Here is a 112,180-nt window from a genome sequence, read left to right as displayed (position 1 = left end):
TCGCGCAGCGCCTCGTGCACCGCGCGCAGCAAGTGTGTCTTGCCGCTGCCGGCCGCGCCCCACAGATAGGTGGGCACCGGCGGATAGGCACTGCCACCTGCGCCCAGCGCCAGGCGCAGGTGCTGCAGCGCCTGGGCATTGGGGCCGGGGTGAAAGTTGTCCAGCGTCGGGCCTGGCGTCAGCCCGATGTCCAGGGCCAGCTGCCTCATCGCAGCGCAGGCCTGCCGCGGCAGGGGTGGAAAAACAACATGGAAGGCATGAAATACAGGCAGCGGCGCGGTGGTGCGCCAGGGTGCGCGGCATGCGCCAGGGCCGCCCGGTGTGCGTTTGCCCCCTGGCGGGGCGGGTCACTTGGACACTCCGGGACAGTCCGCGATTCTACGGCGGCTTAAAATTCGCCGTTTGCTGTCCACCCCAAGCGCTTGCATCTTCCATGAGCACCACACCCTCCCCCATTTCCTACAAAGACGCCGGCGTCGACATCGACGCGGGCGACGCGCTGGTCGAGCGCATCAAGCCTCTGGCCAAGAAAACCATGCGCGAGGGCGTGATGGCCGGCATCGGCGGCTTTGGCGCGCTGTTCGAGGTGCCCAAGAAGTACAAGGAGCCGGTGCTGGTCAGCGGCACCGATGGCGTGGGCACCAAGCTCAAGCTGGCCTTCGAGTGGAACATGCACGACACAGTGGGCATCGACCTGGTGGCGATGAGCGTCAACGACGTGCTGGTGCAGGGCGCCGAGCCGCTGTTCTTCCTGGACTACTTCGCCTGCGGCAAGCTGGACGTGGACACGGCGGCGGCCGTGGTCGGCGGCATTGCCCGCGGCTGCGAGCTGTCGGGCTGCGCGCTGATCGGCGGCGAGACCGCCGAGATGCCCGGCATGTATCCCGCCGGTGAGTACGACCTGGCCGGCTTTGCGGTCGGCGCCGTCGAAAAATCAAAAATCCTGAACGGCCAGAACGTGCAGGCGGGCGACGTGGTGCTGGGCCTGGCGTCGAGCGGCGTGCACTCCAACGGCTTTTCGCTGGTGCGCAAGTGCATCGAGCGCGCCGGCAGCGGCGCGCCGGCCACGCTGGACGGCAAGCCCTTCAAGCAGGCGGTGATGGAGCCCACCCGCCTGTACGTCAAGAGCGTGCTGGCCGCACTGGCCGCGCACCCGCATTCGGCCGCGCAAGGCGGCATCAAGGCGCTGGCGCACATCACCGGCGGCGGGCTGCTGGAGAACATTCCGCGCGTGCTGCCCGACGGCCTGGCCGCGCAGCTGGGCCGCGGCAGCTGGCCGCAAACCGAGCTGTTCGCCTGGCTGCAGGCCACCGCCGGCATCGACGAGGTCGAGATGAACCGCACCTTCAACAACGGCATCGGCATGGTGGTCGTCGCCGCGGCCGATGCCGCCGACGCCGTGGCCGCCACGCTGCGCGCCCACAGCGAGACGGTGCACGCCATCGGCACCATCGCGCCGCGCGGCCAGGGCAACGCCGTACAGCTGGTCTGACGCAGGCGCGGCCCCTGCCCCAGCATCTCCACCGCGCACCAGCGACCCACCCATGCCCTCTTCGCAACACGCGCACCACGGCGCCGGCGCCGTGGTCTCGCGCCCGGTCATCTGGGCCAGCTACCTGCTGATGGCTGCGGCGCTGCTGCTGGTCATGGTCTATGGCCTGCTGCCGGGCATGCTCAGCCTGTGCCTGGGCTTCGTGCTCACGCGCTGGGTGGCCGGGCAACTGGCGCGCCTGCCTGGCGGCCTGCCGCTGCGCCACCAGACGCTGGCGGCCACCGTCGTCATGCTGTTGTCGCTGCTGCCCATCGTGCTGGCGCTGTCGCAGTCGCGCAGCTATGTGCTGGCCGCGCCGCAGCAGTACCGCGAACTGCTCGATTTTCTGGCGCGCACCGTGCTGGAGCTGCGCGACAAGCTGCCGCCGGACATGGCAGCCCAACTGCCCGACGAGGCCCAGGAGGTCCAGCGCGCGCTGGCGTCCTACCTGGCGGCCAAGGCCGGCGCGCTGGCGCATACCGGCCGCATCTGGCTGGGCGGGCTGCTGTACGTCTACATGGGCCTGCTGATCGGCGCGCTGGCCGCCGCGCGCGCGCCCAGCCACCGGCGCCGGCCTCTGGCGCAGCAGCTGACGCTGCGCACCACGCGCATGGGCGAGGCCTTCAGCCAGATCGTCGCCGCGCAGTTCTGGATCGCCTCGTTCAATACCCTGCTCACCGCCATCTTCCTGCTGGCGATCCTGCCCTGGTGGGGCATGCGCCTGCCCTACACGCCGGCGCTGATCACGCTGACCTTCGTCGCCGGGCTGGTGCCCATCGTCGGCAACCTGCTGTGCAACACGGTGCTGACACTCGTCGGCCTGTCGGTCTCGCCGGCCGTCGCCGCCGCCTGCCTGGCTTTCCTGGTGCTGATCCACAAGGCCGAATACGTGATCAACGCCAAGGTGGTCGGCCAACGCACGCACATGAGCGTGTGGGAGCTGCTGGCCGTGATGTTCTTTGCGGAGGCGGTCTTCGGCCCCGCCGGCCTGGTGGCCGCGCCGCTGTTCTACGCCTACCTGAAAAAGGAATTGCAGGCGGCGCGCCTGGTCTGACGCCGCCATTCGCCACTGTCACGCGCCACCCACACCCGGTATCGCACCGACTCGCCAACGCGGCTGCGTTGGGCTATCCTGCCGAGCTGCCGGCGCCCGCTGCGCCACCCCGCAACCACCCTACCGGAGAGACAACCCATGACCTTGCTCGTCGCCTATGTTCCCCGCCCCGAAGGCCAGGCAGCGCTGGACGCCGCCATTGAGATCGCCGTCAACAACAACGAGGAGCTGATCGTCGTCAACGCCGGCCCGGGCGGGCGCGACGACGCCAGCATCGTCAACGGCTACGAGGTCGAGCGCGTGGAAGAGCGCCTGGCGGCCCTGCCGATCAAGGCACAGTTCAAGCAGTTCGTGCGCGGCAAGGGCACGATCGAGGAGATCGAGGAACTGGTCGACACAATGAACGTGCGCGTGCTCGTCATCGGCCTGCGCAAGCGCTCGCCGGTGGGCAAGCTGCTGATGGGCAGCATGGCCCAGGAAATCCTGCTCACGGTCTCCTGCCCGGTGCTGGCGGTCAAGGCCAACTGACCCAGCGGATCGCCGCCACTGCACATCACGGAGTACGCCTGCGCGTACTCCGTTTTACATTGCACCGCCGCTGCGCAGCGCCTGCACCAGCATCGTGATGGCCTGGGCGTCCTCGGCCTGGCGGGCGTGATCCAGATAGGTCTGCAAGTCCTGAGCGGCCTCCTGCATCTGGCCCAGTTGCATGCGGGTCAGGCCGCGGTCGCGCCACTCGGGCCAGTCGCGCGGCAGCAGCACCAGCAGGCGGTCGTGCACCGCCAGCAGCCGCTGCCAGTCCTGCGCTGCGTGGTGGATTTCCTTGAGGTTGTGCAGCATGCGCGCCAGGGTTTCGCGCGGCGGCGCCGCGCGCAGGTTCGCCTCGATCAAGGCGTCGTCGTGCACCGGCGCGTCGGCGGGCAGCACCAGTTGCAGCCGCTCGCTGACCGCCTCGCGCGACAGCGACTCCCCAGTCATCGGGTCGATCACGGCCCAGCCCTGCGTCAGGCGCACCTTGACCAAGAAATGCCCCGGAAAGGACACGCCGAACGCCTTCAGGCCGATGGCCTGCGCCAGCTCCAGCCACAGCACGGCCAGCGAGATCGGGATGCCGCGGCGCGTGCGCACCACCGCGTGCAGATAGCTGTTTTCGGGTGCGTAGTAGTCGTTGAGGTTGCCGGCAAAGCCCAGCTCGCGAAAAAAGAACTGCTGCAGCAGCCCCAGGCGCTGCAGCGCCGCGGCGTCGGCCGGAATGCGCCGCTGCAGCCGCGCCAGCCAGGCGTCGACCTGGTCGAGCACCTGCTGCACGTCCAGCCGCGGGTCCTCGTCGTGGCCGATGCACGCGGCTGCCTCCAGCAGGGCAATCGGCTCCTCCTGCACCAGGCTGGCGAAATACTGCAGAGGCGTGGGAACGTCGAAATGCATGGCCATGGCGTTCGCCCTCACCGCCGCACCAGCTGGCGCAGCTTCACGCCGCTGGCCAGCAGCGCACCAAAATAAAGCAGTACCGCGGCGCCCAGCGTCGCCGCCAGCAGGCCCACGCGCTGCGCGGGATGGGCGCGCAGGGCCAGCCAGTCGAAATGCCGCGCGCCCCAGGCCAGCCACAGCGCCAGCGCCACCGACGCCAGCGCCACCTGCAGAGCAAAACGCCGCCAGCCCGGGCGCGGGCGATAGCTGCCGCAGCGCACCAGGCCGGTGAGCAGCCACAGCGCATTGCCCAGCGCGCCCACGCCGATCGACAGCGCCAGCCCCACATGCGCCAGCCAGGGGACGAGCGCCACATTGAGCAGCTGCGTGCCAATCAGCACGAAGATGGCGATGCGCACCGGCGTGCGGATGTCCTGGCGGGCGTAGAAGCCGGGCGCCAGCACCTTGACCGCCACCAGCCCCAGCAGCCCCACGCCATAACCGACCAGGGCCGCCGCGATGCGCAGCACGTCGCCGTCGTGCAGCGCGCCATAGTGAAACAACGTGGCCACCAGCGGGCGGGCGTAGACCAGCAGGCCCACGGCACAGGGAACGGCCAGCAGCACGACCAGGCGCAGCCCCCAGTCGAGCATGGCCGAGTAGCGCTCACCATCGCCCGCCGCCTGCGCGGCCGACAGCTGGGGCGTGAGCACCACGCCCAGCGCCACGCCCAAGAGCGCGGTGGGAAATTCCATCAGCCGGTCGGCGTAGAACAGCCAGGTCACGCTGCCCGGCGCCAGGTAGGAGGCGATCTGCGTATTGATCATCAGCGACACCTGCGCCACGCCCACGCCCAGCAGCGCCGGCGCCATCAGCTGCAGGATGCGGCGCACTCCTGGATTGCGCCAGGCCTGCCCGATGACTGCGGCGCTCATGCCGATGCGCGGCATCAGCGACAGGCGCATCAGCGCCGGCAGCTGCACCGCCAGCTGCAGCACGCCGCCGCCCATCACTCCGCCGACCATCGCGTAAATCGGCTCGACGCCGCGCTCGCCCAGCAGCGGCGCGCCCCACCAGGCGGCGGCGATCATGCACAGATTGAGCAGCACCGGCGTGATGGCCGGCACGGCAAAGCGCCTCCAGGTGTTCAAAATGCCCGCCGACAGCGCCACCAGCGACATGAAGCCGATGTAGGGGAACATCCAGCGCGTCATGAACACCGCCGCCTCCATGCCCTGCGGGTGCGCCCGCAGGCCGCTGGCCAGCAGCCAGACCAGCACCGGCGCGCCCACCGAGCCGACCACGCACACGGCCATCAGCACCCACAGCAGCACCGTGGCCACCGCGTCGATCAGCGCATGGGTGGACTCCTCGCCATGCTGCGCCCGGTGGCCAGCGAGCACCGGAACGAAGGCCTGGCTGAACGCGCCCTCGGCAAACAGGCGGCGAAACAGGTTGGGAATGCGAAACGCGACGTTGAAGGCGTCGGTCAGCACGTTGGCGCCAAAGACCGAGGCCATCAGGAGGTCGCGCGCCAGGCCGGTCACACGCGAGGCCAGGGTGAGCAGCGAGACGGTGGAGGCGGCTTTGAAGAGTGACACCCGGGCGAGTGTATGCGCGCCATGAGGCCGGCCGGAGAAAATTACATTCGCGCTATAATCTCCGGCTTTGCTGACAACATCCACAGACACAAGGAACTACCATCATGGCATCAGGAAAACCCCGCAAGAACCCCCGCCTGGCATCGGGCCGCAAACGCGCGCGCCAGAACGTCGCGCTCAATGCAGCCAATACCTCGCTGCGCTCCAAGTACCGCACCGCGGTCAAGAACATTGAAAAGGCCGTGGTCGCCGGCGACAAGGCCAAGGCCGCCGAGCTGTTCACCAAGGCCCAGTCCGTGATCGACACGATTGCCGACAAGGGCATCTTCCACAAGAACAAGGCCGCGCGCGACAAGAGCCGCCTGTCGGCCAAGATCAAGGCGCTGGCCGCCGCCTGACCCCCACCGTCAGGCACCCGCACGGGCGGCCCGCGCCGCCCGCCGTTTGCACTGGGTGCGCTGTCAGCAAAGCAAGAACCGCCTTCGTGGCGGTTTTTTGTTGCCCGCTCGAAAAACGACTGCACAAAAAACAAGCAACAACAAAAATACCAACGATTGCTGCGGCACGGTAGTCCGCCCGCGGCACCTGCCCATGAAAGCGCAGGCACCGCGCACCGAGGACCGCGCAAACACACCAGACGACGAGAACACGGGCAGCGCGCGCGACGAATCAAGCAACAGCGGATTTCCATAGGAAAACCCGAGTCTTGATTTCAATCAATTGCCTTCATGGAAAACCCTATTACTCTCGCGTACAGGTTTTCCCTTATTCAACAACATCTCCAGACCATGCTTGAAGCCACGCGCCGCGCAGCACGCAAAAGCCTTGCATTCCTCGCTTGCGCTGCCCTGTCTTTGTCCGTTCTGGTCGGCTCACCCTCGGTGCAGGCAAGCACCACCGCCGAAAAAATCGAGTCGCTGCTGAACAAAAAGCAGGCCATGGCGCGCCAGGACCAAAGTGGCCCGCGCCTGGCGGATTACCTGTCGGCCGCGCCGGTGCAGGAACTGGTACCCGGTGCCAACCGCCTGGGCGTGCCCGGGGGCGACCCGACGGTGGCGCCCGCCTTCACCGGTGACAAGCAGGTCGGCTATGTCTATCTGACCTCGGACGTCGTCAATACGCGCGGCTATTCCAGCCTGCCCATCGACATCCTGGTCGGTTTGTCCATGGACGGGGAAATCGTTGGCGCCAAGCTGGTCGACCACCACGAGCCCATCGTGCTGATCGGCGTTCCCGACTCGGCCGTGGTCAACTTCATCAACGGCTACGTCGGCAAGAACTACTACAAGGCGCCGCCGCGCCCGGGCGACGCGCCGCCGGTGGACATCGTCAGCGGCGCGACCGTCACGCTGATGGTCGTGGGCGACAGCATCACGCGCTCTTCGATGCTGGTGGCGCGCGCCCACATCGGCGGCGAACAAAGCACGGCCGGCGCCGCCGCAGCCGCAGCCGCAGCCGCGCCCACCGAAAAGCGCAGCATCGTCATGGACGAGGGCAGCGTCCAGTCCTGGGACGAACTGCTCGCCAGCGGTGCCATCTCGCACCTGCACGTCAGCGTCGACGACGTCAACCAGGCTTTCATCAAGAGCGGGCGCCAGGGCGCCATCGACAGGCCCGAGCCGGGCGACCCCGAGGACAGCTTCATCGACCTGTACGCCGCCCTGGTGAGCGTGCCGTCCATCGGCCGCAGCGTACTGGGCCAGGCCGACTGGGACTGGCTCAAAGAGCGCCTCAAACCCGGCCAGCAGGCCATCGTCGTGGCCGGTGAGGGGCGCTACTCCTTCAAGGGGTCGGGCTATGTGCGCGGCGGCGTGTTCGACCGCATCGAAGTGATCCAGGGCGACAACGGCATTCAGTTCAGCGATTCCGACCACGAGCGCCTGGGCGACATCATGGCCGCCGGTGCACCGAGCTTTCGCGAAATCGCGCTGTTCACCATTCCCGCCGATGCCACGTTTGACCCCACCGAGCCCTGGCGCCTGCAGCTGATGGTGCAGCGCGTGATGAACGTGCAGCAAAAGGCCTTCACGACCTTCAACCTCAACTACGAGCTGCCCGCCAGCCTGGTCAAGGTCGAACCGATTGCCGCCGCACCTGCAGCCCAAGGCGCAGCCCCAGCGGGCGCCACCGACTGGGAGCAAGACCCGCAGCTGTGGAAGCAGATCTGGATCGCCAAGACCGGGCAAATCATCGTCATCAGCTTTGCGCTGGTCACGCTCATCGGCTTGTTCTTCTTCCAGGACCAGCTGACCAAGCACGAGAAGTTCTACAAGCGCTTTCGCATTGCCTTTCTGCTGTTCTCGCTGTTCTGGATAGGCTGGTATGCCAAGGCACAGCCGTCGGTGGTCAACGTCCTGACCTTCACCCACGCGCTGATGAACGGCTTTCACTGGGACTACTTCCTGATGGATCCCATCGTCTTCCTGCTGTGGGTGGCCACCGCGGTGTCGATGATTTTCTGGAACCGCGGTGCCTTCTGCGGCTGGCTGTGCCCGTTCGGCGCGCTGCAGGAGCTCACCAACAAGCTGGCGCGCGCGCTGCACGTGCCGCAGATCAAGGTGCGCCACGGCGTGCACACCCGCCTGGCCGGGCTCAAGTACGTGATCTTCATCGGTCTGTTCGGCGTCTCGCTCTACCAGATGGCGCTGGCCGAGATGCTCGCCGAAATCGAGCCTTTCAAGACCGCCATCATCCTGAAGTTCATCCGCGACTGGCCGTTCGTGATCTTCGCCGTCTTGCTGGTGGGCGCCGGCCTGTTCATCGAGCGCTTCTACTGCCGCTACCTGTGCCCCATGGGCGCGGCGCTGGCCATTCCAGCCAAGCTGCGCATCTTCGACTGGCTGCGCCGCTACAAGATGTGCGGCAACCCCTGCCAGCTGTGTGCCGTCGAGTGCCCGGTGCAGGCGATCAAGCCCGAGGGCGACATCGACCCCAACGAGTGCATCCAGTGCCTGAACTGCCAGCAGCTCTACCACAACGACAACCGCTGCCCGCACCTGATCCAGAAGAACGCCAAGCTGCGCAAAAAGCCCGCACCCGCGTCCGCCACACCCGCAGCCCCCGTCACCGTGGTCACGCGGCGCAAGAGCATCGGCAAGGGCGACGGCGACGTCCAACCCCAGGCCCACTGAGTTTTTCGCTCCAGGCGTGTAGCAGCCCAGCACGGCACACGCCCCCCTTTTCAACTCCACAGGAGAAATCCATGTCTGATCACAACGAAGAGCAAACCAAGCTGAAGAGGCGTGGTTTCCTGGGCGCTGCCGCCGTCGGTGGTGTCGCTGCCGTGGGCGCTGCCCACCTGGCCACCAGCGCGCATGCGCAAAGCAACAAGAAAGCCCAGAAAGGCCTGACCAGCGAAGTGGGCCCGGGCGAGCTCGACGAGTACTACGCCTTCGCCTCGGGCGGCCAGTCGGGCGAGGTGCGCATTCTGGGCCTGCCCTCGATGCGCGAGCTCATGCGCATCCCAATCTTCAACATCTGCAGCGCCACCGGCTGGGGTCTGACCAACGAGAGCCGCAAGATCATGACGGAGAACCTGACGCCCGAGACGCTCAAGTTCGCCAAGCAGGCCTACGGCATGGGCGGCGTGCTGCCCAACGGCGACGCGCACCACCCCCACATGTCGTTCACCGACGGCACCTACGACGGGCGCTACATCTTCATCAACGACAAGGCCAACACCCGCGTGGCGCGCATCCGCTGCGACGTGATGAAGGTCGACAAGATCGTCGAAGTGCCCAACGCCAGCTCCATCCACGGGCTGCGCCCGCAGCGCTACCCCAAGACCGGCTACGTGTTCGCCAACGGCGAGCACATCGTGCCCATCCCCAACGACGGCAGCGTGTTTGGCGACCCCGAGAAAAACTACTGGGCCGTGTTCACCGCCATCGACGGCGACACCATGAAGATCGCCTGGCAGGTGATCGTCGACGGCAACCTGGACAACATGGACGCCGACTACCAGGGCAAGTACGCGGTCTCGACCTGCTACAACTCCGAGAAGGGCCTGAACGTCACCGAAATGTCGTCCAACGAGCAGGACTGGGCGGTGGTGTTCAACATCGCGCGCATCGAGCAAGGCATCAAGAGCGGCGACTTCAAGACCATCAATGGCGTCAAGGTGCTCGACGGCCGCCACGGCTCCAAGTACACGCGCTACATTCCGGTGCCCAACTCGCCGCACGGCTGCAACGCCGCGCCCGACCAGGTGCACATCGTGCTCAACGGCAAGCTCTCGCCGACGGTGACCATGATCGACGTGCGCAAGCTCGACGACCTGTTTGCCGACAAGATCAAGCCGCGCGACGTCGTCGTCGCCGAGCCCGAACTGGGCCTGGGCCCGCTGCACACGGCCTTTGACGGCCGCGGCAACGCCTACACCACGCTGTTCATCGACAGCCAGGTCGTCAAGTGGAACATGGCCAAGGCCATCGAGGCCTACAACGGCAAGAAGGTCGATCCCATCATCGAGAAGATCGACGTGCACTTCCAGCCCGGCCACAACCACACGACCATGGGCGAGACCAAGGAAGCCGACGGCAAGTGGCTGATCTCGCTCAACAAGTTCTCCAAGGATCGTTTCCTCAACGTCGGCCCGCTCAAGCCCGAGTGCGACCAGCTGATCGACATCTCCGGCGACAAGATGCGCCTGGTGCACGACGGCCCCAGCTTTGCCGAGCCGCACGACATGCTGCTGGTGCACCGCTCCAAGATCCGCCCGCGCCACACCTGGAAGCGCGACGACCCGATGTGGGACGACATCCGCCAGCAGGCCAAGAAGGACGGCGTGGAGCTGGAGTCGGCGGCGGAGGTAATCCGCGACGGCAACAAGGTGCGCGTCTACATGACGGCCGTCGCGCCCACTTTCAGCGTGCACAACTTCGAGGTCAACGAGGGCGACGAAGTCACGGTGGTGGTCACCAACGTCGACACCATCGAAGACCTGACGCACGGCTTCACCCTGACCGGCTACGGCCTGGCCATGGAGGTCGGCCCGCAGGCAACCTCGTCGATTACCTTCGTCGCCTCGCGCCCCGGCGTGCACTGGTACTACTGCCAGTGGTTCTGCCACGCGCTGCACATGGAGATGTCGGGCCAGATGAACGTCAAACCCAAGAAGAAAAAGGCCTGACCGCCATGCGCCTTCCCGCCGTCACAAAGCATGTGGCGGCACTGGCCGCCGCGCTGGTGCTGCAAGGCACCGGTGCGGCGCTCGTGCACGCCGCCACCATCGCGGTCCAGCCCACGGCCGACCTGCAGTCGGTCGTGGACGCGGCCGCGCCCGGCGACGTGCTCCAGCTGGCCAGCGGCGACTACCCGGGCAACCTGGTGCTGAACAAACCCATCACCCTGCAAGGCCCCGAAGACCGCAGCGCCCGCATCATCGGCGAGCGCAAGGGCCGCACCATCTGGGTCAAGGGCAACGACGTCACGCTCACGGGCCTGACGGTGCGCAACTCCGGCCTGAGCCTGGCCGACATGGACGCCGGCATCTTTCTGCACAAGGGCAGCGAGCGCGCCCACGTCGCGCACAACGACATCCTCGACAACTCGGTCGGCGTCTACCTCTGGGGCACCCGGGACGCGCTGGTCGAGCACAACCGCATCGTCGGCAATGCCGAGCTGCGCATCAACGAGCGCGGCAATGGCGTGACGGTGTGGAACGCCCCCGGCTCGCAGGTGGTGGACAACGAGATTTCGCTGGGCCGCGACGGCATTTTTTCGAACAACAGCACGCACAACGTCTTCTCGCGCAACCGCTTTCACGACCTGCGCTACGCGGTGCACTACATGTACACCAACGACAGCGTGGTCAGCGACAACATCTCGACGGGCAACCAGATCGGCTACGCGCTGATGTTTTCGCGCAACCTCATCGTCCACGGCAACATCGCCATCGACAACCTGGCCCAGGGCCTGATGCTCAACGCAACCAACTACTCGGCAGTCGACGCCAACGTCGTCATCGGCGCCGAGAAATGCGTATTCGTCTACAACTCCAACGTCAACCAGATCAAGGGCAACCACTTCGAGGACTGCGACATCGGCGTGCACTACACCGCCTCGCAGAACAACGAATTCCACGACAACGCCTTCGTCGGCAACCGCAACCAGGTCAAGTACGTGAGCACCCAGCTGGTCGAATGGTCGCACCAGGGCCGCGGCAACTACTGGTCGGACGCGTCGATCTTCGACCTTGACGGCAACGGCATTGGCGACACCGCCTACCGCCCCAACGGCATCATGGACCAGGTGGTCTGGCGCGCGCCCAACGCCCGCCTGCTGCTCAACAGCCCGGCCGTGACCATCGTGCGCTGGGCGCAATCGCAGTTCCCGGCCATCCTGCCCGGCGGCGTCGTCGACAGCGCGCCGCTGATGGAGCCGCCCGCGTCCAAGACGCTGGACGCCATCGACGCGCTGGGCATTCGCCCCGAGCAGGGCGCGGCCGGCGCGCAAAAGCGCGAGCAGGAGCGCCAGAAATGGCAAGGCGTGCCCATGAGCGCGGCGCCCGCCACCCCCTCTCTCACCCACTCGTTCATCACCCACCCAGGAGGAAGCCTGCATGGCTGATACCGCGGCCACGATCGACCTGCGCGGCGTGACCAAACGCTATGGCCGCCAGCGCGCCGTCGACGGCGTCAGCCTGCAGCTGCATGCGGGCGAATGCGCCATCCTCGCCGGCCACAACGGTGCGGGCAAAAGCACGCTGATGAAGTCCATTCTCGGCCTGATCCAGCCCGAAGAAGGCACGGTGCGCGTGCTCGGCGAGCTGGCGCACAGCAAGGCCGCCGCGCGCGCGCGCCGCCAGCTGGGCTACCTGCCCGAGACGGTGGCGCTGCACCCGTCGCTCACCGGCAGCGAGACGCTGGACTTCTACGCCAGGCTCAAAAGCCTGCCCACGGCGGGCAACCGCGCGCTGCTCGAACGTGTGGGCATTGCCGACGCGGCGCACAAGCGCGTGGGCGGCTACTCCAAGGGCATGCGCCAGCGGCTGGCGCTGGCCCAGGCGCTGCTGGGCACGCCGCGCGTCTTGCTGCTCGACGAGCCGACCACGGGGCTCGATCCCGCATCGCGCCTGCTGTTCTATGAAATCGTCGGCGAGCTGCGCGCGCGCGGCGCGGCCATCCTGCTGTCCACCCATGCGCTGGCCGAACTCGAAGGCCTGGCCGACCGTGTCTTCGTCCTGCAAAAAGGCAAGAAAATCGCCGACGGCTCGCTCGCCGACCTGCGCCGCCAGGCCGACCTGCCGGTGCGCATCCGCCTGACGCTCGCCGCGCCCCCAGCCGGCCTGCCCACGGGCTGGCAGCACATCGGCCCGCAGCGCATCGAGCTGCAATGCGCCAACGCCGACAAGATCGACCATCTGCGCCAGGCGCAGGACTTTGCCGGCCTGCGCGACATCGAGCTGGAGCAACCCGGCCTGGACGAGATGTACGCCCACTTTCTGCGCCGCGAACCCGCGGCCGCCACCCGCCAGGAGCAAGCCGCATGAACGCCACGCTCACCCTCATCGGCAAGGAAGTGCGCGACGGCCTGCGCAACCGCTGGGTGCTGGCCGTGGCCCTGCTGCTGGCGGCGCTGGCGCTGGCGCTGGGCCTGCTGGGCAGCGCGCCCACGGGCAGCGTCAAGGTCGACCCGCTGGTCGTCACCGTCGTCAGCCTGTCGAGCCTGTCGATCTTTCTCGTGCCGCTCATCGCCCTCTTGCTGTCGTACGACGCCATCGTCGGCGAGATCGACCGCGGCACCATGGCGCTCTTGCTGTCCTACCCGGTCTCGCGCGCGCAGGTGCTCACCGGCAAGTTCTGCGGCCACCTGGTCGTGCTGTCGCTGGCCATCGTCGGCGGCTATGGCGCGGCCGGCATCCTCCTGCAGCTGTGGCACGGCGGGCTCGACGTCTCGGGCTGGACGCCTTTTCTCCTCCTGATCGGCGCCAGCATCCTGCTGGGCGCGGGCTTTCTGGCGCTGGGCTATCTGATCAGCGCACTGGTGAGCGACCGCGTCACCGCCGCCGGCATTGCCGTCGGCGTCTGGCTGTTTCTGGTGGTGATCTTCGACATGGGCCTGATCGGCCTGCTCGTCGTCGACCAGGGCCGCGTCGTCACGGCGCAGATGCTCAACGTCATCCTGCTGTTCAACCCCACCGACGTATACCGCCTGCTCAACCTCACGGGCCACGAGAACATCGCCATGTTCTCGGGCATGGCGGGGCTGACCGACAAGGCCACGCTGCCCACGGCGGCGCTGCTGCTGGCCCAGGCGCTGTGGGTGGTCGTGCCGCTGACGCTGGCGGCCATGCGCTTCAAACGGAGGGCTTTGTAATGCTGACTTCATACCGCCAACCCTGGCTGCGGCTGGCCGCGGCACTAGCCCTGGCGTTGACCCTGGCCGCCTGCGGCAGCGGCGCAAGCGACGTGCCGCCGCCCCCGCCCAGCGCGCTCACCGCAAACGCCACCGGGCATTTCTGCACCATGAACCTGAGCGAGCACATCGGCCCCAAGGGGCAGATCCACCTGCGCGACAACAAGGAGATCGTCTGGTTGTCCGACGTCACCCAGGTGTTTGCCTTCACCCTGCTGCCCGAAGAGGCCAAGACCATCACCGCCATCTACGTGCAGGACATGGCCCGCGCCGACGCCCAGGGCAACCCGCCGGATGACGCCTGGATCGACGCACGCAGCGCGCATTACGTCATTCGCAGCGAATTCGTCGGCGGCATGGGCGCGCCAGACGCCCTGCCCTTTGCCGACCTTGAACAGGCGCGCGACTTCGTTGCGCGCCACGGCGGCGAGATCGTCACCTTCGACACCATGCCCGAGGACTACGTCTTCGGGCCGCAGCCCCAGACACCCGCGAAAGGCCCCGCGTCATGACCCACGCCCCCGCCACCCGCCGCCGTTTCATTCGCATCCTGGCCGCCAGCGGCGCGGCCCTGGCCGCCGGCCCGCTGGCCGCTGCGCAGCCACCCGAGCCCGTCACCTGGCAGGGCATTGCGCTGGGCGCCGACGCGCAAATGCAGCTGCTGCACCCCGACCGCGCCCACGCCGAAAAGCTGATCGCCCTGGCCGTCGCCGAGGTCCAGCGGCTGGAAAAAATCTTCAGCCTCTACCAGGACGACAGCGCGCTGGTGCAGCTCAACCGCAGCGGCCGGCTCGACCGCCCGGCGGCCGACATGGCGCGCCTCATCTCCGAAGCCCTGCAGTTCAGCCGCGCGACCGACGGCTGTTTCGACGTGAGCGTCCAACCGCTGTGGCAGCTCTACGCGCGCCAGCTGCAGGCGGGCAAACCGCTGCCGCCCGCACCACGGGACTTGCAGCGCGCGCTGGCGTCGGTGGGCTGGCAGCACGTGCTGGTGGACGAGCAGGCGATTGCCCTGGCACGCCCCGGCATGGCACTCACGCTCAACGGCATCGCCCAGGGCTACATCACCGACCGCGTCACCGAGCTGCTGCGCGCCAACGGGCTCGAGCACGCCCTGATCGACCTGGGCGAGACCCGCGCCATCGGCCGCCCCGAACACCGCGATGCCTGGCTGGCCGGCATTGCCGACCCCGCCAACCGCGCCCAGCTGCTGGGAAAAGTCGCGCTGCGCGACCAGGCACTGGCCACTTCGGGCGGCTATGGCACGCCCTTGACCGCCGACGGCAGCACCACCCACCTGTTCGACCCGCGCAGCGGCCTGGCCCGCCCGCGCTGGGCCAGCGTCACCGTGCGCGCGGCCAACGCCACCACGGCCGACGCGCTGTCCACCGCCTTCTCGCTCATGGATGAACACGCCATCACCCACGTCGCGCGCGAATACCAGGCGCAAGCCTGGCTGCTCGCCCACGGCCAGGGCCAGCAGCTCATCCGCATCGGCTGACAAAAAAGCGGCGCCTGCAAAACAGGTGCCGCGAGTCGGTGTCGGTGTGGAAGGCCAGCCCTCTGGCCGATGGCTCCATCGCGGCGGCACGCCGCGCCCGCAGCCGCTTATTTCGCGTCCGGCAGCAGGCAGGCCTCGACCACCTGCAGGCTGTTGTCCTTGGCAAAGTTCATCACGAAGTCCCAGGCCATCGGCTCGTGGCCCTGCAGGTCGCGGTGCACGACGACGCACTTGACGCCGCCCATCGACGTGGGAATGCACCAGGGCGAATAGCTCAGGTGGCTGCCCGGATTGGAGCAGGCGCCTCCCGGGCGAAACTGACTCATCACGCCTGCCAGCCTTTCGGCCCAATCACTGGGCCGAAAGGTCTTGCCTTCCTTGGTAAGGCCTTGAATGAAGACTTCTTTGGACGAGGGTGCAGCCATCGGTGGTGGAGCGTTGGAATGGGTGCGGCCTGTTGGGTCGCAACCCGGCATTCTAACTCTTATACAAGACCTGGGGTTTATACGGTGCCATGCACCGCCCGGCCTTGACGCCGCGCAACAAGCTGGAAACGCCACACTAGAATGTTCGATTTGCTGCGCCGCGACAAGACCATGTCCGCCACAGCGCCATCCATCTGAGGAGTTGATTCCCATGACCGCTACCGCCGAGGCTGCCTCGCCCCACGTGATGAACACCTATGGCCGCGTGCCCATCGCACTGGAGCGCGGCCAGGGCGTACGCGTATGGGACACCAACGGCCGGCAGTACCTGGACGCGCTGGCGGGCATCGCGGTCAACACCCTGGGGCACAACCACCCCAAGCTGGTGCCTGCGCTGCAGGATCAGGTGGCCAAGATCATCCACTGCTCCAACTATTACCACGTGCCCAACCAGGAGCGACTGGCGCAGCTCTTGACCGAGCGCGCGCACATGACCAACGTGTTCTATTGCAGCACCGGGCTGGAGGCGAACGAGGCGGCCATCAAGATCGCGCGCAAGTACGGCGTGGACAAGGGCATTGAAAAACCCGTCATCGTCGTCTACGACCACGCCTTCCACGGCCGCTCGTTCGCGACGATGACCGCCACCAGCAACCCCAAGGTGCGCAACGGCTTCGGCCCGCTGCTCGACGGTTTCCTGCGCGTCGCGCCCAACGACATCGAGGCGCTCCGGGAGGCGACCGAAGGCAACCCGAACGTCGTCGCGGTAATGATGGAGCCCATCCAGGGCGAGGGCGGCCTGCATCCGATGCGCGTGGAATACATGCAGCAGGTGCGCCGGCTGTGCGACGAGCACGGCTGGCTGATGATGTTCGACGAAGTGCAGGCCGGCATGGGCCGCACCGGCAAGTGGTTCGCCCATCAGTGGGCGGGCATCGTCCCCGACGTGATGACGCTGGCCAAGGGCCTTGGGTCGGGCGTGCCGATCGGCGCGGTGCTGGCCCACGGCGCGGCGGCGCAGGTACTGCAACCGGGCAACCATGGCACGACGTTCGGCGGCAACCCGCTGGCCATGCGCGCCGGGGTCGAGACCATCCGCATCATGGAAGAAGACCGCCTGCTGGCCAACGCCACCGAGGTCGGCGCCTATCTGAAGGCTGCGCTGGAAAAGGCGCTGCTGCCGATTGCCGGCGTCAACGAGGTGCGCGGCCAGGGCCTGATCATCGGCGTCGAGCTCGACCGCCCCTGCGGTGCGCTGATCAACCTGGCGGCCGAGGCCGGCCTGCTGCTGTCGGTCACCTCCGACAGCGTGATCCGCATCGTCCCCGCGCTCATCCTCACGCGCGAGGAAGCCGACGAGATCGCCTCCCGGCTCACCCCCGTGGTGCGCGACTTCCTGGCCCAATGAAAGCCGCCCAATGAAGCACTACCTGCAGTTCTCTGATTTTTCCGCCGACGAATACGCCTACCTGTTCCAGCGCGCGGCGGTGATCAAGGCCAAGTTCAAGGGCTACGAGAAATACCACCCGCTGGCCGACCGCACGCTGGCCATGATCTTCGAGAAGGCCAGCACGCGCACGCGCGTGTCCTTCGAGGCCGGCATGTACCAGCTGGGCGGCTCAGTCGTCCACCTGACCACCGGCGACAGCCAGCTGGGCCGCGCCGAGCCGATCGAGGACAGCGCGCGCGTCATCAGCCGCATGACCGACCTGGTGATGATCCGCACCTTCGGCCAGGACAAGATCGAGCGCTTTGCCGAGTTCTCGCGCGTGCCGGTCATCAACGGCCTGACCAACGAGTTCCACCCCTGCCAGATCATGGCCGACCTGTTCACCTTCATAGAGCACCGCGGCTCACGCGGCGACGCAGGCGACGCACTCTCATGCCTTCAGGGCAAGGTGGTCGCCTGGGTGGGCGACGGCAACAACATGGCCAACACCTGGCTGCAGGCCGCCGACCTGCTGGGCTTCACTGTGCACGTCAGCACCCCCGGCGGCTACGAGGTCGACGAGAAGCTGGCCTTTGGCGGCAAGCCCCACCGCGCCGGCTGCTACAAGGTCTTCGCCAACCCGATGGACGCCTGCCGCGGCGCCGACCTGGTCACCACCGACGTGTGGACCAGCATGGGCTACGAGGCCGAGAACGAGGCCCGCCGCAAGGCCTTCGCCGACTGGTGCGTGGACGCCGAGATGATGTCCGCTGCCCAGCCCGACGCCCTGTTCATGCACTGCCTGCCCGCCCACCGCGGCGAGGAAGTCATGGCCGACGTCATCGACGGCCCCCAATCCGTAGTCTGGGACGAGGCAGAAAACAGAATGCACGTGCAAAAGGCACTCATGGAGTACCTTTTGCTCGGCCGGCTGGCGTAGCCAGGCGGCTGTGCGCCAGCGCAGGCAGACTGTTTCGGCGCAGGCTCATGTGCGCGCAGCGCACGTGAAGCGGCCGCAGGCCGCGCGCCGAAGCCACAACGGATGCACGTGCAGAAGGCACTCATGGAGTACCTTTTGCTCGGCCGGATTGCCTGACAAGGCAAGCTGCCAGCGCGATCAACACCGGCACTCACCCCGCCGGCTGCAGCGGATAGCTGACCTGTCCGCCCTCGCCCACCACCGCCCCGGCGCTCAGCCGCGCCGGCTCGACCTTGCCCAGACCCATGATGTGCAGCACCTGGCAGCCATGCGCCAGCAGGTGGTCGGTCACGATGCGCCGGTGGCAGCGCCACCACAGCACCTCGGCGCACATGAGCGCACAGCGCTTTTGCTCTCCCAGCGCCAGAAGTTCCTGCAGGCCCTGGGCAAACGCGGGCGTGCAGGCGTAGTCGGCATAGCGGTGAAAGCTGGCGTTGCTCCACCAGCCGTTGGCGCGCGCATCCACGCCCGGCGTGCGCCCGCGCAGACCGCCCAGCGCCGCCATGTGGCAGTAGTCGATTCCCTGTGCGCGCAGCGCCGGCGCCAGAGCGTCGGCGTCGAACTGGGGCTGGGCGCGCGACCCTGTCATCTTGCGGATGTCGACCAGGCAGCCAATCTGCACCTGCCGCAGCAGCGCAGCGAACTCCTCCAGGCTGTGGTTGGAGTGGCCGATGGTGTAGAAGATCGGCGCCATCACAGGCGCTCGAGCACCGCGCCGCGATGGGCGGCGATGTGATCGGTCTTGTCGCTGCGGATTTCGTACTGCGGGTTGTCGGGCGTGGCCCGGTGACGGTGGCCCTTGTAGTCGAAGTCCTGCGTGTGCACCGCAATGATGTGACCACTCACATGGCCCGCCTCGCTGTTCCATCGCACATGGTCGCCAACCTGAAATAATCGGGTCATCGGTATATCTCCATCCGATCTTGTCGCATCCGAAATGAACGCCTATCTGCACGCCATGGTGCGCCCGCCGCACCGCTTCACGCAATAGACCGCCCTGTTTGGTGGTAGGTGCATCCCGCGCGGACGCATCGCCAGCGTTTCACCCCCCGCCCGCCTCCTGGCCTGCGACGCCAGCGACTGCCGGGCCATTTTCAGATCCGATCATGTCACTGGACGATCACCCCTGCCTGCACTGCGGAGCCTGTTGCCACGAGTACCGCGTGGAATTTTCGGTCTATGAACTGCAATCGATGGGCGGGCTGGTGCCCGACGCGCTGGCGCACGAAGTGAACGGCAACCGCTGGCGCATGAACGGCACGGCGCGCCGCCCGGTGCGCTGCGACGCGCTGACCGGCTGCCTGGGCGAGACCTCGGTGTGCGGTATTTACGAGCAGCGCCCCAGCGCCTGCCGCAGCTTCGAGATGGGCAGCGAGCGCTGCAACGAGGCCCGCGCGCGCCACGGCCTGGCGCCGCTGCCCACGCCCTGGCCCGATCTGCCGCAGGCGGCCTGACACATGAATGCGCCCGACCACCCCTGCCTGCACTGCGGCGCCTGCTGCGCCAGCCTGCGCGTGGATTTTTCGGTGATGGAGACCGAGGCCGAGGGCGGCAGCGTGCCGGACGGACTGGCTGTTCCCGTCACGCCGACCATGGTGCGCATGCGCGGCACCGACCACAGCCCGCCGCGCTGCGCGGCGCTCGTGGGCAAAGTCGGCGAGCAGGCCAGCTGCGGCATCTACGAATGGCGCCCCGGACCCTGCCGCGAGTTCGAGCCCGGCTCCGACGCCTGCCGGCGTGCCCGCGCGCGCCATGGGCTGGCGCCACTGGCCGAGCCGTTCTGACCCGGCGCGACGGCAGCGCGCAGGCTCACCCGCCGTCCGCGACGCGCTCCACACAGGCCTGCAGCTGCTGCTGCCAGGCGCGCTTGTCGGCCTCGGGTGCAAAGCTGGCGGCAAAACTGTTGTGCGCCAGCTGCCAGGCATCGCGTGCATCCAGCTGCGGCAGCGCGGCAAAGGTCTGGGTGAAGTTGTCGTTGATGTAGCCGCCGAAGTAGGCCGGATCATCGCTGTTGATCGTGGCGGCCAGCCCGGCCTGCAGCAGCTGCGGCAGGCTATGCCTGGCCAGGTCGGGGAACACGCGCAGCTTGACGTTGGACAGCGGACACACCGTGAGCGGAATGCGCTCGCGGGCCAGGCGCTGCATCAGCAGCGCGTCCTGTACCGCGCGCACGCCATGGTCGATGCGCTCGGCGCCGAGCACGTCCAGCGCCGCCCAGACATAGGCCGGCGGCCCCTCCTCGCCCGCATGGGCGACGACATGCAGGCCCAGCTCGCGGCAGCGGGCGAACACGCGGGCGAACTTCTCCGGCGGGTGGCCCAGCTCGCTGCTGTCCAGCCCCACGCCGATGAACTCGCCCAGGAACGGCAGTGCCTGCTCCAGCGTCTCGAACGCCTCCTCCTCGCTCAAGTGGCGCAAAAAGGACAGGATCAGCGCTGCGCTGATGCCCCACTGGGCGTGCGCATCCACGCAGGCGCGGCGCAGGCCACGCACCACCGTCTCCATCGCCACGCCGCGCGCGGTGTGCGTCTGCGGGTCGAAGAAGATCTCGGCGCGCACCACATTGTCGCGCGCCGCGCGCTGCAGATAGGCCAGCGCCATGTCGTAGAAATCCTGCTCGTGCAGCAGCACGCTGGCGCCGGCGTAGTAGATGTCCAGAAAACTCTGCAAGTCGGTGAACGCATAGGCGCTGCGCAGCGCCTCGATGCTGTCGTAGGGCAGGTGCACGCCGTTGCGTTGCGCCAGCGCAAAAATCATCTCGGGCTCAAGCGAACCTTCGATGTGGATGTGCAGCTCGGCCTTCGGGATGGCGGCCAGCAGCGCGGGCAGGTGGTCGGAGGCGATCGTTGGGAAGGTGGTCATCGGTGCTTGTCTCCCTGTTGTCGTGGGCATACGACTGTGCATGCCGCTCAAACACCAAGGGCTGCCCGCGGCAGCCCTTGTGTGCGGTTGCGTCAGTGCGCAAGCTTACTTGCCCGGCACCTTGCCTTCCACGCCCTCGACGTAGAACTGGATGGCCTTGAGGAAGTCGTCATCGGCCACCTTGCCGCCGGTCAGCACTTCCTTGCCCTGGTTGTCCTTGACAGGGCCGGTCCAGATCGAGAACGAGCCGTCCTTCAGGCCGGCCTTGGCTTTTTCGACGCGCGCACGCGCGTCGGCGGGCACGCTGTCGGGGACGTCGATCAGGTCGATCGCGCCCTCCTTGACGCCCCACCACTGGTTGGGGCCGACCTTCCAGCCGCCATCGAGCGCCTGGCCGACGGCGTGGGTGTAGTACGGCGCCCAGTCGATGATGGACGAGCCCAGGTGCGCCTTGGGTCCGTAGCTGGCCATCGGTGAGTTCCAGCCGAAAGCGTGCTTGCCCATCGACTCTGCGGTCTTGAGCACGGCCGACGAGTCGGTGTTCTGGAACAGCACGTCGGCGCCGGCGTTGATCAGCGTCGTGGCCGCCTCGACCTCCTTGGGCGGGTTGTGCCACTCGTTGAGCCAGACCACCTGCAGCGTGGCCTTGGGGTTCACCGCGCGCGCACCCAGCGCAAAGCTGTTGAGGTTGCGCAACACCTCGGGGATCGGCACCGTGGCGACGTGGCCGAGCTTGCCGGTCTTGCTGACGCTGCCTGCAATCAGGCCGGCCAGGTAGGCGCCCTCGTAGTTGCGCGCCTCGTAGGTGCGCAGATTCTTGGCCGTCTTGTAGCCGGTGCAGTGCTCGAACATGACCTTGGGGTTGTCCTTGGCTACCTTGAGCATCGGGTTCATGAAGCCAAAGCTGGTGCCGAAGATCAGCCCGCAGCCCTGCTTGACCAGGTCGCGCGCGACGCGCTCGGCGTCCGGGCCCTCGGGCACGTTCTCGACGAACACGGTCTGCACGCGGTCGCCGAACATCTTCTCCACCGCCTTGCGCCCGTTGTCGTGGGCAAACGTCCAGCCGCCGTCGCCCACCGGGCCCACGTAGATCCAGCCGACTTTCAAGGGCTTGCCACCCGCGGCGTAGCTGGGCAGCGCAAGCCCGGCCGCAGAGGCGGCGGCCAGTTGCAGCATCTGGCGCTTGTTCAGGTCGATCATTGGTGTCTCTCCATGGGAAGGGGTCGGGAAATTCCGTTGCGGCCCGCAGGCCGTCAACTGTTGGGGGTGAAGGGTTTGCCAAGCGACGCCGGCATGTTGGTGCGAATCCACGCCGCGTTGCGCGAGATCAGCGCCAGCACGACGATGGTGGCCAGGTACGGCGTCATCGCCAGGAACTGCGGCGCAATCGCCGTGCCCTGGCTCTGCGAGTAGAACTGCAGCATGGTCACGCCGCCGAACAGGTAGGCGCCCAGCAGCACGCGCGCCGGCCTCCATGTGCCGAACACCACCAGCGCCAGCGCGATCCAGCCCTTGCCGGCCACCATGCCCTCGGTCCACAACGGGGTGTAGACCAGCGTCAGATAGGCGCCGGCCAGGCCCGCCATCGCACCACCGAAGACCACCGCCGCCAGGCGGATCCAGCGCACCGGATAGCCCAGCGCATGCGCCGACTGCGGACTCTCGCCCACCGAGCGCAGCACCAGGCCGGCGCGCGTGCGGTACAGCCACCACACCAGCGCCGCGGCCAGCAGCATCGTCAGATAAACCATCGGATGCAGGCGAGCCAGCGCGGGGCCGAGCAGCGGAACGTCGCCCAGCCCCAGCCAGCTGAAACTGGGCCGCGCGCTCAGCGTGGCCTGCACGTAATCGATGCCGACAAAGGCCGACAGCCCGCTGCCGAACAGCATCAGCGCCAGGCCGGTGGCGTACTGGTTGGTGCCCAGCCAGATCACCAGCCAGCCGAACACCGCCGCCAGCGCCGCACCCGCGACGGCGCCGCCCACAAAGCCCAGCAGGTCGCTGCCGCTGTGCACGCCGACGGCGAACGCGGCGATCGCCGCGCACAGCATCATGCCCTCGACGCCCAGGTTGAGCACGCCGGCCTTCTCGGCAACCAGTTCACCCAGCGCCGCCAGCGCCAGCACGGTGCCGGCGTTCAGGGTGGATGCAAACAGCAGTGCGTAGACGTCCATTCAGCTCTTGCGCAGTCGGTGGTGGATCAGGATGTCGCAGGCCAGCAGCGCGAACAGCAGCAGGCCCTGGAACACGTCGGTAAGCGACTTGGGCAGGCCCAGGCGCGACTGCGCCAGCTCCCCGCCGATGTAGAACATGCTCATCAGGATGGACGCCAGCACGATGCCCAGCGGGTGCAGCCGCCCGACGAAGGCGACGATGATGGCGGCAAAGCCGTAGCCGGCCGGAATGTGGGGCGTGAGCTGCTCGATCGGCCCGGCCACCTCCAGTGCGCCGGCCAGCCCGGCCGCGCCACCCGAGACCAGCAGCACCGTCCACAGCGCACGGCGCGACGAAAACCCCGCGTAGCGCGCCGCCGCCGGCGCCAGCCCCCCCACTTGCAGCGCAAAGCCGCTGCGCGTGCGGTACATGTACAGCCACATCACGAATGCGCCAACCAGCGCCAGCACCACGCCCAAATTCATGCGCGCGCCCTCGATCAGGCGCGGCACCAGCACGCCTGGCTCGAAATTCTTGGTCTGCGGAAAGTTGTAGCCCATCGGATCCTTCCACGGCCCGAAGACGAAGTAATACAGCACCTGGATGGCCACGTAGACCAGCATCAGGCTGACCAGGATCTCGTTGGCGTTGAAGCGGTCGCGCAAAAAGGCGACGATGGCCGCCCACGCCATGCCGCCGGCCATGCCCGCCAGCAGCACCGCGCCCATGATCCAGCGCCCGGTATCTTCATCGGCCTGCAGCGCCACCCAGGTGGCGGCCACGGCGCCGATCACGTACTGCCCCTCGGCGCCGATGTTCCAGACGTTGGAGCGAAAGCCCATCGCCAGCCCCAGGCCGATGAGCAGCAGCGGCGTGGCCTTCATGCTCAGCTCGCCCCAGGCCTCGGCCGAGTTGATCGGCTCCCAGAAGAACACGCGCAGCCCCTGCAGCGGATCCTTGCCCAGCGCCACGAACAGCACGCTGCCCAGCAGCATGGTGATGGCCAGCGCCAGCAGCGGCGAACCGACGGACCAGGCGCGCGAGGGCTGCGCCCGCAGCTCAAGACGCGGCATGGGCGACCTCCTCCTGCCGTGCCACAGCACCCAGGTGTGCCTGCACCTCGGCGTGCCACAGCCCGCTCATCCACTCGCCAATGCGCTGCACCGTTGCGTCGGCGCGCGCCACCGACGGCGACAGCCGCCCCTTGGCAAGCACGTACAGGCGGTCGCTGATCTCGAACAATTCGTCCAGCTCCTCGCTGAGCACCAGCACCGCGCAACCCTGGTCGCGCAGCGCCAGAATGGCGCTACGGATCTGCGCCGCCGCGCCCACGTCCACGCCCCAGGTGGGCTGCGAGACGATGAGCAGGCGCGGGCGCGCGTCTATGGCGCGTCCGACGATGAATTTCTGCAGGTTGCCGCCCGACAGCGACTGCGCCGGCGCCTGCGGCCCGGCCGCCTTGACCTGGAAGCGCTCGATGATGGCCTGCGCCTGCGCGCGCAGTTGCCCCATGCGAATCCAGCCGCCCGGACCCAGCGCCTCCTCGCGCGTGAGCAGCAGGTTGTGCGCCAGCGCCATGCCTGGTACCGCGCCGCGTCCCAGGCGCTCCTCGGGAACGAAATGCAGGCCCAGCGCACGGCGCTGGCGCGGGCCCAGGCGCGCGGCGGGCCGCCCGCCCAGCTGCACCATGTGCGCCGCGGCGCGGCAGTCTTCGCCCGACAGCGCGGCCAGCAGCTCCTTCTGGCCGTTGCCCGAGATGCCGGCAATGCCGACCACCTCGCCGGCGCACACGCGCAGGTCGACGTCGATCAGGTCGACGCCGAAGGCATCGGCTCGCGCCAGCGCCAGCGCCTGGGTGCGCAACACCTCGGCGCCCGGCGGTGTGCTGTGCGGCGCCAGCTCTGCGGGCTCGGCGCCAATCATCAGCCGCGACAGCGAGGCATTGCTCTCCTGGCGCGGGTCGCACACGCCGGTCACACGGCCGGCGCGCATCACGGTGCACCGGGTGCACAGCGCGCGGATCTCGTGCAGCTTGTGGCTGATGTAGAGGATGGAGCAGCCCTCGCTTGCGAGCTGGCGCAGCACGACGAAGAGTTTCTCGACCGCCTGCGGCGTCAGCACCGAGGTGGGCTCGTCCAGGATCAGCAGGCGCGGGTTGGTCAGCAGCGCACGGATGATCTCCACGCGCTGCATCTCGCCCACGCTCAGCGAATGCACCGGCCGCTCGGGGTCGACCTCAAGCCCGTATTGCGCGGCCACCGCGGTGATGCGCTCGCGCACCTGCGCCAGCGTCATGCCGCGCTCCAGGCCCAGCCAGACGTTCTCGGCCACGCTCAGCGTGTCGAACAGGCTGAAGTGCTGGAACACCATCGCAATACCCAGGCGGCGCGCATCCTGCGGGTCGTGACCCTTGAGCGGCCGGCCGTCAAATTCGACGGTGCCGGCGTCGGGCTGAACCGCGCCGTAGATGATCTTCATCAGCGTGGACTTGCCCGCGCCGTTCTCGCCCAGCACCGCATGGATTTCGCCCGGCGCCACGTCCAGCGCTATGCCGTCGTTGGCCAGCACGGCCGGGTAGCGCTTGGTGATGCCGCGCAGCCGCAGGCGCGGCGGCGTCTGTCCATCGCTGGGGGGAGTGTCAAACATGGCAGCGATTGTCACCGACTTGGCGAGCCGTATTTTCGGGTTTGACCCGAATGCGCGGCGCACGATCAGGGGCCATGGGCCGGCCCCTCATGCAAACACGTCCTGGTACTGCGCGCGCAGCAAATTCTTCTGCACCTTGCCCATGGTGTTGCGCGGCAGCTCGGCGGCGACGACGCAGCGCTTCGGGATCTTGTAGTTGGCCATGCTTTGCCGCAGCGCTTGCAGAATGGCCTCGGGGTCGGGCGAGGCGCCGGGCCGGGGCACGACGACGGCAACGCCCACCTCGCCGAAGTCCGGGTGCGGCACACCGACGACCGCGCTCTCGTCGACGCCGGACAACTCGTTGATGACCGACTCGATCTCGGCCGGGTAGACGTTGTAGCCGCCGCTGATGATCAAGTCCTTGCTGCGCCCAACGATGGTCACATAGCCGCGCGCGTCCTGGCTGCCAACGTCGCCGGTGCGAAACCAGCCGCCCGCGGCAAACTCCTCGGCGGTCTTCTCGGGCATGCGCCAGTAGCCCTTGAACACATTGGGTCCGCGCACCTGGATGGCGCCGATCTCGCCCGCCGCCAGCGGCCCGTCCTGCTCGTCGACCACGCGCAGATCGACGCCCGGCAGCGGGAAGCCGACGGTGGCGCCGATGCGCTCGCTCTGGCCCTGGTGACGCGCGTCCGCCGCGTAGGGGTTGGAGGTCAGCATGATGGTCTCGCTCATGCCGTAGCGCTCCAGGATGGTGTGGCCGGTGCGCTCCTGCCAGGCGTTGAAGGTCTCGATCAGCAGCGGCGCCGAGCCCGAGATGAACAGCCGCATGTGGCGCGCCGCCTCGCGCGTGAGCGCCGGGTCGGCCAGCATGCGCACGTACAGCGTGGGCACACCCATGAAGACGGTGGCGCGCGGCAGCGCCGCAATCACCGCGGCCGGGTCGAACTTCGCCATCCATATCATCTTGCTGCCGTTGATCAGCGCGCCATGGATGGCGACGAACAGCCCGTGCACGTGAAAGATGGGCAGCGCGTGGATCAGCACGTCGCCCCGGCCCTCGGGCCCGCCGGTGGCCGTCCAGCCCCAGTAGTCCTTGAGCACGCGCGCGTTGGACAGCAGGTTGCCGTGCGTCAGCATCGCGCCCTTGCTGCGCCCCGTGGTGCCGCTGGTGTAGACGATGGCGGCCAGGTCGTCCTCGGCGCGCGGGGCGGTGGCAAACGCATCGGGCTGCACCGCCGCGCGCTCCAGCAGCGAGCCATTGCGATCGTCGCCCAGCGTGAACACATGGCCCACGCCGGCGCTGAAGGCCAGCTGCGACACCCAGCCGAAGCTGCCCGGCGTGCAGACGACGACGGCGGGCTCGGCGTTGCCGATGAAGTACTCGATCTCGGCCTTGCGGTAGGCGGTGTTCAGCGGCAGAAACACATGGCCGGTGCGCAGCACGGCCAGGTACAGCAGCATGGCCTCGACCGACTTGTCCACCTGCACAGCGATGCGGCTGCCCGCCGGCAGTTGCAGCGACGCCAGCAGATTGGCCAGCCGGCCGCTGGCATGATCCAGGTCGCGCCACGAATAGTTCAGTGCCTCGCCCATCGGGCTGGTGGCCTCGACTGCAATCTGATCCAGGTTCGCAGGAAACGCGGCGCGCAGCGCGCCATACAGGTTGAAGTCTTGCATTGCCATGTTCCGTATCGATCAAAAACAGGGGGATCGCTTGGCCAGGAATGCGCCAATGCCCTCGCGGTGCTCGGCGCTGTCGGCATAGGCATAGGGGTCGGGCAGCGCATCGACCGGCACGCCGGCCTGCAGCGCGCGCAGCGTCTGCTTGTTCATGCGCGCAGCCTGCGGCGCAAGTGCGGCCACGCGCTGCGCCAGCACCTGCGCCTGGGCATGCAGCTGGTCTGCTTCGACCACCTGGCCCAGAAAACCCTGGGCAAGCAGCGTCTGCGCATCCAGCGTGGCCGCCTCCAGCAACATGCGCCGCGCCAGCGTCTGGCCGACCGCGCCCATCACCAGCTGCGCCTCGCGCGGCGCCATCGGAAAGCCCAGCCTGGCGATCGGCGCGCCAAAGCGCGCGTCGTGCGCGGCAATGCGCAAGTCGCAACAGCTGGCGATCTCCACGCCCGCTCCCATGCAGGCGCCGGCAATCGCGGCGACGACGGGCGCGTCGCAGGCCAGCATGGCCGATAGCGCGCCCCAGACCTCGTCCTCGTGAAAGCTGCGCAGCGCGGCCGCGTCGAAGCGGAAGCCGGGGTATTCGGAGATGTCGCCGCCGGCGCAGAACGCCGCGCCCTCGCCCGCCACCAGCACGCAGCGCACCGCCGTGCCGGCGCGCTGGATGTCCTCGAACACCGTGCGCAGCTGGCGCCACATCGCGCGGTTCATCGCGTTCAGCCGCCCGTCGTTGCACAGCACGACCTGCAGCACGCCCGCCCGCCCCGGCGCGCCCGGTGCAGGCGCGCAACGCACTTCAGCGCCCATCGCGCCACCTCCGGTCAAAAAGCTTCATAGACCTTCGCGCGCCAGCGCCTGCACCTGGCTGGAGACGGCCGCCTTCCCCTGCGCCAGCTGGGCGCGGTGGCGATCCAGGCGCTTCAAGTCGTACAGATAGTTGACCATCAGCCCGAACGACTGCTTCAGGCCCTTGGCCGAGGGGTCGCCCATCCAGTTGATCTGCTCGACGCGCGCGCCGTTGCCCAGATGAAAACGCGCCACCGCATCCAGCGCACGGCCATCGCGCATGCCCGACAGATAACGCGCAGCGCAGCCGAGCAGAAAGGCGCGCAGCGGCGACTTGGACGTCAGCTGCGCGGCCTGGTCGGCCGCGGCCAGCAACTGGGCCGCCGTGGCCGACTGGCCAGCATCCACGCCCATCGCACGCGCCAGCGCGCCGTACTGGCGGGGAGCCAGCAGCGCCAGCTGCGCGTCGCTCTCGCGCGCCAGCCAGGCACGAAAACCCGGAATGGGCGACAGCGTGGCGAAGTGGCGCAGCCGCGCGAACTCTGCCTGCAGCTGGTCGACCACATGCTTGATCAGCGAGTCGCCAAAACTCACGCCGCGCAGCCCCTCCTGGGTGCTGCTGATCGAATAGAAGATGGCGGTCGTCGCACGGCTCAGATCCACTGGCGCGGCCGCCTCGTCGAGCAGCGGCGTGATGCTGCCGGCCAGCGCATCGAGCAGCGCGACCTCGACGAAGATCAGCGGCTCGCCGGGCAGGCTGGGATGGAAGAAGCCATAGCAGCGCCGGTCGCTGTCCAGGCGGTTCTTCAGGTCGTCCCAGCTGCGGATGTCGTGCACCGCCTCGTACTGGATCAGTTTTTCCAGCAGCGACGCCGGCGAGTCCCAGGACAGGCGGCGCAGCTCCAGGAAGGCCACGTCGAACCAGGTGGAGAACAGATGCTCCAGCTCGCCGTCCAGCGCCTGCAGCTGCGGGTTTTCGCGCACCAGCGCCAGCAGCTCGGCACGCAGGTCGACCAGAAAGCGCATGCCCCCTGGCGGCACCGCAAAGCGCTGCAGCAGCCGGGTGCGCGGCGACACCAGCGCCTGGCGCAGCGCCGCCTCGGCCCGGGCGGCCTGGGGCGTGCCGGCGACGGCCTCGTAGCGCTGGTGCGCGGCCTTCAGGCGCTCGGTGTCGGGCGCGTACTGTTCGGTGAGCAGCGCCCACAGATCGCTGCGCTGCGCTGCTGGTGCCTGGGCGTACCAGTCGATCACGGCCTGCGCGCGCCGCCCAGCCTCCACCTCGCTGATGCGCGGCGCCACCACCTGCTGCAACTGCTCGTGCAGCTGACGCAGCGCGCGCGGCGCCAGCGCCTCATCCTTGCGGCGCAGCGTCGCCGCCAGGCGTTCGTGCGTGCTGCGCGGCGCGGCCTGGCCGTCGGCAGGCTGCGCGGCGGCCGGGCGCAGGCGCTCCACATGGCGTGCAATCCAGGAAGACGTATCGCTCATCGTTGTCACCGCAGGCATAGATTGCACAAATCATAGCGGCCGACGCCAGCGCTGCAACGCTTTTGCAGCGGTCGTCCTGTCTCTCTGGCGATCAGGCGCGCCGAGCGGTCCAGTAAAAACGCCGCCTGCAATGCAGGCGGCGTTTGCCGTGGAGGAGCCAAGTGCGCTCAGCTGGTCGCGGCCTCGGGCTCGGCGGGCTCGGACTTCGTGCCGCGCTCCTTCTTGGCCGTCGGCTGGATGTCGAGCATCACCTCGGCCACGTCGTCCCCCTTGTCGTCCTGGTGGTGGGTGATGTCCACCGTCAGGCGCCCGCCCTCGGTCAGGCGGCCAAAGAGCAGTTCGTCGGCCAGCGCCTTGCGGATGGTGTCCTGAATCAGGCGCTGCATCGGACGCGCGCCCATCAGTGGGTCGAACCCCTTCTTGGCCAGGTGCTTGCGCACCGCGTCGGTGAAGGTGACCTCCACCTTCTTCTCGGCCAGCTGCTGCTCCAACTGCAGCAGGAACTTGTCGACCACGCGCAGGATGACCTGCTCGTCCAGCGCCTTGAAGCTGACCACCGCATCCAGGCGATTGCGGAACTCGGGCGTGAACAAACGCTTGATGTCGGCCATCTCGTCGCCCGCCTGGCGCTGGGTGGTGAAGCCCATGGTCGCCTTGTTCATGGTCTCGGCGCCCGCGTTCGTCGTCATGATGATGATGACGTTGCGGAAATCCGCCTTGCGGCCGTTGTTGTCGGTCAGCGTGCCGTGATCCATGACCTGCAGCAGCACGTTGAAGATGTCCGGGTGCGCCTTCTCGATCTCGTCGAGCAGCAGCACCGCGTGCGGCTTCTTCGTGACCGCCTCGGTCAAGAGTCCACCCTGGTCGAAGCCGACGTAGCCCGGGGGCGCACCGATCAGGCGGCTGACCGCATGGCGCTCCATGTACTCGGACATGTCGAAGCGGATCAGGTCGACACCCATGATGAAGGCCAGCTGGCGCGCAGCCTCGGTCTTGCCCACGCCCGTGGGGCCGCTGAACAGGAAGGAGCCGATCGGCTTGTCGCCCTTGCCCAGACCCGAGCGCGCCATCTTGACGCTTGATGCCAGCACCTCAAGCGCCTTGTCCTGGCCGAACACCACGCTTTTGAGGTCACGCTCGAGTGTCTGCAGCTTGCCGCGGTCGTCGTTGCTGACGTTGGCCGGCGGAATGCGGGCAATCTTGGCGATGATTTCCTCGATCTCGGTCTTGCCGATGGTCTTCTTGCGCTTGGACGGCGCCAGGATGCGCTGGGCCGCGCCGGCCTCGTCGATCACGTCGATGGCCTTGTCGGGCAGGTGGCGGTCGTTGATGTACTTGGCCGACAGCTCGGCCGCCGCCTGCAGTGCAGCCGCGGCGTACTTGACGCTGTGGTGCTCCTCGAAGCGACTCTTGAGACCCTTCAGGATGTCCACCGTCTCGGCCACCGTCGGCTCGACCACGTCGATCTTCTGAAAGCGTCTTGAGAGCGCCGCGTCCTTCTCGAAGATGCCGCGGTACTCGGTGAAGGTGGTCGCGCCGATGCACTTGAGGTGGCCCGACGACAGCGCGGGCTTGAGCAGGTTGCTCGCATCCAGCGTACCGCCCGAGGCAGCGCCCGCGCCGATCAGCGTGTGGATCTCGTCGATGAACAGAATCGCGCCGGGCTTGTCCTTGAGGTTCTTCAGGACGCCCTTCAGGCGCTGCTCGAAGTCGCCGCGATACTTGGTGCCGGCCAGCAGCGCGCCCATGTCGAGCGCGTAGACCGTGGCTTCTTGCAGCACCTCGGGCACCGTGCCCTCGGTAATGCGCCAGGCCAGGCCCTCGGCGATCGCGGTCTTGCCCACGCCCGCCTCACCCACCAGCAGCGGGTTGTTCTTGCGCCGGCGGCACAGGATCTGGATGGTGCGCTCGACCTCGTAGTCGCGCCCGATCAGCGGATCGATCTTGCCGTCCTTGGCCGCCTGGTTGAGGTTTTGCGTGTACTGCTCCAGCGCCGAGGCCTTCTCGCTGCGTTCGCCGCCCTGGACGGCCTCCTCGTTCTCTGCCTGGGCCTCGGGCTTGGGCGCCTCGGCGCTGTCGCCCTTCTTGATGCCGTGGGCAATGAAGTTGACCACGTCCAGGCGCGTCACGCCCTGCTGGTGCAGGTAGTAGACGGCGTGCGAGTCCTTCTCGCCGTAGATGGCGACCAGCACGTTGGCGCCGGTGACCTCCTTCTTGCCGTTACCGGTGGACTGCACGTGCATGATGGCGCGCTGGATCACGCGCTGGAAACCCAGCGTGGGCTGGGTGTCGACCTCGCCCTCGCCGGCCACCTGGGGCGTGTTGTCCTGAATGAAGTGGGCCAGCGCCGAGCGCAGGTCGTCGATGTTGGCCGCGCAGGCGCGCAGCACCTCCGACGCGCTGGGGTTGTCCAGCAGGGCGAGCAACAGGTGCTCGACGGTGATGAATTCGTGGCGTTGCTTGCGTGCCTCGACAAAAGCCATGTGCAAGCTGACTTCCAGTTCCTGGGCAATCATGTGAGAACTCCTTTCGCTTGCTCTGGATGGGACGTTACATCAAATCGGGGTGGCGCGCTGCTTATTCAACCGGCTCGCTCACGCATTGCAGCGGGTGGCCCGCGTGGTGGGCCGCCTGCATGACCTGGTCGACCTTGGTGGCGGCCACGTCGGGCGTGTAGACGCCGCACACGCCCCGACCATCGAGGTGGATCTTGAGCATGATCTGCGTGGCCGCCTCGCGGTTCTTGTGAAAATATTCCTGCAAAACGACGACGACGAACTCCATGGGCGTGAAGTCGTCGTTGAGCATGACGACCTGATGCATGGCCGGGGGTTGCAGTTTCTGGGTGCGCCGCTCGAGCACGACCGAGCCACCGTCGTCGTGCGACGGCGTTTGTCGGGGAAGCTGGGGCGGCACAGGTGCTTGGGTTGCCATGCAGGTCATTCTAGTCAGCGGCCTTGGCGCGCGCTGCCTCAAGGACATGGTGTTTGTGCCGCTTTTTTCAAGTCTGCGAGCGCGCCGGAGCCAGTGAATCGGCGCCTATACCTGCGCCGCCTCATAGACCACGCGCACCTGGCCGTTGCCGGCCTGGGTCAGCCATGCGGCCAGCGCCGCGTCGCTGGGAAAGAAGCGGCTGGCCTCGCCCAGCTGCAGCTCGGCGCGGGCCTGGTTCTGGCCGTCCTGGCCGCACAGCAGTTGCAGGCGCACGCGCAGGCCGTGGCTGAGCGTCTCGCCGTGCTCGGTGTCCTCGCGCCGGGGCGGAAACTCCCGCACGATGGCCGCCACGTCCGGCGCCGCAGCGCCCACCTGCACCTGCAGGTAGCGGCCAAAGCGCGCACGCGCGTCGGCCAGGCTCCAGGCCTGCTGCACCTTGACGCGCAGCCCGCCGCTGAAGTGATCCAGCTGCAGCCGTCCGCTGACCACCACCGGCTGGTCGTCTTTCAGCGCGCCGGCGCAGGCCTGGGCGACGGCCTCGTCGGCCGAGGCCTCGATGGCCTGCGTGCCGTCGTCGATCTTGAACAGCAGCAGCCGCCCGCGCTGGCCATTGATGCTGCGGCTTTCGCTGACGATGCCGGCCAGCAACTGCGGTTCGCGGCTGTCCTTGAGCTCGGCCAGCGGCGTGCGCACGATGCGGCGCACCTCGTCGCGCACCTCGTCGAACAGATGGCCCGACAGGTAGAAGCCAATCGCGGTCTTCTCCTGCACCAGGCGCTCGCGCACGCCCCAGGGCGCCACCTGCGCCAGCGGCGGCTCCTGCGTGCTCGACCCCTGGGCGTCGTCGCCCATCATGTCGAACAGCCCGCCCTGGTTGGCGTTGGCCAGCTGTGCCGCGGCCCAGTCGAAGGCCATGTCCAGCGACGCAGCCAGCGCCGCGCGGTCGCGCTGCAGGCCGTCAAAGGCGCCGGCCTTGATCAACGCCTCGACGGTGCGCTTGTTGATGCGCGTGCGGTCGACGCGCACGCAGAAGTCGAACAGATTGGCAAACGGCCCCGTCTCGTGGCCGCGCGGGCCTTCGCCGCGGCCCTCGCGCGCAGCGATGATGGCCTCGATGGCCTGCTGGCCCGTGCCCTTGACCGCGCCCAGGCCATAGCGGATGACCTTGTCGGTGACCGGCTCGAAGCGGTACATGCCGCGGTTGATGTCCGGCGGCTCGAACGTCAGCCCCTCCTTGAGCGCGTCCTCGTACAACACCTTGAGCTTGTCGGTGTCGTCCATCTCCACGGTCATGTTGGCGCAGAAGAACTCGGCCGTGTAGTGCACCTTGAGCCAGCCGGTGTGGTAGGCCAGCAGCGAATAGGCGGCGGCATGCGACTTGTTGAAGCCGTAGCCGGCGAACTTCTCCATCAGGTCGAACACCTCGTCGGCCTGATCCTGCCCAATGCCCTTCCCGGCCGCGCCCTTGCGGAAGATCTCGCGGTGCTCGGCCATCTCCTCGGCCTTCTTCTTGCCCATGGCGCGGCGCAGCATGTCGGCGCCGCCCAGGCTGTAGCCGCCCAGCACCTGGGCGGTCTGCATCACCTGCTCCTGGTAGACCATGATGCCGTAGGTCTCGGCCAGCACCGGCTCGACCAGCGGGTGCGGGTACTCCACCACCTCCTTGCCGTGCTTGCGGTTGATGAAGCTGGGAATCAGATCCATCGGCCCGGGGCGGTACAGCGCGTTGAGCGCGATCAGGTCTTCCAGCCGGCTGGGACGCGCCTCTTTCAGCATGCCCTGCATGCCGCGGCTTTCAAACTGGAACACCGCCTCGGTGCGCCCCTCGGAGAACAGGCGATAGGTGGGCGCGTCATCGAGCGGGATGTTCTCGAAGGCGAAGTGCGCCTGTCCCTTGTGGCGGCGCACGATCAACTCTTTGGCGATCTCCAGGATGGTCAGCGTCGCCAGCCCCAGAAAGTCGAACTTCACCAGGCCGATGGCCTCGACGTCGTCCTTGTCGTACTGGCTCACCGCCGACTCGCTGCCCGGCTGCTGGTACAGCGGGCAAAAATCGGTCAGCTTGCCCGGCGCGATCAGCACTCCGCCGGCGTGCATGCCGATGTTGCGCGTCATGCCTTCGAGCTGCTGCGCCATCTCAATGACGGTGCGCACGTCTTCCTCGTTGCGCACCCGCTCGTACAGCTGGGGTTCCAGCTCGAGCGCGTAGTTGTTCTTGTCGCCTTCCTTCTTGACCTCGGGCGGATAGGCCAGCGTATAGGTCTGCCCAGGCTTGCCCGGCACCAGCTTGGAGATGCCGTCGCAAAAGGTGTAGCTCATGTCCATCACCCGCCCGACGTCGCGGATCGCCGCCTTGGCGGCCATGGTGCCGAAGGTGGCGATCTGGCTGACCGCGTCCTTGCCGTACTTGTCCTTGACGTAGTCGATCACCCGGTCGCGGTTGGCCTGGCAGAAGTCGATGTCGAAGTCGGGCATCGACACCCGCTCGGGATTGAGGAAACGCTCGAACAGCAGGTTGTATTGCAGCGGATCCAGGTCGGTGATCTTGAGCGCATACGCCACCAGCGACCCGGCGCCCGAGCCTCGCCCCGGCCCCACCGGGCAGGCGTTGTTCTTGGCCCACTGGATGAAGTCGCCCACGATCAGGAAATAGCCCGGGAAACCCATCTTGAGAATGGTGCCCAGCTCGAACTCCAGGCGCTCTACGTAGCGCGGGCGCTGCTTCTCGCGCTCGGCCTCGTTCGGGTACAGATGCTGCAGGCGCTGCTCCAGGCCTTCATAGGAGGCAACGCGGAAATACTCGTCGATCGGCATGCCGCCGGGCGTCGGAAAGTCCGGCAGGCGCGGCTTGCCCAGCACCAGCGTGAGGTTGCAGCGGCGCGCGATCTCCACCGTGTTGGCCAGTGCCGACGGAATGTCGGCGAACAGCGCCTGCATCTGCGCACTGCTCTTGAAGTGCTGCTCGCGCGTGAAGCGGCGCACGCGCCGCGGATTGGCCAGGATCTCGCCCTCGGCAATGCATACCCGCGCCTCGTGCGCCTCGTAGTCCTCGGGCGCCAGGAACTGGATCGGGTGGGTTGCCACCACCGGCAACTGCAGCCGCGCGGCCAGTTGCACCACCGCGCTCACGTGGGCCTCGTCGTCGGCGCGGCCCGCGCGCTGCAGCTCCAGGTAGAAGCGGTGCGGGAACAACTGCGCCAGGCGCAGCGCCAGCGCCGCCGCCTCCTCGTCATTGCCGCGCGCCAGCGCCTGCCCCACCGGGCCTGCCTGCGCGCCCGACAGCGCGATCAGCCCCTCGCCCAGCTCCTGCAGCCCCTGCCAGGTGCACAGCGGCTGGCTCCGGGCGACGCCCTGGGTCCACGCGCGCGCCAACAGCTCGCACAGATTCAGGTAGCCCTGGCGGTTTTGCACCAGCAGCAGCATGCGCGCCGGCGCCTGGTCGGGTTGCACCTGCAGGTTGATCTCGGCGCCGATGACCGGCTTGACCCCCTTGCCCCGTCCCTGGCGGTAGAACTTGATCGCGCCAAACAGGTTGTTCAGGTCGGTGATGGCCATCGCCGGCTGGCCGTCTGCGGCGGCCGCCTTGATGGCCTGGTCGATACGGACGATTCCGTCGACGACGGAAAACTCGGAGTGCAGGCGCAAATGGACAAACATGGGAAGCGATTGTAGAAAGCCCGCCATGCCCGCGGCGCGACAAAACCGTCCGAGTGCCTGGGCGCTTCCTTACAATGCGCCGTTACGCCCAGGTTTTGCGCCCTGAGCCCCACATCTCTTTTACTGCCCGCGCCCGCCGACATGCCGCGTTTTTCACCGTCTCTGATCCCTGCCCTCCTCGCCGCCAGCCTGCTGGCCGCCTGCTCCAGCACGCCCAAAGACCCAACGGCCGGCTGGAGTCCCGACAAAATCTATTCAGAGGCGCGCGACGAGCTCAACAGCGGCGCCTATGAAAAAGCCGTTCCGCTGTTCGAGAAACTCGAAGGCCGCGCCGCCGGCACGCCGCTGGCCCAACAGGCGCAACTGGAGAAGGCCTACGCGCAGTACAAGGACGGCGACCGCATCCAGGCGGTGGCGACGCTGGATCGCTTCATGAAGCTGCACCCGGCCAGCCCGGCCTACGACTACGCGCTCTACCTCAAGGGCCTGGTCAACTTCAACGACGACCTGGGGCTGTTCGCCTGGATCTCGCGCCAGGACCTGTCCGAGCGCGACCAGAAGGCGGCCAAGGAGTCGTTCGAGGCGTTTCGCGAGCTGGTCACGCGCTTTCCCGAGTCGCGCTACACGCCCGACGCGCGCCAGCGCATGACCTACATCGTCAACGCACTGGCGCAGTACGAGGTGCACGTGGCGCGCTACTACTATGAGCGCGGCGCCTACGTGGCCGCGATCAGCCGCGCGCAAAGCGCCATTGCCGACTACCAGCAGGTGCCAGCGACCGAAGAGGCGCTGGTCATCCTGGTGCGCTCCTACGACGCGCTGGGCATGACGCAGCTGCGCGACGACGCCCAGCGCGTGCTGCAGGTCTCCTATCCCGACAGCCGTATGCTGCAAGGCGGGCTCAAGGACAAGGACAATCCCTGGTGGAAATTCTGGTAAACACCCCCGCCCGCCATGAGCAAAGCCTTCAGGCTCACCGCCTCCACCGGCATCCACAAGGGTGACCGCAGCTACCAGCAGGATCAGGTGCTGGTGCTCCCGCACCCGCGCCACAACGGCTGCCTGCTGTGCATCGTGGCCGACGGCATGGGTGGCAGGAGCGGCGGGCGCAAGGCCTCCGACCAGGTTCTGATGACCGCGCGCCAGCTGTTCGAGCGCTACAGCCCCGACAGCGACGACGCGGCCGCGCTGCTCAAGCTCATCGTGCAGGAGTCGCACATCGTCATCCGGCTCACCGCGCTGTCGTCCGAGCAGGAGCCGCACAGCACGATTGCCGCCTTTCTGATCAACCCCCAGGGCGACTGCCACTGGCTGCACGCGGGCGACTCGCGCATCTACCACTTCCACAACGGCAAGCTGGTGTACCGCACGACCGACCACTCCTACGTGCAGTCGCTGGTCGACCGCGGCGAGATCACCGAGGCGCAGGCCAACACCCACCCGCACGCCAACATCCTGGTCGGCTGCCTGGGCGCCGAGAACGACCCGCCGATCACGCCCCACCTGATCAGCCAGCTGCGCCCGGGCGACGTGCTGATGGCCTGCAGCGACGGCCTGTGGCACTACTTCTCGCCGGCCGAGCTCGCGTCGGTGCTGCACGCGCTGACGCCGCGCGAGGCCACCGAATTCCTGATCGCCAAGGCCCGCGCACGCGCGCGCGGCACCGGCGACAACCTGTCGCTCGTCGTGGTCAAGGTCGATGCGCTGGAGCAGGCCTCGCAGCGCTTTGCCGGTTTCGACCAGGACGCGCCGCCGGCCACCACGGCGCCGGCCCCGGCGCCCTGACCACCCCTCGGGCGCCTGCACCGTCGCCGTCAACGCCCTCGCCAGGCCTGCGCCAGCGCCTGCTGCGCCGGCGGCGCCAACACCCCCAGGCGCACGCAGCCGGGCAGGCCGAACGAGGCGCAGTCGCGCAGCTTGATGCCCTGCCCGCGCAACCGGCGCAGCGCCTGCTCCATGTCCGCCACCGGCAGGCGCGCGACGAAGAAATTGGCCAGACTGCCCTCCTGCACCTGCCAACCCAGGCCGACGCACAGCGCCAGCTGCTGCGCCTTGTAGCGCCGCAGCCGCTGCAGCGACTGCGCCAGCCAGTCCTGCGTCTGCGCCAGCACCCAGCCCGACAGCAGCGCCACGCCGTCGGCGCCCACCGGCCATGACGGCGCCAGCGCCTGCAGCGCCAGCGCCACCTCCACGGCCTGCGCCGGCGCCACCGCGTAGGCGGCGCGCACGCCGGTCAGGCCCAGCGCCTTGTTGGGCGTCCACAGCTGCCAGGCGTCGCCCGCCAACGTTGGTGCAGCTACGTCATCCAGCACCAGCGGCGCATAGGCACAGTCAATCACGCGCAGCGCGCCCTGCGCCGTGGGTTGCCGCGTCCAGCGGGCCAGCACCGCATCCGGCATGCCCAGCGGGCTGGACGGCTGGCAGGCCCAATGCAGCGCGGGGGCTCCGTCATGCTGCGCCGCAGCGGTGCAGACATCCAGCCCCCACAGCCGCGCGGCGCGCGCATAGTCGCCGTAGGCATGTGCCGGCAGCACCGCGCGACGCAGCCCAGTGCGCGCCGCATGGGCGCTGATGCGGTGAATGAACTCACTGGCGCTTGCCGCCAGCACGATGCGCCTGGGATCCACGCCATGGAACCGCGCCAGCTGCGCGCGTAGCTGCGTGTATGCCGGGTCGGGGTAATGGCGGGGGTCGGCCGCCTGCAGCAGCTGCAGCACCTGCGGGCAGGGGCCGCAGGCGTTGGCGTTGGTCGAAAAGTCGTGCAGCGGCACGCCCAGTGCATCGGGGCCGCCGTGCAGCGGCGCCTCGCCCGTCGCGTTTTCATGCCAGGCATCCATGCCGTCCTACCTCTTGCCCATCATCCAGACCGCAAACACCAGGGCCACCGCCAGCAGCGGCAACAGCGCCCGCAGCGCCCGGCCCGCCCACAGCACCGCGCGCGCCACGTCGCCCGCCTGCGCCGGCGCGCCCTGGTCATGCAGCACATACACGCCGGGCTTGCCCAGGCGCCGGTCGAGCAGCAGCGCCATCGCCGCCATCGGCCAACCGCCGTTGGGCGACGGCGTCAGCCGCGCCTGGCAGGCCAGCGTGCGCCACGCAAAGGCCGCGCCGCCGCCAAAGCGCGCCACGGCCCACAGCAGCGCGCCGGTGATGCGCGCCGGCAGCCAGGACAGCACGTCGTCGGCGCGCGCCGCCCATTTGCCGGCCCATTGCCAGTGGCGCCCGCCGCGCTGCCCGGGGTAGCCCCACATCGCATCGGCCGTGTTGGCCAGCCGGTACAGCGCAGCGCCGGGCAGGCCCAGCAGCGCAAACCACAGAAGCGGCGCGACGACCGAGTCGCTCAGGTTTTCGGCCAGGGTCTCTATGGCGCTCTCGCGCACCGCGGTGGCGTCCAGCTGCGCGACGTCGCGGCTGACCAGCCAGGACAGGCGCTCGCGCCCCTGCTGCAGCGATTGCGCCAGTGCAGCCTCGACGGCCAGCACCTCGCTGCGCAGCATGCGCCAGGCCAGCAGCGGCTTGAGCAGCAGCGCCAGCACCACCGCGGCCAGCCAAGCGGGCAGCAGCGCCAGCGCCGCCGCTTGCAGCGCCGCGGCCAGCAGCATGGCCAGCGCGGCCAGCACGCACCACGCCAGCGCGCCGCGGGCCCAGGCGCCCAGGTCGCGCCCTGGCGCTGGTGCAACCGGTGCCACCCAGGCGCTGCATGCGCCCAGCGCCCGGCCCATCCAGACCACCGGGTGCAGGCGCACGGGCGGCTCGCCCCAAAGATGGTCGACCGCCATGGCCAGCACCAGCGCCGCGCCCAGCGTGGCGGCGGCATGCCAGGGCGCGAGATGCGCCCAGATCCACGCCTGCGTCACCGGCGCGCCCCAGCGACGCGCGCCGGCAATGGCATGATGGCTTTTCCCATCCCCCCACGGCGCCCCGCCCACACGCCATGACCACCGTGATCTCCGACGAAATCGACCTGCTTGCCCAGCTTCTGCCCGCCCCCGGCCCACGCGTGATCGAGCTGGGCTGCGGCAGCGCCCGCATGGCGCGCCAGATGCTGCAGCGCTGGCCGGACATGAGCTACCTGGGCCTGGAGGTCGATCAGGTGCAGCACGCGCGCAACCTGCAGGACGTGCCGCCGCGCATGCGCTTCGAGGCCGCTGGCGCGCAGGACATTCCGTGTGCCGATGCGCGGTTCGACCTGGCGCTGATGCTCAAGTCGCTGCACCACGTGCCCGTGGACCTGATGGACAAGGCGCTGGCCGAGGTCGCCCGCGTGCTCGCGCCCGGCGGCTACCTGTATGTGTCCGAGCCGGTCTACGCCGGCCCGCTCAACGAGGTCGTGCGCCTGTACAACGACGAGGGCGTGGTTCGCGCTGCCGCGCAGGCGGCGCTCGACCGCGCGCTTGCCGCACCGAACAGCCTCTGGCGCGAGGCGGCGCAGCAGCGCTTTGAAACCCCGGTGAAGTTTGCCGATTTCGACGACTTCGCCCAGCGCATGATGTACCCGAGCTTTGCCAACCACCAGATCACGCCCGCGCTGCGCGACCAGGTGGCCGCCGCCTTTGCGCCGCACTGCACGGCCAGCGGCGCGCACTTTGTGCGGCCCATGCACGTGCGTCTGCTGCAGCGCGCCTGACCCGAAGAATCCTGCGCGCGCCCATCCGGCACCGCGCCTCACGCCTCGCTCACCAGCCAATCGGCGCCCCGGCCCCAGGTGTCGTCGAACACCACCTGCGCCAGCGGCGCGCGCCGCGCCCAACGCTCGCGCTGCAGCATCGGCTCCTCGTAGAAGTCGTGCACCGGCCCCAGGCACAGCAGGGCCACGCAGCGCGCACCATGGGGCAATTGCAGCAATCGCCCAACTTCCTCGGGGTCGAAGATCGACACCCAGCCCATGCCCAGGCCTTCGGCGCGCGCGGCCAGCCACAGGTTCTGGATCGCGCAGGCGACCGAGGCCAAGTCCATCTCGGGCAGCGTGCGCCGGCCGAACACATGGGCCTCGCGCCCGTCCATCAGCGCCACGGCCAGCACCTCGGCCGCGTCCATCAGCCCCTCGACCTTCAGGCGCAGAAAGCCGCTGCGCTGCGCACCCAGCGCGTCGGCCGTGCGCAGGCGTTCGGCCTCGACCAGCGCCTGCAGCTCGCAGCGCAGCGCGCGGCTGCGCACGCGGATGAAACGCCACGGCTGCATGAAGCCCACGCTGGGCGCCAGGTGGGCCGCGGTGAGCAGCCGGGTGAGCAGCTCGTCGGGCACCGCGCCGCCGGCAAAGTGGCGCATGTCGCGCCGCTCGCCGATCACGCGGTACAGCGCCGCGCGCTCGGCCGGGCCGTAGGCGTGCGCGCCCGCAGGGCGCGCCGCGTCAACCGGCATAAAGCCCTTCCAGCGACTGCCCGCCTTCGAGCGCCAGCAGCGCCTCTTTGCGCGGCAGGCCGCCGCCGTAGCCGGTCAGCCGCCCGTTGCTGCCGATGACGCGGTGGCAGGGCACGACGATGCTGATCTTGTTCATGCCGTTGGCGGCCGCCACGGCGCGCGTGGCCGTGGGCTGGCCGATGTGGGCCGCCTCCTGGGCGTAGCTCCAGGTCTGGCCGTAGGGAATCTCCAGCAGCGCGCGCCATACGCGCAGCTGAAACGGCGTTCCCACCAAGTCCAGCGGCAGGTCGAACGCACGGCGCTTGCCGGCAAAGTAGGCCGCCAGCTGGTCGCGCGTGCGCGCAAGCGTCGGGCTGATGCCCGCGTGCGCCGCTCCGCGCGCGGCCTGCACCTGGGCGACCTCGCGCTCCAGGCCCTTCTGGCCGGCAAATTCCAGCAAGCACAGCCCGGTGTCCGACGCCATGGCCAGCATGTCGCCCAGCGGCGTGGGCAGATGGCAGCTCAACAGACTCATCGGTAATACCTCCATGCAATAGCGCCCCTTGACTACGAGCGCGTCCAGACCAGCATACGCCAGTTGCACCGCGGTCGCACCCATTTCCCGGTCACACGCCCTGCGCCGCGTGCAGGTAACGCGCGCCCCAGCGTGCGGCCCAGGCGGCACACTGGCCGGCCGGGCGCAGCGGGTCGTCGAAGTCCACCAGCACCAGTTGCTGCGCGTGCGCCGGGCGCTGCGGCGCGGCCAACGTGCGCCCGTCGGTCAGCAGCCACAGCCACGCACCCCCCGTGCGGCCGCTGCGCGCGGCCTGTGCCAGCAGTTGGTCGGCCTGCGCCAGCGCGTTGTCCAGCGGCGTGCCGCCGCCCCCGCCCAACGGGCGCACCCGCACCACGGCGCTGGCGCGTGCCGGCGCGGGTGGCAGCAGCAGCTGCACGCCCTGGCCACCAAACGACAGCAGGGCCACATGGTCGCCGGCGCGGGCGGCCTGGGCGATCAGCGCGCCCGCCCAGCCCTTGGCCTGCGCCAGCCGCTCGCCGCGCATCGAGCCCGAGGTGTCGAGCACCAGCAGGTGCAGCGCCGGCACGCGCTGGGGCACTCGGCGCCAGCGCAGATGGGGCGCAGCCAGCGGCTGCGGCCCCTTGGCCGTCAGCGTGCGCGGCCAGTCGATCTGCGCGCCTGCCGTCTGGGCGCCGTCGTGCGCCAGCGCCAGGCCGGGGCGTGGCGGCGCATTGGCCGCGCTGCTGCGCCACCGCCAGCTGGCCTGCGCGCGCGGCGCGGCCGGGCTGCGGTGGCTCAGGCTTTTTTTGCGGAGAGCGCCCCGGTGTTGACCCGCCGCACCTGCGTCTCGGGCTCGGGCGCCAGCGCGCCCCAGTCGCCCTCGGGGCGCGGGCGAAGGTTCTGCGCGGTGGGTGCATCTGCCGGCGCCTGCGGCGGCCGGGCGGGTGCGGGCGGCTGCGCCTGGGCTTGCTGCGGGGGCTGCGCCTGCCCGCGGCGGTGCGCCAGCGCCAGCTCGGCCACCGCGTCCACGCTCTCGGGCAGCACTTGGTCGCGCGCCTGCAGCGCCGCCAGCGCACGCGCGGCGCGCAGCATCACCAGGTCGGCGCGCACGCCGTCGACGCTGGCTTGCTGCGCCAGGTCGGCCGCGCGCGCCAGCACCGCGTCGCTCCAGACGAGCTGCGGCAGGCGGGCGCGGGCGTCGGCAATCTGCTGCGCCAGTTGCGCCAGTGCCAGCGCGTGCGCGGCGTGCAGCGCCTCGGGCTCGGACTCGAAGCTCAGGCGGGCGCGCACGATGGCCTGGCGCTCGCGCGCGTCCTGCGGGTTGGCCAGCTGCAGCGACAGGCCGAAGCGGTCGAGCAGTTGCGGGCGCAGCGCGCCCTCCTCGGGGTTCATCGTGCCGATCAGCACGAAGCGCGCCGCGTGCTGGCGCGAAACGCCGTCGCGCTCGACGGTGTTCACGCCGCTGGCGGCAGCGTCCAGCAGCGCGTCGACCAACGCGTCGGGCAACAGGTTGACCTCGTCCACATAGAGCACGCCGCCGTGGGCGCGCGCCAGCAGCCCGGGCGAGAGCACGACGCGCCCGCTTTGCAGCGCGTCCTGCACGCTGAGCGTGCCGACGAGCTGCTCCAGACTGGCCGCCAGCGGCAGCGTGACGAAGGGCGCGCCCGGCAGCAGCGCCGCCAGCGCCCGCGCCGCGGTGGACTTGGCCGTGCCGCGCGGGCCGGCGATCAGCACGCCGCCGATGGCTGGGTCGATGGCGGCGAGCAGCAGCGCACGCTGCAGCGCGTCGTGGCCGACGAGGGCGGTGAACGGAAACGCTGGCGCCGGCGCGTACAGCTGGGTGGCGGCGGTATCTGCCAGAGAGGAGGCGGTGGATGCGGTCATGCGCTCGGCTCGCTGTCTTCCAGGTGTTGTTCCAGCGCCAGCAGGTGCTGGCGGATGCGGTCGCGGTGCGCGCCAGGCTCGGCCCACTGCCCGCGGGCCATGGCTTCGAGCAGGCGCTCGGCCACGCTGCGCAGCGCCTGCGGGTTGTGCTGCCGCAAGAAGGCGCGCGTGTCGTCGTCGTGCAGATAGGCGTCGGCCACCAGCGCGTACTGGTGGTCGGCCACCACATCGGCGGCGGCGTCGAAGGCGAACAGATAGTCCACCGTGGCGGCGATCTCGAACGCGCCCTTGTAGCCATGGCGCTTGACGCCGTCTATCCACTTGGGGTTGACCGCGCGCGAGCGCACCACGCGGGCGACCTCTTCGCTCAGTGGCCGGATGCGCGGCGCGCCGGGCACGCTCAGGTCGCCGTGGTAGAGCGCGGGCAGCGCGCCGGCCAGGTGCTCGACGGCCGCGGCCATGCCGCCGTGGAACTGGTAGTAGTCGTCCGAATCCAGGATGTCGTGCTCGCGGTTGTCCTGGTTGTGCAACACCGCCTGCACGCCCGCCAGGCGCTGGGCAAAGCTGGCCGGCGCGCTCAATCCGGGCGAGTCCTGGCCATAGGCAAAGCTGCCGGCGCGCAGATAGGCCTGGCCCAGGTCGGCGCGGCCCTGCCAGCGGCCGCTGTTGATCAGCTCCTGCAGCCCCGCGCCGTAGCCGCCCGGGCGTGGGCCGAAGACGCGCCAGCTGGCCTGGCGCCGCGCCTGCGCGGGCGTCGCGCCCTGGGCCTGGGCGGCGGCCGCGTCGCGCTGCACGCGGGCGCGGATGGGGTTGACCTCGTCGCTCTCGTCCTCCACCGGGATGGCGGCGACGGCCTGCACCGCGGTGTCGAACAGCGCGATGACGTTGGGAAACGCGTCGCGGAAAAAGCCCGAGACGCGCAGCGTCACGTCCACACGCGGGCGGTCGGCGATGGCCATCGGCAGCACCTCGACGTCGACCACGCGGTTGCTGCCCGGCGCCCATCGGGGGCGCACGCCGATCAGCGCCAGCGCCTGGGCGATGTCCTCGCCGCCCGAGCGCATGGTGCTGGTGCCCCACACCGTCAGGCCCACGCTGTCCGGGTAGCTGCCGTGGTCCTGCAGGTGGCGCTCGATCACGCGCTCGGCGGCCAACCGGCCCATCTCGTAGGCCATGGGCGTGGGCACGGCACGGGTATCGACCGAATAGAAGTTGCGCCCGGTGGGCAGCGTGTCGGGCCGCCCGCGCGAGGGTGCGCCGCTGGGGCCGGCGGGCACGAAGCGCCCCTGCAGGCCGCGCAGCAGCTGGCGCATTTCGTTGGCGCCACTGGCGTCCAGCCGCGGGGCAATGCGCTCGCGCAGGTGCTGCAGCACGGGCGCGGCCTGCGGCCAGGCGGCGGCATGGGGCGCCGGTGCGTCGGGCGCGGCGTGCTCTGCCACCAGGCGCGCGGCCAGCTGCTCCAGGCGCTCGCGCGCGTGGCCGGCGTGGCGCCAGGGCGCATCACTCACCGCCTGCAACAGCGCGGGACGCGGCCCCTGCCAGGGCGCGGCCCAGTCGGGGGTGAGCGGGTCAAACCCGGACAGTCCCAGGTCTGCGGCCAGCGCGGCCAGCAGCCCGCCCTGCCCCGCGCCCTGGCCGCTGGCGTGGCGCGCCAGCGCCACCAGCGTGTCGGTGCGCAGCCGCCCGGCGGGGCTCTGGCCCAGCGTGTGCAAGCCGTCGCGGATCTGCGACTCCTTGATCTCGCACAGATAGGCGTCGAGCCGCGCCAGCAGCGCCTCGCGCGCGGCGTCGGTGGCGGGCGCGTCAAAGCCCAGCTCCTGGTGCAGGCCGGCGGCCACCACCTGTTCGAGCATCACGGCGCGCAGGCGCTGGGCGCGACGCGGGTCGAGCTGCAGCGCGTCGTAGTACTCGTCCATGCTGCGCTCCAGCGCCTGCAGCGGGCCGTAGCTCTCGGCGCGGGTCAGCGCCGGCATCAGGTGGTCGATGATCACCGCCTGCGTGCGCCGCTTGGCCTGGCTGCCCTCGCCCGGGTCGTTGACGATGAAGGGGTACAGGTGGGGCAGCGGCCCGAGGATGGCGTCGGGCCAGCAGTCGGCGCCCAGCGCCACGCTCTTGCCCGGCAGCCATTCCAGGTTGCCGTGCTTGCCCACGTGCACCACCGCATCGACCGCGAACGCGCGGCGCAGCCAGAAGTAGAACGCCAGGTAGCCGTGGGGCGGCACCAGGTCGGCGTCGTGGTAGCGGGTGGCGAGGTCCGCGTCGCGCCCGCGCGCGGGCTGGATGCCGATGAACACTTTGCCCAGCCGCAGGCCCGAGACCATGAAGCGCCCGGCGCGCAGCATCGGGTCCTGCTCGGGCCGGCCCCACAGCTCGTTGATCGCCTGGCGGCTCTCAGGCGCCAGCCACTCGAAGTCGGCCAGGTAGTCGGCCAGCGCCAGGCTCTGGAAGGCCGGGCGGTGGGCATTGGCGTCCAGCGCGTTGGTCACGCCCTGCACCAGGCGGCGCATCAGCGCGTCGCCGTCCTCGGGCAACGGATCGGCGCCCAGGTCGTAGCCCTCGGCCTGCAGCGCGTGCAGGAGGGCCATGGTCGAGGCTGGCGTGTCCAGCCCCACGCCGTTGGCCAGGCGCGCGTCGTCGTGCGGGTAGTTGGCCAGGATCAGCGCGATGCGCTTGTTCGGCGCGGGCAGGCGGCGCAGCGCGCACCAGTTGCGCGCCAGCCGGGCGACGAAGCCGATGCGCTCGGGCTCGGGCTGGTAGCGCACCACGTCCACCTCGGTGCGCTCGCAGCGGTGCGCCAGGCCCTTGAAGCTGACCGCGCGCGTGGTGATGCGCCCGTCCACCTCGGGCAGCACGACGTGCATCGCCAGGTCGCGCGGGCTCAATCCGTGGGGGTCGTCCTGCCACTGCTCGCGCGTGCCACCGGCCATGATGAGCTGCAGCACCGGCGCGTCGCCGGCCAGCAGCACCGGCTCGGGCGGCGCGTCGCCGCTGGCGTCCAGCGAGACGATGGCGAAGCTGGTGGCGTTGAGCACCAGGTCCACGCCCTGCTCGGCCGCCAGCGCCTGCACAGCGGCCAGCGTCGAGGGAGTCTTGAGCGAATCGATGGCCAGCGCCTGCGCGCGCAGGCCCTGCGCCGCCAGCGCGGCCAGCAGCGCGTCGAACACCGCGGTGTTGCCCGACTGCGCATGCGCCCGGTAGAACAACAGCAGCGCCAGCGGCGCATCAGGCGCGACCGGCGGGCAGGCCGGGCCCGCATAGGGCAGCACCGCCGGCAGCGCCCGCGGCGGCGGCGGGCGCTGGCCACGGCCGAAGGCGGCGTGGGCGATCAGCGCGTAAAAGCCCAGCGCGTTGCCCCGCCCGCCGGCGCGCAGCGCGCGCCACAGCTGGTCGCAGTCGGCCGGCGCGGCGGTGCTGCGCAGCAGGAGCTGCCCGTCGGGCTGGTTGTCGCCCGAGAACAGCGCCAGCCACTGGCCCTGCCTGCGCGCCAGCGCCTGCACCTGCTCGACGACGTAGGCCCAGTCGCTGGTCGCGCCCAGGTGGTCGATGACGATGGCGCGCGCATGAACCAGCACGTCGTCGATGTACATGTCGGTCGACGCCGGCTGGCGCAGCCACATCAGGTTGGCCAGGCGCACGCTGGGAAAATCTGCGGGCAGTTGCTGAGCGGCGTCCGAGAGCAGCGACAGCGTCGTGTCGGCGGCGCTCAGGATGACGATGTCGCCCGGCGTCTGCACCACGCGCACCACGCCCTGGCCGCCGTCGTCCACATAGCCGCCGGGGCGCGTCGAGAGCAGGTGCATATCAGGCGTCCAGCGCCGCCTGCAGCTCCTGCTGCAGCGCCGGGCCGTCCAGGTGGTCGCCAATCAGCACCAGGCGCGAGGCGCGCTCCTCGCCCGGCAGCCAGCGGCGGTCGAACTGGCTGTCGAAGCGCTGGCCCACGCCCTGCACCACCAGGCGCATGGCCGCGCCCGGCAGCGCGACGAAGCCCTTGGCGCGGTAAATCTCGTGGCGCTGCACCAGCGCGGCGAGCGCGGCGATCAGCCGGTCGCGGTCGGCGACGGCCAGCGTGACGGCGACCGAGTCGAAGGCGTCGTGGTCGTGGTCTTCCTCCGCGTCGTGGTGGGTCTTGCGCGCGTCGATCACGTCCTCGACCGCGCGGCCCAGGCCCAGCACCAGCTCGGGCACGACCTGCCCGTGGTGGGCGTGCACCAGCTGCACGCCGGCGGGCGTCTCGGCGCGCACCAGCGCCTCGACGCGGGCGACGTCGGCCGCGTCCATGCCTTCGAGCTTGTTGAGCACCACCAGGTCGGCGGTGGCCAGCTGATCCTCGAACAGCTCGGCCAGCGGCGATTCGTGGTCCAGGTTGTCGTCGGCGCGGCGCTGCGCGTCCACCGCCTGCGGGTCGTCGGCAAAGCGGCCGGCGGCCGCCGCCGGCGCGTCGACCACGGTGACCACTGCATCGACGGTGAAGGCGTTGCGGATCTGCGGCCACTGGAAGGCCTGCACCAGCGGCTTGGGCAGCGCCAGGCCCGAGGTCTCGATCACCAGGTGGTCGATCTGCCCACGGCGCGCGGCCAGCTGCTCCATCACCGGCGCGAATTCCTCCTGCACCGTGCAGCACAGGCAGCCGTTGGCCAGCTCGAACAGCTGGCCGTTGTCCTCGCCCGATTCGTCGCAGCCGATGCCGCAGCCGCGCAGCAGCTCGCCGTCGATGCCCAGCGCGCCGAACTCGTTGACGATGACCGCGATGCGCCGGCCCTGGGACTGCGTCAGCAGGTGGCGCAGCAGCGTGGTTTTGCCGGCGCCCAGAAAGCCGGTGACGATGGTGGCGGGGATTTTGTTCAGTTGCATCGGTGTTCCTTCAGTGAATCGCGCAGCGGCGCTGCGCAGTGGTTCAGGGCAGCGCGCGCAGGCAGTCGACCAGCATCTGCGCCGCCTCGCCCAGGCGCGGGCCGGGGCGCTCCAGCAGTGCCATGCGCTCGGCGTCGAGCGCGCAGACCCGGCCGCCCTGCACCGCGGGCAGCTGCGCCCAGCCGGGGCGCTGCGCCAGGTTGGAGAGCATGGCGGCCGGGCCGACGATCAGCTCGGGCCTGCGGCGCACGATCCACTCGGGGTTGATCTTGGGAAACAGCCCCAGATCGCCGCCGACGATGTTGACCAGCCCCAGGCGGGTCAGCGTCTCGCCGATGAAGGTGGCGCTGCTCGCCGCCTTCGGCCCCAGGCCGATCTCGACGTAGACGCTGCGCCCGCGCAGGCGAGCGGGCAGGCGCGCGGCGGCGGCGTCCAGCTCGCGCTCTATCTTTGCGATCAGCGCCTCGGCACGCGCGGGCTCGCCCAGCGTGCGGCCCAGCGCGCGCAGCATGGCCTGCTGGTCGGCATGGGTGCGCACCACAAAGGTCTGCACCGGTATGCCCAGCTCGGCCAGCCGCTCGTCGAGGCGCGAGCGCGGGCCCAGCAGCACCAGGTCGGGGTGCAGCGCGGCAATGCGCTCGATCGACGCGTCGGCCATGCCGCCGATCTTGGGCAGGTTGGCGACCGGGCCGGGGCCGGTGGAATAGCGGTCGGTGCCGACGATGCGGTCGCAGTAGCCCAGCGCGCACACCGCGTCGGTCAACGACGGCGAGACGGTGACAATGCGCTGCTGCGCCTGCGCCGGGCCGGCCGCAAGACAGCCCAGCAGCGCCAGCAGCGGCAGCGGGCGCTGCGCCCGCTCGGGAGCCGCCAGCATCAGTCTTCGATTCCGCGCTGCGCGGGCACGCCGGCCTTGAAGTGGTGCTTGATCAGCGTCATCTCGGTGACGGTGTCGGCCAGGTCGATCAACTCCTGCGGCGCGCCGCGGCCGGTCAACACCACGTGCACATGGCCGGGGCGCTCGCGCAGGCAGGCCAGCACGTCGGCCAGTTGCAGCCAGCCGTAGCGCAGCGGGTACATGATTTCGTCGAGCACCACCATGAACAGCTCGCCGCCGCGGATGCTGGCCTCGGCCTTGGCCCAGCCGTCGCGCGCCAGTTGCGCCGAATGCTCCAGGTCGCGGCTCTTCCAGGAAAAGCCATCGCCCAGCCCTTCGATGGGCACGCCCAGCTGCTCGAACAGGCGGTGCTCGCCAAAGCGCGCCGACGGCACCTTCATGAACTGGTAGACCTTGACGGCCTTGCCGCGCCCGTGCGCGCGCAGCGCCAGGCCGAAGGCGGCCGTGCTTTTGCCCTTGCCGTTGCCGGTGTGCACCAGCACCAGGCCGCGGCGCTCGCCCTGGGGTTTGGGGGTGTCGCGGTGAATGGGAGGGGCTTCGATTTCCATGTCTCTTTCCTTTACGGGAGCCAGGCGCCACTGCGGGCGCGGGTTGAAATTGCATCGGTCAGCACGGCAGCGCCACCCACTGGCCGGCCAGCGAGTGCACGGCCACGCGGCGGTCGAACACCTGCTCGACCGCGCGGTGGGTGCGCTCGTCGGCGCAGCCGCCGTGGTGCACCACCTGGCCGGCGCGCATCACCACCAATTCGTCGGCGGCCAGCGCCATGCCCACCTCATGCAGCACGCTGACCACGGTGCAGCCGCGCGCCACCTCATTGCGCACCAGCGCCAGCCAGTCGGCCTGGTGCGGCGGATCCAGATTGGCCAGCGGCTCGTCCATCAGCAGCACGCGCGCCTGCACCGCCAGCACGCGCGCCAGCAACACGCGCTGGCGCTCGCCGCCCGACAGCTGCGCCAGCGGCCGATCGCGCCAGTCCCAGGCCTGGGTGGCGCGCAACGCCTGCTCGACGGCGGCGTGGTCGGCGGCGCTGGCCGGCTGCATCCAGCGCTGGTGCGGCAGCCGCCCAAGCATCGCCACGTCGTAGACGCGCAGGTCGTCGGCCGTGGCCTCGTTCTGGCCCAGCCAGGCCAGCGCCAGCGCGCGCTCGCGCCGGCCCCAGGCGCGCAGCTCGCGCCCCAGCAGCAGCACCTGGCCGCTGGCAGGCGCCAGCAGCCCGGCCAGCACCTTGAGCAGCGTGGACTTGCCCGCGCCGTTGGGGCCGACGATGGAGGTCCAGCGGCCCTCGGCCAGCGCCAGGTCCACGCTCTGCAAAATGGGGCGCGCGCCATAGGCCACGCCCACGCGGCGCGCGACCAGCGCGGCGTCGTGGCTGGTTTTGTGCTCGGCCTGCATCGGCTCGGCGCTCACAGCACGCCTCCCGCGCCGGTGCGCCGGTGCATCAGCCACAGCAGGTAGCCGCCGCCGAGCACCGCGGTCAGCACGCCCACCGGCAGCTCCTGCGGCGCCAGCAGCCCGCGCGCCAGCAGGTCGGCGCCGGCCAGCAGCGCCGCGCCCATCAGGCTGGCCAGCCACATCAGCCGGCCATGGGTGACATGCACCGCCGCGCGCACCAAATGGGGCGCGGCCAGGCCGACGAAGGCGATCAGCCCGGTCTGCGCCACCGCGGTGCCGGTGGCCAGCGCCAGCACCGCCACCAGCGCCGCGCGCAGCGGCGCCAGACGCAGGCCCAGGCTGAGCGCGGTCGATTCGCCCAGCGCCAGCGCGTCCAGCGTGCGCGACAATGCCCAGGCCGCGGCCAGGCTGGGCAGCCACACGGCCAGCATCAGCAGGCACGAGGTCCAGCCGACGAAGCCCGTCGAACCCAGCAGAAAACCCTGCATGGCCTGCAGCGAATCGGGCGACAGCAGCAGGATGAGCGAAGTGCACGCGCCCAGCACCACGCCGACGACCACGCCCGCCAGCAGCAGGCGCAGCGTGTGCTGCACGCCGCGCGCCAGCGCCAGCGTCAGCAGCACCGCGGCCACCGCGCCGACGAAGGCCGCGCCCGTGAGCCCCAGGCGCACCAGCCAGTGGCCCGAATACACCGAGACCACGGCCACGCTGGTGGATGCGCCCAGCATGCCGCCGGCGCCGCCCATCAGCGCCAGCACCGCGGCCACGCCCAGCGACGCGCCCGAGGCGCTGCCCAGCAGATAGGGGTCGGCCAGCGGGTTGCGAAACAGCCCCTGCGCCACCGCGCCGGCCAGGCCCAGCAGCGCGCCGGCGGCCCAGGCGCCCAGCGTGCGCGGCAGGCGGATGTCCCAGACGATCTGGCGCGCCATGGCGGCCTGCGCACCCTCGCCCGACCACAGCGGGCGCAGGCTCTCCACGCCGGTGCTGCCCACGGCAAGGCCCGCCAGCAGCAGCGCCGCGCCCAGCGCCAGCAGCACCAGCGTGAGCCAGTGCCCGGCGCTGCGCGGCACGGCCGGCGCGCGCACGCGGCTCAAGGGGCGAACCGATGTGTTCACCGCGCCGCCCCCTGCCCGGCCGCCGCGCCGGCGTTGCGGCGCAGGCAGTCGGCCATCAGCCGCGCGCCCTCGTCCATGCGCGGGCCGGGACGGATCAGCATGTCCGACTCCTGCGCATTGAACACGCAGACATGGCCCTGGCGCAGCGCGCGCATCGCGCTCCAGCCCGGGCGCGCCAGCAATCCGTCGGCACTGCGCGCGCCGACCATGACCACGTCGGGGTCGGCGCGCACGACGAACTCGGGGTTGATCTTGGGGAACGGCCCCAGTGACGCCGGCAGCACGTTGCGCGCGCCCAGGCGCGCCAGCGTCTGGCCGATGAACGACGCCTCGCCCGCGCCGAACGGCCCGGGGCTGACCTCGAAATACACGCGCAGGCCGCGCGCCTGGGGCGGCAGCGAGCGCGCCTGCGCATCAACCGCGGCGTCGATGCGCTGCCAGACCTGCTGCGCACCGTCGACGCCCAGCAACTGCCCCAGCTTGGTGATGACGCGCTGCACGTCGGCATGGGTCTTGGGCTCCAGCGCCGCCACCGGCACGCCCAGCGCGCGCAGGCGCTCGGCCGCGCGCGAGGAGGCGCTCATCAGCACCAGGTCCGGGCGCAACGCCACGACCATCTCGATGTTCGGATCCAGCCCACCGCCCACCTGCGGCAGCTGCTGCACGCTGGCGGGCCAGTTGGTGTAGCGGTCCACGCCCACCAGCCGGCCGCACGCGCCCAGCGCGCACACCGTCTCGGCCAGCGAGGGCAGCAGGCTGACGATGCGCTGCGGCGGCTGCGCCAGCACGACCGTCTGGCCGCGGTCGTCGACCACCTGCACCGGCTGCGCCTGCGCCGCGCCGAACATCAGCAGCAACAGGGCCAGCAGCACGGCAACGACGATCAGGATGCGCTTGGGCGGCGTGGGCTTCATGGCGCTTCGTCCTTCAGGGCCAGCGGCAGGCCGGCGGCCATCAGCGTCACCCGCGTGCAGGCCGCCGCCACCTGCTGGTTGAGCCGGCCGAGCGCGTCGACAAAGGCGCGCACCTCGCGCCCGAGCGGAATCACGCCCAGGCCGATCTCGTTGCCCACCAGCACGACCGGGCCGGGGGCTTGCTGCAAGACCTTCAAAAACAGAGCTGCCTGTGCCGGCCAGTCCTGAGCCTCATCGGTACTTGCTCCTTCCCCCTTTGGGGGAAGGTTGGGATGGGGGCCGCCCCCCGGCGCCACCGGCATCAACCAGTTCGTCAGCCACAGCGTCAGGCAATCGACCACCACCAGCGCCTGCGGGCTGCCCACGCGCGCCAGCGCCCCCGCCAGATCGCGCGGCTCCTCCAGCGTCAGCATGCCGGGCACGCGCTCGGCGCGGTCGCGCTGGTGGCGCGCGATGCGCTCGGCCATCTCTTCGTCCCAGGCCTGGCCGGTGGCGATGAGCACCGCGCGGTGCGTCGGCGACTGCGCCAGCCACTGGCGCGCCAGCAGCTCGGCGCGGCGCGACTTGCCGCTTTTCTGCCCGCCCAGGATCAGCTCGCTGCGCGCGATGGACAGGTCTGCAGTCATGGCGCCTCCGCGGTGAACAGCGCCGCCGTGGCCTCGGGGCTGGAGGCAAACCAGGCGTGAAAGAAGCTGGCGCGCACGCTGCCCTGCCGGTACAGCGCCTCGCCCGCGCCCGGCGCCGGCATCTGCCCCGGCCGCGCGCTGCGCGTGGCCACGGGCGCGGCGCTGTCCAGCGTCGCGTAATGAAAGGTATGGCCACGCAGCACGCCCGCATCCAGCGCCAGCTGCTGCGGCCCCAGCCCCGCCAGGCGCTGCTGCAGCACGGCCCGCCCGGGCAGCAGGCCCCACAGCGGCTGCACGTGGCCGTCCGGCAGCGCGATCGACTCGGCCAGCGCCAGCATGCCGCCACACTCGGCCCACACCGGCCGGCCTGCGTCAACATGCACGCGCAGGTCCTGCTGCAACGTGGCGTTGGCGGCAATCTGCGCGGCGTGCAGCTCCGGATAGCCGCCAGGCAGCCACAGCGCATCGCACGCCGGCAGGCGGTCGCCGGCCAGCGGCGAGAAGAACACCACGCGGGCGCCCAGCCGCTCCAGGGTCTGGATGTTGGCCGGGTAGATGAAGGCAAAGGCCGCGTCGCGCGCCACCGCCACGGTGCGCCCGGCCAGTAGCGGCGGTACGACGGCCGGCGGCTGCGGCGCGAAATCGACCGCAAAGCACTGCAGCGCCGCCGCGTCCATCCGGCCCAGCGGCGTGGCGGCCAGCGCGTCGGCGGCGGCGTCCAGGCGCTCCAGCGCATCGGGCAGCTCGTGCGCCGCGACCAGGCCCAGGTGCCGCTCGGGCAGCAGCGGCCCGCCGCCCTCGCCCGCCAATCGAGGCAATGCGCCCAGCCAGTCGGCGCCATCCTTCAGGCCATCGCGCAACATCTGAGCGTGGCGTTCACCGGCCACACGGTTGGCCAGCACGCCGGCCCAGGGCAGGCCGGCGCGGTAGGTCTTGAGGCCATGGACGATGGCACCCAGCGTGCCGCCCATGGCTTGTGCATCGACCACGGCGAGCACCGGCATGCCGAAATACTCTGCCAAATCGGCCACGCTGTCCGCGCCGTCGAACAGGCCCATCACGCCCTCGACCAGGATCAGGTCGGCCTCGCGCGCCGCAGCATGCAGGCGCGCAGCGCAGTCCTCGGGGCCGGTCATCCACAGGTCGAGCTGCTCGACCGGCGCGCCGCTGGCCAGTTGGTGCCAGTGCGGGTCGAGGTAGTCCGGCCCGCACTTGAACACCCGCACGCGCCGCCCCTGCCGCGCGTGCAGGCGCGCCAGCGCGGCGGTGACGGTGGTCTTGCCCTGGCCGGAGGCACAGGCGGCAATCACCAGGGCGGGGCAGCGGGCTGAGATGGTCATCGCGTCTTCAATGCCGCGTCAGTACTGCGGCGCCCATTTCAGGCCGACGTAGAAGGTGCGGCCTGCGGTGGCGTAGTCCTTGGCCAGCACGTAGTCGCGGTCATTCAGGTTGTCCACGCGCGCCACCAGCTGCCAATCGCGCGCGAGGCGGGTGGAGGCACTCAGGTTGAGCATCCCATAACCCCCAAGCACCGTCGTATTCGCCGGGTTGTCATAGCGACGGCTGGCCAATTGCCACTCGCCACCCAGATTCCACCCTGCGAGGGCCGTTTCGGCGCCCAACGTGGCATAGCGCTTGGAACGGCGCGCCAGCAGCTTGCCCGTGTCACGGTCGCGGGGGTTTTGCCAGTCGATCGAGCCGTGCAGCAGAACCTGGCCCAGTTTGGTCGCTCCGGCCAGGGTTACGCCCTCCAGTTGCGCCTTGCCTACGTTGGCATAGCAACCCGGGTACATGCCAGCACTCCCCCCCGGGCACGGCCCCGGCCCCGAAACATAATTGATCAGGTTGCTGACCCTGTTGCGGTAGGCCGTCAACGACACGCCATGAACACCGTCCTGCCAGTGCAATCCCAGTTCTGCATTGCGGCTGGTCTCGGGTTGCAGCGTGGCATCGCCGTAGTCGCTGAAACGCTGATACAGCGTAGGCGCCCGGAACGCAGTGCCCACCGAGGCCGTGGCGCGCCAGTTCTTGACGAACTCATAGCCATAGGCGGCACTGCCCGTGGTCTTGCCGCCAAATTCACTGTCGCGATCATGCCGTGCATTGAGCTGCAGCGTATGGGCGCCGGTACGCAGGCCATAGCCCAGCGCCAGCGCGTTTTGCGCACGTTGACGATCATGGTCGATCGATGTGCTCTCCAGGTGGTCTTCTCGCCGCTCCAATGTCGCGCTCAACTGGTGAATGCCGAAGTGCCAGTCGTTCTGGAAGAGGTAGCCGCGCAGGCGGGTCTCGGTCAAATAGGGCGAGGGCCGGGTTTCATAGCGGTCGCGCGACTCGGAAACAGACAGGCGGGTGCTGTAGTGCTCCGTCCAGCGCGCCTGCCAGTTCAAGCCCAGCGCCTGGGTGCGCCGCAGGTTGCGGTCATCGGCGGCGCTGGTGTCATAGCCACTGTTGGTGTCGTTGTACAGCAACGAGCCTTCCAGCCGGTGCGCGTCGTCGATTTGAAAGCCAAGGCGGCCGTTGGCGGCGGTGCTGCGGTAGCCGTCACGGTCGGGGTTGTGGCCAGCGTTGGTCTTGCTGTCAAAGCCCTTGCTGGTCTCGCGCGCCACGCCAAGCGCGTAGTCCCACGCGCCCGTGGCGCCGCTCACGCCCGCCTCGCCGCGCCAAGTGCCGTGCGATCCCGCGCCAACACCCACATAGGGCGCCATGCCGGCCTCGCCCTTCTTGGTAAAGATCTGAACGACACCGGCAATCGAATCCGAGCCATACACCGCTGCGGCGGGGCCACGCAGCACTTCGATTCGATCGACCATCGACAGCGGCAAAGCCTCCCAGCTCGCACCACCGCTGCCGGCCTGGGAATCCATGCGAATGCCGTCGACGTACACGGCGGTGTAGTTGGTGGACGCGCCGCGCAGGTACAGGCTGGAGCTGGTGCCTGGCCCGCCATTGCGCACGAACTGCACACCCGGCAACCGCGCCAGCACGTCCACCAGGCCGGTGGCACCGCTGCGTTCTATGGTTTCACGGTCGACGATGGACACGTCGGCCACGACGTCGGTCAAAGGTTGCGCGATGCGCGTGGCGGTCACCACGGTCTCCTGCAACTGGCTGGCGGGCGTGAGCAGCGCCACCTGGGTCTGCGCCTGGACTGCCACGGCAGCGCACAGCGCCAAAGGCAGGGCGGCCATGCGCATCGGAATGGAACGAGAAATCGACATGGGAAATAAATAAGAATCGTCGCCACCACCGACCTCCCCGTCGGCATCTGGGCACCACGGCCTCGTCGCGCTTGCAGACAGGCGCGTCAAAACCACCGTGTTGGCCGGTATCCGGGCTGGCGAAACGCCCTGGCAGCGCCTTCCCAAGCACTTGTTCAAGGCGCTCAGTGGCTGTGTTGCTGGAGGGTGGACCGGTGCGATCCGTTCGCTGACCGTTGCGGGGGCAGCGCAGGCTCGGCGCCACCGTGGCGGTGGCTACCTCCCTGCTTCCCGTTGAACTGCGGCGTGTGAACCACGACCGCGAGCACCAACGCCGGCGATTCTATCGCTGTCTGGCGCGCCACTTCCTTGGAGCGCATTGACAATCTCGGCACGCTCTTACAATACCGGCCCTATGGCCTCACCCTCTCCCATCGATCAGGTCGCCGAGCGCATCGAGCGCCTGCTGCTGCGCCACGCCGAGTTGCAGCGCACCAATGCGCTGCTGTCCGAGCAGGTGGCAACGCTGACGCAGGAGCGCGACTCGCTCAGGTCGCGCCTGCAGGCGGCGCGCGCGCGCATCAACACATTGATCGAGCGCCTGCCCAGCGCCTCACAGGATCAGGAGCAGCAGCCATGACGTCCCGACAGATCGAAGTGCAGATCCTGCAGCAAAGCTATCTTCTGGCCTGCCCCGAGGGGCAGGAGACGCGGCTGCTGGAGGCGGTCGAGCGCGTGGATACGGCGATGACGCGCATCCGCGACGCGGGCAAGGTACGTGCACGCGAGCGCATCGCGGTGCTGGCGGCGCTCAATCTGGCTTTCGAGATTGCCGACCAGCACGCGGCGGCGGCCAGTACGCCCGCCCCGGCGCCGCGCGACGATGACGCGCTGGCGCCTGAAGACGGCGCGCGGCTGCAAGCACTGGCCGCGCGCCTGGACGAGGTGTTGGGCGACGACGGGCGCCTGCTGTAGGCGGCTGGCCTTTTCGGCCCATGTTGCACTGCGAATCGGGGGCACGCGGCGGATGAATTTGCCGCCGGCAGGGCTTACAATGAAATCGTCTGCGGAGTTGCCGGGCTTTATAGTTCCTTGAACCAATGCTCCTTGAGCTCGGGTCTGGTACATCGCCTGGCGGGCGTGATCATCTCGCGTCAGATGAACCCAACGCCTAGCTGCCCGGACCCACCTGAACCCCCGGTTCAGGATGACGGCCCGGCACCTTCCGCAGACACCTTCCCTTTTTTGAGCGCCAGCTACCCTTGCTGGCAGGTGGCGCGCAGTTTGACGCCCAGTTCTGCCGCAGGCAGCGCCGGCGCGCACAGAAACCCCTGGAAGCTGTCGCAGGCCATGTCCTGCAGGATCTTGCGCTGCGCTTCGGTCTCGACGCCTTCGGCCACCACCTTCATGCGCAGGGCGCTGCCCATGTTCAAAATGGCCTGCACGATGACCAGGTCGTCGCCGTCTTCGGCCAGCCCCTGCACGAAGGAGCGGTCGATTTTCAGCTTGTAGATGGGCAGGCGCTTGAGGTAGGCCAGGCTTGAGTAGCCGGTGCCGAAATCGTCGATGGACAGCCCCACGCCCAGTTGCGCCAGGGCGCTCAGCAGGTGCTCCATCTCCTGTGCGTCCTGCAGCAGAATGCTCTCGGTCAGCTCCAGCTCCAGCAGGTAGGCCGGCAGGCCGGCAGCGGCCAGCAGCCGGGCCACGCGCTCGACATAGCCGGGCTGGCGAAATTCCAGCGCCGAGACGTTGACCGACACCGCCAGCGGCGTGCCCGCCTGCAGCCAGTGCAGCGCCTGCTGCACGGCCTGCTCCATCACCCACTCGCCCAGCGTGACGATGTAGCCCGACTCCTCCGCCAACGGGATGAACACGCTGGGCGCGATGGCACCGATCTCGGGATCGGTCCAGCGCAGCAGCGCCTCTGCGCCAACGATGTCGCCGCTGGTCAGGCTGACCTGGGGCTGGTAGTGCACCCGCATGTGGCCCTGACCCAGGGCCTGGCGCATCGCGTGTTCGAGCTTGATGCGCGGCAGCAGGTCGGCGTTCATCTGCGGCTGGTAGAAGCCGTAGTTGCCGCGCCCGCGCTCCTTGATGCGGTACATCGCGATATCGGCCTGCTTGATCAGGTCGTCCAGCGTCTCGCCGTCGGTGGGGTACAGGCTCAGGCCCATGCTGCACTGCACCGAGAACTTGAGCTCGTCGAGCATGAACGGGTAGCTCATGGTCTCCAGCACGCGCTGGGCCACTTTTTGCGCCACCGAGGTGCCCGCGCCGTGCAAATAGATCACGAACTCGTCGCCGCCCAGCCGGCACAGCATGTCCACCGGGCGCAGGCAGGTCTGCAGGCGCTGTGCGACCAGCTTGAGCACCCGATCGCCAAAGGTGTGCCCCAGCGAGTCGTTGACGATCTTGAACCGATCCAGGTCCAGAAAGCAGATGGCAAAGCTCTGGCCCTGGCTGCGGGCCTGCTCGATCGCGGTGTTGACCCGCTGGCGCAGCATCAGGCGGTTGGGCAGGCCGGTGAGCACGTCGGTGTAGGCCAGCTCCTCGATGCGTTTTTGCGCCGCGTGCTGCGCGGTCAGGTCACGCAGAAAGCCGATGCTTTGCGTCAACCGCCCGGTCGCGTCGCGCAGCGCCACCCACGACAGCCAGACGACGCAGGGCGTGCCGTCGCTCGTCGGCAGGTGCAGTTCACCCTTCCAGACGCCGCAGTCCTTCCATTGCTGCTCGACCTGCGCCATGAAGGCGCTGGACGAGCGCGCATCGCACAGCAGATCGATGGCCGGGCGCTCCAGCACCTCTTGTGCAAACTGGCCCAGCAGTTGTTCTCCGCTGGGGTTGATGCGCACCACCTGGTGGCGCGCGTCGGCAATGAAAATGGCGTCCAGGCTGGACTCGAACGATTGCGCCGCCAGGCGCAGGTCGGCCTGATCCTGCAACTGCTGCGTGATGTCGCGAAAGGTGAAGATGCGTCCAACGGCGCGCCCCTTGACGCGCTGCGCCATCGAGCGGCGCTCGACGATCGTGCCGTCGTTCAAGTGCAACACGTCATGGCTTTCGTGCAGCGGGTCGAGCGTGATTTCGGTCAGCCGCTGCTCATAGGCCTGGGGGTCGGGCACCTGCTCGCGCATGAACGCGCTCATGGCTGGGGTGTTGCGCTTGCGCACCAGTGCGCGCGGCAGCTTCCAAATCTGCACCAGGCGCTCGTTGAACACGCGAATGCTGCCGTCCAGATTGCAACTGAGCACGCCGTCGGCGGCCGAGTCGAGCGTGGCCTTGAGCTCGGACTGCACCGCCTCCAGATCCTGCTCGCTGCGCTGCAGCGCAGTGATGCCGAGCATGGTCATCAACAGCCAGGGCCCGCCATCGGCCGGCGGGGCGTCCAGGCGCACGACGCGCCGCTGCACTGGCACCAGGCCATGGTTGCCGCGGTGCTCTACCACGGTACGCGAATGGATGCCGCGGCCGATCTCGGCCAGATCCTGGCCCCAGAAGACCAGGTCTTCGGGCGTGATCGCCAGCTCGCGCACCGCCAGGCCCTGCATGGCGTCAAGGTCGCGCCCGGTCAGCTGGGCTGCCTGGGCATTGGCGTAGCAAATGCGCAGGTCGCCGCCGTTGATCAGCCACGCGGCAACGTCCAGGCTGTCAACGATGCTGCGCCATGGCAAGGCGGACTGCGCGCGGGTCATGGCGCCTTGCCCTCCTCTGGCGGATCGGTGCGGACATTTTCAAAGAAATAGCAAAAATACTGCCGCACCGCGAAAAATTCGAGCATGTGCTGCGGCAGTTGCTCGGGCTTGAGGCTGCGCACGATGCCCAGGCCCTGGGCTTGCGCCAGATCGAGCAGCTGCGTGCGCGCCTCGTCTTCACCAAGGGCTGGATCGAACACCAGCACGCTGGGGCGCAGCGGATGGCGCGCATCGACCAGCACCACCTGCGCGTAGCGTTCGTCAGTGAGCTGCACCAGCGAGCCCGGCGGGTAGACGCCCATCATGCGGATGAACACCTCCAGCACCCAAGGGTCGAAGCGCGAGCGCTCGCGGGCATACATCTGCGCCAGCGCGTTGTGCGGCGTCAGCGACTGGCGACCATGCAACGGGTTGCACAGGCGGTCGTAGGCATTGACCACGGCCACGATCTTGCCCCACAGGCGCATGTCCTGGTCGCGCAGACGGCGCGGAAACCCGCTGCCGTCGGCCATTTCATGGTGCTGGGCAATGGCCTGCAGCACCTCCTCGTCCCAGCCCATGCGAGCACACAGGTCAACCGAAAAGGCTACGTGCTCCTCATAGCGCCTGAGGTCGGCCGGCGCCAGCGCCGTGCCGGGCTCGGCGATGTGCAGCGGCAGCAGCATCTTGCCCAGGTCATGCTGCAGCGCGGCCGCGGCCACGCCGCGCAATGCCTGCGCTGCCTCGCCCAGCGCATTGGCCAGCATGGTGGACAGCACCATCACGTTGACCGCGTGCATGGCGGTGCGCGAGCCATGGACGTCGGGCAGCAGCCGTATGGCAAAGGGCTGGGCGCCCAGCAGCTCGGCAACGAAGTCCTCGACCAGCGCCTGCACCTGCATGCGCGCCTCGGCGGGCGCAACCATCACCGTGCTGCACACTCCCTGGTACAGATCGGCCAGGCGGTAATACTGCTCTTCGCACGCCACAAAGGCGGTGTCCCATTCTTCGCGGGGGTTGAGCAGTGCCCGCTCCCGGTCTGCCCTGTCTCGCGCCGATGGGGTCAATGGGGTCGGCGCCGTTGCCGTTTGTGATGGATCGTTTTCGCTGGATTCGTCTTCTGCCAGCGGCACTTCCTGCGCATCCTGGCCCTGAACTGCGTCCGCTGCGATTTCGATGGTGCTTTTTTCCGGAATCACGCGCACCTGCCTCAGTCCAAGCTGGCGAAGCTGGGTAATCTGCTCGCGCGAAGTCAGAAGAAAACTGCTTTTCGGGAAAGGATGATTCAGCCAGCCGACCTTCAGCTGAACATACATGCCCACGCGCAGTTTCTCGATTTCAATCAGGACGGGGACGGACAAAGGCACTTCTGAATATTTCGCGGCAAACGAAACGTTACAACCGTATACCGCTTCATTATGGAGCTTTTACAAGTGCTGGAAAGTGTAGTCCAACCCTGTCCTGTCGCCATCCTACGACACGCACCAGGGCGCAGGTTGCCCGTGGACGACGTCCATCCACAGCGCCCACGCCCCCATGGTGCACAAAATGGCTCCCGCCACGCGCATGCCCAATCCCGCGCGCACCTGGGCCAGCCGCTGGTGCAACTGCCCCAGCGCCCAGGGGCCGGCAATCAGCCACAGCGCACTGCCCAGGCCGAACAGTGCCATACAGGCAAAGCCATTGACCACGCTGCCGCTCAATGCGGCCATCAAGAGTGCGCTGTAGAGCAGCCCGCATGGCAACAATGCCCAGGCCATGCCCGTGACGAACAGGCCGGTGGTGTGCTGCGTCCAGGGACGCACCCACTGCCACAGCGTGCGCCCCGCTCCCTCGATCCATGCCGGCTGACGCGCCTGCAACAGCATCAGCAGCCCCCAGGCCAGGATCAGCACATGCATCAGCGTCCACAGCGGGCGCAGGCCCGGACTGAAGTCCGCGAGCCAGACCAGCCTGTCCATGGCCAGCGCGGCCAATGCACCGGCCGCGCCGTAACCGAGCAGACGCCCCAGGTGAAAGCCCAGCAGGCGCGCGCCGAGCCGGCGTGCTGGCGCTGCACCGCCCCCTTGGATTCGGGTCAGCGTCAGCGCCCCTCCCGCTACCGCCTGGCCCTCGTCTTCACCCTTGTGCAACTGGCCCGTCAAAGCTGCACAGGGGGCGGCACACATCACCAGGCAGTGAGCACCACCCGTCAAACCCATGAACAAGGCCGTCGAGGCCAGAGCTAGCAACATGGAGGGTAATCCGCCGGGTGTCGGGCGGCATGCGCCCGCTCGACCGCGCCGGGACGAGAAGGGGCAATGAGAGGACCAATAGATACGAGCAACACCGCTTGCCGTTTAAATAATGCGCGAGAACCGCGCGCGATTACGGTCGGCCTGCAGGTATCTGTCGAACACCATGGCCACGCCGCGCACGAAGAACCAGCCCATAGGCGTGACCTGCACGCCTTCAGGCTTGAGGCAGACCAGGCCTTGCTGCTCCATGTCCTTGAGCCGCTCCAGCTCGGCAGCGAAGTACTGGGGCACGTCGACCAGCCAGGACTGCGCAAACGGCTCGTACAGCAACTCGCCCTGGCACATCAGCGCCATGATGGCGGCGCGGCGCATCAGATCGTCGCGCGTCAGCGCCAGGCCGCGCGCAATCGGGATGCGGCCGCGGTTGATCGCGTCGTAGTAGTCCTCCAGCACCTTGGCGTTCTGGCTATAGGTTGCACCGACGCGGCCGATGGCCGAAACGCCCAGCGCAATCAGGTCGCAATCGGGCTGGGTGCTGTAGCCCTGGAAGTTGCGGTGCAGCCGTCCCTGGCGCTTGGCAACGGCCAGCGCGTCGTCGGGCAGCGCGAAGTGATCCATGCCCACGTAAACGTAGCCCGCGTCGATGAAGGACTCGATCGAGCGCGCCAGCATGGACACCTTGGCCGCGGGCGCCGGCAGGTCGGCGATATTGATGCGCCGCTGCGCCTTGAAGCGCTCGGGCAAGTGGGCATAGGCGTACAGCGCAATGCGATCCGAGCGCAGTTGCACGACCTGCTCCAGCGTGCGGTTGAACGATTCGGGCGTCTGCAGCGGCAGGCCGTAGATCAGGTCGACGTTGACCGAGTCGAAACCCAGCTTGCGCGCGCTCTCGACCAGCGCAAACACCTTGTCAGCGGGTTGCACCCGGTGCACCGCCTTTTGCACGTCGGGGTCGAAGTCCTGTACGCCAAAACTCAGGCGGTTGAAGCCCAGTTCCTTGAGCACCGCCAGGCGGTGTTCGTCGACGGTACGCGGGTCGACCTCGATGGAATACTCGCCGCCGGGCACCAGCGTGAAGCTGCGCGTGAACATGCTCATCAGGTCGCGCAGGCCCTCGTCGGTCAGGAAGGTGGGCGTGCCGCCGCCCAGGTGCAACTGGCTGACCTGCTGCCCGACGCCGCAGTGCGCCGTGTGCAGGTCGATCTCGCGGCTGAGGTAGCGCAGGTAGACCTCGGCGCGCTCGGGGTGCTTGGTGATGATCTTGTTGCACGCGCAGTAATAGCACAGCGACTCGCAAAACGGGATGTGCGCGTACAGCGACAGTGGCGTGTTCTTGCCCACCGCACTGACCTTGCGCTGCTGCAGCGCAAGCACGTACTGCTCTTCGCCAAACGCTTCGACAAAGCGGTCGGCCGTGGGATAGGAGGTGTAGCGGGGCCCGGGCACGTCGAAGCGACGCAGGAGTTCGGGCGTGATAGCAACGGTCATGACGGATTTCCAGACGATAACGGCAAGACTGTGCCGCAGTGGACCGGCAACCGTCTTGACTACAATCAAGAACCGGCCGCTTCCTGCATGGCGGCCTGGCCCGGATCGAGAGTCCCGAGATTGTCTCCGGATTTACCCTCTGTACCTTTTTTCAGATGTAAGCTCTGACCATGGGCAAGGTTTCTGCTTCTTCCAGCGCGCACGCCTTCAAAGTCGCCTGCTCCAACTGCAATCTTCGCGAGTTGTGCATGCCGGTCGGCCTGAACGACCAGCAAATGCAGCGCATCGACGACATCGTTGCGACGCGGCGCAAGATCAAGCGCGGCGGCTCGCTGTTTCGCAACGGCGAGGCATTCACCTCGCTGTTTGCCATTCGCACCGGTTTTTTCAAGACCTGCGTGGCGACCGAGGACGGACGCGACCAGGTCACGGGCTTTCAGATGGCCGGCGAGATCATCGGCCTGGACGGCATCGTCAACGACCACCACACCTGCGATGCCGTGGCGCTGGAGGATGCCGAGGTCTGCGTGATGCCGTTCGACCGCATAGAGGAACTGTCTCGCGAGGTCACACCGCTGCAGACACACCTGCACAAGATAATGAGCCGCGAGATCGTACGCGAGCACGGCGTGATGCTGCTGCTCGGCAGCATGCGCGCCGAGGAGCGGCTGGCGGCTTTCTTGCTCAACCTGGTGCAGCGCCTGCATGACCGCGGCTTCTCGCAATCCGAGTTGGTGCTGCGCATGACCCGCGAAGAGATCGGCAGTTACCTGGGCCTCAAGCTGGAGACCGTCAGCCGCACTTTCTCCAAGTTCGCCGAGGACGGTCTGGTCGAGGTCAAACAGCGCCACGTGCGCATCCTGGACACCGACGCGCTCAAAGCCATCGTCAACAGTCAACAGGCCTGACGACGGCCAATCCCGCCACGGGCGGTATTACATCGAAGAAAACTTGGCGCAATCGGCTGGACGCTGCAGGTCGGGGACAGGGCAGCGATTGAGTTCAAAGGGCGAGAGCGACAGCAGGGTCGTCAGCGCGCCCGCACCCATGATCACCAGCCAGAACACGAAGAACGCCACGGTGTAGACACCTTCGCGCGAGAGGTTCACCGGCTGGTCGAACCACTGCAACATTTGCGGATCGACAAAAGCAAACACCAGCATTTCCAGCACGGCCGCCATCAGAAAGGCCGGCCAGACAATCCACATCAGTCGCTGCATCCGCATTGCATCGTCTCCTGTTCTTTGGATGAAGAGGCAGACTAGCACTGAGGCCGGCCATGCAATCCATGCATGCGCGCTAAACCATGCACGGCACTCGGAATTGACCCAGGTCACGACAGCGCATGGTCAGAGCCCGGCGCTTGCCGCGCGCGATATCAGGGACGATGTTCTCGCGGCGTTGCCGCATGGTTGCGGCCCTTGAGCGCCGGCGTCATGGCTGCCGCCTCCGCTTCCTGCTGCGCCCTGAGCGTCTGATTGATTTCCAGGCCGCGCTGGTAATAGTCTTCGCTCAGTACCGGATCAGGGCGGCTGACGGCCAGCCACAGCGTCACGAAACCGGCGACGACGACGACGGCAGGCCCGGCGATCAGCATCCAGACCATGCCGAACTTCCACCAGGGTCGCGCCGGGGCGTCACCGGGCATCGGCCCGGGTGCAGTGGAGGGATTTGCAATCATTGAAGACTCCTCATCGAAACGGCGACCACTCAGCGCGGCACCAGGAACACCGATTTCTCGGAAACCTGTGCCTTGCTGCCCAGCGCCTGGATATCAAAGTAAATCGTGTGCGACCCGGGCTGCGCCGAGCCGTAGGGGATGTGCAGGCGCACCGACACCCAGCGCGACTCGGCCGGCCCCAGGTCGAATTCCTGCTCGGTGGCCACTTCCAGCTCCGGCAAGCCGCGCGCCGCAATGTGGTAGCGCTGCGCGCGTTCGGTAGCGTTCATGATCTGCAGGCGGTAAACGTTCTCCAGCTTGCCACCGGCGACGATGCGCGAGAGCGCGGCGCGGTCGCGCACGATGTCCACCTTCATCGGCGAGCGTACGACGAGACTAGCCATCATGCCAATGCACAGCAGCAGCAGCAGTGCGGAGTAAACCAGTACGCGCGGACGCAGCACGCGCTTGATCATCTGCGACTGCGTCCAGTGGTTCTTGACTCCGTTTTGCGTGGAAAAGCGAATCAACCCACGCGGGTAGTTCATCTTGTCCATCACGGTGTCGCAAGCATCCACGCACAGGCCGCAGCCTATGCATTCGTACTGCAACCCGTCGCGGATGTCGATGCCGGCCGGGCACACCTGCACGCACAGCGAACAATCGATGCAATCGCCCAGCCCTTTGGCCTTGTAGTCCACCGTCTTGGCGCGCGGCGCACGCGGCTCGCCGCGCTCGGGGTCGTAGGTGACGATCATCGTGTCTTTGTCGAACATCGCGCTTTGGAAGCGCGCGTACGGGCACATGTATTGGCAGACCTGCTCACGCAAGAAACCGGCGTTGCCATAGGTAGCCAGGCCATAGAACAGTACCCAGAAAATCTGCCAGCCGCCGTGCAGGGCCAGCAGCTCGCTGCCCAGCTCGCGAATAGGCACAAAGTAGCCGACAAAGGTGTAGCCCGTCCACAGCGCGATGGCCAGCCAGACGACTTGCGTGGCCGTCTTCTTCCAGATTTTCTCGAACGTCCAGCCGCTTTTATCCAGACGCATGCGCGCGCTGCGATCGCCCTCGATTTTGTGCTCTACCCACACGAAGATCTCGGTGTATACGGTCTGTGGGCAGGCAAAGCCGCACCACAAACGCCCGGCCACGGCGGTGAACAAAAACAGCGACAGCGCCGAGATGATTAGCAGACCCGTCAAATAGATGAAGTCCTGCGGATACAGCACCAGGCCGAAGATATAAAAACGGCGCGCACCCAGGTCGAACAACACCATCTGGCGCTCGCCCCACTGCAACCAGGGCAGGCCATAGAACACCAGCTGCGTGACGTAGACCATGATCCAGCGCCAGCGCGCAAAAATCCCATCAATGGAGCGCGGATAGATTTTTCTGCGTTTTTCGTACAGCGACACCGTCTGCGCACCAGCGGCAGGCGGCGCGGTCTTGGTAATGGTTTTATGGGGTTTACCCGGCTTTGCTTTCATGGCGCTACATACTTCTCTTGACCCGCACAAGCCATTACGGCTTCAACACGAAAGGGCCGGCGCCCTGTGCAAAGGCAGCCGGCCCATAGTGCAACACGTCAGAACTACTGACCCGAAGCCCCCTGGTGGGACAGTCCCCAGACATAAGCCGTCAGCACATTGATTTGGGCGTCGGTGAGCTTGCCGCCCTCGGCAATCGCCTGTGCCGGCATCTGGTTTGTCTTGCCGTTGTTGATCATGGCGACGATCGCCGCCTCGCCCCAGCCATGCAGCCAGACATCGTCGGTCAGGTTGGGCGCACCCAGCGCCTGGTTGCCCTTGCCGTCGGCACCATGGCAGGCGGCGCAAGAGGCAAACAGCGGCTTGCCCAGCGCGGCGCGCACCGAATCGTGCGGACTGCCCGACAGGCTGAGCACGTACTGGGCGACGTTGCGCACGTCCTCGCCCGAGCCCACGGCCTCGGCCATCGGAGGCATCACGCCGATACGGCCGTCGTGAATGGTCTGGCGAATCTGCTCGGGATCACCGCCATACAGCCAGTCGCCGTCGCTCAGATTGGGAAAGCCCTTGCTGCCGCGCGCGTCCGAACCATGGCACTGGGCGCAGTTGTTCATGAACAGGCGGTCGCCAATGGCCATGGCTGCCGGGTCTTGCGTCAGCTGCTCGGCGCTCATGCCGTCAAAGCGCGCGTACAGCGGCTGCAACTGCTCGGCCGCCTTGTCCATCTCGCGCTGGTACTCGCCAACCTGCGTCCAGCCCAGCTGGCCCTTGAAGGTACCCAGCCCGGGATAGGCGATCAGGTAGCCGGCGCCAAAGAGCAGCGTGATGACGAACAGCCACATCCACCAGCGCGGCATGGGGTTGTTCATCTCGGTCAGGTCTTCGTCCCAGACGTGGCCGGTGGTGTTGTCGGCCGTCGCCTCGACCTTCTTGCGCGACGTGAGCCACAGCAACAAGCCACAGCCGACGATGCCGACGATGGTGATGATGGTGACGTAGACCGACCAGAAGTTACTCGTGAAATCGCTCATGGGTTCTCTCTAGTTGTGTACGTGGGAGGCGTCAGTCCTCGAGGAAGGGCAGCTGCGCCGCCTCCTCGAAGCGCGCGCGGTTGCGGCCCAGGTAGGCCCAGACCCCAATGCCCACGAAGCTCGCCAGCGATGCCAGCGTGACCGCGATGCGCCAGGTGGTGATGTCCATGGCTGCCTCCCTTATTTGAGCTGGTGACCCAGCGATTGCAGATAGGCAATCATGGCGTCCATCTCGGTCTTGCCTTCCACCTCCTGCACTGCGCCGGCGATCTCCTCGTCGGTATAAGGCACGCCCACCTTGCGCAGCGCGCGCATGTGCGCCGGCATGACCGCGGCATTCACCAGGTTCTTCTCCAGCCACGGGTAGGCCGGCATGTTGGACTCTGGAACCACGTCGCGCGGGTCGTTCAGGTGGATGCGGTGCCACTCGTCGCTGTAGCGGCCGCCCACGCGGTGCAGATCCGGGCCGGTGCGCTTGCTGCCCCACTGGAAGGGATGGTCGTAGACGAACTCGCCGGCCACCGAGTAGTGGCCATAGCGCAGCGTCTCGGCGCGGAAGGGACGGATCATCTGCGAGTGGCAGTTGTAGCAGCCCTCGCGCTGATAGATGTCGCGCCCGGCCAGCTGCAGCGCCGTGTAGGGCTTGAGGCCGTCGACGGGCTCGGTGGTCGACTTCTGGAAGAACAGCGGCACGATCTCCACCAGGCCGCCGATGGCGACGACCAGCAGGATCAGCACGATCATCAGGAAGTTGTTGGTCTCGACCTTCTCGTGGGTAAAGCCCGAGGAGGTGTTGTTGGTCTTGGACATGTGTCAGGCTCTCCTATCCTCAGGCGTGCGCAACCGTGGTGGGAACGGCGATCTTCACCGAGCGCCCCGAAATGGCCGTCAGCCAGACGTTCCAGGCCATGATGACCATGCCGCCCAGGTACAGCACGCCGCCCAGGAAACGGATGACGTAGAAGGGATAGCTGGCCTTGACGCTCTCGACGAAGGTGTAGGTCAGCGTGCCGTCGGCGTTGACCGCGCGCCACATCAGGCCCTGCATCACGCCGGCAATCCACATCGCGGCGATGTAGAGCACGATGCCGATCGTGGCCAGCCAGAAGTGCAGCTCGATGGCCTTGATCGAATGCATTTTTTCCTTGCCGAACAGGCGCGGCACCATGTAATAGAGCGAACCCATCGTGATCAGGCCGACCCAGCCCAGCGCGCCTGCGTGCACGTGGCCAATCGTCCAGTCGGTGTAGTGCGACAGCGCGTTGACGGTCTTGATCGACATCATTGGGCCCTCGAACGTGGCCATGCCGTAGAACGACAGCGAAACGATCAGGAAGCGCAGGATGGGATCTTCACGCAGCTTGTGCCAGGCACCCGACAGCGTCATGATGCCGTTGATCATGCCGCCCCAGCTCGGCGCCAGCAGGATCAGCGAGAACACCATGCCCACCGACTGGGTCCAGTCCGGCAGCGCGGTGTAGTGCAGGTGGTGGGGGCCGGCCCACATGTAGGTGAAAATCAGCGCCCAGAAGTGCACGATCGACAGGCGGTAGCTGTACACCGGCCGGCCGGCCTGCTTCGGGATGAAGTAATACATCATGCCCAGGAAGGCCGTGGTCAGGTAGAAGCCCACGGCATTGTGGCCGTACCACCACTGCACCATGGCGTCCTGCACGCCAGCATAGGCCGAGTAGCTCTTCATCCAGCCGGCAGGAATGGCGGCGCTGTTGACGATATGCAGCAGCGCAATCGTCAGGATGAAACCGCCGAAGAACCAGTTGGCGACATAGATGTGCTTGACCTTGCGGATGCCGACGGTGCCGAAGAACACGATGGCATAGCTCACCCAGGTGATGGCGATCAATACATCCAGCGGCCACTCCAGCTCGGCGTATTCCTTGGACTGGGTATAGCCGAGCGGCAGCGAGATGACCGCCCCGACGATCACTGCCTGCCAGGCCCAGAAGGTGAAGCTGGCCAGCTTGGGCATGAAAAGCCGCGTCTGGCAGGTGCGCTGGACGACGTAGTAGCTGGTTGCAAACAGGCCACAACCGCCGAAGGCGAAGATCACGGCATTGGTGTGCAGCGGCCGCAGGCGCCCATAGCTCAGCCATGGGATGCCGAAATTGAGCTCGGGCCAGGCCAGCTGGGCGGCGATGAACACGCCGACCAGCATGCCCACGACGCCCCAGACCACGGACATGATCGTGAATTGCCTTACGACGGAATCGTCGTAATGCTCCACTTTCGTCGTTGATGAATCCATCGGTTACCTCGTTGTGATTAGCGAAAAAATATTAACCAGAGACGCATCATGGTTTTTGACGAACGTCAATCACTGCGCAGGATGCGCTCCCCCTCCTGATCAATGTCTTCAAACTGCCCACGGTCAATCGCCCACCACATGCCGGCGATCACCAGCAGCACGAGCACGACGGACAGCGGAACCAGCAAATACAGGACATCCATGGTCAAACCCCTTGCGCGGGCACTGCCTCCCGCGCCACGTTGCCTCGCAGAGCCTGCGCGGCGCCATCACCCACCGGGCGCGCCAAGCGCGCGGCATTGAGGACGACCAGCAGCGAGCTCAGCGCCATGCCCAGCCCCGCCAGCCAGGGCGGCATCAGACCGGCAATCGCCAGCGGCACGCCAACGGCGTTGTAGCCGGCGGCCCAGCCCAGGTTCTGGCGCACGATGGCCACCGTGCGGCGAGCTACTAGCAGGGTTTGGGCAACGAGGGCGAGATTGTCCCCTAAAACCACGACGTCAGAACGTGATTGCGCCAAAGCAACCGATTTCCCGAAAGCCAGCGACGCATGGGCAGCGGCCAGACTGGGACCGTCGTTGAGCCCGTCGCCCACCATCGCCACGCGCCGCCCCTGCTGCTGCAGCGCCTGCAGATGCTGCAACTTGTCCTGCGGCGTACAGGCGGCGCGCGCCACCTGCACACCGGTGCGCTCTGCCACCCGCTGCACGGCGGCGGCGCTGCTGTCGCCTGACAGCAACTGCACCTGCATGCCCGCCGCCTGCAACTGCGCGACCACTGCCGGCGCCTCGGGGCGCAGCGCCTCGCTCAAATCAAAGCACGCCAGCAGCCGGACCTGGCCACCGGACTCGACCGACAGATACACGCCCTGCCCCGCCGAGGACGGTTGCGCCGCGCGCACAAATACCGCGCTGCCCAGCCGCACCAGCGCCGGCTGCGCCTGACCGGGCAGCCGCGCCTGTGCCTGCAGGCCGGCGCCAGTGATCTCCTGCACCGCCTGGATCTGCCAGCCTTCAGGCTCCGCCCGAGGCAGCGCAGCCGCCACCAGCGCGCGCGAGACCGGATGCAGCGACTGGCGCGCCAGTTGCTGCGCCAGGGCCAGCGCCTGCTCCTGGCTCAGCCCGGCACCAGCGTCGACATGCACGCCCGTGACCGCCAGACGGTCATGGGTCAACGTTCCGGTCTTGTCGAACACCACGGTGTCTACCTGCGCCAACGCCTCCAGCGCCTGCAGCCGGCGCACCAGCACGCCGGCGCGCGCCAGCGAGCCGGCGGTGGTCAGCATGGCCACGGGTGTTGCCAGCGACAGCGCGCAAGGGCAGGTGACGACGAGCACGGCGACCGCGATCATCAGCGCGTGGGCCGGATCGGTGGGCCACCACCACGCCAGCGCCAGCGCCGCCGCCAGCAGCACACCAATCAGAAACGGCCGGGCGATGCGGTCGGCCAGCTGCGCCAGGCGGGGCTTTTGCAGCGACGCGCTCTCCATCAGCGCAACGATCTGCCCAAAACGCGTCTGCTCCCCCACCGCATCCACACGAACCAGCACAGGCGCATGCAGGTTGTAGCTGCCGGCAACCACGTGGCTGCCTTCGGTCTTGGCCAATGGCGTCGACTCGCCGGTCAACAAGGCTTCGTCCGCCTGGGTGCGCCCGCTCAGAATACGGCCGTCGGCCGGAAAAGCCTCGCCGGGCAGCACGCGCACCACGTCGCCCGCCTTCAGACGGCGAACCGCGACGCGCTCGAAGCCGCCATCGGACATGCGCCGCTCGACGCTGTCGGGCAGCCGGTTCATCACCGCCTCCAGTGCGCCTGCAGTGCGGTCGCGCAGGCGCAGCTCCAGCCAGCGGCCGGTAAGCAGGAAGAAGACAAACATGGTCAGCGAGTCGTAATACACCTCGTGGCCAAAGACCCCGTCAGGGTCGAACGTGCCCAGCATGCTGACGACGAAGGTGATCAGCATGCCCAGCGCGACCGGCAAATCCATGCTGACGCGCCGCCGCCGCACATCGCGCAGCGCGCTGGAGAAAAACGGCCCGCAGGCGAACAGCACCACCGGCAGACTGATGACCCAGGACGCCCAGCGCATCAGGCTCTCCATCTCCCGCGTCAGGTCGCCCGGCTGCGCCACGTAGGCGGGCCACGCGTACATCATGACCTGCATCATGCAGAACCCGGCCACCAGCCAGCGCCACAGCGCCTTGCGCTTTTCCTGCTGGCGGCGCGCGCGCGCAGTCGCATCCATGGCCGGCAGGGCGTGGTAGCCGGCGCGGCGCACCGCATCCATCCAGCGTGACGGCACCGTCTGCCCAACCCGCCAGACCACGCGCGCGCGCTGCGTTGCCGCGCTGACCGTGGCCGAGCGCACACCGGGCACACGCTGCAGCGCCTCCTCGATCGTCAGCGCGCAGGCCGCGCAGTGCATGCCTTCGAGCACTACGTGCGACTCCCAATCTTGCGTCTTCGCATCACCCCCAGCCGCCAGCGGGCGGCCAAAAGCCGACCATTCCTGCGGGTCGTCCAGCAATGCCATACCATCGACACAGGCCGACGCAGAGGGGACAAAAAAATCGCCGACATTACCAAGAATGCCGGCTCGAGTACTTGTCATGGCACAAAGGGTAAACGATTACGCTTAGGAAAAAATTGACCTGGATCAAAACTGGCCGGTCACTGCCTTCTATGCTTGCCGATGATCCGCTTCATTTACCAAGGAGAGAAGAATGTACAAACGCATCCTGATTGCCACCGATGGCTCCAAACTGTCGGACATGGCCGTGGAAAACGGCCTGGAGCTGGCCGCGCTGTCCGGCGCTTCGGTGGTGGCGCTCAAGGTGGTGCCGCGCTATCCGCGCAGTTACTTCGACGGCGGCCTGCCAATCGACACCAATGAGATCAAGCGCATCGAAAAGCAATGGATCGACAGTGCCCAGGAACTGGTCGCCAAGGTGCGCCAGCGCGGAGCGGATGCCGAGGTCAACGTCAAGACCGTGGTCAGCAAGTCCGACCTGATTGCCGAGGCCATCATTGCTGCGGCCAAGAAGAACAAGTGCGACCTGATCGTGATGGCCTCGCATGGGCGCAAGGGCATCAAGCGCCTGCTGCTGGGCAGCGAGACCCAGCATGTGCTGACGCACTCGCACATCCCGGTACTGGTACTGCGCTGACCCTCACTTGCTGGCCACGGCCGCAGTCGCACTGGCGGTCGCGGCCTGCCCGGCGGGCAGCACCACCACCTGGTTGCGCCCCGCGCGCTTGGCGGCATAGCAGGCCATGTCTGCCTGGTGCAACAGCGTTGCAACCCGGCCCTGGCGTGCATCGACCGCCACTACGCCAATACTCACCCCCACAGTGAAACTACGCCCCTGGTAGGCCGGCTCCCAGGCCGCGATGGCTGCGCGCAATTGCTCGGCCATCGCGCGGCCGCGCTCCAGCGTGCAGCCTGGCAGCAACACCGCGAATTCGTCGCCGCCCAGGCGCGCTGCCCAGCCCTGCTGGCGTACCTCGGACTCGATCAGCCGCGCCAGATAGCGCAGCGCGTCATCGCCCGCGGCATGACCGGCCAGGTCGTTGATCACGGTGAGGTAGTCCATATCGAGAAACAGCAGCACGCCCGCGCCAGCATCGCCCGCGCCGTTGCCCACGCGCTGGGCCCGCTCGTCGAGCAGGCGCTGCAGGCGCTGCTCGAACGCGCCGCGGTTGAGCAGCTGCGTGAGTGCATCGTGGTTGTGCTCCCAATGCGTCTGCTGGCGCGCCTCGCGCGCGGCGGTGCAGTCTTCCAGCACCCAGACCGTACCCCGAGTCACATGCTCATGCGGGTTGGTCGTTCGCCCCTGGGCACGCACCCACAAAGTGGTGCCATCCTTGCGCAGCAGCGGGAACTCGCCCTCGAACGCGCCATGCACCGAAAATGCCTGGTGCACCTGCTCAAACGTCGCACGCGAATCCCCCCCGCCCTCCGGCGGCGCGAACAGCGCCTGCAGCGGCAGCTGCTGCAGTTCACGCGTGGTGTAGCCCAGCATGCGGCAGCCTTGCTGGCTGACGATCTCGACATGGTCGCCACGGGTCAGCACGATGCCCATCGGTGCATGCTCGAGCACGGCACGCAGCTGGCGCACCACCATGTCCCAGTTATGCTGGCTGACCAGGCGCCGCGCAATCAGCTGACGGCACGCGCGCACCACGTCATCGACCTCGCCCTGCGCATGCGGCCAATGCCCCGCATCCGCGCCCAGGTCGGCCCGCTCGTGCATGCCCGCGGCGCCCTGCTCGCGCGCCTGCTGCTCCAGCAGCGCCAGCGCCTGGCGACGCAGCAAGGCCAAGGGGCGCGCCAGCCACAGCATCAGCAGCGCAGCGCAGGCCATAACCAGCGCAATCGCAGCGCCGACGACCGCCCCAACGCGCCGCGCCCCGCCCAGCAGCGGCGCGCGCATCGATTGCGCGTCGCTGATGCGCACCACCAGCCACTGCGGCATGGCCACCGGCGAGGCGCTGACGACGTAGCCGTCCTGCTCGCTGCTGTGGCGCTGAGCCGAAAATCCGCCGTCCTGCTGCCAGCGGGCAAACAGCGCTGCCAGGCCAGGCTCGTCGCGCACGCTGCCCAGCACACGCTCGCGCTGCGGGTGCGACAGGATCACGCCCTCCTGGGTCAGCACGATCAGGCGCGAGTCGCTGCGCGCCGGCAAGGCCAGCGAATGCGGCAGCAGCCCTTGCGACTGCAGACGCATGACGCCGGCGATCGCACCGATCACCCGCCCCTGGCCATGCAGCAGCGGCATGGTGAACATGATGCGGGCATCGTCGCGGCGCGCGCCGATCAGGCTGGAGACCAGCGGCTTGCCCTCGACCAGGGTGCGCAGCAGGTAGTCGCGCTCGGGCGGGTCGAGGTTGGAGGGCTTGTCCACCTCCCCCAGGCGCAGGTTGGCGACCAACGTGCCGTCCTTGCGTGCCACCTGCATCGCGTCGAAAAATCGCAGCGTTGGCAGCATCTGCTGCAGCAGATGCTGCGACGGCGCGACCTCCTGCAGGATCTGCGGCGAGACATCCTCGGCCGCGGTGGCCAGCACCTTCTGGCTTTGCTCGATCTTGCTGGCCAGCAAACGGGCCACCAGCTCGACCTCGTCGTCCTGCTGGCTAACCAGGCGCTGCATGCTGTCCTGCCCTGCCAGGTAGGACACCAGCGCCGCGGCCACGGCGCCGGCCAGCACGATGGCCAAGCAGGCCACGACCAGCATCTTGCGCACCAGCGGGCCGGGGAGCCAGCTGGCCACGGCTGCAGAGGAGTCACCGTCGGAGTCGTCCGCCTGAAGCGAGTCCGGCCATTTTTCGGGCAGCACCGTCATAGGCACTCCGCAATGAAGTCCCCTCTACGGATCAACGAGTGCACGAAAACAGGCATGGCGCGGCGCCGGGGCGATACAGAGGTTCGCTCCAATATACGCACAAAGCCCGGCGGCGGCGGGTGGGTCAACCCTGGCGGATCGCCAGGAAAACCCTGAGCATGTGCCTCAAGAATCGCGCATGCCGTTGCCGTGGTTTTGGGGTGTCAGCGTGCGCGACTCCCAGGCGCTGCCCGCGTCCCGTCAGAGGTTGAGAATCAATTGGCCGTGCCCAAGAGGCGCGCCCAAGCACACCCAATCGAGGCTGAGTGCTGCGGCTCCAGCAGTGCCTGCGCACTGCTGGACAGCACGAAGAAGGTCAGCCTCTGGCTGGCCCGCGCCCTGCAAGGGCAAAACGCAGTGCAATAGCTCGGGCCATGGCGAGTATTTGCAACGATGAGTGGGGTTTTTTGGCGTGTAAAGCGGAGATGAGAATTTTTTTCTCGACCTCTCAAGCCCCGGCCAGCATCTGCAAGGCCCGCGGCTGCGGCAGGCGCAGCACATTGCCGGTACCGACGATCAGCCCATGCTCGCGCAGCTGGCGCAGCACGCGCGACAGCGTCTCGGGCGCGATGCCCAGTTGGGCGGCAATCATGCGCTTGCGCAGGTGCAGCGTGACACGCAGTCCACCCTCCTCGCAGTTGTGCGCGTGGCGCAGCAGCCACTGGGCGCAGCGCGCCTCGGCGTCCTGCGCCAGACGGCTGATCGCCAGCTCGGTCTGCTGGCAATAGCCCGCCGCCATGTCGCGCAACAGCTCCTGCCCCGCCTCGGGGAGGGCCTGCACGCTCTGACGGAAGTCGTCCAGCGCGATGCGGCGCAACTGCACCCGGGTCTCGGCCACCATGTCGACCAGGCTGGGACGGTCGAGCAACGCGGTGGCCGCATCCAGCCAGCAAGGCCCTTGCACGCTGCCCAACTGGTGGCGCATCACGCCATCTTCGCGCAGGCCCAGCAGCACGCGGCCACCCTGCAGATAAAGCACCGACATCGGCTGCCGGTGGCGCTCGCGCAGCACCTCGCCCGCCGGTGCCTGCTCGAGCGGCACGCGGTGATCCGGACATGTGGGCATGGCAAGCATGGTCGCACTGTGCCAAGCCTGACGCCGGCGCACATTGAGACAAATCAAAGCAACGTTCACCATCACGGCCCAACCAACGGTGTATTCGCGCAACAAATTGCTACGACCCACGGAAAACCGGTGTTCTTTCATACAAAATTTGTACACAATTTACCGTCACACAATTCATACCAAGGAGACCGCCCATGTACGTGAAGACCCTGGCCGCCTGCGCCGCCGCGCTGTGCACACTGACGGCCCACGGCCAAAGCTCGGTTCAGCTATCCGGCCTGACCGACGTTTACGTCGGATCGATGAAGATGGCCGGCGACGCCCACCGCACGTCCGCCGTCAACAGCGGCGGCATGACCACGTCGTGGTTCGGCCTGTCCGGCACCGAAGACCTGGGCGGCGGCCTCAAGGCCGGCTTTGCAATCACCTCATTCATCCAGGTAGACGACGGCACGCAGGGGCGCTTTCTCGGCGACACCTTCTTCTCGCGCGACGCCAACGTCAGCCTGTCGGGCGGCTTCGGCACGGTGCGCCTGGGCCGCTGGCTGGCGCCCAACTTCCTGCCGTCGGTCATCGGCAACCCGATGGGCGACTCGTTCACCTTCGCGCCGCTGATCCTGCACATGAACGTGCCGCTGTTCAACGCCTCGGGCTGGCAGGCCACCACGCCTGCGGACACCGGCTGGAGCAACCAGGTCGCCTACACCACGCCTAACATCGGGGGCTTTGAGGCCAATCTGCAATACCAGTTCGGCGAGCAGCCGGGCGACAACGGCAAGAAGAACATCGGCGCCAATTTCCTGTACTTTGGCGGCCCGCTCACCGTCACCGGCTACTACGAGCGCGACCAGATCGGCAACCCCGGCTCGGGCGCCTACCTGGGTACGACCAAGAAGGACTGGATGCTCGGCGCGTCCTACGACTTCAAGGTAGTCAAGCCCTATCTGAGCTATGGCGAGACCAAGGTGGACGATGCCGGCGCCGCCGTTCCTCCCAGCGCTTTCAGCAAGGCAAAGACCTGGCAGCTGGGCGCCTCGGCCCCGGTCGGCGCGGGCAGCGTCCTGGCCTCGTGGGTGCGCACCAAGATCGACAGCGGCGCCAGCCGCAAGACATTCACCGTGGGCTACGACTACAACCTGTCCAAGCGCACCGACGTCTACGCCATGCTCATGAACGACCGCATCACGCACCAGGAAACCGGCAACAGCGTCGGCGTGGGCATGCGCCACCGCTTCTGACTGCGTCCACACCCACGGCGAAAGCACGCGGCATGCACCCGCGTGCTTTTTTCTTGCCAGAATCCCGGGCTTGACTGCACTTTTCCCAGGAGCGTCCGCCCATGCCCGAATTCGTCGACACCTCGCCCAGCGGCAGCTGCCTGTTCTGCCGCCTGGTGGCCGGAGAGATCCCCAGCGCGCAAGTGTTCGAGGACGAGCACACGCTGGCCTTCATGGACATCGGCCAGGTCAACCCCGGCCACGTGCTGGTGGCCAGCAAGCGCCACGCAGCCACGCTGCTTGAGCTCACCGGCGAAGAGGCAGGCGCCGTCATGCAGACCGCCCAGCGCGTGGCGCGCGCGGTGCAGGCCTGCTTTGCGCCGGACGGCATCATGCTGCTGCAGGCCAACGGCGCGGCCGCCGGACAGACGGTGCAGCACTTTCACATCCACGTCGTGCCACGCCACGCGGACGACGGGATCCACTTCACCTGGCCGCGCCCCAGCCCGGCGCCCGACGTGCTGGCCGGCTACGCCGAGCGCCTGCGCACGGCGCTGTGAAGCCCACCGTACCCCACCATCAGCCACGGAGCGCATCGGCGTGAGCATCGAGGCCGCACTTCCCGCCATCGCCCTGGCCGGCCCCACCGCGTCGGGCAAGACTGCCGCCGCACTGGCAATCGCTGCTGAACTGGCGCCGCGCGTGCCGGTGGAGATCATCAGCGTCGACTCGGCCCTGGTCTACCGCGGCATGGACATCGGCACGGCCAAGCCCAGCGCGAGCGAACGCGCCACCGTGCCCCACCACCTGATCGACATCCTGGATCCGGCCCAGGCCTACAGCGCCGCCGAGTTCGTGCACGACGCGACGCGACTGATCGCCACCATTCGCGCACGCGGCGCGCTGCCGCTGCTCGTCGGCGGCACCATGCTGTATTTCAAGGCGCTGATGGACGGCATCGACGCAATGCCCGCCGGCGACGGCGTGGTGCGCGCAGCCATCGATGCGCGCGCCGCCGAGCAGGGCTGGCCCGCGCTGCACGCGGAACTCGCGCGCGTCGACCCGGTCACCGCAGCGCGGCTGGCGCCCGGCGACAGCCAGCGCATCCAGCGCGCGCTTGAAGTCTGGCAGCTGAGCGGCCAGCCGCTGTCGCACTTCCACAAGACCAGGGACGCGAACGCCGCTCCAGACACCGGGCCGATTGCCGCGCAAGGCTTTTTCTCGCTGGAACCGCACAGCCGCGCATGGCTGCACGAGCGCATCGCCCAGCGCTTTCAAGCCATGCTGGCCGCCGGCTTTCTGGACGAAGTCATTGCACTGCGCGCGCGCGGCGACCTGCACACCAACCTGCCCAGCATGCGCTGCGTCGGCTACCGCCAGGCGTGGGAGAGCCTGGACGGCACCTACCCTCTGTCCACCCTGCCCGAGCGCGGCATTGCCGCCACGCGCCAGCTGGCCAAGCGCCAGATCACCTGGCTGCGCAGCATGCCGCAGCGGCGCGTCGTTGCCTGCGATGCACCGGGTGCCCAGCAACAGGTGGTCGACGCGGTGCTGGCGCTGGTGCAGGCATGACCGCAGCTGCACCACCGCTGCTTGAAGTACACGGCCTGGCGCGACGCTATGGCACGCAGGCCGTGTTCGAGAACGTCGATTTCACGCTGGACAAGGGCCAATCGCTGGCGATTACCGGCGACTCGGGCGTTGGCAAGTCCACGCTGCTCAACTGCCTTGCGGGGCTGGACGGCTGGCAGGCCGGGCGCATCGTGCACCAGGGCGTCGACCTGGCGCAGCTGGGTGACACAGCACGAGCCGTCTGGCGCCGCGCCCACCTGGGTTTCGTGTTCCAGGCCTTTCATGTGCTGCCGCAGCTCACCGTGGCGCAGAACATCGCGCTGCCGCTGATGCTGCTCGGGCGCAGCGACGGCGCCCGGGTGCGCACGATGATCGACGCGGTCGGCCTGCAAGGGCTGGACGCGCGCATGCCGCAGCAGCTCAGCGGTGGCCAGCTGCAGCGCGTGGCCATTGCACGGGCGCTGGTACATGCGCCGCCGCTGCTGCTGGCCGACGAACCGACGGGCAATCTCGACCCGACGACCGCCGCGCTCATCCTCGACCTGCTTCTGGCGCAGACCCGCCAGCAGGACGCGGCGCTGGTGCTGGTCACGCATGCGCCGCAGGCCGCTGCGCGCTGTGACCGGACGCTGCAATTGACAACGCGGGGCATGTGCCCCGCGTCGTCGGTTTCAGGTCAAGCCTGAAGCGCTTATCCGCTTACTCGATGGCCAGCCGCTGCGACTTGCCTTCGAGCTTCTTGGGCAGCGTCAGCGTCAGCACGCCGTTGTCGTATTTGGCCTTGGACTTGGCCGCGTCGACCTCTTGCGGCAGCTGGAAGCTGCGCGCCACCGAGCCGTAGTAGCGCTCGCTGCGCAGCAGCTTCTCGCCGTCCTTTTGCTGGTCATGCTGGCGAATCTCGGCGCTCAGGCTGACCACTGCGCCGTCGATGCTCACATGGATGTCTTCCTTGGGCACGCCGGGCAGCTCGGCCTGCACGGTGTAGCTGTCGCCGTCTTCCTTGACGTCGACCTTGATCTGCGCCGGCGTGGGCAGGCCGTCGCCGTGCAGCGGGCGGACATAAAAACCGGGCGCGAAGTCCTTGAAGAAATCATCGAACAGGCTGCCACGCGATACCAGTGCATTCATGGTGAAACTCCTTGTCGTCGAATGAGGGTTGGATGCCTGCCGCCATCGCGGCTTGACATGCATATGTGCGCAAAAGCCGTCATTTCAAGGGCAAAACCACACAATGTGAATCAACGTACCGACTCGTCCGGTCGCATCGCCCGTGGGTTGCATCTTGCGTCCAGCCCGTCACAATGGTTCTGATTCGTCACAAAAAAGGAGCACCAATGCAATTGGACACATTCTTCAGCGCGCTGCAGCAATCGTTTGGCAGCCAGATTCCCCAGGTGCTCGGGGCGCTGGCCATTCTGGTGCTGGGCTGGCTGCTGGCGGTCGTCGCCCGCGCCGCGGCGCTGCGCGCACTCAAGCTGATCCGGCTCAACAGCTGCCTGAGCAAAAGCACCAACACCCAAATCGACGCCGAAAAACCCGTGGCCACCGCCGTGTTCTGGCTGGTGCTGCTGGCCACACTGGTGGCGGTGCTCAACTCGCTGAACCTCACGCTTCTGTCCGAGCCCTTTGCCGGTATGGTGCAGGACGTGATCGGCTACGTGCCCTACCTGCTGGCCGGCGCGGTGCTGGCGCTGGTCGCCTGGCTGCTGGCCACGCTGGCACGCGCCCTCGTCACCAAGGCGCTGGCGACGACGACGCTCGATGAGCGCCTGTCGGCCGAGGCCGGCATGGCGCCGATCAGCGACAGCGCCGGCAACGTGCTGTTCTGGCTGATCATCCTGTTCTTTCTGCCCGCCATCCTGGCTGCGCTGCGGCTGAACGGCGTGCTCGACCCGGTGCGCGACATGCTCGGCCAGCTGCTGGGTTATCTGCCCAACGCGTTTGGCGCCGGCGTCATCGCGCTGGCCGGCTACATCGTTGCGCGCGTGCTGCGGGCGCTGGTGCGCAACCTGCTGGCCGCTGCCGGCAGCGACCGGCTCAACGCCAGCATCGGGCTCGACCCGGCGGTGCAACTGTCGCGCCTGGGCGGCACGCTGGTGTTCATCCTGGTGTTCGTGCCCGCGCTGATCGCGGCGCTGGATGCGCTCAGGATCGACGCCATCTCCGGCCCCGCCAAGCAGGTGCTGGGACAAATCCTGGCCGCCGCGCCGCACATCATTGCCGCCGCCGTCATCCTGCTGCTGACCTGGTATGTGGCGCGCTTTGCCGCGTCATTGCTGGCCAAGCTGCTCGAGACCGCAGGCTTTGACAGTCTGCCGGCCAAGCTGGGACTGTCGTATGCGCTGTCGGACACGACGCGCCCGTCGCACCTGGCGGGCCGGCTGGTGCTGTTCTTCGCGCTGCTGTTCGCCAGCGTCGAGGCCGCGTCGCAGCTGGGCTTCGACCAGGTCAGCGAGGTCGTCACCACCTTCATCGCCTTTGGCGGCGACATCCTGCTGGGCAGCGCCATCCTGGTCGTCGGCTTCTGGCTGTCGGGCGTCGCCGCAGCGGCAATTCGCCGCGCCAGCCCCGAGGGCGGCTCGGTGGTCGCCAACGTCGCGCGCTTTGCCATCCTCGGGCTGGTGATCGCGATGGGCCTGCGCGCCATGGGCATCGCCAACGAGATCGTGCAGCTGGCCTTTGGCCTGACGCTGGGCTCGGTGGCCGTCGCAGTCGCACTGGCCTTTGGCCTGGGCGGGCGCGAGGCGGCGGGCAGGCTGCTCGATCACTGGCTGGGCAAGCTACTCAACAAGTAAGCTGCCGAAGCACAGCACAACGCCCCACGCCGTGGGGCGTTTTTCCTGGTGCACCGCACAATCTCCCCATGGCCACGCTGCGCGCCCTGTTGCTCACCTTCTCCTGGCAAGACATGCGCCAGCACCGGTGGCGCACGCTGGTCGCGGTGCTGGCGATTGCTCTGGGCGTGGCGCTGGCGCTGGCGGTGCAACTGATCAACGCCTCGGCCATGGCCGAGTTCGACCGCGCGGCCCGCGCCCTTGGCGGCCGCGCAGACCTGCAGCTGCGCGCGCGCCAGGGCGCTCTGCCCGAGCAGCTTTATGCCGACGTTGCGCGGCTGGCCCAGGTGCAGCGCGCCAGCCCCGTGCTGGAACTGCAGGCGCAGCTGCAGCATGGCGGCGCCAGCGTGACGCTGCGCGTGCTGGGGGTGGACGCGCTGCAGCTGGCCACGCTGGCGCCCGATCTGATGCCCCGGCCCTGGCCGCAGTCGCCGCGCCTGGCCATGCTGGCGCCGGCCACGCTGTTTCTGAACCCAGCGGCGCTGGCCGCACTGCAATGGCGTGGCGACACGCCGGCGCAGGCGCTGCTGCAGGCCGGCTCGCAACGCCACGGCGTGCAGGTGGCCGGCACCGTCGCCGCGGCGGGTGCGCCGCTGGCGGTGATGGACATCGGCGCCGCGCAAGACCTGTTCGGGCGCGGCGGCTGGCTCTCGCGCATCGACCTGCAGCTGCGCCCCGGCGTGACACGCGAGCCGCTGGAGGCGGCCTTGCTCGCCCTGCCCGGCTGGCCCGCCAACGCGCTGCTGGTCACGCCGGCCGAGCATTCCGGCGCGCTGCAGCGGCTCACTCGCGCCTATCGCGTCAACCTGGCCGCGCTGTCGCTGGTCGCGCTGTTCACCGGCGCATTTCTCGTGTATTCGGTGCTGGCGCTGGGCGTGGCCCGGCGCCAGCCGCAGCTGGCGCTGCTGGCGGTACTGGGCGCCACGCCCGGCCAGCGCCTGGCGCTGGTATTGCTCGAAGCGCTGGCGCTGGGCCTGGTGGGCAGCCTGCTGGGCCTGCTGCTGGGCACGGCCCTGGCTGCGGGCGCGCTGCACTGGCTGGGCGCAGACCTGGGCGCGGGCTACTTTGCCGGCGTGGCGCCGGCGCTGCACTGGAGCCTGCCCGCGCTGCTGGTCTACGGCCTGCTGGGGCTGCTGGCCGCGCTGGTTGGCGGCTGGTGGCCGGCACGCGCGGCCAGCGCGCTGGCGCCGGCGCAGGCGCTCAAGGGGCTGGACGCGGCCCAGCCACCGCCCCGGCACGCAACCGGCCCATGGCTGGGGCCGGCTCTGTGCGCGGCCGGTGCGCTGCTGGCCTTCGTCCCGGCCGTGGCCGGCGTACCGCTGGCGGCCTACACCGCCATCGGCCTGCTGCTGGTTGGCGGCATGGCCCTGCTGCCGCTGCTGGTGCAGGCGCTGGTAGCCGTGGTGCAGCGAGCACAGCGCCGTGCGGGCACGCAACCGCTGCGCCTGCTGGCGCTGGCGCGCGCCGGGCACGCGCGCAATGCCGCGGTCATCGCGGTCGGCGGTGTGGTCGCCGCACTGGCGCTGGCGGTGGCGCTGATGGTCATGGTGGGGAGTTTTCGTGCCTCGCTGACGCAGTGGCTGGCGCAGATGCTGCCAGCGCCGCTGTACCTGCAGGCCGGGGGCAGCGACGGCGCGCCGGTGTTCGGCGACGACTTCGTCGCCGCGCTGCGCGGCCTGCCCGAGTTCGCGCAGGTGCAGGGCCGGCGCAGCCTTCAGCTGCAGATCGACGCCCGGCTTCCAGCGCTGGCCTTACTGGCGCGCCCGCTGGACACCGACGTGCAGCGCACGCTGCCACTGCAAGGCGATCCGTCGCCGGTTCCGCCCGGATGCATTGGCGTGTATGCCAGCGAAGCGGCTGCCGCGCTCTACCAGATCCAGCCAGGCCAACACTGGCCGGCACTGGCCGCGGCCTGGGCGCAGCAGCCCGGTACGCCGTCGCCATGTTTTTTCATCGCCGGCATCTGGCGCGACTACGCGCGCCAAAGCGGCGCCGTCGTGCTGGACAGCGCCGACCTGCAGCGCGTCAGCGGCGAGCGCGGCGCTAGCGAGCTGGCGCTGTGGCCGGCCCCCGGCATCAGCGAAATCCAGGCGCAGAACGCCATCGAAGGGCTGGCCCTGCGCATGCCGGACATGGCTCAACTGGCGGCGCTGCGCCTCACCTCGGCGCAGGCGCTGCGCAGCCGCTCGCTGGCCATCTTCGACCGAAGTTTTGCGATCACCCACTGGCTGCAGGCAGTTGCCATCGGCATCGGCCTATTCGGCGTGGCCAGCAGCATGGCGGCGCAGGTGCTGGCGCGGCGCAAGGAGTTCGGCATGCTGGCCCACCTGGGCTTCACGCGCGGGCAGATCCTGGCGCTGGTGGCCGGCGAGGGCCTGGTGTGGAGCCTGGTGGGCGCGCTGGCCGGCATGCTGCTTGGCCTGGCGGTCTCGCTGGTGCTGGTGTACGGCGTCAATCCCCAGAGCTTTCACTGGAGCATGGATCTGGCCGTCCCATGGACACGCCTGTCGCTACTGGTGCTGGCCACCGTGGCCGCGGCGGCGCTGACCAGCCTCGTCGCAGGACGGGCGGCCGCCGGTGCCGATGCGGTGCAGGCCGTGCGCCAGGACTGGTAAAAGGCAGTGATGAGCGGATCACATCCATTGACGCGCCGCCAATGGCTGGGCATGGCGCTTGCCGGCAGCGGTCTGGCCGGCGCTGCGGTCGCCGCCGAACCGGATGCACCGGCGCTTGCACCGCGCACGCTGGTCTTTCCCCGCGACCACGGCAGCCACCCCGAGCTGCGCACCGAGTGGTGGTACCTCACCGGACAGGCCCATGCGGGCGGGCGGCTGTGGGGCTTTCAAATCACTTTTTTCCGCTCACGCGTGGACGCCACGCAGTCGCTGCGCTCGGCGTTTGCGGCCCGCCAGCTTCTTTTTGCCCATGCGGCGCTGACCGACGTGCAGGGTCAGCGTCTGCTGCACGACCAGCGCATCGCGCGTGCCGGTTTAGGCCTTGCAGAGGCTGCGCTGCAGGACACGCGCGTACACCTGCACGGCTGGTCGCTGGTGCGCGAAACCACCACACAGCCGGGCGCCAGCCGCTACCGAATCACCGCGCAGGCCGCCGGCTTTGGACTGCAGCTGACCTGCGCCAGCACCCAACCCGTGCTGCTGCAGGGCGACGCCGGCCTGTCGCGCAAGGGGCCGCAGGCCGCGCAGGCAAGCTTTTATTACAGCCAGCCGCAGCTGGTGGTGACCGGCCACATCACCGCCGGCGGGCAGCGCATGGCGCTTGAGCCAGGTGCGCGCAACCGCGCCTGGCTGGATCATGAGTGGAGCGAGGCGCTGATGCACCCCGACGCGGTGGGATGGGACTGGATTGGCATGAACCTCGACGACGGCAGCGCGCTGACCGCCTTCCAGCTGCGCCGCGCCGACGGCAGCGCGCTGTGGGCCGGCGGCTCGTGGCGGCGCGCCGGCCAACGCCAGCCCGAGGTCTTTGCGCACGACGCGGTGCGCTTCACCCCGCAGGCATGGGCGCGCGCAGCGACAAGCGCAGAGCGCTACCCGGCACGCTGGCGCGTGCAGACGCCCGCCGGCAGCTTTGGCGTTCAGGCTCTGGTGCAGGATCAGGAGGTCGACAGCCGCGCATCGACCGGCGCGCTGTACTGGGAGGGATTGTCGGATCTGCTGGACGCCCAGGGCCACCCCGTGGGCCGAGGCTATCTGGAGATGACGGGATACGCGAACACGCTGCGGTTGAGCTGACTCCGAGCATGAAACCAGCAAGCCGCCGGCAAACGTGTTTTCAACCAGCTAATTCCATTTCTATATCGATCGAGTACGCGAAGGTGAAGCGCAGACTGTGCTGAGCACGACAAGCGAAGCCGACAAAGTAACGGTTGATATGGAAATGGAATAAGGCGACGCTGTATAAGCCTGCACGCCGCGCGCGAGACTCGTTCAACGTTGCCTACCGCTTTTCCGCCAGAAAACCCAGCGTCCGCTCCATCGCGTCCTTTGTGACGGATGCGTCGTATACATAGCCTTGCGATGTCACGCCGGACTTGTCCCAGGCATGCGTGGCATCGGGGTAGACATGCCATTGCACGGGCTTGCCAGCCGTCTTCATCTCTTCCAGTAGCGGAAAACACGGGGCCGACGGCGCCTCGTCGTCGCGCCCAGCCATCAACAGCAGCAAGGGCCGATCCAGATCCTGCAACACGAAGTGCTTGCCCTTGAAGCCGCAACTGCCATAGTTGGCCACCGTGGCGGCGAACCGGCGTTCGGAGCCTGCCAGGCTGGCGCTTTGGGGCGATGCCAGCAGCGCCGAGATGAACGCGCCCCAGCTGTAGCCCACCTGGTAGATGCGCGTCTGGTCTACAAAAGGCTTGGCCGCGAGCAAATTCAGGGCGGCGTAGGCATCGGCGATACCACCTGAGCCGCTGGGCCGCCGGGCCGAACAGTTGTCAAAGCCACGCGGGCCATAACTGTCGATCACCAGCACGACGTGACCGGCCGCCAGCAATTCCCGAGCATGCTCTTTCATGTGGGCACCGGGTGTTCCCTTGAGGCCGCCACAGGTGTGCATTAGCACCGTTGCCGGAAACGGCCCGTCGCCCGAGGGCTTGAAGACTGTGTTCGCGATGTCGGTAAAGGCGCCGATCGACTCCTTGACCTCATCGTTGAATGCAACAGGCCTCCAGTCGTGGGGCGGAGCGATCTGGGACTGCAGATCCTGGGCTGCAGCGCCCCAGGCAGTGAACGCCAGAAACGCTACAAGAACTGCACCTACGCGAATTTTTTTCTGTATCGGCATCGCAAACCTCCCCAGAATCTGTCTTGTCGGGATGCTCAACGATCCGCGCCCGGGCTCTGGCCCGCGCCGCGCCGCTGCAGCCAGGCGATCAGCTCGCCCATCACGCCGCGGCGAAACGCCAGCACGCAGACGACGAAGATCAGGCCGGTGACGATGGTGACCGACTCGCCCAGCGTGGTAAACCATTCGACCGAGGTGAGCCTGGCGAGGAAGTGGCCCAGCTCGCCGATCTTGTTCTCCAGCAGCACGACGATGGCTGCGCCCGCCAGCGGCCCGCTGAGCGTGCCCATGCCGCCCACCAGCGTCATCAAGACGACGTTGCCCGATGCGCTCCAGTGCACGTCCGACAGCGTGGCAAACCCCAGCACCTCGGTCTTGAGCGCGCCGGCCAGGCCGGCAATCGCTGCCGACAGCACAAAGGCCAGCAGCTTGAAGCGGTTGGTGTCGTAGCCCAGCGAGATGGCGCGCGGCTCGTTCTCCTTGATGCCCTTGAGCACCTGGCCGAACGGCGAGTGGATGGTGCGCACGATGAGCAAAAAGGCCGCGACGACGATGATCAGCGTGACGTAGTACATCGTGATGTCGCTCGACAAGTCGATCAGGCCAAACAGCTTGCCGCGCGGCACGCCCTGCAGGCCGTCCTCGCCGCCAGTGAACGGCAGCTGCAGCGCCGCGAAGAACAGCATCTGCGCCAGCGCCAGCGTGATCATCGTCGCGTAGATGCCCTGGCGGCGGATGGTGAACCAGCCCATCACCAGGCCCAGCAACGCGCCCGACAGCAGGCCAGCGAGCAGGCCCAGCTCGGGCGTGGCGCCCCAGACCTTGACCACGTGTCCGGTAATGTAGGCCGAGCCGCCGAGAAAGGCCGCGTGGCCGAACGACAGCAGGCCGGTGTAGCCCAGCAGCAGGTTGAAGGCCGAGGCGAACAGCGCGAAGCACAGCAGCTTCATCACGAACACCGGGTAGGCGCCCACGAAGGGCGCGACGATCAGGCCCAGCAGCAGCAGGCCGTATCCGATAGGAGCAAATTTCTGAACGTTCATGTGGGTCACCCCTGCGGCTTATTTCTCTTTGCCGAACAGGCCGGCGGGGCGGATGAGCAGGACGATGGCCATGATGACGAACACCACGGTGGACGACGCCTCAGGGTAGAAGACCTTGGTGAAGCCTTCGATCACGCCCAGGCCCAGGCCGGTGAGGATGGAGCCCATGATGGAGCCCATGCCGCCGATCACGACGACGGCGAACACGACGATGATCAGGTTCTGCCCCATCAGCGGCGTGACCTGGTAGATGGGCGCGGCCAGCACGCCCGCAAAGGCGGCCAGCGCCGCGCCGAAGGCGAAGGTGAGTGTGATCATGACCGGCACGTTGACGCCGAAGGCCTCGACCAGGCGCGGGTTCTCGGTGCCGGCGCGCAGGTAGGCGCCCAGCTTGGTCTTCTCGATCACATACCAGGTGGCCAGGCACACGATGATGGAGGCGACGACCACCCAGGCGCGGTAGTTGGGCATGATCATGAAGCCCAGGTTGGTTGCGCCTTCGAGCAGTTCGGGCGTGTCGTAGCCCAGGCCGGAGACGCCGTAGATGGAGCGGAACACGCCCTCGATCACCATGGTCACGCCCAGCGTGAGCAGCAGGCCGTAGAGGTGGTCGAGCTTGTAGATCCAGCGCAGCAGCAGCCGCTCCATCACCACGCCGACCACGCCGACCACCAGCGGCGCCGCGATCAGCATGACCCAGTAATTGATCTCCAGGTACTCCATGCCCATCCAGGTGACCAGCGCCCCCAGCATGAACAGCGCGCCATGCGAGAAGTTGATCACGTTGAGCAGGCCAAAAATGACCGCCAGGCCCAGACTGAGAATGGCGTAGAAGGAGCCATTGACCAGCCCCAGCAGCAGCTGGCTGAGCAGGGCGGGCATCGAAACACCTAGAAATTCCATGGGTCAAACGTACGTGGTGAGGGGAGTCGGTGTCAGCCGCGGCGCATCATTTCCAGAGCGCGCACTTGCTCTCTGCCTTGGAGGTGAACACCTCGTCGCCGGGCAGCTTCTTGACGATCTTGTAGTAATCCCAGGTGCCCGTGGACTCCTTGGGCGCCTTGACCTGCACAAGGTACATGTCGTGCACGTAGCGGCCATCGGGGCGGATCTGGCCTTGGGCGAAGAAGTCATCCATCTTCATGCCGCGCCAGGTTTCCATGACCTTGTCGGCGTCCACGGTTCCCGCAGCCTGCACGGCCTTGAGGTAGTTCATCGTCGCCGAGTAGTCGGCCGCCTGGATCTCGGTCGGGCGGCGCTTGGTCTTCTCCATGTAGCGGTCGGCGAACTTGCGCGACGCATCGTCCATGTCCCAGTACCAGCTGGTGACGAACTGCATGCCGGCGGTGTTCTTCAGGCCCAGGCTGTGGATGTCGCTGTAGAACACCAGCAGCGGCGTGACCTTCATCGCCTTGTCGATGCCGAATTCCTTGGCTGCCTTGACCGCGTTGATCGTGTCGCCGCCAGCGTTGGCCAGCGCCAGCACCTGGGCCTTGGAGTTTTGCGCCTGCAGCAGGAAGGAGGAGAAGTCGGTGGCGCTCAGCGGGTGGCGCACGGTGCCGACGACCGAGCCGCCGCGCGACTTGACAACGTTGGAGGCGTCGGCCTCCATCGCGTGGCCAAAGGCGTAGTCGGCGGTCAGGAAGAACCAGCTCTTGAGGCCGCTGTCGACCATGGCCGCAGCCGCGCCCTTGGACAGCGCCACCGTGTCGTAGGCGTAGTGCACGGTATAGGGCGTGCACTGCTCGTTGGTCAGTGCAGACGAGGCCGCGCCGTTATTGATCAGCACGCGCTTTTTCTCTTCGGCGATCTTGGCCAGCGCCAGAGCGGTGCCAGAGTTGGTGCCGCTGAAGATCATCGTCAGGTCTTGCGTGTCGATCCACTCGCGCGCCTTGCTGGCAGCAATGTCGGGCTTGTTCAGGTGGTCCACGGTCAGCAGCTCGATGGGCTTGCCCAGCACCTTGCCGCCGAAGTCGTCGATGGCCATCTGGATGGCCGTCGCCGCGCCCTTGCCTTCGAGGTCGGCGTACAGGCCCGACAGATCCGAGATGTAGCCGATCTTGACCTTGTCCTGCGCCTGCGCGACGGGCGCCATGGCCAGTACGCCCAGCGCACCGAGCACGCCCAGTGCCAGCGCGGTTTTTCTTGTCTTCATCTGTTGTCTCCGTATCAAAGTTGCAGGAATGCTGCAAGCCACCCGACGGTGCCAAGGCACCGCCAAAGGTGGCCCCAGCGGTCAAAGCGTCACTTCCACAGTGCGCACTTGCTCTCGGCCTTGGTCGTCCAGACCTGGTCGGCCGGCAGCTTGGCGACCACCTTGTAGTAGTCCCAGGGTTGCTGCGATTCTTTTTGCGACTTGACCTGCATCAGATACATGTCGTGGGCGAAGCGACCGTCGGGACGGATCACGCCCTTGGCGTAGAAGTCGTCGATCGGCGTGGACTTGAGCTTGGCCATGACCGCGTCGGCGTCCGTCGTGCCCGCGGCCTGCACGGCCTTGAGGTAGTTCATCGTCGCCGAGTAGTCGGCCGCGTGGATGTCGGTGGGCATGCGCTTAGTCTTCTCGAAGAAGCGCTTGCCGAACGCGCGCGTGTCGTCGTTCAGGTTCCAGTCCCAGCTGGTTGTCAGCAGCAGGCCCTCGGTGTTCTTCAGGCCCAGGCTGTGCACGTCGGTGATGAAGACCAGCAGGCCGGCCAGCTTCATCGTCTTGTTGATGCCGAACTCCTTGGCCGCCTTGATCGCATTGATCGTGTCGCCGCCGGCGTTGGCCAGGCCCAGGATCTGCGCCTTGGAGTTTTGCGCCTGCAGCAGGAACGAGGAGAAGTCCGAGGCATTGAGCGGATGGCGCACGCTGCCCAGCACCTCGCCGCCGTTCTCCTTGACGACCTTGGCGGTGTCCGCCTCCAGCGCATGGCCAAAGGCGTAGTCGGCGGTCAGGAAGAACCAGGTCTTGCCCCCGTTCTTGACCACGGCGCTGCCCGTACCCTTGGCCAGCGCCACGGTGTCATAGGCGTAGTGCACGGTGTAGGGGCTGCACTGCTCGTTGGTCAGTGCCGACGAACCCGCACCGCTGTCGATGAACACGCGCTTCTTCTCCTTGGCCACGTCGGCCATGGCCAGCGCCGTGCCTGAGTTGGTTCCGCCGAACAGCATGGTCAACCCTTGCGTGTCGATCCATTCGCGCGACTTGGTCGCGGCGATGTCGGGCTTGTTCTGGTGGTCGGCCGTCAGCAGCTCGATGGGTTTGCCCAGCACCTTGCCGCCAAAGTCGTCGATGGCCATCTGGATGGCCAGCGCGCCGTTCTTGCCCTCCACGTCGGCGTACAGGCTCGACATGTCGGTGATGAAGCCGATCTTCAGTTTGTCCTGGGCATGCGCCTGCACGGCCGCCAGGCCCAGGCCCGCCATGGACAGCGCCGTCACCAGGGTCTTGATTTTGTGGTTCATCGTCGCTTCTCCTTTACGTCGGTCAAAAAATGCGGTGCCGGGGCACGCGTGCTTACACGCCCAGCAACTGGTTCAACACGGGCATCTTGGCTTCAAGCTCGGCTGCCTCGAACTGCTCCACCATGCGGCCGTGCTCCATCACGTAGAAGCGGTCGGCCAGCGGCGCGGCAAAGCGGAAATTCTGCTCGACCATGACCACGGTGTAGCCCTTCTCGCGCAGCGTCGTGATCATGCGCGCCAGCGCCTGCACGATGACGGGCGCCAGGCCCTCGGAGATCTCGTCGAGCAGCAGCAGCTTGGCGCCGGTGCGCAGAATGCGCGCCACGGCCAGCATCTGCTGCTCGCCGCCCGACAGGCGCGTGCCCTGGCTGTTCTTGCGCTCGGCCAGGTTGGGGAACATGGCGTAGATCTCGTCGATCGACATGCCCTGCTCGCCCGTCTTCAGATGCGGGGGCAGCAGCAGGTTCTCCTCGCACGACAGGCTGGAGAAGATGCCACGCTCCTCGGGGCAGTAGCCCAGGCCCAGGTGGGCGATGCGGTATGTGGGCAAATCGATGGTTTCCTGCCCGTAGGCCTTGATCGAGCCCTTGCGCGCGCCGGTCAGTCCCATGATGGCGCGCAGCGTGGAGGTGCGCCCGGCGCCGTTGCGCCCCAAGAGCGTCACCACCTCGCCGGGCTGCACCACCATGTCCACACCGTGCAGCACGTGTGACTCGCCGTACCAGGCTTGCAGATCCTTGATTTCCAGAGCAGGCGTCGCCATGTCAATGCGCTCCCTGCAATTGGCCTTCGGTGGTTCCCATGTAGGCTTCCATCACTTGAGGATTGTTCGAGACTTCGTCGTAGTTGCCCTCGGCCAGCACGGCGCCGCGCTGCAGCACGGTGATGCGGTCGGCAATCGTCGCGATCACCTTCATGTTGTGCTCGACCATCAGGATGGTGCGGCCGGTCGAGACTTTCTTGATCAGCTGCGTGACGCGATCCACGTCCTCGTGGCCCATGCCTTGCGTGGGCTCGTCGAGCAGCATCAGCTCGGGCTCCATCGCCAGCGTGGTGGCAATCTCCAGCGCGCGCTTGCGGCCATAGGGCAGGTTCAGCGTCAACTCGTCGGCCAGCTCCTGCAGCCCTACCTCGGCCAGCAGCTGCATGGCGCGGTCGTTGAGCTGGTTGAGCGACTTGCTTGAGCGCCAGAAGTGATAGCTGGTACCCAGCTTTCTCTGCAGCGCCAGGCGCACGTTCTCCAATAGCGTGAAGTTGGGGAACACCGCCGAGATCTGGAACGAGCGGATCACGCCGCGCCGGGCGATCTGAGCCGGCTGCTCGCGCGTGATGTCCACGCCGTTGAAGCGGATGCTGCCCGACGTGGGCTCCAGAAACTTGGTCAGCAGGTTGAAGCAGGTGGTCTTGCCCGCGCCGTTGGGGCCGATCAGGGCGTGGATGTCGCCGCGGCGCACCGACAGGTTCACGTCGTGCACGGCGGTGAAGCCCTTGAAGTCCTTGGTCAGGTTTTTGGTTTCGAGGATGGTGTCGCTCATGTCTGCGGGCCGTTTGCGGCACGGGTGGGTGGCGCCGGCCTGTCTTGAAAATGTTGCAGCGCATCGTAAATCCAGCCCGGCAGCAACGCACTGGGAGAAATGCCTAAGCAGGACTACCTAAACCCTATTTGCATTCATGTTATTGCGCTTCACACGCCGACGACGGCCAGCACGACGCTCGATTCCTGGGCGTCCATCACGACGCGGCTGCCCGCGCGCAGCCGCGTTCCAGCCGGCGCAAAACCCACCATGACGACCCCTGGCGCCAGCTCGGCCGACACCTCGTCGCCCTGGCTGCTGCGCGCAATGCGCGTCACCCGCCCGGCCCAATGATTGGCGGCCAGCGGCTGCGCACCGACAGCCGGCACCGTGGCCTGCACCGCCGTGGCCTTGCACAGCGCCTGCAGCGCCATGCCCGGGCGCAGCCCCAACAGCTCAGCGCTCTCGCGCGTGATGCGCGCCTGCAGCGCCAGCGCCTGGCCATCGCCGCCGACCACCTGCAGCGCCACGTGCGCCACCTGGCCTTGCAACTGCAGCGACTGCACAGTGCAGGGCCACTGGTTGCGCATGCTGGTGCGCACCAGCAAGTGCGCAGCCGCAGCGTGGGCCGTCGCAGCGCCTGGCCGATCGGCGGCCTGGGCCAGCACCTGGCGGCGCGCCCGGTGCAGCGCGTCGGCAGCGGCCAGCAGCTCATGGCCGGCCTGCGTCAGGCGCGCGCCACCGCCGCCGGCGCCGCCCACCGCCCGCTCGACCAGCACCACGCCGGCCAGGTTGGTCAGCGTGTCGAGCGCCTGCCACGCGGCCTTGTAGCTCATGCCGATGGCGCGCGCGGCCTGCGAGATCGAGCCGCCCTCGCCTATCTCGCGCAACACCGCAATGCGCCTGTCGGCCTGCTCCTGGCCGAGCGCGTCCCAAACCGAAAGTGTTTTGTGCGGCGTCTTGTGCGTCATGAGCGCGATGATAGGCAAGCGGATCGCTATACTTTCCGCTATTCTTTTTTTGAATAGCGAGATTTCGATGATGCCATCCCCTTCCCTGCAGCGCCCCGCCGCACGCTTTATGCCGCGCATCACCGCTCTGGCCGTGCTGCTGGGTGCAGCGCACGCGCCCGCCGCGCTGGCCGATACGGTGTCGGTGGCCGTTGCCGCCAACTTCACCGCGCCGATGCAGAAGATTGCCACGCAGTTCGAACAGGACACCGGCCACAAGGCCGAGCTTTCATTCGGCGCCACCGGCAAGTTCTATGCGCAGATCAAGAACGGCGCACCGTTCGGCATTCTGCTGGCGGCCGACGACGCCACGCCCGCGAAGATTGCCAGCGAAGGCCTGGGCGATGGCGCAACGCACTTCACCTACGCCATCGGCCAGCTGGTGCTGTGGAGCAAGCAGCCGGGCTACGTCGACGCCGAGGGCAAGGTGCTGGAGAAGTCCGACTGGCAGCACATCGCGATTGCCAACCCCAAGCTGGCGCCCTACGGCGCCGCGGCCATGCAGACGCTGGACAAGCTGGGCCTGGCCGCTCAGGTGCAGCCGCGCGTGGTGCAGGGCGAGAACATCGGCCAGACCTACCAGTTCGCCGCCTCGGGCAACGCCCAACTGGGCTTTGTTGCGCTCTCGCAGGTGACCGAGGACGGCAAGCTGCGCGAGGGCTCGGCCTGGGTGGTGCCGGCCAGCCTGCACGACCCGATCCGCCAGGACGCCATCGTGCTGCAGCCCGGCCAGGGCAACGCCGCGGCCAGCGCGCTGATGCAATACATCAAGGGCGACAAGGCGCGTGCGATCATCACGTCCTACGGCTACTCGTTCTGAAGCGCGGGCGTTGAGCACGCCCGCGCCGCTGCCTCTCCCTCGAATCCAACACAGCAGTGTCCCTGTTCTCCCCTGAAGACTGGCTGGCGATCCGGCTGACGCTGGAGCTGGCCAGCATCACCACAGCACTGCTGCTGGTGCTGTGCACGCCGCTGGCCTGGTGGCTGGCGCACACGCGCTCGCGCTGGCGCGCGCCGATCGGCGCCGTGGTGGCGCTGCCGCTGGTGCTGCCGCCGACGGTGATCGGCTTCTACCTGCTGCTGTTGCTGGGGCCGAACGGCCCGGTCGGGCAGCTGACGACGGCAATGGGCTGGGGGCGGCTGCCATTCACCTTCTGGGGCCTGGTCGTGGGCTCCGTCGTCTATTCGCTGCCGTTTGCCGTGCAGCCGCTGCAGCGCGCGTTCGAGTCCGTCGGTGCGCGCCCGCTGGAGGTCGCCGCCTGCCTGGGCGCGCGGCCGCTGGATCGCTTCTTTACCGTGGCGCTGCCGCTGGCGCGCCCGGGCTTCATTACCGCTGCGGTGCTCAGCTTTGCCCACACCGTGGGCGAGTTCGGCGTGATCCTGATGCTGGGCGGCAATATCCCGGGCAAAACGCGCGTGGTCTCGGTGCAAATCTACGACCACGTCGAAGCCATGGAGTACGGCCAGGCGCACGGGCTGGCCGCCGGCATGGTGGTGTTCGCCTTCGTCGTGCTCGTGCTGCTGCACTGGCTGCAGCCCAAGGGGCGACTGCAATGAGCGCCGCGATCCACGCACGCCTGCTGCTGCAGCGCGCCGACTTCACACTGGACGTCGACTTGCAACTGCCCGGGCGCGGCGTCAGCGCGCTGTTCGGCCCGTCGGGTTGCGGCAAGACCACCTGCCTGCGCGCCATTGCCGGGCTGGAACGCGCACGCGGGCGCGTGCAGGCAGGCGACGCGCTGTGGCAGGACGACGACGCGCGCCTGTGGCTGCCCACGCACCAGCGCCGCCTGGGCTATGTGTTCCAGGAAGCCAGCCTGTTTGCCCACCTGTCGGTGCAGCAGAACATGGAATACGGCCTCAAGCGCCAGCTGCCGCAGCACCGGCGCGTGTCGCTGGATCAGGCCATCGAGCTGCTGGGCCTGGGCGCGCTCACCGCGCGCATGCCGCACACGCTGTCGGGCGGCGAGCGCCAGCGCGTGGCGATTGCCCGGGCGCTGGCCGCCAGCCCGCGCGTGCTGTTGATGGACGAGCCGCTGGCGGCGCTGGACGCGGCGCGCAAGGCCGAAGTGCTGCCCTACCTGGAGCGGCTGCAGCGCCACCTGGACATTCCGATGATCTACATCAGCCACGCGCCCGACGAGGTGGCGCGCCTGGCATCGCACCTGGTGCTGCTCGACGGCGGCCGCGTGCGCGCCCAGGGCGCAACCGCCGACCTGATGGCACGCGCCGACCTGCCGCTGGCGCATGAGGAGGCCGGCGCGGCGCTGGTGCAGGCGCGCGTCGTGCAGCACGATGCGGCCGACCACCTGCTGACCGTCGCCTTTGCCGGCGGACAGCTGCACCTGGTCAGCACGCGCGCGCACCGTGTGGGCGACGAGGTGCGCCTGCGCATCGCGGCGCGCGACGTCAGCCTGGCGCGCCCTCCGGTGGCCGGGAGCAGCATCCTGAACCTGCTCCCCGCCACCATCACCGCGCTGCACGAAGACGGCCCGGGCCAGGTGCTGGTCACGCTGGACGCAGCGGGCACGGCGCTGCTGGCGCGCATCACCCAGCGCTCGTGCCGGCAGCTGGCGCTGGCGCCGGGCCAGTCGATGATCGCGCAAGTCAAAGGTGTCGCGTTGCTCGATTGAGTTGAACAAATGACATCCGATTTGCGGACAAACCCGAGCCCAAGGGCTTGTCTGGCAAGAATCATTCTCGAAATCTGACTCGTAAGAAACAACGTTGCGCACCAGCCGCCACGGTCCCGGGCAGTTTCCTTAGAATGACGACCTCGCCGCCTGTGTGCATATGTATACGGGCGACGAAACCCTTCTCCCAAGGTGCTTCGTCACAAAGCGTTGCAGCGACCCTGCACGCCATCCGGCGCGGTTCTTGAGATGCCTTGCAGCACCATGCCACCCCACATGGATCCATGCTGCGCTTCGTTGTCCTTACCCTGGAGACACCATGCAGGCCCTGCTCTCGTTATCGCGAGCGATCGACCGGCTCAACACGCTGGTCGGCAAATACGCCATCTGGCTGATCTTTGGCGCCACCGTCATCAGCGCCGTCAATGCGGTGATCCGCAAGGCGTTCAACTACAGCTCCAACGGCTTTCTCGAGGTGCAGTGGTATTTGTTTGCCTGGTCCTTCCTGATCGCAGCCGGCTTTACGCTGCTCAAGCGCGAGCATGTGCGCATCGACGTGCTCAACAGCCATTTCCCCAAGAAGGTGCAGATGGCCATCGAGATCTTCGGTCTGCTCTTCTTTCTCACGCCGGTGTGCCTGATGGTGCTGTACTACAGCACCCCGATGGCCCTGCAGATGTACTCCAGCGGCGAAATGTCGAACAACCCGGGCGGGTTGATCCGCTGGCCAGTGTGGGCGGCCCTGCCGCTGGGCTTTACGCTGCTGCTGCTGCAGGGCTGGTCCGAGTTGATCAAGTGCATCGCCTTCCTGAAGGGCCTGGGGCCGGATCCGACTGTCAAGCCCGACGAGAAGACCGATGAGCAGGCGCTGATCGAGGCGCTGCGTGCCCAGGCGGGCGACCCCACTGCCACCGCGCAGAACAAGAACTGAACGCGCGCGGAGCACACACACCATGGAATTCATCGCATCGAACTTCGCCCCGATCATGTTCGTCGGGCTGATCTGCTTTCTGATCCTGGGCTTCCCGGTTGCCTTCAGCCTGGGCGCCGCCGGGCTGTTCTTCGGCCTGCTGGGAGTCTGGCTCGATATCTTCCCGCAGGCCATCCTGTCGGTGCTGCCGCTGCGGCTGATCGGCATCATGGCCAACGAGACGCTGCTGGCCGTGCCCTTCTTCACGCTGATGGGGCTGATCCTGGAGCGCAGCGGCATGGCCGAGGATTTGCTGGAGTCCGTCGGCCAGGTGTTCGGCCCGCTGCGCGGCGGCCTGGCGCTGGCGGTGGTGCTGGTGGGCGCCATGCTGGCGGCCACCACCGGCGTCGTCGCCGCTTCGGTCATCTCGATGGGCCTGATCTCCATGCCCATCATGCTGCGCTACGGCTACAGCCGCAGCCTGGCCAGCGGCGTGATTGCCGCTTCGGGCACGCTGGCGCAGGTCATCCCACCGTCGCTGGTGCTGATCATCCTGGCCGACCAGATGGGCAAGAGCGTGGGCGACATGTACAAGGGCGCCTTCATCCCCGGCTTTGCGCTGATGGGGCTGTACATCCTGTTCATTGCCGCGCTGGCCATCTTCCGCCCGAAGATGGTGCCTGCGCTGCCGCCCGAGGCACGGACGTTCCGCGAACCCAGCGGCAGCCACGGCTACGCGTCGCTGGGCCTGCTGGCGCTGGCATCCACCCTGGTGGCCATCTACCTGGGCACGCACATGGAAGCGGTGCACAGCTGGTGGCAGGGCGAGCTGGTCGAGTTCGTGCCGACCGACGAGAAGATCGTCGTCGCGATGTGCGGCGGCACCTTCTTCGCCTGGCTGATCGCGGTCATCAACCGCGTCACCCACCTGGGCCTGCTGTCCAAGCTGGCCGAGCGCGTGACCTTCGTGCTGATCCCGCCGCTGCTGTTGATCTTCCTGGTGCTGGGCACCATCTTCCTGGGCGTGGCCACGCCGACCGAGGGCGGCGCCATGGGCGCCATGGGCGCGCTCATCATGGCCACGATGCGCCGGCGCCTGAGCTGGGCGCTGCTGCGCCAGGCGCTGAACACCACGACCAAGCTGGCGTCCTTCGTGATGTTCATCCTGATCGGCGCCACCATCTTCAGCATGGTGTTCCAGGCCGCCGACGGCCCGGTCTGGGTCGAGCACCTGCTCTCCAAGCTGCCGGGCGGACACCTCGGTTTCCTGATCTTCGTGAACGTACTGGTGTTCTTCCTGGCGTTCTTCCTGGACTTCTTCGAGCTGTCCTTCATCGTCGTGCCCATCCTGGCGCCCATCGCCGACAAAATGGGGATCGACCTGATCTGGTTCGGCGTGCTGCTGGCGGTCAACATGCAGACCTCCTTCCTGCACCCGCCGTTCGGCTTCGCGCTGTTCTACCTGCGCTCGGTCGCGCCAGAAAAGCCCTACGTCGACAGCCATACCGGCAAGACCATGGCGCCGGTCACCACGATGCAGATCTACAAGGGCGCCATCCCCTTCCTGCTGCTGCAGCTGTCCATGGTCGCCCTCCTGATTGCCTTCCCCGGCCTGGTCACCAACAACCTGGACAAGCAAATCGACGTCGACCTGAACGCGGTGCAGCAGCAGATGTTCGACCAGCTCGACCAGGGCGACAGCAGCCCGGACTTCAATGAAGCGCCTTCGCTGTTCGCTCCGCAGGAACCAGCCGCGCCGGGAGGCTCCTCCGGCAACGGCCTGCCCGGCGCGGGGGATGCCGGCAACGGCCACAGCAGCATCGGCGTTGGCGGCGAGAGCGATGACCCGATGAAAGCCATCCAGGACTCGCTGGGCCAATAGCGCCCGTGACGCCGCAATACCGCCACGGAGGCGGACACAAAAAACCGGCCCGTAGCAGGGCCGGTTTTTTGTTGTGCAGACTGGGGTGTTGAGTCAGCCGCGCGCCACCGGGCGTGCCGGGTCTGCACACCACTGGCTCCAGCTGCCGGCAAACAGCGCGGTGGGCGCGTAGCCGGCCAGCTCCATGGCCAGCAAATTGGGAATGCAGCTCACGCCGCTGCCACACTGGTGCACCACACTGGCGGCGGGGCGGCCGGCCAGCAGCGTGTCGAATTCCTGGCGCAGCAGAGCGGGCGTCTTGTAGTGGCCGTCTTCCTGCAGGTTCAGGCCGAATGGGCGGTTGAGTGCGCCGGGAATGTGGCCGGCCACCGGATCCAGAGGCTCGACCTCGCCGCGATAGCGCGCTTCGCCGCGCGCGTCGACGATGGTCTGCCCGGCGCTGCCCAGCCGGCTTTGCACCTCGCCCACGGTGACGAGCTGGCGCAGCGGCGGGTGCAGCGCGAACGTGGTGCTGGCGCGCGGCGGCTCCTGGCCCGCGGCGGTGGCGCCGCCGACCTGCTGCCAGGCCTGCCAGCCGCCGTCGAGCACGGCGGCCGCGTCGTGCCCCGCCCACTTGAGCATCCACCACAGGCGCGCGCATTGGCATGAGCCGCTGCGGTCGTAGACGACGGCCTGCATGCCGTTGGCAAAGCCGATGCTGGCCAGCCACTGGGCAAAGTGCTCGCGGCTGGGCAGCGGGTGGCGCCCGCCGCTGGCGGGCTGGTCGCCGGGGCCGGCGCTCAGGTGGCGATCCAGGTGCACATATTGCGCGCCGGCAATGTGGGCCTGCAGGTATTGCTGCTCGCCCAGCGCGGGTTGGGCCAGGTCGAAGCTGCAGTCAAAGACCATCAGCGGCGCGCCGCTGGCAATCAGCGCCTGCAGCTGCGCGGGAGAGATCAGGGCGGTGTAGGGGGGCTGGGGCATGGCGGTGGTCAGTGAGCTGTCAAAGCCGCCATTGTCGCGCCCTGCTACGCCGAGCGTGCGCGCAGCGCCGTGGCCGTGACCCCGCTTGCGACGATGAGCAGCATGCCCAGCCAGGCGATGGCGGGCAGGTCGTCGCCGAAGATGACGATGCCGTAGAAGGCGGCAAAGATCAGCCCCGAGTACTGCAGGTTGGCGACGACCAGCGTGCCGCGGCTGCTGGCCGAGCGCGCGTAGGCCAGCGTCATGCACAGCTGGCCGCCAGCGGCCAGCACGCCGATGGGAATCAGCCACAGCGCGGGCCAGCCCGGCCAGGGCGAATGGCCGACGACCAGCATGGCCAGGCCGCCCGCGACCGCGCAGCCGGCGGCGAAGTAGAAGACGGTGCGCGTCTCGGGCTCGCCCAGGCGCGACAGCGCGACCACCTGCATATAGGCCAGCGCCGCGGCCATGCCGGCGATCAGGCCTACGGTGCCGGCAAAGCCGCCGCCGTCCTGCACGCTGGGGCGCAGCATCAGCAGGATGCCGCCAAAGCCCACCAGCACGCACAGCACCAGCGGGATTTGCAGCGGCGGGCGCTGCGCCTCGCCCACCGCCGGGCGCCAGGCGATCAGCGTGGCGCCGACCAGGAAGAAGGCGATCCACACGCTGCTCATGTAGTTGAAGGTCATGGCCACGGGCAGTGGCAGCTTGGCGATGGTGTAGAACCAGCAGCCCAGCGAGGTCACGCCGATGAAGCTGCGCCAGGCGTGCATGCCGGGGTAGCGCGTGGACAGCATCACGCCCTGGTGGCGCGCCAGCGCCCACAGCATGGCCATGCTGATCAGGCCGCGGTAGAACACCAGCTCGGCCGGGTTGAAGTGGCTGGACGCGAGCTTGACGCACACGCCCATGCTGGCAAACAGAAACGCTGCCGCAATCATCCACAGGGCTTGCATGGGCGTCGTTGAGGTTGGAGGGCAAAAACTGCCAGCGCGTGGGACGCTGGCAGCAATGTGGTTGGTGGAGAGCTGGCCTTCAGCGCTGGGGTACGGCGTCGCCCATCCTGGTGCGGTACCACTCGTGGAAGTGCTGCATGCCGTCCTCCATCGGGCTCTGGTAGGGGCCGACCTCGCAGTCGCCGCGCTCCATCAACGCGCGCCGGCCCGCGTCCATGCGCTCGCCGATCTCGTCGTCCTCGATGGCAGTCTCCATGTAGGCAGCACGCTGGGCCTCTACGAATTCGCGCTCGAACAGCACGATCTCCTCGGGGTAGTAGAACTCGACCATGTTCAGCGTCTTCTCGGCGCTGATCGGATGCAGCGTGGAGACGGTGAGCACCTGCGGGTACCACTCGACCATGATGTGCGGGTAGTAAGTCAGCCAGATGGCGCCGCGCTGAGGCAACTCGCCGCCCTGGTATTTGAGCAGCACCTCGTGCCATTTTTTGTACACGTCGGAGCCGGGGCTGCCGAAGCTGGGCGCCACGCCTACGGTCTGCACCGAGAACTCGCGCGCAAACTGCCAGCGCAGGTCGTCGCAGGTGACGAAGTTGCCCAGCCCGGGGTGGAACGGGCCGACGTGGTAGTCCTCCAGATAGACCTCGATGAAGGTTTTCCAGTTGTAGTTGCACTCGTGCAGCTCGACATGGTCGAGCGCGTAGCCGTCGAACGACAGGTTGCGCGCCTCGGCCATGCCGGCCAGATCCCTGGCGATGTCGCGGCCGTTGTCCTCGAACAGCAGGCCGTTCCACTCGCGCAGCGCGTAGTTGTTCAGGTGCAGACAGGGGTCCTGCTCGAAATGCGGCGCGCCCAGCAGCTTGCCGTCGTCGGCATAGGTCCAGCGGTGAATCGGGCAGACGATGTTGCCGCCCGCGTGGCCGCGCCCCTCGTCCATCAGGTTGCCGCGCCCGGCCAGCATCACCGCCTGGCGGTGGCGGCAGCAGTTGGACAGCAGCTGCAGCTGGCCCTGTGCATTGCGCAGCAGCGCGCGCCCGCCTTTTTCCTGGGGCAGCACGTAGTAATCGTGCGGCTGGGGCACGGCCAGCTGGTGGCCGACGTAGCGCGGCCCCTGGGCAAACAGCTGTTGGCGCTCCTGCATGAACAGCGCCGGGTCGAAATAGCTGGAAGGCGGTAGCTGGCTGGCGGCGGGCTGCAGTCGAAGACTTAAATCAGACATCGGTGGGCTCTGACCTAAAGACTCCCCACAGGGAGGGCACGGCTTTCCGCAAGGAAAGAGTGCGGGCTGAAAAAACGAAACCGGCCGCGCACAGCGAGGGCAGCCGGTTGAAAGGGAAAGGGATTATAGAAAGTGGGGTTATTTCCTCGACCGGGGTATGTGTATTGGCGCTCTTGGGCATGCGCCTAAAATCAAGGGTTTGCACAGGACGCATGGGCGTCCTTTTTCTGCACGGGGCGCCCGGCCGCCCCATTCCTGTTTTGTGCGCCCCGGCGCTTTTGCCCTCTATGCCCAAGGCTGCTGCCTCTTCCACCCGAACCGCCCCCGCGGACAACCTTGCTCCCGAGCCCGCCAGCTACGAGGCCGCCGTGCAGGAGCTCGAAGCGCTGATCGCGCGCGTCGAATCGGGCCAGCTGCCGCTGGAGCAGATGCTGGCCGGCTACCAGCGCGGCGCGCAGCTGCTGGCGTTCTGCCGCGCGCGGCTGCAGGCAGTGCAAGACCAGGTCAAGGTGCTTGACGAGGGCGGCCTGCAGCCATGGACTGCGCAGTGACCGCAGCCCTGTTCGACCTGCCCGCCTGGATGGACGGGCAGCTGGCCCGTGTGGAGCAGGCGCTGGAGCGCTGGGTGGACGAGGATGCGCCCGCCGGCCTGGGCCAGGCGATGCGCTATGCGGTGCTCGACGGTGGCAAGCGCCTGCGCCCGCTGCTGGTGCTGGCCGCAAGCGAAGCCGTGGGCGGCCATGCCGAGGCGGCGCTGCGCGCGGCCTGCGCGGTCGAGCTGATCCACGCCTACTCGCTGGTGCACGACGACATGCCGTGCATGGACAACGACGTGCTGCGCCGCGGCAAGCCGACGGTGCATGTGCAGTTTGGCCAGGCGCAGGCACTGCTGGCCGGCGACGCGCTGCAGGCCCTGGCGTTTGAATTGCTGACCCCGGCGGCCGGCGTGCCCGAGCCGCTGCAGGCGCGCCTGTGCCGCCAGCTGGCGCGCGCCGCCGGCGCCGAGGGCATGGCCGGCGGCCAGGCGATTGACCTGGCCAGCGTAGGCAAGCAGCTTGACGAGGCGCAGCTGCGGCGCATGCACTGCCTGAAGACCGGCGCGTTGTTGCGCGCCAGCGTGCAGATGGGCGCGGCCTGCGGCGTCGCGGACGCGGCTGCACAGCAGGCGCTGGCGCGCTATGGTGAGGCGCTGGGCCTGGCCTTCCAGGTGGTCGACGACGTGCTGGACGTGGTGGCCGACAGCGCCACGCTGGGCAAGACCGCCGGCAAGGACGCAGCCAGCGACAAGCCGACCTATGTGTCGCTGATGGGGCTGGACGGCGCGCGCGCCCACGCCCGCGACCTGCGCGCGCAGGCGCATGCGGCGCTGGCGGCCAGCGGGCTGGCCGACACGCGCGCACTGGCGGCGCTGGCCGACATGGTGGTCGAGCGCTCGCACTGAACCCAGCCCGGGCGCCGCCCGCCCGGGCCAAGACAATGAGGCCTATGTCGATGAACTCCTATCCGCTGCTCGAACGTGTGAATGACCCGGCCGACCTGCGCCGGCTGTCGCGCGCCGACCTCAAGGGCCTGGCCGGCGAGCTGCGCGACTTCGTGCTGCACAGCGTTGCGCGCACCGGGGGCCATCTGTCGTCCAACCTGGGGACGGTGGAGTTGACCATTGCGCTGCACGCGGTGTTCAACACGCCGCACGACCGCCTGGTGTGGGACGTGGGCCACCAGACCTATCCGCACAAGATCCTGACCGGGCGGCGCGAGGCAATGGCCGGCCTGCGCCAGCTCGGCGGCATCTCGGGCTTTCCGCAGCGCGCCGAGAGCGTGTATGACACCTTCGGCACGGCGCACTCGTCGACCAGCATCTCGGCTGCGCTGGGCATGGCGTTGGCCGCAAAGCAAAAGGGCGAGAGCCGCCACAGCGTGGCCATCATCGGCGACGGCGCGATGACCGCCGGCATGGCCTTCGAGGCGCTGAACAACGCCGGTGTGTCCGACGCCAACCTGCTCGTCATCCTCAACGACAACGACATGAGCATCAGCCCGCCGGTGGGCGCGCTCAACCGCTACCTGGCGCAGCTGATGAGCGGGCAGTTCTACGCCAAGGCACGCGATGTGGGGCGCAGCATGCTGAAGAACGTGCCGCCGCTGCTCGAACTCGCCAAGCGCCTGGAGCAGCAGGCCAAGGGCGTGGTGCTGCCGGCGACGCTGTTCGAGAACTTCGGTTTCCACTACATCGGCCCTATCGACGGGCACGACCTGGACGCGCTGATCCCGACGCTGGAGAACATCAAAAGCCTCAAGGGCCCGCAGTTCCTGCACGTGGTCACCAAGAAGGGCCAGGGCTACAAGCTGGCCGAGCAGGATCCGGTGGCCTACCACGGCCCGGGCAAGTTCGACCCGCAGGTGGGCCTGGTCAAGAGCGCGGCGCCGGCCAAGCAAACTTTCACCCAGGTATTCGGCCAATGGCTGTGCGACATGGCCGAGAAGGACACCCGCCTTGTCGGCATCACGCCGGCGATGCGCGAAGGCTCGGGCATGGTCGAGTTCAATCGGCGCTTTCCCGCGCGCTACTACGACGTGGGCATTGCCGAGCAGCATGCGGTCACCTTTGCCGCCGGCATGGCCTGCGAGGGTGTCAAGCCGGTAGTGGCGATCTATTCGACCTTTTTGCAGCGCGGCTACGACCAGATGATCCACGACGTGGCGCTGCAAAACCTGCCCGTGGTGTTTGCGCTGGACCGCGCCGGCCTGGTGGGCGCCGACGGCGCGACGCATGCCGGCAACTACGACATCGCCTTCATCCGCTGCATTCCCAACATGAGCCTGGCCTGCCCGGCCGATGAGCGTGAATGCCGCCAGCTGCTCACCACCGCCTACGAGCAGGATCACCCGGTGGCCGTGCGCTACCCGCGCGGCGCCGGTGTGGGCGTGGCGCCGCTGCCGGGCCTGGACGGCCTGCCCTTCGGCGAGGGCGAGCTGCGCCGCCAGGGCCGGCGCGTGGCCATTCTTGCGTTTGGCACCTTGCTCTACCCGGCGCTGGAGGCTGCCGAGCGGCTGGGCGCCACCGTGGTCAACATGCGCTGGGCCAAGCCGCTCGACACCGATTTGTTGCTGCAGGTGGCGCAAGAGCACGACGCGCTGGTGACGCTGGAGGAAGGCGCGATCATGGGCGGCGCAGGCAGTGCCGTGGCCGAGGCGCTGGCCGAGGCCGACCTCGTCAAGCCCGTGCTGCACCTGGGCCTGCCCGACGCCTTCATCGAGCATGGCGACCCGGCCAGGCTGCTGGCGCTGCATGGGCTGGACGCCGTGGGCATCGAGTGCGCCATCCGCACGCGCTTTGCCGCGCTGCTGGACGCCGCAGCCGCGCCCGGCGCCGCGCTGCGCGCAGTCTGAGCAGCACCTGCGCGGCGGGCAGCGGCTCGCCAACATGGGAAGAACCCGGGGGCGACGCCGGTGCACGCTGGCGCGTAATTGGCAATAATGAACCGGTTCGCCGGGCACTACAAAGCTTGTAGCAGTATCCAGCCCGGCGGCACGTTTTCCACCATGGGCGCGGGCCTTGCCGGGCCGGCCCATCCAACGACAAGGAGACCTCCCATGCCTGTTTTTCAACCCCAATCCGACGCGTTGCGTGCGACGCGCCGCCAGGCCTTGTGGACCGGCGGCGGCCTGGCCGCACTGGTTGCCGCGCCCGGGGTGGCGCTGGCCGACACCGGCAAGAGCGAGGCGCCGGCCAAGGCGCTGCCCGCCTACGCGCGCTGGAAGAACGCCGACGCGATGATCGTGCACAGCGCCAACACCATCGAGTTGCGCCGCGACCATTTTGGCCAGGGCTCGGTCACGCCGACCGACTACCTGTACGTGCGCAACAATCTGAATCCGCCGTCCGAGGACATCGTCAAGGATCCGGACGCCTGGGTGATCGAGATTTCCGGCGTGGCCAACCCGATGCGCACCACGCTCGGCGAGCTCAAGCGCCTGGGTCTCACATCGGTGACCATGGTGCTGCAGTGCTCGGGCAACGGCCGCGGCTATTTTCCGCACAAGCCCAGTGGCACCCAGTGGCGCGAGGGCGCGGCCGGTTGCGTGACCTTTACCGGCGTGCCGCTCAAGGTGGTGGCCGAGGCGCTGGGCGGCGTTGCCGGCGGCGCCAAATACATCACCGGCACCGGTGGCGAGACGATTCCCGAGGGCATCGACCCCAAGACCGTGATGGTTGAGCGCTCGGTGCCGCTGGCCGCGCTGGACGACGCCATCCTGGCCTGGGAACTGAACGGCGAGCCGCTGCCGCTGGCGCACGGCGGGCCGCTGCGCATGATCGTGCCCGGCTACATGGGCGTGAACAACATCAAGTACATCAAGCACCTGGCCTTCACCGCCGAGCAGTCTCCAGCCAAGATCCAGCAGAGCAGCTACCGCTTCACGCCGGTGGGCACCAAGGGCAACCCCGGCGCGCCGTCGCTGTGGGCCGTGCCGGTCAACTCCTGGCTGACCAGCCCGGTGCAGCAGGGCAAGCCGGTCAAGGCCGGGCGCGTGCAACTCGTCGGCGTGGCCTTTGGCGGCGCCCATCCGATCAAGGGCGTGGAGGTGTCGACCGACGGCGGCAAGACCTGGGCTGCCGCCCAGTGGTTTGGCGCCGACCTGGGGCCGTTTGCCTGGCGCAACTTCGTGCTCGCCGTCGATCTCAAGCCCGGCACCTACCAAGTCGCCACGCGCGCAAGCAATGCCCAGGGCGAGGTGCAGCCGCGCGAGCGCGTCGAGAACGAGCGCGGCTACAACAACAACAGCTGGCTGGATCGCAGCATCGAGCTGGTGGTGGCCTGAGGTGGTTCGGCGCATAACAGTGGCCCGTGTGGCCGCCGCCGCGCTGGCCTGCGCCGCCTGGGCAGCGCAGGCCCAGCAGTCGGCCGTGCCGGACGCGGCGCAGATCGACCTGGGGCGCAAGGTGTTCACCCAGCAGGCCAGCCCGGCCTGCGCGGTGTGCCACACGCTGCGCGACGCGCAGGCCGATGGTTCCATCGGCCCGGATCTCAATGAACTGCAGCCCGGCAGCGACCAGGTGCGCGCGGTGCTGCGCGACGGTTCGGGTGCCATGCCCTCGTTCGAGGGACAGCTGACGCCCGAACAGCTGGAGGCGGTGATTGCCTATGTGGTATGGGCGTCGCGCGCCCCGTGAACCAGGCGTTTTGCCGGAGCGTTTTGTCCGTGGAACGTACTACACTGCAACAGTTTGTTCCCAACCATTCTTCCAAGGAGTCAATGATGGATCGTCGTTCCCTCATCAAGCATGCAGGCGTGGCCGGTGTGCTGGCCGCTGGCGTGGCGCCCGCGGTGCACGCGCAGCAGACCGTGCGCTGGCGCCTGGCCACCAGCTTTCCGAAGGCGCTGGAGACGCTGCACGGCTGCGCCGTGAAATTCTCCGAGACCGTCAAGGCGCTGTCGGGTGGCAAGTTCGAGGTGTCGGTGCATGCTGCTGGCGAGCTGATCCCGGCGTTCGGCATCGTTGATGCGCTGGCCGACGACTCGATCGAGATGGGCGAGACCGCAGCCTATTACTACACCGGCAAGGATCCGTCGTTTGCCTTCAGCTGCGCCATTCCGTTTGGTTTCACGCCGCAGCAGAACCAGGCCTGGAAGCTGCACGGCAACGGCCACAAGCTGCTCGACGAACTGTTCGCCAAGTACAACTTCTTCGCCCGCAGCGCGCTGAACACCGGCACCCAGATGGGCGGCTGGTACCGCAAGGAAATGAACAAGCCCGAGGACTTCAAGGGCCTGAAGATGCGCCTGGGCGGCGGCGTGTTCGGCGAATCCATGGCCAAGCTGGGCGTGGTGGCGCAAAACATGCCCGGCGGTGACGTTTACCAGGCACTGGAAAAAGGCACGCTGGATGCAGCCGAGTTCGTCGGCCCCTACGACGACGAGAAGATGGGCTGGAACAAGGTGGCCAAGTACTACTACTACGGCGCCTGGTGGGAAGGCGGCGCTGACCTGGAGTTCTTCATCAACAACAAGGCCTACGCCAAGTTGTCGCCCGAGTACAAGGCGATCGTCAATGCGGCCATGGATGTGGCCTACAACGACGGTACCTCCAAGTACCTGTACCTGAACCCGATTTCGCTCAAACGCCTGGTGGCCACCGGTACCCAGCTCAAGCGCTTCAACAAGGAGATCGTGCAGGCAGGTTTCAATGCGACCCAGGAGGTCTACGCCGAGCACAGCGCCAAGGATCCGCAGTTCAAGAAAATTCTGGACGATCTGAGGGCTTTCCAACGCGACCAGATCCTGTGGAACCGAGTTTCCGAACTGGTCTTCACGCAGGACATGGCGTCGCTGAAGATCTGATGGCAGCTTGATGCCACCGCGCGTCCTTGGCGCGCGCATGAAAAAACCGCAGTCCGATGACTGCGGTTTTTTTCACTAAAAACTGCCGTCAGGCGTTGGTGATCACCACCGTGCGCGTGTTCAGGCAGGCCTCCAGCGCCTCCATGCCGCCCTCGCTGCCATAACCTGAGTCCTTGATGCCGCCAAACGGCAGCTCGGGCCAGGGCGCGGCGGGCTGGTTGATCCACAGCATGCCGACCTCGACGCGCTGGCTCAGCAGGTGCGCGTTCTTCAGCGAGCGGGTGTAGGCATAGCCCGCCAGGCCGAACGGCAGGCGGTTGGCCTCGGCAATCGCATCCTGCAGATCGGTGAAGCCGCGCACCGCGGCCACCGGGCCGAAGGGTTCCTCGTTGAAGATGCGCGCCGACAGCGGCACGTCGTCGAGCACCGTCGGCGCGAAGAAGTTGCCCGCCTCGCCGATGCGCTCACCGCCGGTGCGCACCGTGGCGCCCTGCGCGCGCGCGTCGCCCAGAAATTCTGCCATCGCGGTGACCCGGCGCGGGTTGGCCAGCGGGCCCATCTGCGTGCCCTCGGCCAGGCCGTCGCCCACCTTCAGGCTCTCTGCGTGCTTGGTGAGCGCGTCGACGAACTGCGCGCGGACGTCCTCGTGCACCAGAAAGCGCGTCGGCGAGATGCACACCTGGCCGGCATTGCGGAACTTGGAGCCGCCTGCCGTCTTGACGGCCAGCGCAATGTCGGCGTCCTCGCAGACGATGACCGGCGCGTGGCCGCCCAGCTCCATCGTCGCGCGCTTCATGTGCTGGCCGGCCAGCGCCGCCAGTTGCTTGCCGACGAAGGTCGATCCGGTGAACGTGACTTTGCGCACGACGGGGTGCGGGATCAGGTAGCCCGAGATCTCGGCCGGGTTGCCGTAGACCAGCCCGACGGCGCCGGTCGGCACGCCAGCGTCGGCAAACGCGCGAATCAGCTCGGCGGGGCTGGCGGGCGTCTCCTCGGCGGCCTTGACCAGCACCGAGCAGCCCGCGGCCAGCGCCGCGCTGACCTTGCGCACCACCTGGTTGATCGGGAAGTTCCACGGCGTGAATGCGGCGACCACGCCCAACGGATCCTTGACCACCATCTGGCGTACCGTCAGGTTGCGCGCCGGCACGATGCGCCCATACACGCGCTGGCCCTCGTCGGCAAACCACTCGATGATGTCGGCCGCGGCCAGGGTCTCCAATTTGGCCTCGATCAGCGGCTTGCCCTGCTCCTGCGTCATCACCGCGGCAATCGCGTCGGCGCGCTCGCGCACCAGCGCGGCGGCGCGGCGCATGGTCTTGGCGCGCTCGAACGCCGAGACGTCGCGCCAGGTCTCGAAGCCTTTTTGCGCCGCGGCCAGCGCACGATCCAGGTCGGCGATGCCGGCGTGCGCCACGCGACCGATCTCCTTGCCGGTGGCCGGGTTGAAGACCGGCAGGCTCTTGCCGTCGGCGGCGTCCTGCCACTGGCCGTCGATGAATAGTTGGGTGCTGGGGTAGCCCATGGCGTCTCGCTCCTCGGTCGCTGAAATGTGATGGACAAATATAGGCGCAATCGCACGGCGCATCCGGTCGCCGATCGGACATCCGCACCGGCGTCGCGTCATTCCATTTCCATATCGATCGAGTACGCGAAGGTGAAGCGCGGGCAGTGCTGCAGCACGACAAGCGAAGCCGACAAAGTAGGGCCTGTTAACGCTATTTTTGGCGGTGCGAACATACTCAAAACGGCGTCAATCGAGACGTGCGACGCAGCCCAGACTGGGTGTCTGGGCAAGGAGCGCAACGAAGAGTGGCGCCGTTTTGAGTATGTTCCCTTCGGGTTGCGATCAAAAGGGCCATCGCCGGCGTTGCCAGCCTTGGCGAGTGGCCCTTTTGATCACAACGCATCCGTCAAAAATAGCGTTAAGGAAATCCTGCAAAACCTCCCCGCCTGTCTGGTAGCTGTCAGCCACCGCTGGCATTCTCCTCATCCATGAAGCAAACCAGCCTCGCCCTGAACCTGAGCACGCGCAAGACGCGCAAGCAAGTCTTCCTCGAACAGATGGAGCAGGTCGTGCCCTGGCAAGACTTGGTACAGCTGATCGCCCCGTACTACCCCGAAGGCAGGAATGGTCGTCCACCATTTGAGCTGCAGACCATGCTGCGCCTGCACTTCTTGCAGCAGTGGTTCAAGCTGTCGGATCTGGGGATGGAGGAGGCCTTGTTTGACATGCCCCTGTACCGGGACTTTGCCCAGCTCGATGCCCACGGACGGCTGCCTGACGAGAGCACCATCTTGCGCTTTCGCCACCGCCTGGAGCGTCACAAGCTGGCCGAGCAGATGCTGGCCACGGTCAAC

At 68.0% G+C, this 112,180-nt stretch carries 102 protein-coding genes and 1 riboswitch (1 of these 103 cut by a window edge); of the genes, 41 read left to right on the top strand and 61 right to left on the bottom strand.

Annotated features, from left to right (window positions below; all coding sequences use genetic code 11):
- Nucleotides 1-209, bottom strand: the 5' end (the start) of a protein-coding gene (hda, locus tag ABD767_RS00510) for a DnaA regulatory inactivator Hda (RefSeq protein ID WP_344867556.1). It extends 484 nt beyond the left edge of the window; the window shows 209 of its 693 coding nt (coding positions 1-209); it begins with the start codon at nucleotides 207-209; its stop codon lies off the left edge, out of view.
- Between the two features lie 224 nt (nucleotides 210-433).
- Here hda and purM point away from each other — a divergent pair, with 224 nt between their 5' ends.
- From purM to ABD767_RS00495, 3 genes are all read left to right on the top strand, one after another.
- A complete protein-coding gene (gene purM / locus ABD767_RS00505; RefSeq protein WP_344867554.1) occupies nucleotides 434-1,492 on the top strand; it encodes a phosphoribosylformylglycinamidine cyclo-ligase in 1,059 nt (352 codons plus the stop codon).
- Between the two features lie 52 nt (nucleotides 1,493-1,544).
- A complete protein-coding gene (locus ABD767_RS00500; protein WP_103043558.1) occupies nucleotides 1,545-2,585 on the top strand; it encodes an AI-2E family transporter in 1,041 nt (346 codons plus the stop codon).
- Between the two features lie 138 nt (nucleotides 2,586-2,723).
- Complete coding sequence (locus ABD767_RS00495; RefSeq protein ID WP_103043559.1) at nucleotides 2,724-3,113, top strand: universal stress protein; 390 nt, start codon at nucleotides 2,724-2,726, stop codon at nucleotides 3,111-3,113.
- A gap of 54 nt (nucleotides 3,114-3,167) precedes the next feature.
- On the opposite strand, the gene ABD767_RS00490 is transcribed toward ABD767_RS00495, so the two are convergent.
- Both ABD767_RS00490 and murJ read right to left on the bottom strand, forming a co-directional pair.
- The gene (locus ABD767_RS00490; RefSeq protein WP_344867551.1) at nucleotides 3,168-4,016 is read right to left on the bottom strand and encodes a SirB1 family protein; all 849 of its coding nucleotides are present in this window, start codon (nucleotides 4,014-4,016) and stop codon (nucleotides 3,168-3,170) included.
- An 11-nt stretch (nucleotides 4,017-4,027) separates the two neighbouring features.
- Complete coding sequence (murJ, locus tag ABD767_RS00485; RefSeq protein WP_344867549.1) at nucleotides 4,028-5,593, bottom strand: murein biosynthesis integral membrane protein MurJ; 1,566 nt, start codon at nucleotides 5,591-5,593, stop codon at nucleotides 4,028-4,030.
- A gap of 104 nt (nucleotides 5,594-5,697) precedes the next feature.
- Between murJ and rpsT the strand changes: the two genes are divergently transcribed.
- The 8 genes from rpsT (at nucleotide 5,698) to ABD767_RS00445 (ending at nucleotide 15,452) form a co-directional block, all read left to right on the top strand.
- Nucleotides 5,698-5,991, top strand: a complete 294-nt coding sequence (gene rpsT, locus ABD767_RS00480) for a 30S ribosomal protein S20 (RefSeq protein WP_103043562.1) — start codon at nucleotides 5,698-5,700, stop codon at nucleotides 5,989-5,991.
- A 390-nt stretch (nucleotides 5,992-6,381) separates the two neighbouring features.
- Nucleotides 6,382-8,724, top strand: coding sequence for a 4Fe-4S binding protein (locus ABD767_RS00475; protein WP_344867545.1), 2,343 nt, complete (start codon nucleotides 6,382-6,384; stop codon nucleotides 8,722-8,724).
- 71 nt (nucleotides 8,725-8,795) lie between these two features.
- Complete coding sequence (gene nosZ, locus ABD767_RS00470; RefSeq protein WP_103043563.1) at nucleotides 8,796-10,724, top strand: TAT-dependent nitrous-oxide reductase; 1,929 nt, start codon at nucleotides 8,796-8,798, stop codon at nucleotides 10,722-10,724.
- A gap of 5 nt (nucleotides 10,725-10,729) precedes the next feature.
- On the top strand, nucleotides 10,730-12,163 hold the full coding sequence (locus tag ABD767_RS00465) for a nitrous oxide reductase family maturation protein NosD (protein WP_344867542.1): 1,434 nt from the start codon (nucleotides 10,730-10,732) through the stop codon (nucleotides 12,161-12,163).
- Complete coding sequence (locus tag ABD767_RS00460) at nucleotides 12,156-13,085, top strand: ABC transporter ATP-binding protein (RefSeq protein ID WP_344867540.1); 930 nt, start codon at nucleotides 12,156-12,158, stop codon at nucleotides 13,083-13,085. The genes ABD767_RS00465 and ABD767_RS00460 overlap by 8 nt, the downstream gene beginning before the upstream one ends.
- Entirely contained in the window at nucleotides 13,082-13,912 is an 831-nt protein-coding gene (locus ABD767_RS00455) for an ABC transporter permease subunit (RefSeq protein WP_103043566.1), read from the top strand. Before ABD767_RS00460 ends, ABD767_RS00455 begins: the two co-directional genes overlap by 4 nt.
- Entirely contained in the window at nucleotides 13,912-14,463 is a 552-nt protein-coding gene (locus tag ABD767_RS00450; protein ID WP_344867536.1) for a nitrous oxide reductase accessory protein NosL, read from the top strand. The genes ABD767_RS00455 and ABD767_RS00450 overlap by 1 nt, the downstream gene beginning before the upstream one ends.
- A complete protein-coding gene (locus tag ABD767_RS00445; RefSeq protein WP_344867534.1) occupies nucleotides 14,460-15,452 on the top strand; it encodes an FAD:protein FMN transferase in 993 nt (330 codons plus the stop codon). The genes ABD767_RS00450 and ABD767_RS00445 overlap by 4 nt, the downstream gene beginning before the upstream one ends.
- A 107-nt stretch (nucleotides 15,453-15,559) precedes the next feature.
- Here the strand turns inward: ABD767_RS00445 and ABD767_RS00440 are convergent, their stop codons facing one another.
- Entirely contained in the window at nucleotides 15,560-15,877 is a 318-nt protein-coding gene (locus ABD767_RS00440; protein WP_103043569.1) for a DUF3579 domain-containing protein, read from the bottom strand.
- A 211-nt stretch (nucleotides 15,878-16,088) separates the two neighbouring features.
- Here ABD767_RS00440 and ABD767_RS00435 point away from each other — a divergent pair, with 211 nt between their 5' ends.
- Together ABD767_RS00435 and argF are read left to right on the top strand one after the other, a co-directional pair.
- The gene (locus tag ABD767_RS00435; RefSeq protein WP_103043570.1) at nucleotides 16,089-17,285 is read left to right on the top strand and encodes an acetylornithine/succinylornithine family transaminase; all 1,197 of its coding nucleotides are present in this window, start codon (nucleotides 16,089-16,091) and stop codon (nucleotides 17,283-17,285) included.
- A 10-nt stretch (nucleotides 17,286-17,295) separates the two neighbouring features.
- Nucleotides 17,296-18,246 (top strand): ornithine carbamoyltransferase, encoded by a 951-nt coding sequence (argF, locus tag ABD767_RS00430; RefSeq protein WP_103043571.1) that lies wholly within the window; start codon nucleotides 17,296-17,298, stop codon nucleotides 18,244-18,246.
- A gap of 190 nt (nucleotides 18,247-18,436) precedes the next feature.
- Here the strand turns inward: argF and ABD767_RS00425 are convergent, their stop codons facing one another.
- Both ABD767_RS00425 and ABD767_RS00420 read right to left on the bottom strand, forming a co-directional pair.
- Nucleotides 18,437-18,979 carry a DUF488 family protein gene (locus ABD767_RS00425; protein WP_103043572.1) on the bottom strand — a complete coding sequence of 181 codons (543 nt, stop codon included), beginning with the start codon at nucleotides 18,977-18,979 and terminating at the stop codon, nucleotides 18,437-18,439.
- Entirely contained in the window at nucleotides 18,979-19,188 is a 210-nt protein-coding gene (locus ABD767_RS00420) for an HVA1 family protein (protein ID WP_103043573.1), read from the bottom strand. Before ABD767_RS00420 ends, ABD767_RS00425 begins: the two co-directional genes overlap by 1 nt.
- A 203-nt stretch (nucleotides 19,189-19,391) precedes the next feature.
- Here ABD767_RS00420 and ABD767_RS00415 point away from each other — a divergent pair, with 203 nt between their 5' ends.
- Both ABD767_RS00415 and ABD767_RS00410 read left to right on the top strand, forming a co-directional pair.
- Nucleotides 19,392-19,739: a YkgJ family cysteine cluster protein gene (locus tag ABD767_RS00415; RefSeq protein WP_103043574.1), complete on the top strand. Its 348-nt coding sequence runs from the start codon at nucleotides 19,392-19,394 to the stop codon at nucleotides 19,737-19,739.
- Between the two features lie 3 nt (nucleotides 19,740-19,742).
- Entirely contained in the window at nucleotides 19,743-20,069 is a 327-nt protein-coding gene (locus tag ABD767_RS00410; RefSeq protein WP_103043575.1) for a YkgJ family cysteine cluster protein, read from the top strand.
- A gap of 25 nt (nucleotides 20,070-20,094) precedes the next feature.
- On the opposite strand, the gene ABD767_RS00405 is transcribed toward ABD767_RS00410, so the two are convergent.
- The 11 genes from ABD767_RS00405 to dnaE all read right to left on the bottom strand — a co-directional run bounded on the left by ABD767_RS00405 (nucleotide 20,095) and on the right by dnaE (nucleotide 36,468).
- Nucleotides 20,095-21,147, bottom strand: a complete 1,053-nt coding sequence (locus ABD767_RS00405; RefSeq protein ID WP_103043576.1) for an adenosine deaminase — start codon at nucleotides 21,145-21,147, stop codon at nucleotides 20,095-20,097.
- 105 nt (nucleotides 21,148-21,252) lie between these two features.
- Nucleotides 21,253-22,347 carry a BMP family ABC transporter substrate-binding protein gene (locus ABD767_RS00400; RefSeq protein WP_103043577.1) on the bottom strand — a complete coding sequence of 365 codons (1,095 nt, stop codon included), beginning with the start codon at nucleotides 22,345-22,347 and terminating at the stop codon, nucleotides 21,253-21,255.
- 53 nt (nucleotides 22,348-22,400) lie between these two features.
- Nucleotides 22,401-23,321 carry an ABC transporter permease subunit gene (locus ABD767_RS00395; protein ID WP_103043578.1) on the bottom strand — a complete coding sequence of 307 codons (921 nt, stop codon included), beginning with the start codon at nucleotides 23,319-23,321 and terminating at the stop codon, nucleotides 22,401-22,403.
- Nucleotides 23,322-24,374: an ABC transporter permease gene (locus ABD767_RS00390; RefSeq protein ID WP_344867521.1), complete on the bottom strand. Its 1,053-nt coding sequence runs from the start codon at nucleotides 24,372-24,374 to the stop codon at nucleotides 23,322-23,324.
- Nucleotides 24,361-25,947, bottom strand: coding sequence for an ABC transporter ATP-binding protein (locus tag ABD767_RS00385; RefSeq protein WP_344867519.1), 1,587 nt, complete (start codon nucleotides 25,945-25,947; stop codon nucleotides 24,361-24,363). The genes ABD767_RS00390 and ABD767_RS00385 overlap by 14 nt, the downstream gene beginning before the upstream one ends.
- 87 nt (nucleotides 25,948-26,034) lie before the next feature.
- The gene (locus ABD767_RS00380; protein ID WP_103043580.1) at nucleotides 26,035-27,609 is read right to left on the bottom strand and encodes an AMP-binding protein; all 1,575 of its coding nucleotides are present in this window, start codon (nucleotides 27,607-27,609) and stop codon (nucleotides 26,035-26,037) included.
- A gap of 18 nt (nucleotides 27,610-27,627) precedes the next feature.
- Nucleotides 27,628-28,413, bottom strand: coding sequence for an enoyl-CoA hydratase-related protein (locus ABD767_RS00375; RefSeq protein WP_103043581.1), 786 nt, complete (start codon nucleotides 28,411-28,413; stop codon nucleotides 27,628-27,630).
- A gap of 24 nt (nucleotides 28,414-28,437) precedes the next feature.
- Complete coding sequence (locus ABD767_RS00370) at nucleotides 28,438-29,877, bottom strand: malonyl-CoA decarboxylase domain-containing protein (RefSeq protein ID WP_103043582.1); 1,440 nt, start codon at nucleotides 29,875-29,877, stop codon at nucleotides 28,438-28,440.
- Nucleotides 29,878-30,044: 167 nt separating this feature from the next.
- Complete coding sequence (clpA, locus tag ABD767_RS00365; protein WP_103043583.1) at nucleotides 30,045-32,393, bottom strand: ATP-dependent Clp protease ATP-binding subunit ClpA; 2,349 nt, start codon at nucleotides 32,391-32,393, stop codon at nucleotides 30,045-30,047.
- A 61-nt stretch (nucleotides 32,394-32,454) separates the two neighbouring features.
- Nucleotides 32,455-32,811, bottom strand: coding sequence for an ATP-dependent Clp protease adapter ClpS (gene clpS, locus ABD767_RS00360; protein ID WP_344867513.1), 357 nt, complete (start codon nucleotides 32,809-32,811; stop codon nucleotides 32,455-32,457).
- A 105-nt stretch (nucleotides 32,812-32,916) separates the two neighbouring features.
- A complete protein-coding gene (gene dnaE, locus ABD767_RS00355; protein WP_103043585.1) occupies nucleotides 32,917-36,468 on the bottom strand; it encodes a DNA polymerase III subunit alpha in 3,552 nt (1,183 codons plus the stop codon).
- A 141-nt stretch (nucleotides 36,469-36,609) separates the two neighbouring features.
- Between dnaE and ABD767_RS00350 the strand changes: the two genes are divergently transcribed.
- Both ABD767_RS00350 and ABD767_RS00345 read left to right on the top strand, forming a co-directional pair.
- Entirely contained in the window at nucleotides 36,610-37,407 is a 798-nt protein-coding gene (locus tag ABD767_RS00350; RefSeq protein ID WP_103043586.1) for an outer membrane protein assembly factor BamD, read from the top strand.
- A 15-nt stretch (nucleotides 37,408-37,422) separates the two neighbouring features.
- Complete coding sequence (locus tag ABD767_RS00345) at nucleotides 37,423-38,253, top strand: protein phosphatase 2C domain-containing protein (protein WP_103043587.1); 831 nt, start codon at nucleotides 37,423-37,425, stop codon at nucleotides 38,251-38,253.
- Nucleotides 38,254-38,282: 29 nt separating this feature from the next.
- Here the strand turns inward: ABD767_RS00345 and ABD767_RS00340 are convergent, their stop codons facing one another.
- Together ABD767_RS00340 and cbiB are read right to left on the bottom strand one after the other, a co-directional pair.
- Entirely contained in the window at nucleotides 38,283-39,305 is a 1,023-nt protein-coding gene (locus tag ABD767_RS00340; RefSeq protein ID WP_344867508.1) for an aminotransferase class I/II-fold pyridoxal phosphate-dependent enzyme, read from the bottom strand.
- A 6-nt stretch (nucleotides 39,306-39,311) separates the two neighbouring features.
- Nucleotides 39,312-40,247 (bottom strand): adenosylcobinamide-phosphate synthase CbiB, encoded by a 936-nt coding sequence (gene cbiB, locus ABD767_RS00335; RefSeq protein ID WP_103043621.1) that lies wholly within the window; start codon nucleotides 40,245-40,247, stop codon nucleotides 39,312-39,314.
- 155 nt (nucleotides 40,248-40,402) lie between these two features.
- On the opposite strand from cbiB, the gene ABD767_RS00330 reads away from it, so the two are divergent.
- Nucleotides 40,403-41,095: a methyltransferase domain-containing protein gene (locus ABD767_RS00330; RefSeq protein ID WP_103043589.1), complete on the top strand. Its 693-nt coding sequence runs from the start codon at nucleotides 40,403-40,405 to the stop codon at nucleotides 41,093-41,095.
- Nucleotides 41,096-41,133: 38 nt separating this feature from the next.
- On the opposite strand, the gene bluB is transcribed toward ABD767_RS00330, so the two are convergent.
- The 14 genes from bluB to ABD767_RS00260 form a co-directional block, all read right to left on the bottom strand.
- A complete protein-coding gene (bluB, locus tag ABD767_RS00325) occupies nucleotides 41,134-41,829 on the bottom strand; it encodes a 5,6-dimethylbenzimidazole synthase (protein ID WP_103043590.1) in 696 nt (231 codons plus the stop codon).
- Nucleotides 41,819-42,343, bottom strand: coding sequence for a methylated-DNA--[protein]-cysteine S-methyltransferase (locus ABD767_RS00320; RefSeq protein ID WP_103043591.1), 525 nt, complete (start codon nucleotides 42,341-42,343; stop codon nucleotides 41,819-41,821). Before ABD767_RS00320 ends, bluB begins: the two co-directional genes overlap by 11 nt.
- Before the next feature lie 91 nt (nucleotides 42,344-42,434).
- The gene (locus ABD767_RS00315) at nucleotides 42,435-42,923 is read right to left on the bottom strand and encodes a vWA domain-containing protein (protein WP_344867502.1); all 489 of its coding nucleotides are present in this window, start codon (nucleotides 42,921-42,923) and stop codon (nucleotides 42,435-42,437) included.
- Between the two features lie 197 nt (nucleotides 42,924-43,120).
- Nucleotides 43,121-44,209, bottom strand: a complete 1,089-nt coding sequence (locus ABD767_RS00310) for an AAA family ATPase (RefSeq protein ID WP_103043592.1) — start codon at nucleotides 44,207-44,209, stop codon at nucleotides 43,121-43,123.
- A complete protein-coding gene (gene cobN / locus ABD767_RS00305) occupies nucleotides 44,206-48,009 on the bottom strand; it encodes a cobaltochelatase subunit CobN (protein ID WP_103043593.1) in 3,804 nt (1,267 codons plus the stop codon). The genes ABD767_RS00310 and cobN overlap by 4 nt, the downstream gene beginning before the upstream one ends.
- 1 nt (nucleotide 48,010) lies before the next feature.
- Nucleotides 48,011-49,060, bottom strand: a complete 1,050-nt coding sequence (gene cobW / locus ABD767_RS00300) for a cobalamin biosynthesis protein CobW (protein WP_103043594.1) — start codon at nucleotides 49,058-49,060, stop codon at nucleotides 48,011-48,013.
- 43 nt (nucleotides 49,061-49,103) lie between these two features.
- Nucleotides 49,104-49,937: a helical backbone metal receptor gene (locus tag ABD767_RS00295; RefSeq protein ID WP_103043595.1), complete on the bottom strand. Its 834-nt coding sequence runs from the start codon at nucleotides 49,935-49,937 to the stop codon at nucleotides 49,104-49,106.
- Nucleotides 49,937-50,506: a cob(I)yrinic acid a,c-diamide adenosyltransferase gene (cobO, locus tag ABD767_RS00290; protein ID WP_344867492.1), complete on the bottom strand. Its 570-nt coding sequence runs from the start codon at nucleotides 50,504-50,506 to the stop codon at nucleotides 49,937-49,939. The genes ABD767_RS00295 and cobO overlap by 1 nt, the downstream gene beginning before the upstream one ends.
- Before the next feature lie 58 nt (nucleotides 50,507-50,564).
- On the bottom strand, nucleotides 50,565-51,353 hold the full coding sequence (locus ABD767_RS00285; RefSeq protein WP_103043596.1) for an ATP-binding cassette domain-containing protein: 789 nt from the start codon (nucleotides 51,351-51,353) through the stop codon (nucleotides 50,565-50,567).
- An 11-nt stretch (nucleotides 51,354-51,364) separates the two neighbouring features.
- On the bottom strand, nucleotides 51,365-52,438 hold the full coding sequence (locus ABD767_RS00280; RefSeq protein WP_425549879.1) for a FecCD family ABC transporter permease: 1,074 nt from the start codon (nucleotides 52,436-52,438) through the stop codon (nucleotides 51,365-51,367).
- Nucleotides 52,439-52,464: 26 nt separating this feature from the next.
- A complete protein-coding gene (locus ABD767_RS00275) occupies nucleotides 52,465-53,382 on the bottom strand; it encodes a helical backbone metal receptor (protein ID WP_103043598.1) in 918 nt (305 codons plus the stop codon).
- Nucleotides 53,379-54,008: a bifunctional adenosylcobinamide kinase/adenosylcobinamide-phosphate guanylyltransferase gene (locus ABD767_RS00270; RefSeq protein ID WP_103043599.1), complete on the bottom strand. Its 630-nt coding sequence runs from the start codon at nucleotides 54,006-54,008 to the stop codon at nucleotides 53,379-53,381. Before ABD767_RS00270 ends, ABD767_RS00275 begins: the two co-directional genes overlap by 4 nt.
- Nucleotides 54,005-55,348 (bottom strand): cobyrinic acid a,c-diamide synthase CobB, encoded by a 1,344-nt coding sequence (locus ABD767_RS00265; RefSeq protein WP_103043600.1) that lies wholly within the window; start codon nucleotides 55,346-55,348, stop codon nucleotides 54,005-54,007. The genes ABD767_RS00270 and ABD767_RS00265 overlap by 4 nt, the downstream gene beginning before the upstream one ends.
- Nucleotides 55,349-55,366: 18 nt before the next feature.
- A complete protein-coding gene (locus ABD767_RS00260) occupies nucleotides 55,367-57,229 on the bottom strand; it encodes a TonB-dependent receptor domain-containing protein (protein ID WP_103043601.1) in 1,863 nt (620 codons plus the stop codon).
- A gap of 85 nt (nucleotides 57,230-57,314) precedes the next feature.
- Nucleotides 57,315-57,556, bottom strand: a riboswitch (cobalamin riboswitch).
- Between the two features lie 67 nt (nucleotides 57,557-57,623).
- On the opposite strand from ABD767_RS00260, the gene ABD767_RS00255 reads away from it, so the two are divergent.
- Together ABD767_RS00255 and ABD767_RS00250 are read left to right on the top strand one after the other, a co-directional pair.
- Nucleotides 57,624-57,848 carry a cell division protein ZapB gene (locus tag ABD767_RS00255; protein ID WP_103043602.1) on the top strand — a complete coding sequence of 75 codons (225 nt, stop codon included), beginning with the start codon at nucleotides 57,624-57,626 and terminating at the stop codon, nucleotides 57,846-57,848.
- Entirely contained in the window at nucleotides 57,845-58,183 is a 339-nt protein-coding gene (locus tag ABD767_RS00250) for a cell division protein ZapA (protein ID WP_103043603.1), read from the top strand. Before ABD767_RS00255 ends, ABD767_RS00250 begins: the two co-directional genes overlap by 4 nt.
- Before the next feature lie 281 nt (nucleotides 58,184-58,464).
- Here ABD767_RS00250 and ABD767_RS00245 read toward each other — a convergent pair whose 3' ends face one another.
- The 4 genes from ABD767_RS00245 to hemN all read right to left on the bottom strand — a co-directional run bounded on the left by ABD767_RS00245 (nucleotide 58,465) and on the right by hemN (nucleotide 64,604).
- The gene (locus ABD767_RS00245; protein WP_103043604.1) at nucleotides 58,465-60,900 is read right to left on the bottom strand and encodes an EAL domain-containing protein; all 2,436 of its coding nucleotides are present in this window, start codon (nucleotides 60,898-60,900) and stop codon (nucleotides 58,465-58,467) included.
- Nucleotides 60,897-62,246, bottom strand: coding sequence for a cyclic di-GMP phosphodiesterase (locus ABD767_RS00240; RefSeq protein WP_344867483.1), 1,350 nt, complete (start codon nucleotides 62,244-62,246; stop codon nucleotides 60,897-60,899). The genes ABD767_RS00245 and ABD767_RS00240 overlap by 4 nt, the downstream gene beginning before the upstream one ends.
- A gap of 105 nt (nucleotides 62,247-62,351) precedes the next feature.
- Nucleotides 62,352-63,113, bottom strand: a complete 762-nt coding sequence (locus tag ABD767_RS00235; RefSeq protein WP_103043606.1) for an urease accessory protein UreH domain-containing protein — start codon at nucleotides 63,111-63,113, stop codon at nucleotides 62,352-62,354.
- Nucleotides 63,114-63,218: 105 nt separating this feature from the next.
- Nucleotides 63,219-64,604 (bottom strand): oxygen-independent coproporphyrinogen III oxidase, encoded by a 1,386-nt coding sequence (gene hemN / locus ABD767_RS00230; protein WP_103043607.1) that lies wholly within the window; start codon nucleotides 64,602-64,604, stop codon nucleotides 63,219-63,221.
- 170 nt (nucleotides 64,605-64,774) lie between these two features.
- Between hemN and fnr the strand changes: the two genes are divergently transcribed.
- Nucleotides 64,775-65,512: a fumarate/nitrate reduction transcriptional regulator Fnr gene (gene fnr, locus ABD767_RS00225; protein WP_103043608.1), complete on the top strand. Its 738-nt coding sequence runs from the start codon at nucleotides 64,775-64,777 to the stop codon at nucleotides 65,510-65,512.
- Nucleotides 65,513-65,539: 27 nt separating this feature from the next.
- Here fnr and ABD767_RS00220 read toward each other — a convergent pair whose 3' ends face one another.
- From ABD767_RS00220 to ABD767_RS00180, 9 genes are all read right to left on the bottom strand, one after another.
- Nucleotides 65,540-65,830, bottom strand: a complete 291-nt coding sequence (locus tag ABD767_RS00220) for a hypothetical protein (protein WP_103043609.1) — start codon at nucleotides 65,828-65,830, stop codon at nucleotides 65,540-65,542.
- Between the two features lie 152 nt (nucleotides 65,831-65,982).
- Complete coding sequence (locus tag ABD767_RS00215; RefSeq protein ID WP_103043610.1) at nucleotides 65,983-66,285, bottom strand: FixH family protein; 303 nt, start codon at nucleotides 66,283-66,285, stop codon at nucleotides 65,983-65,985.
- A gap of 29 nt (nucleotides 66,286-66,314) precedes the next feature.
- Nucleotides 66,315-67,751 carry a cytochrome c oxidase accessory protein CcoG gene (ccoG, locus tag ABD767_RS00210; protein ID WP_103043611.1) on the bottom strand — a complete coding sequence of 479 codons (1,437 nt, stop codon included), beginning with the start codon at nucleotides 67,749-67,751 and terminating at the stop codon, nucleotides 66,315-66,317.
- Between the two features lie 104 nt (nucleotides 67,752-67,855).
- Nucleotides 67,856-68,782, bottom strand: coding sequence for a cytochrome-c oxidase, cbb3-type subunit III (gene ccoP / locus ABD767_RS00205; RefSeq protein ID WP_103043612.1), 927 nt, complete (start codon nucleotides 68,780-68,782; stop codon nucleotides 67,856-67,858).
- A 31-nt stretch (nucleotides 68,783-68,813) separates the two neighbouring features.
- Nucleotides 68,814-68,951, bottom strand: a complete 138-nt coding sequence (locus ABD767_RS00200; protein ID WP_103043613.1) for a CcoQ/FixQ family Cbb3-type cytochrome c oxidase assembly chaperone — start codon at nucleotides 68,949-68,951, stop codon at nucleotides 68,814-68,816.
- Between the two features lie 11 nt (nucleotides 68,952-68,962).
- Nucleotides 68,963-69,592, bottom strand: coding sequence for a cytochrome-c oxidase, cbb3-type subunit II (gene ccoO, locus ABD767_RS00195; RefSeq protein WP_103043614.1), 630 nt, complete (start codon nucleotides 69,590-69,592; stop codon nucleotides 68,963-68,965).
- 19 nt (nucleotides 69,593-69,611) lie between these two features.
- A complete protein-coding gene (gene ccoN, locus ABD767_RS00190) occupies nucleotides 69,612-71,048 on the bottom strand; it encodes a cytochrome-c oxidase, cbb3-type subunit I (protein WP_103043615.1) in 1,437 nt (478 codons plus the stop codon).
- Nucleotides 71,049-71,113: 65 nt separating this feature from the next.
- Nucleotides 71,114-71,251 carry a cbb3-type cytochrome oxidase assembly protein CcoS gene (gene ccoS, locus ABD767_RS00185; RefSeq protein ID WP_103043616.1) on the bottom strand — a complete coding sequence of 46 codons (138 nt, stop codon included), beginning with the start codon at nucleotides 71,249-71,251 and terminating at the stop codon, nucleotides 71,114-71,116.
- A 2-nt stretch (nucleotides 71,252-71,253) separates the two neighbouring features.
- Entirely contained in the window at nucleotides 71,254-73,581 is a 2,328-nt protein-coding gene (locus ABD767_RS00180) for a heavy metal translocating P-type ATPase (RefSeq protein WP_344867469.1), read from the bottom strand.
- Nucleotides 73,582-73,771: 190 nt separating this feature from the next.
- Between ABD767_RS00180 and ABD767_RS00175 the strand changes: the two genes are divergently transcribed.
- The gene (locus ABD767_RS00175) at nucleotides 73,772-74,215 is read left to right on the top strand and encodes a universal stress protein (RefSeq protein ID WP_103043618.1); all 444 of its coding nucleotides are present in this window, start codon (nucleotides 73,772-73,774) and stop codon (nucleotides 74,213-74,215) included.
- A gap of 3 nt (nucleotides 74,216-74,218) precedes the next feature.
- Here the strand turns inward: ABD767_RS00175 and ABD767_RS00170 are convergent, their stop codons facing one another.
- Nucleotides 74,219-76,318 carry a sensor domain-containing diguanylate cyclase gene (locus ABD767_RS00170; protein WP_344867464.1) on the bottom strand — a complete coding sequence of 700 codons (2,100 nt, stop codon included), beginning with the start codon at nucleotides 76,316-76,318 and terminating at the stop codon, nucleotides 74,219-74,221.
- A 559-nt stretch (nucleotides 76,319-76,877) separates the two neighbouring features.
- Nucleotides 76,878-77,495, bottom strand: a complete 618-nt coding sequence (locus ABD767_RS00165; RefSeq protein WP_425549877.1) for a Crp/Fnr family transcriptional regulator — start codon at nucleotides 77,493-77,495, stop codon at nucleotides 76,878-76,880.
- 194 nt (nucleotides 77,496-77,689) lie between these two features.
- Between ABD767_RS00165 and ABD767_RS00160 the strand changes: the two genes are divergently transcribed.
- The 4 genes from ABD767_RS00160 (at nucleotide 77,690) to ABD767_RS00145 (ending at nucleotide 80,970) form a co-directional block, all read left to right on the top strand.
- Nucleotides 77,690-78,733 (top strand): porin, encoded by a 1,044-nt coding sequence (locus ABD767_RS00160; RefSeq protein WP_103044690.1) that lies wholly within the window; start codon nucleotides 77,690-77,692, stop codon nucleotides 78,731-78,733.
- A gap of 101 nt (nucleotides 78,734-78,834) precedes the next feature.
- A complete protein-coding gene (locus tag ABD767_RS00155; protein WP_103044691.1) occupies nucleotides 78,835-79,272 on the top strand; it encodes an HIT domain-containing protein in 438 nt (145 codons plus the stop codon).
- 40 nt (nucleotides 79,273-79,312) lie between these two features.
- Nucleotides 79,313-80,284, top strand: coding sequence for a tRNA (adenosine(37)-N6)-dimethylallyltransferase MiaA (miaA, locus tag ABD767_RS00150; protein WP_103044692.1), 972 nt, complete (start codon nucleotides 79,313-79,315; stop codon nucleotides 80,282-80,284).
- On the top strand, nucleotides 80,281-80,970 hold the full coding sequence (locus ABD767_RS00145) for an ATP-binding cassette domain-containing protein (RefSeq protein ID WP_103044693.1): 690 nt from the start codon (nucleotides 80,281-80,283) through the stop codon (nucleotides 80,968-80,970). The genes miaA and ABD767_RS00145 overlap by 4 nt, the downstream gene beginning before the upstream one ends.
- Nucleotides 80,971-80,983: 13 nt before the next feature.
- Here the strand turns inward: ABD767_RS00145 and ABD767_RS00140 are convergent, their stop codons facing one another.
- A complete protein-coding gene (locus ABD767_RS00140; RefSeq protein WP_103044694.1) occupies nucleotides 80,984-81,412 on the bottom strand; it encodes an Hsp20 family protein in 429 nt (142 codons plus the stop codon).
- A 206-nt stretch (nucleotides 81,413-81,618) separates the two neighbouring features.
- On the opposite strand from ABD767_RS00140, the gene ABD767_RS00135 reads away from it, so the two are divergent.
- The 3 genes from ABD767_RS00135 (at nucleotide 81,619) to ABD767_RS00125 (ending at nucleotide 86,870) form a co-directional block, all read left to right on the top strand.
- Nucleotides 81,619-83,079: a mechanosensitive ion channel gene (locus tag ABD767_RS00135; protein ID WP_103044695.1), complete on the top strand. Its 1,461-nt coding sequence runs from the start codon at nucleotides 81,619-81,621 to the stop codon at nucleotides 83,077-83,079.
- Between the two features lie 68 nt (nucleotides 83,080-83,147).
- On the top strand, nucleotides 83,148-85,733 hold the full coding sequence (locus ABD767_RS00130; RefSeq protein WP_103044696.1) for an FtsX-like permease family protein: 2,586 nt from the start codon (nucleotides 83,148-83,150) through the stop codon (nucleotides 85,731-85,733).
- A 9-nt stretch (nucleotides 85,734-85,742) separates the two neighbouring features.
- Entirely contained in the window at nucleotides 85,743-86,870 is a 1,128-nt protein-coding gene (locus ABD767_RS00125; RefSeq protein ID WP_425549876.1) for a lipocalin-like domain-containing protein, read from the top strand.
- A gap of 205 nt (nucleotides 86,871-87,075) precedes the next feature.
- Here the strand turns inward: ABD767_RS00125 and ABD767_RS00120 are convergent, their stop codons facing one another.
- The 8 genes from ABD767_RS00120 to ABD767_RS00085 all read right to left on the bottom strand — a co-directional run bounded on the left by ABD767_RS00120 (nucleotide 87,076) and on the right by ABD767_RS00085 (nucleotide 94,896).
- Nucleotides 87,076-87,921, bottom strand: coding sequence for a dienelactone hydrolase family protein (locus ABD767_RS00120; protein ID WP_103044698.1), 846 nt, complete (start codon nucleotides 87,919-87,921; stop codon nucleotides 87,076-87,078).
- A gap of 35 nt (nucleotides 87,922-87,956) precedes the next feature.
- Nucleotides 87,957-88,964, bottom strand: a complete 1,008-nt coding sequence (locus ABD767_RS00115; RefSeq protein WP_103044699.1) for an ABC transporter permease subunit — start codon at nucleotides 88,962-88,964, stop codon at nucleotides 87,957-87,959.
- A gap of 18 nt (nucleotides 88,965-88,982) precedes the next feature.
- Nucleotides 88,983-89,867, bottom strand: coding sequence for an ABC transporter permease subunit (locus ABD767_RS00110; RefSeq protein ID WP_103044700.1), 885 nt, complete (start codon nucleotides 89,865-89,867; stop codon nucleotides 88,983-88,985).
- A gap of 46 nt (nucleotides 89,868-89,913) precedes the next feature.
- A complete protein-coding gene (locus tag ABD767_RS00105; protein ID WP_103044701.1) occupies nucleotides 89,914-91,119 on the bottom strand; it encodes an ABC transporter substrate-binding protein in 1,206 nt (401 codons plus the stop codon).
- 89 nt (nucleotides 91,120-91,208) lie between these two features.
- Complete coding sequence (locus ABD767_RS00100) at nucleotides 91,209-92,411, bottom strand: ABC transporter substrate-binding protein (protein WP_103044702.1); 1,203 nt, start codon at nucleotides 92,409-92,411, stop codon at nucleotides 91,209-91,211.
- 52 nt (nucleotides 92,412-92,463) lie between these two features.
- The gene (locus ABD767_RS00095; protein WP_103044703.1) at nucleotides 92,464-93,174 is read right to left on the bottom strand and encodes an ATP-binding cassette domain-containing protein; all 711 of its coding nucleotides are present in this window, start codon (nucleotides 93,172-93,174) and stop codon (nucleotides 92,464-92,466) included.
- 1 nt (nucleotide 93,175) lies between these two features.
- A complete protein-coding gene (locus tag ABD767_RS00090; protein WP_103044704.1) occupies nucleotides 93,176-93,946 on the bottom strand; it encodes an ATP-binding cassette domain-containing protein in 771 nt (256 codons plus the stop codon).
- A gap of 149 nt (nucleotides 93,947-94,095) precedes the next feature.
- Nucleotides 94,096-94,896, bottom strand: a complete 801-nt coding sequence (locus ABD767_RS00085) for a TOBE domain-containing protein (RefSeq protein ID WP_103044705.1) — start codon at nucleotides 94,894-94,896, stop codon at nucleotides 94,096-94,098.
- Nucleotides 94,897-95,005: 109 nt separating this feature from the next.
- Here ABD767_RS00085 and modA point away from each other — a divergent pair, with 109 nt between their 5' ends.
- The 5 genes from modA to ABD767_RS00060 all read left to right on the top strand — a co-directional run bounded on the left by modA (nucleotide 95,006) and on the right by ABD767_RS00060 (nucleotide 100,360).
- Nucleotides 95,006-95,755 (top strand): molybdate ABC transporter substrate-binding protein, encoded by a 750-nt coding sequence (modA, locus tag ABD767_RS00080; RefSeq protein ID WP_103044706.1) that lies wholly within the window; start codon nucleotides 95,006-95,008, stop codon nucleotides 95,753-95,755.
- A gap of 56 nt (nucleotides 95,756-95,811) precedes the next feature.
- Complete coding sequence (gene modB, locus ABD767_RS00075) at nucleotides 95,812-96,492, top strand: molybdate ABC transporter permease subunit (protein WP_425549875.1); 681 nt, start codon at nucleotides 95,812-95,814, stop codon at nucleotides 96,490-96,492.
- A complete protein-coding gene (modC, locus tag ABD767_RS00070; RefSeq protein ID WP_103044707.1) occupies nucleotides 96,489-97,568 on the top strand; it encodes a molybdenum ABC transporter ATP-binding protein in 1,080 nt (359 codons plus the stop codon). Before modB ends, modC begins: the two co-directional genes overlap by 4 nt.
- 319 nt (nucleotides 97,569-97,887) lie before the next feature.
- Nucleotides 97,888-98,499 carry a TRAP transporter small permease subunit gene (locus ABD767_RS00065; protein ID WP_103044708.1) on the top strand — a complete coding sequence of 204 codons (612 nt, stop codon included), beginning with the start codon at nucleotides 97,888-97,890 and terminating at the stop codon, nucleotides 98,497-98,499.
- A 22-nt stretch (nucleotides 98,500-98,521) separates the two neighbouring features.
- Nucleotides 98,522-100,360, top strand: coding sequence for a TRAP transporter large permease subunit (locus ABD767_RS00060; protein WP_103044709.1), 1,839 nt, complete (start codon nucleotides 98,522-98,524; stop codon nucleotides 100,358-100,360).
- A gap of 93 nt (nucleotides 100,361-100,453) precedes the next feature.
- Here ABD767_RS00060 and ABD767_RS00055 read toward each other — a convergent pair whose 3' ends face one another.
- From ABD767_RS00055 to ABD767_RS00045, 3 genes are all read right to left on the bottom strand, one after another.
- The gene (locus ABD767_RS00055) at nucleotides 100,454-101,323 is read right to left on the bottom strand and encodes a rhodanese-like domain-containing protein (protein WP_103044710.1); all 870 of its coding nucleotides are present in this window, start codon (nucleotides 101,321-101,323) and stop codon (nucleotides 100,454-100,456) included.
- Nucleotides 101,324-101,367: 44 nt separating this feature from the next.
- Nucleotides 101,368-102,258 carry an EamA family transporter gene (locus ABD767_RS00050; protein WP_103044711.1) on the bottom strand — a complete coding sequence of 297 codons (891 nt, stop codon included), beginning with the start codon at nucleotides 102,256-102,258 and terminating at the stop codon, nucleotides 101,368-101,370.
- 79 nt (nucleotides 102,259-102,337) lie between these two features.
- The gene (locus tag ABD767_RS00045) at nucleotides 102,338-103,477 is read right to left on the bottom strand and encodes an SRPBCC family protein (RefSeq protein WP_103044712.1); all 1,140 of its coding nucleotides are present in this window, start codon (nucleotides 103,475-103,477) and stop codon (nucleotides 102,338-102,340) included.
- A 287-nt stretch (nucleotides 103,478-103,764) separates the two neighbouring features.
- Here ABD767_RS00045 and ABD767_RS00040 point away from each other — a divergent pair, with 287 nt between their 5' ends.
- The 6 genes from ABD767_RS00040 (at nucleotide 103,765) to ABD767_RS00015 (ending at nucleotide 109,819) form a co-directional block, all read left to right on the top strand.
- Nucleotides 103,765-104,028, top strand: coding sequence for an exodeoxyribonuclease VII small subunit (locus ABD767_RS00040; RefSeq protein WP_103044713.1), 264 nt, complete (start codon nucleotides 103,765-103,767; stop codon nucleotides 104,026-104,028).
- Entirely contained in the window at nucleotides 104,013-104,918 is a 906-nt protein-coding gene (locus ABD767_RS00035) for a farnesyl diphosphate synthase (protein ID WP_103044714.1), read from the top strand. The genes ABD767_RS00040 and ABD767_RS00035 overlap by 16 nt, the downstream gene beginning before the upstream one ends.
- Nucleotides 104,919-104,962: 44 nt before the next feature.
- A complete protein-coding gene (gene dxs, locus ABD767_RS00030; protein ID WP_103044715.1) occupies nucleotides 104,963-106,867 on the top strand; it encodes a 1-deoxy-D-xylulose-5-phosphate synthase in 1,905 nt (634 codons plus the stop codon).
- Nucleotides 106,868-107,071: 204 nt separating this feature from the next.
- Nucleotides 107,072-108,298: a SorT family sulfite dehydrogenase catalytic subunit gene (gene sorT / locus ABD767_RS00025; RefSeq protein WP_103044716.1), complete on the top strand. Its 1,227-nt coding sequence runs from the start codon at nucleotides 107,072-107,074 to the stop codon at nucleotides 108,296-108,298.
- 19 nt (nucleotides 108,299-108,317) lie between these two features.
- Complete coding sequence (gene sorU / locus ABD767_RS00020) at nucleotides 108,318-108,650, top strand: SorU family sulfite dehydrogenase c-type cytochrome subunit (protein WP_344867438.1); 333 nt, start codon at nucleotides 108,318-108,320, stop codon at nucleotides 108,648-108,650.
- Between the two features lie 86 nt (nucleotides 108,651-108,736).
- Complete coding sequence (locus tag ABD767_RS00015; protein WP_103044720.1) at nucleotides 108,737-109,819, top strand: TRAP transporter substrate-binding protein DctP; 1,083 nt, start codon at nucleotides 108,737-108,739, stop codon at nucleotides 109,817-109,819.
- 88 nt (nucleotides 109,820-109,907) lie between these two features.
- On the opposite strand, the gene ABD767_RS00010 is transcribed toward ABD767_RS00015, so the two are convergent.
- Nucleotides 109,908-111,344 (bottom strand): aldehyde dehydrogenase family protein, encoded by a 1,437-nt coding sequence (locus tag ABD767_RS00010; protein WP_103044718.1) that lies wholly within the window; start codon nucleotides 111,342-111,344, stop codon nucleotides 109,908-109,910.
- A gap of 470 nt (nucleotides 111,345-111,814) precedes the next feature.
- Here ABD767_RS00010 and ABD767_RS00005 point away from each other — a divergent pair.
- On the top strand, nucleotides 111,815-112,180 hold a 366-nt coding region (locus ABD767_RS00005; protein WP_344867433.1), incomplete at its 3' end, for a transposase.

Source organism: Comamonas faecalis, from assembly GCF_039538025.1.
GTDB classification, from domain to species: Bacteria; Pseudomonadota; Gammaproteobacteria; order Burkholderiales; family Burkholderiaceae_C; genus Comamonas_C; species Comamonas_C faecalis.
This window is presented reverse-complemented; position numbering and strand designations above follow the sequence as displayed.

Excerpts from the sequence above, each read along its gene's own strand:
- purM (WP_344867554.1), top strand. The coding sequence starts at position 434 with ATGAGCACCACACCCTCCCCCATTTCCTACAAAGACGCCGGCGTCGAC.
- ABD767_RS00500 (WP_103043558.1), top strand. The coding sequence starts at position 1,545 with ATGCCCTCTTCGCAACACGCGCACCACGGCGCCGGCGCCGTGGTCTCG.
- ABD767_RS00495 (WP_103043559.1), top strand. The coding sequence starts at position 2,724 with ATGACCTTGCTCGTCGCCTATGTTCCCCGCCCCGAAGGCCAGGCAGCG.
- ABD767_RS00490 (WP_344867551.1), bottom strand. The coding sequence starts at position 4,016 with ATGGCCATGCATTTCGACGTTCCCACGCCTCTGCAGTATTTCGCCAGC.
- rpsT (WP_103043562.1), top strand. The coding sequence starts at position 5,698 with ATGGCATCAGGAAAACCCCGCAAGAACCCCCGCCTGGCATCGGGCCGC.
- ABD767_RS00475 (WP_344867545.1), top strand. The coding sequence starts at position 6,382 with ATGCTTGAAGCCACGCGCCGCGCAGCACGCAAAAGCCTTGCATTCCTC.
- nosZ (WP_103043563.1), top strand. The coding sequence starts at position 8,796 with ATGTCTGATCACAACGAAGAGCAAACCAAGCTGAAGAGGCGTGGTTTC.
- ABD767_RS00465 (WP_344867542.1), top strand. The coding sequence starts at position 10,730 with ATGCGCCTTCCCGCCGTCACAAAGCATGTGGCGGCACTGGCCGCCGCG.
- ABD767_RS00460 (WP_344867540.1), top strand. The coding sequence starts at position 12,156 with ATGGCTGATACCGCGGCCACGATCGACCTGCGCGGCGTGACCAAACGC.
- ABD767_RS00455 (WP_103043566.1), top strand. The coding sequence starts at position 13,082 with ATGAACGCCACGCTCACCCTCATCGGCAAGGAAGTGCGCGACGGCCTG.
- ABD767_RS00450 (WP_344867536.1), top strand. The coding sequence starts at position 13,912 with ATGCTGACTTCATACCGCCAACCCTGGCTGCGGCTGGCCGCGGCACTA.
- ABD767_RS00445 (WP_344867534.1), top strand. The coding sequence starts at position 14,460 with ATGACCCACGCCCCCGCCACCCGCCGCCGTTTCATTCGCATCCTGGCC.
- ABD767_RS00440 (WP_103043569.1), bottom strand. The coding sequence starts at position 15,877 with ATGGCTGCACCCTCGTCCAAAGAAGTCTTCATTCAAGGCCTTACCAAG.
- ABD767_RS00435 (WP_103043570.1), top strand. The coding sequence starts at position 16,089 with ATGACCGCTACCGCCGAGGCTGCCTCGCCCCACGTGATGAACACCTAT.
- argF (WP_103043571.1), top strand. The coding sequence starts at position 17,296 with ATGAAGCACTACCTGCAGTTCTCTGATTTTTCCGCCGACGAATACGCC.
- ABD767_RS00425 (WP_103043572.1), bottom strand. The coding sequence starts at position 18,979 with ATGGCGCCGATCTTCTACACCATCGGCCACTCCAACCACAGCCTGGAG.
- ABD767_RS00420 (WP_103043573.1), bottom strand. The coding sequence starts at position 19,188 with ATGACCCGATTATTTCAGGTTGGCGACCATGTGCGATGGAACAGCGAG.
- ABD767_RS00415 (WP_103043574.1), top strand. The coding sequence starts at position 19,392 with ATGTCACTGGACGATCACCCCTGCCTGCACTGCGGAGCCTGTTGCCAC.
- ABD767_RS00410 (WP_103043575.1), top strand. The coding sequence starts at position 19,743 with ATGAATGCGCCCGACCACCCCTGCCTGCACTGCGGCGCCTGCTGCGCC.
- ABD767_RS00405 (WP_103043576.1), bottom strand. The coding sequence starts at position 21,147 with ATGACCACCTTCCCAACGATCGCCTCCGACCACCTGCCCGCGCTGCTG.
- ABD767_RS00400 (WP_103043577.1), bottom strand. The coding sequence starts at position 22,347 with ATGATCGACCTGAACAAGCGCCAGATGCTGCAACTGGCCGCCGCCTCT.
- ABD767_RS00395 (WP_103043578.1), bottom strand. The coding sequence starts at position 23,321 with ATGGACGTCTACGCACTGCTGTTTGCATCCACCCTGAACGCCGGCACC.
- ABD767_RS00390 (WP_344867521.1), bottom strand. The coding sequence starts at position 24,374 with ATGCCGCGTCTTGAGCTGCGGGCGCAGCCCTCGCGCGCCTGGTCCGTC.
- ABD767_RS00385 (WP_344867519.1), bottom strand. The coding sequence starts at position 25,947 with ATGTTTGACACTCCCCCCAGCGATGGACAGACGCCGCCGCGCCTGCGG.
- ABD767_RS00380 (WP_103043580.1), bottom strand. The coding sequence starts at position 27,609 with ATGCAAGACTTCAACCTGTATGGCGCGCTGCGCGCCGCGTTTCCTGCG.
- ABD767_RS00375 (WP_103043581.1), bottom strand. The coding sequence starts at position 28,413 with ATGGGCGCTGAAGTGCGTTGCGCGCCTGCACCGGGCGCGCCGGGGCGG.
- ABD767_RS00370 (WP_103043582.1), bottom strand. The coding sequence starts at position 29,877 with ATGAGCGATACGTCTTCCTGGATTGCACGCCATGTGGAGCGCCTGCGC.
- clpA (WP_103043583.1), bottom strand. The coding sequence starts at position 32,393 with ATGATTGCCCAGGAACTGGAAGTCAGCTTGCACATGGCTTTTGTCGAG.
- clpS (WP_344867513.1), bottom strand. The coding sequence starts at position 32,811 with ATGGCAACCCAAGCACCTGTGCCGCCCCAGCTTCCCCGACAAACGCCG.
- dnaE (WP_103043585.1), bottom strand. The coding sequence starts at position 36,468 with ATGTTTGTCCATTTGCGCCTGCACTCCGAGTTTTCCGTCGTCGACGGA.
- ABD767_RS00350 (WP_103043586.1), top strand. The coding sequence starts at position 36,610 with ATGCCGCGTTTTTCACCGTCTCTGATCCCTGCCCTCCTCGCCGCCAGC.
- ABD767_RS00345 (WP_103043587.1), top strand. The coding sequence starts at position 37,423 with ATGAGCAAAGCCTTCAGGCTCACCGCCTCCACCGGCATCCACAAGGGT.
- ABD767_RS00340 (WP_344867508.1), bottom strand. The coding sequence starts at position 39,305 with ATGGATGCCTGGCATGAAAACGCGACGGGCGAGGCGCCGCTGCACGGC.
- cbiB (WP_103043621.1), bottom strand. The coding sequence starts at position 40,247 with ATGGCGGTCGACCATCTTTGGGGCGAGCCGCCCGTGCGCCTGCACCCG.
- ABD767_RS00330 (WP_103043589.1), top strand. The coding sequence starts at position 40,403 with ATGACCACCGTGATCTCCGACGAAATCGACCTGCTTGCCCAGCTTCTG.
- bluB (WP_103043590.1), bottom strand. The coding sequence starts at position 41,829 with ATGCCGGTTGACGCGGCGCGCCCTGCGGGCGCGCACGCCTACGGCCCG.
- ABD767_RS00320 (WP_103043591.1), bottom strand. The coding sequence starts at position 42,343 with ATGAGTCTGTTGAGCTGCCATCTGCCCACGCCGCTGGGCGACATGCTG.
- ABD767_RS00310 (WP_103043592.1), bottom strand. The coding sequence starts at position 44,209 with ATGACCGCATCCACCGCCTCCTCTCTGGCAGATACCGCCGCCACCCAG.
- cobN (WP_103043593.1), bottom strand. The coding sequence starts at position 48,009 with ATGCACCTGCTCTCGACGCGCCCCGGCGGCTATGTGGACGACGGCGGC.
- cobW (WP_103043594.1), bottom strand. The coding sequence starts at position 49,060 with ATGCAACTGAACAAAATCCCCGCCACCATCGTCACCGGCTTTCTGGGC.
- ABD767_RS00295 (WP_103043595.1), bottom strand. The coding sequence starts at position 49,937 with ATGCTGGCGGCTCCCGAGCGGGCGCAGCGCCCGCTGCCGCTGCTGGCG.
- cobO (WP_344867492.1), bottom strand. The coding sequence starts at position 50,506 with ATGGAAATCGAAGCCCCTCCCATTCACCGCGACACCCCCAAACCCCAG.
- ABD767_RS00285 (WP_103043596.1), bottom strand. The coding sequence starts at position 51,353 with ATGCAGGCCGAGCACAAAACCAGCCACGACGCCGCGCTGGTCGCGCGC.
- ABD767_RS00275 (WP_103043598.1), bottom strand. The coding sequence starts at position 53,382 with ATGAAGCCCACGCCGCCCAAGCGCATCCTGATCGTCGTTGCCGTGCTG.
- ABD767_RS00270 (WP_103043599.1), bottom strand. The coding sequence starts at position 54,008 with ATGACTGCAGACCTGTCCATCGCGCGCAGCGAGCTGATCCTGGGCGGG.
- ABD767_RS00265 (WP_103043600.1), bottom strand. The coding sequence starts at position 55,348 with ATGACCATCTCAGCCCGCTGCCCCGCCCTGGTGATTGCCGCCTGTGCC.
- ABD767_RS00260 (WP_103043601.1), bottom strand. The coding sequence starts at position 57,229 with ATGTCGATTTCTCGTTCCATTCCGATGCGCATGGCCGCCCTGCCTTTG.
- ABD767_RS00255 (WP_103043602.1), top strand. The coding sequence starts at position 57,624 with ATGGCCTCACCCTCTCCCATCGATCAGGTCGCCGAGCGCATCGAGCGC.
- ABD767_RS00250 (WP_103043603.1), top strand. The coding sequence starts at position 57,845 with ATGACGTCCCGACAGATCGAAGTGCAGATCCTGCAGCAAAGCTATCTT.
- ABD767_RS00245 (WP_103043604.1), bottom strand. The coding sequence starts at position 60,900 with ATGACCCGCGCGCAGTCCGCCTTGCCATGGCGCAGCATCGTTGACAGC.
- ABD767_RS00235 (WP_103043606.1), bottom strand. The coding sequence starts at position 63,113 with ATGTTGCTAGCTCTGGCCTCGACGGCCTTGTTCATGGGTTTGACGGGT.
- hemN (WP_103043607.1), bottom strand. The coding sequence starts at position 64,604 with ATGACCGTTGCTATCACGCCCGAACTCCTGCGTCGCTTCGACGTGCCC.
- fnr (WP_103043608.1), top strand. The coding sequence starts at position 64,775 with ATGGGCAAGGTTTCTGCTTCTTCCAGCGCGCACGCCTTCAAAGTCGCC.
- ABD767_RS00220 (WP_103043609.1), bottom strand. The coding sequence starts at position 65,830 with ATGCGGATGCAGCGACTGATGTGGATTGTCTGGCCGGCCTTTCTGATG.
- ABD767_RS00215 (WP_103043610.1), bottom strand. The coding sequence starts at position 66,285 with ATGATTGCAAATCCCTCCACTGCACCCGGGCCGATGCCCGGTGACGCC.
- ccoG (WP_103043611.1), bottom strand. The coding sequence starts at position 67,751 with ATGAAAGCAAAGCCGGGTAAACCCCATAAAACCATTACCAAGACCGCG.
- ccoP (WP_103043612.1), bottom strand. The coding sequence starts at position 68,782 with ATGAGCGATTTCACGAGTAACTTCTGGTCGGTCTACGTCACCATCATC.
- ABD767_RS00200 (WP_103043613.1), bottom strand. The coding sequence starts at position 68,951 with ATGGACATCACCACCTGGCGCATCGCGGTCACGCTGGCATCGCTGGCG.
- ccoO (WP_103043614.1), bottom strand. The coding sequence starts at position 69,592 with ATGTCCAAGACCAACAACACCTCCTCGGGCTTTACCCACGAGAAGGTC.
- ccoN (WP_103043615.1), bottom strand. The coding sequence starts at position 71,048 with ATGGATTCATCAACGACGAAAGTGGAGCATTACGACGATTCCGTCGTA.
- ccoS (WP_103043616.1), bottom strand. The coding sequence starts at position 71,251 with ATGGATGTCCTGTATTTGCTGGTTCCGCTGTCCGTCGTGCTCGTGCTG.
- ABD767_RS00180 (WP_344867469.1), bottom strand. The coding sequence starts at position 73,581 with ATGGCATTGCTGGACGACCCGCAGGAATGGTCGGCTTTTGGCCGCCCG.
- ABD767_RS00175 (WP_103043618.1), top strand. The coding sequence starts at position 73,772 with ATGTACAAACGCATCCTGATTGCCACCGATGGCTCCAAACTGTCGGAC.
- ABD767_RS00165 (WP_425549877.1), bottom strand. The coding sequence starts at position 77,495 with ATGCCCACATGTCCGGATCACCGCGTGCCGCTCGAGCAGGCACCGGCG.
- ABD767_RS00160 (WP_103044690.1), top strand. The coding sequence starts at position 77,690 with ATGTACGTGAAGACCCTGGCCGCCTGCGCCGCCGCGCTGTGCACACTG.
- ABD767_RS00155 (WP_103044691.1), top strand. The coding sequence starts at position 78,835 with ATGCCCGAATTCGTCGACACCTCGCCCAGCGGCAGCTGCCTGTTCTGC.
- ABD767_RS00145 (WP_103044693.1), top strand. The coding sequence starts at position 80,281 with ATGACCGCAGCTGCACCACCGCTGCTTGAAGTACACGGCCTGGCGCGA.
- ABD767_RS00140 (WP_103044694.1), bottom strand. The coding sequence starts at position 81,412 with ATGAATGCACTGGTATCGCGTGGCAGCCTGTTCGATGATTTCTTCAAG.
- ABD767_RS00135 (WP_103044695.1), top strand. The coding sequence starts at position 81,619 with ATGCAATTGGACACATTCTTCAGCGCGCTGCAGCAATCGTTTGGCAGC.
- ABD767_RS00130 (WP_103044696.1), top strand. The coding sequence starts at position 83,148 with ATGGCCACGCTGCGCGCCCTGTTGCTCACCTTCTCCTGGCAAGACATG.
- ABD767_RS00125 (WP_425549876.1), top strand. The coding sequence starts at position 85,743 with ATGAGCGGATCACATCCATTGACGCGCCGCCAATGGCTGGGCATGGCG.
- ABD767_RS00120 (WP_103044698.1), bottom strand. The coding sequence starts at position 87,921 with ATGCCGATACAGAAAAAAATTCGCGTAGGTGCAGTTCTTGTAGCGTTT.
- ABD767_RS00115 (WP_103044699.1), bottom strand. The coding sequence starts at position 88,964 with ATGAACGTTCAGAAATTTGCTCCTATCGGATACGGCCTGCTGCTGCTG.
- ABD767_RS00110 (WP_103044700.1), bottom strand. The coding sequence starts at position 89,867 with ATGGAATTTCTAGGTGTTTCGATGCCCGCCCTGCTCAGCCAGCTGCTG.
- ABD767_RS00105 (WP_103044701.1), bottom strand. The coding sequence starts at position 91,119 with ATGAAGACAAGAAAAACCGCGCTGGCACTGGGCGTGCTCGGTGCGCTG.
- ABD767_RS00100 (WP_103044702.1), bottom strand. The coding sequence starts at position 92,411 with ATGAACCACAAAATCAAGACCCTGGTGACGGCGCTGTCCATGGCGGGC.
- ABD767_RS00095 (WP_103044703.1), bottom strand. The coding sequence starts at position 93,174 with ATGGCGACGCCTGCTCTGGAAATCAAGGATCTGCAAGCCTGGTACGGC.
- ABD767_RS00090 (WP_103044704.1), bottom strand. The coding sequence starts at position 93,946 with ATGAGCGACACCATCCTCGAAACCAAAAACCTGACCAAGGACTTCAAG.
- ABD767_RS00085 (WP_103044705.1), bottom strand. The coding sequence starts at position 94,896 with ATGACGCACAAGACGCCGCACAAAACACTTTCGGTTTGGGACGCGCTC.
- modA (WP_103044706.1), top strand. The coding sequence starts at position 95,006 with ATGCCGCGCATCACCGCTCTGGCCGTGCTGCTGGGTGCAGCGCACGCG.
- modC (WP_103044707.1), top strand. The coding sequence starts at position 96,489 with ATGAGCGCCGCGATCCACGCACGCCTGCTGCTGCAGCGCGCCGACTTC.
- ABD767_RS00065 (WP_103044708.1), top strand. The coding sequence starts at position 97,888 with ATGCAGGCCCTGCTCTCGTTATCGCGAGCGATCGACCGGCTCAACACG.
- ABD767_RS00060 (WP_103044709.1), top strand. The coding sequence starts at position 98,522 with ATGGAATTCATCGCATCGAACTTCGCCCCGATCATGTTCGTCGGGCTG.
- ABD767_RS00055 (WP_103044710.1), bottom strand. The coding sequence starts at position 101,323 with ATGCCCCAGCCCCCCTACACCGCCCTGATCTCTCCCGCGCAGCTGCAG.
- ABD767_RS00050 (WP_103044711.1), bottom strand. The coding sequence starts at position 102,258 with ATGCAAGCCCTGTGGATGATTGCGGCAGCGTTTCTGTTTGCCAGCATG.
- ABD767_RS00045 (WP_103044712.1), bottom strand. The coding sequence starts at position 103,477 with ATGTCTGATTTAAGTCTTCGACTGCAGCCCGCCGCCAGCCAGCTACCG.
- ABD767_RS00040 (WP_103044713.1), top strand. The coding sequence starts at position 103,765 with ATGCCCAAGGCTGCTGCCTCTTCCACCCGAACCGCCCCCGCGGACAAC.
- ABD767_RS00035 (WP_103044714.1), top strand. The coding sequence starts at position 104,013 with ATGGACTGCGCAGTGACCGCAGCCCTGTTCGACCTGCCCGCCTGGATG.
- dxs (WP_103044715.1), top strand. The coding sequence starts at position 104,963 with ATGTCGATGAACTCCTATCCGCTGCTCGAACGTGTGAATGACCCGGCC.
- sorT (WP_103044716.1), top strand. The coding sequence starts at position 107,072 with ATGCCTGTTTTTCAACCCCAATCCGACGCGTTGCGTGCGACGCGCCGC.
- ABD767_RS00015 (WP_103044720.1), top strand. The coding sequence starts at position 108,737 with ATGGATCGTCGTTCCCTCATCAAGCATGCAGGCGTGGCCGGTGTGCTG.
- ABD767_RS00010 (WP_103044718.1), bottom strand. The coding sequence starts at position 111,344 with ATGGGCTACCCCAGCACCCAACTATTCATCGACGGCCAGTGGCAGGAC.